102 protein-coding genes (2 of these 102 cut by a window edge) are annotated in these 115,343 nt (G+C 64.3%); 56 read left to right on the top strand and 46 right to left on the bottom strand.

Annotation, left to right across the window (positions count from 1 at the left end; translation table 11 throughout):
• The 7 genes from tauA to pta all read left to right on the top strand — a co-directional run.
• A protein-coding gene (gene tauA, locus ABSY17_RS04140) for a taurine ABC transporter substrate-binding protein (protein ID WP_378941909.1) crosses the window boundary here: on the top strand, positions 1-334 show its 3' end. Its footprint begins 686 nt before the window's first position; the window shows 334 of its 1,020 coding nt (coding positions 687-1,020); its start codon lies beyond the left edge, outside the window; it ends in the stop codon at positions 332-334.
• An 85-nt stretch (positions 335-419) separates the two neighbouring features.
• Positions 420-1,232, top strand: a complete 813-nt coding sequence (locus tag ABSY17_RS04145; RefSeq protein WP_378941912.1) for a taurine ABC transporter ATP-binding protein — start codon at positions 420-422, stop codon at positions 1,230-1,232.
• The gene (locus ABSY17_RS04150) at positions 1,225-2,052 is read left to right on the top strand and encodes an ABC transporter permease subunit (RefSeq protein WP_378941914.1); all 828 of its coding nucleotides are present in this window, start codon (positions 1,225-1,227) and stop codon (positions 2,050-2,052) included. Before ABSY17_RS04145 ends, ABSY17_RS04150 begins: the two co-directional genes overlap by 8 nt.
• A 153-nt stretch (positions 2,053-2,205) precedes the next feature.
• The gene (locus ABSY17_RS04155; RefSeq protein ID WP_378942563.1) at positions 2,206-2,592 is read left to right on the top strand and encodes a nuclear transport factor 2 family protein; all 387 of its coding nucleotides are present in this window, start codon (positions 2,206-2,208) and stop codon (positions 2,590-2,592) included.
• A gap of 23 nt (positions 2,593-2,615) precedes the next feature.
• Positions 2,616-4,016 carry an FAD-dependent oxidoreductase gene (locus ABSY17_RS04160; protein WP_378941917.1) on the top strand — a complete coding sequence of 467 codons (1,401 nt, stop codon included), beginning with the start codon at positions 2,616-2,618 and terminating at the stop codon, positions 4,014-4,016.
• A 110-nt stretch (positions 4,017-4,126) separates the two neighbouring features.
• Positions 4,127-5,902, top strand: a complete 1,776-nt coding sequence (xsc, locus tag ABSY17_RS04165; RefSeq protein ID WP_378941919.1) for a sulfoacetaldehyde acetyltransferase — start codon at positions 4,127-4,129, stop codon at positions 5,900-5,902.
• 77 nt (positions 5,903-5,979) lie between these two features.
• Positions 5,980-6,978, top strand: coding sequence for a phosphate acetyltransferase (pta, locus tag ABSY17_RS04170; protein ID WP_378941922.1), 999 nt, complete (start codon positions 5,980-5,982; stop codon positions 6,976-6,978).
• Positions 6,979-6,984: 6 nt separating this feature from the next.
• Here pta and ABSY17_RS04175 read toward each other — a convergent pair whose 3' ends face one another.
• On the bottom strand, positions 6,985-8,079 hold the full coding sequence (locus ABSY17_RS04175; protein ID WP_378941924.1) for a YjhT family mutarotase: 1,095 nt from the start codon (positions 8,077-8,079) through the stop codon (positions 6,985-6,987).
• A gap of 206 nt (positions 8,080-8,285) precedes the next feature.
• Between ABSY17_RS04175 and ABSY17_RS04180 the strand changes: the two genes are divergently transcribed.
• From ABSY17_RS04180 to ABSY17_RS04210, 7 genes are all read left to right on the top strand, one after another.
• Entirely contained in the window at positions 8,286-9,017 is a 732-nt protein-coding gene (locus tag ABSY17_RS04180; RefSeq protein ID WP_378941927.1) for a FadR/GntR family transcriptional regulator, read from the top strand.
• On the top strand, positions 9,014-10,597 hold the full coding sequence (locus tag ABSY17_RS04185) for an ABC transporter substrate-binding protein (protein WP_378941929.1): 1,584 nt from the start codon (positions 9,014-9,016) through the stop codon (positions 10,595-10,597). The genes ABSY17_RS04180 and ABSY17_RS04185 overlap by 4 nt, the downstream gene beginning before the upstream one ends.
• Positions 10,598-10,686: 89 nt before the next feature.
• Positions 10,687-11,646 carry an ABC transporter permease gene (locus ABSY17_RS04190; RefSeq protein ID WP_378941931.1) on the top strand — a complete coding sequence of 320 codons (960 nt, stop codon included), beginning with the start codon at positions 10,687-10,689 and terminating at the stop codon, positions 11,644-11,646.
• Positions 11,612-12,520, top strand: coding sequence for an ABC transporter permease (locus ABSY17_RS04195; protein ID WP_378941933.1), 909 nt, complete (start codon positions 11,612-11,614; stop codon positions 12,518-12,520). Before ABSY17_RS04190 ends, ABSY17_RS04195 begins: the two co-directional genes overlap by 35 nt.
• 19 nt (positions 12,521-12,539) lie before the next feature.
• Positions 12,540-13,457, top strand: coding sequence for a dihydrodipicolinate synthase family protein (locus tag ABSY17_RS04200; protein WP_378941936.1), 918 nt, complete (start codon positions 12,540-12,542; stop codon positions 13,455-13,457).
• Positions 13,458-13,467: 10 nt separating this feature from the next.
• Complete coding sequence (locus tag ABSY17_RS04205; protein WP_378941938.1) at positions 13,468-14,484, top strand: ABC transporter ATP-binding protein; 1,017 nt, start codon at positions 13,468-13,470, stop codon at positions 14,482-14,484.
• On the top strand, positions 14,481-15,488 hold the full coding sequence (locus ABSY17_RS04210; protein WP_378941941.1) for an ABC transporter ATP-binding protein: 1,008 nt from the start codon (positions 14,481-14,483) through the stop codon (positions 15,486-15,488). Before ABSY17_RS04205 ends, ABSY17_RS04210 begins: the two co-directional genes overlap by 4 nt.
• Positions 15,489-15,553: 65 nt before the next feature.
• Here the strand turns inward: ABSY17_RS04210 and ABSY17_RS04215 are convergent, their stop codons facing one another.
• From ABSY17_RS04215 to ABSY17_RS04260, 10 genes are all read right to left on the bottom strand, one after another.
• Positions 15,554-15,973: a DUF1801 domain-containing protein gene (locus ABSY17_RS04215; RefSeq protein WP_378941943.1), complete on the bottom strand. Its 420-nt coding sequence runs from the start codon at positions 15,971-15,973 to the stop codon at positions 15,554-15,556.
• 110 nt (positions 15,974-16,083) lie between these two features.
• Positions 16,084-17,073 (bottom strand): Gfo/Idh/MocA family protein, encoded by a 990-nt coding sequence (locus ABSY17_RS04220; protein WP_378941945.1) that lies wholly within the window; start codon positions 17,071-17,073, stop codon positions 16,084-16,086.
• Between the two features lie 2 nt (positions 17,074-17,075).
• Positions 17,076-18,041, bottom strand: a complete 966-nt coding sequence (locus ABSY17_RS04225; protein ID WP_378941947.1) for a Gfo/Idh/MocA family protein — start codon at positions 18,039-18,041, stop codon at positions 17,076-17,078.
• A gap of 115 nt (positions 18,042-18,156) precedes the next feature.
• On the bottom strand, positions 18,157-19,323 hold the full coding sequence (locus ABSY17_RS04230; RefSeq protein ID WP_378941950.1) for an RHE_PE00001 family protein: 1,167 nt from the start codon (positions 19,321-19,323) through the stop codon (positions 18,157-18,159).
• Positions 19,324-19,432: 109 nt separating this feature from the next.
• Positions 19,433-19,816, bottom strand: a complete 384-nt coding sequence (gene mnhG, locus ABSY17_RS04235) for a monovalent cation/H(+) antiporter subunit G (RefSeq protein ID WP_378941952.1) — start codon at positions 19,814-19,816, stop codon at positions 19,433-19,435.
• Positions 19,813-20,094, bottom strand: coding sequence for a K+/H+ antiporter subunit F (locus ABSY17_RS04240; RefSeq protein ID WP_378941954.1), 282 nt, complete (start codon positions 20,092-20,094; stop codon positions 19,813-19,815). Before ABSY17_RS04240 ends, mnhG begins: the two co-directional genes overlap by 4 nt.
• Positions 20,091-20,576 (bottom strand): Na+/H+ antiporter subunit E, encoded by a 486-nt coding sequence (locus ABSY17_RS04245; protein ID WP_378941956.1) that lies wholly within the window; start codon positions 20,574-20,576, stop codon positions 20,091-20,093. The genes ABSY17_RS04240 and ABSY17_RS04245 overlap by 4 nt, the downstream gene beginning before the upstream one ends.
• Positions 20,573-22,213 carry a monovalent cation/H+ antiporter subunit D gene (locus ABSY17_RS04250; protein WP_378941959.1) on the bottom strand — a complete coding sequence of 547 codons (1,641 nt, stop codon included), beginning with the start codon at positions 22,211-22,213 and terminating at the stop codon, positions 20,573-20,575. The genes ABSY17_RS04245 and ABSY17_RS04250 overlap by 4 nt, the downstream gene beginning before the upstream one ends.
• Positions 22,213-22,554 (bottom strand): Na+/H+ antiporter subunit C, encoded by a 342-nt coding sequence (locus ABSY17_RS04255; RefSeq protein ID WP_378942565.1) that lies wholly within the window; start codon positions 22,552-22,554, stop codon positions 22,213-22,215. The genes ABSY17_RS04250 and ABSY17_RS04255 overlap by 1 nt, the downstream gene beginning before the upstream one ends.
• Before the next feature lie 2 nt (positions 22,555-22,556).
• Positions 22,557-25,451, bottom strand: coding sequence for a monovalent cation/H+ antiporter subunit A (locus ABSY17_RS04260; RefSeq protein WP_378941961.1), 2,895 nt, complete (start codon positions 25,449-25,451; stop codon positions 22,557-22,559).
• A 272-nt stretch (positions 25,452-25,723) separates the two neighbouring features.
• Here ABSY17_RS04260 and ABSY17_RS04265 point away from each other — a divergent pair, with 272 nt between their 5' ends.
• From ABSY17_RS04265 to ppk2, 8 genes are all read left to right on the top strand, one after another.
• Positions 25,724-26,545, top strand: a complete 822-nt coding sequence (locus ABSY17_RS04265) for a universal stress protein (RefSeq protein WP_378941964.1) — start codon at positions 25,724-25,726, stop codon at positions 26,543-26,545.
• A gap of 185 nt (positions 26,546-26,730) precedes the next feature.
• Positions 26,731-27,531, top strand: a complete 801-nt coding sequence (locus ABSY17_RS04270; RefSeq protein ID WP_378941966.1) for a DUF2092 domain-containing protein — start codon at positions 26,731-26,733, stop codon at positions 27,529-27,531.
• A gap of 19 nt (positions 27,532-27,550) precedes the next feature.
• Entirely contained in the window at positions 27,551-27,751 is a 201-nt protein-coding gene (locus ABSY17_RS04275) for a hypothetical protein (protein ID WP_378942568.1), read from the top strand.
• A gap of 121 nt (positions 27,752-27,872) precedes the next feature.
• Entirely contained in the window at positions 27,873-28,268 is a 396-nt protein-coding gene (locus ABSY17_RS04280) for a hypothetical protein (protein WP_378941968.1), read from the top strand.
• Between the two features lie 263 nt (positions 28,269-28,531).
• A complete protein-coding gene (locus ABSY17_RS04285; protein ID WP_378941971.1) occupies positions 28,532-28,657 on the top strand; it encodes a hypothetical protein in 126 nt (41 codons plus the stop codon).
• Positions 28,654-30,396: a SulP family inorganic anion transporter gene (locus tag ABSY17_RS04290; protein WP_378941973.1), complete on the top strand. Its 1,743-nt coding sequence runs from the start codon at positions 28,654-28,656 to the stop codon at positions 30,394-30,396. Before ABSY17_RS04285 ends, ABSY17_RS04290 begins: the two co-directional genes overlap by 4 nt.
• On the top strand, positions 30,393-30,653 hold the full coding sequence (locus ABSY17_RS04295; protein ID WP_378941975.1) for a hypothetical protein: 261 nt from the start codon (positions 30,393-30,395) through the stop codon (positions 30,651-30,653). The genes ABSY17_RS04290 and ABSY17_RS04295 overlap by 4 nt, the downstream gene beginning before the upstream one ends.
• Positions 30,654-30,672: 19 nt before the next feature.
• Entirely contained in the window at positions 30,673-31,542 is an 870-nt protein-coding gene (gene ppk2 / locus ABSY17_RS04300) for a polyphosphate kinase 2 (RefSeq protein WP_378941978.1), read from the top strand.
• A 17-nt stretch (positions 31,543-31,559) separates the two neighbouring features.
• On the opposite strand, the gene ABSY17_RS04305 is transcribed toward ppk2, so the two are convergent.
• Together ABSY17_RS04305 and ABSY17_RS04310 are read right to left on the bottom strand one after the other, a co-directional pair.
• Positions 31,560-33,278, bottom strand: a complete 1,719-nt coding sequence (locus ABSY17_RS04305; RefSeq protein WP_378941980.1) for a SulP family inorganic anion transporter — start codon at positions 33,276-33,278, stop codon at positions 31,560-31,562.
• A gap of 132 nt (positions 33,279-33,410) precedes the next feature.
• Positions 33,411-35,942, bottom strand: coding sequence for an arylsulfatase (locus ABSY17_RS04310; protein ID WP_378941982.1), 2,532 nt, complete (start codon positions 35,940-35,942; stop codon positions 33,411-33,413).
• 246 nt (positions 35,943-36,188) lie between these two features.
• Between ABSY17_RS04310 and ABSY17_RS04315 the strand changes: the two genes are divergently transcribed.
• The 9 genes from ABSY17_RS04315 (at position 36,189) to ABSY17_RS04355 (ending at position 52,401) form a co-directional block, all read left to right on the top strand.
• On the top strand, positions 36,189-38,477 hold the full coding sequence (locus ABSY17_RS04315; protein WP_378941985.1) for a tetratricopeptide repeat protein: 2,289 nt from the start codon (positions 36,189-36,191) through the stop codon (positions 38,475-38,477).
• Positions 38,478-38,703: 226 nt separating this feature from the next.
• Positions 38,704-41,334: a magnesium-translocating P-type ATPase gene (gene mgtA / locus ABSY17_RS04320; RefSeq protein ID WP_378941987.1), complete on the top strand. Its 2,631-nt coding sequence runs from the start codon at positions 38,704-38,706 to the stop codon at positions 41,332-41,334.
• Between the two features lie 213 nt (positions 41,335-41,547).
• Positions 41,548-43,065, top strand: a complete 1,518-nt coding sequence (locus ABSY17_RS04325; RefSeq protein WP_378941989.1) for a PAS domain S-box protein — start codon at positions 41,548-41,550, stop codon at positions 43,063-43,065.
• Positions 43,058-43,687, top strand: coding sequence for a response regulator FixJ (fixJ, locus tag ABSY17_RS04330; RefSeq protein WP_378942571.1), 630 nt, complete (start codon positions 43,058-43,060; stop codon positions 43,685-43,687). Before ABSY17_RS04325 ends, fixJ begins: the two co-directional genes overlap by 8 nt.
• Before the next feature lie 116 nt (positions 43,688-43,803).
• Positions 43,804-44,172, top strand: a complete 369-nt coding sequence (locus ABSY17_RS04335) for a hypothetical protein (RefSeq protein WP_378941991.1) — start codon at positions 43,804-43,806, stop codon at positions 44,170-44,172.
• An 82-nt stretch (positions 44,173-44,254) separates the two neighbouring features.
• Positions 44,255-44,890 (top strand): helix-turn-helix domain-containing protein, encoded by a 636-nt coding sequence (locus ABSY17_RS04340; RefSeq protein ID WP_378941993.1) that lies wholly within the window; start codon positions 44,255-44,257, stop codon positions 44,888-44,890.
• A gap of 160 nt (positions 44,891-45,050) precedes the next feature.
• Positions 45,051-46,181: an efflux RND transporter periplasmic adaptor subunit gene (locus tag ABSY17_RS04345; protein WP_378941996.1), complete on the top strand. Its 1,131-nt coding sequence runs from the start codon at positions 45,051-45,053 to the stop codon at positions 46,179-46,181.
• A 51-nt stretch (positions 46,182-46,232) separates the two neighbouring features.
• The gene (locus tag ABSY17_RS04350) at positions 46,233-49,304 is read left to right on the top strand and encodes an efflux RND transporter permease subunit (RefSeq protein WP_378941998.1); all 3,072 of its coding nucleotides are present in this window, start codon (positions 46,233-46,235) and stop codon (positions 49,302-49,304) included.
• A gap of 256 nt (positions 49,305-49,560) precedes the next feature.
• Positions 49,561-52,401: a DNA translocase FtsK gene (locus tag ABSY17_RS04355; RefSeq protein WP_378942000.1), complete on the top strand. Its 2,841-nt coding sequence runs from the start codon at positions 49,561-49,563 to the stop codon at positions 52,399-52,401.
• A 116-nt stretch (positions 52,402-52,517) separates the two neighbouring features.
• Here ABSY17_RS04355 and ABSY17_RS04360 read toward each other — a convergent pair whose 3' ends face one another.
• The 7 genes from ABSY17_RS04360 to ABSY17_RS04390 are packed head-to-tail and all read right to left on the bottom strand — an operon-like array spanning position 52,518 to position 58,853.
• Positions 52,518-52,922, bottom strand: coding sequence for a RidA family protein (locus tag ABSY17_RS04360; protein ID WP_378942002.1), 405 nt, complete (start codon positions 52,920-52,922; stop codon positions 52,518-52,520).
• Between the two features lie 33 nt (positions 52,923-52,955).
• Complete coding sequence (locus ABSY17_RS04365) at positions 52,956-53,723, bottom strand: hydroxypyruvate isomerase family protein (protein ID WP_378942004.1); 768 nt, start codon at positions 53,721-53,723, stop codon at positions 52,956-52,958.
• Positions 53,724-53,728: 5 nt separating this feature from the next.
• The gene (locus ABSY17_RS04370; protein ID WP_378942006.1) at positions 53,729-54,379 is read right to left on the bottom strand and encodes an aldolase; all 651 of its coding nucleotides are present in this window, start codon (positions 54,377-54,379) and stop codon (positions 53,729-53,731) included.
• Entirely contained in the window at positions 54,376-55,635 is a 1,260-nt protein-coding gene (gene otnK, locus ABSY17_RS04375; RefSeq protein ID WP_378942008.1) for a 3-oxo-tetronate kinase, read from the bottom strand. Before otnK ends, ABSY17_RS04370 begins: the two co-directional genes overlap by 4 nt.
• Before the next feature lie 2 nt (positions 55,636-55,637).
• Complete coding sequence (ltnD, locus tag ABSY17_RS04380; RefSeq protein WP_378942010.1) at positions 55,638-56,564, bottom strand: L-threonate dehydrogenase; 927 nt, start codon at positions 56,562-56,564, stop codon at positions 55,638-55,640.
• Entirely contained in the window at positions 56,561-57,559 is a 999-nt protein-coding gene (denD, locus tag ABSY17_RS04385; RefSeq protein ID WP_378942012.1) for a D-erythronate dehydrogenase, read from the bottom strand. The genes ltnD and denD overlap by 4 nt, the downstream gene beginning before the upstream one ends.
• A 55-nt stretch (positions 57,560-57,614) precedes the next feature.
• Positions 57,615-58,853 carry an NAD(P)/FAD-dependent oxidoreductase gene (locus ABSY17_RS04390; protein WP_378942014.1) on the bottom strand — a complete coding sequence of 413 codons (1,239 nt, stop codon included), beginning with the start codon at positions 58,851-58,853 and terminating at the stop codon, positions 57,615-57,617.
• A gap of 448 nt (positions 58,854-59,301) precedes the next feature.
• Here ABSY17_RS04390 and ABSY17_RS04395 point away from each other — a divergent pair, with 448 nt between their 5' ends.
• The 9 genes from ABSY17_RS04395 to ABSY17_RS04435 all read left to right on the top strand — a co-directional run bounded on the left by ABSY17_RS04395 (position 59,302) and on the right by ABSY17_RS04435 (position 68,838).
• Positions 59,302-60,099: a creatininase family protein gene (locus ABSY17_RS04395; protein WP_378942016.1), complete on the top strand. Its 798-nt coding sequence runs from the start codon at positions 59,302-59,304 to the stop codon at positions 60,097-60,099.
• 15 nt (positions 60,100-60,114) lie between these two features.
• Positions 60,115-60,906: an ABC transporter ATP-binding protein gene (locus ABSY17_RS04400; protein WP_378942018.1), complete on the top strand. Its 792-nt coding sequence runs from the start codon at positions 60,115-60,117 to the stop codon at positions 60,904-60,906.
• An 11-nt stretch (positions 60,907-60,917) separates the two neighbouring features.
• Positions 60,918-61,751 (top strand): ABC transporter permease, encoded by an 834-nt coding sequence (locus ABSY17_RS04405; protein WP_378942020.1) that lies wholly within the window; start codon positions 60,918-60,920, stop codon positions 61,749-61,751.
• A 2-nt stretch (positions 61,752-61,753) separates the two neighbouring features.
• A complete protein-coding gene (locus ABSY17_RS04410; protein ID WP_378942022.1) occupies positions 61,754-62,998 on the top strand; it encodes an amidohydrolase family protein in 1,245 nt (414 codons plus the stop codon).
• Positions 62,995-64,377: an FAD-binding oxidoreductase gene (locus ABSY17_RS04415; protein ID WP_378942024.1), complete on the top strand. Its 1,383-nt coding sequence runs from the start codon at positions 62,995-62,997 to the stop codon at positions 64,375-64,377. Before ABSY17_RS04410 ends, ABSY17_RS04415 begins: the two co-directional genes overlap by 4 nt.
• Positions 64,378-64,407: 30 nt before the next feature.
• Entirely contained in the window at positions 64,408-65,418 is a 1,011-nt protein-coding gene (locus ABSY17_RS04420; RefSeq protein WP_378942025.1) for an ABC transporter substrate-binding protein, read from the top strand.
• Between the two features lie 53 nt (positions 65,419-65,471).
• A complete protein-coding gene (locus ABSY17_RS04425; protein WP_378942027.1) occupies positions 65,472-66,131 on the top strand; it encodes a TetR family transcriptional regulator C-terminal domain-containing protein in 660 nt (219 codons plus the stop codon).
• Between the two features lie 115 nt (positions 66,132-66,246).
• Positions 66,247-66,567 carry a 2Fe-2S iron-sulfur cluster-binding protein gene (locus ABSY17_RS04430; protein ID WP_378942029.1) on the top strand — a complete coding sequence of 107 codons (321 nt, stop codon included), beginning with the start codon at positions 66,247-66,249 and terminating at the stop codon, positions 66,565-66,567.
• Positions 66,568-66,855: 288 nt separating this feature from the next.
• The gene (locus ABSY17_RS04435; protein WP_378942031.1) at positions 66,856-68,838 is read left to right on the top strand and encodes an NAD(P)-binding protein; all 1,983 of its coding nucleotides are present in this window, start codon (positions 66,856-66,858) and stop codon (positions 68,836-68,838) included.
• A 44-nt stretch (positions 68,839-68,882) separates the two neighbouring features.
• On the opposite strand, the gene kduD is transcribed toward ABSY17_RS04435, so the two are convergent.
• The 8 genes from kduD to ABSY17_RS04475 all read right to left on the bottom strand — a co-directional run bounded on the left by kduD (position 68,883) and on the right by ABSY17_RS04475 (position 78,693).
• Positions 68,883-69,641, bottom strand: coding sequence for a 2-dehydro-3-deoxy-D-gluconate 5-dehydrogenase KduD (gene kduD, locus ABSY17_RS04440; protein ID WP_378942033.1), 759 nt, complete (start codon positions 69,639-69,641; stop codon positions 68,883-68,885).
• Entirely contained in the window at positions 69,625-70,710 is a 1,086-nt protein-coding gene (locus ABSY17_RS04445; protein ID WP_378942035.1) for an ABC transporter ATP-binding protein, read from the bottom strand. Before ABSY17_RS04445 ends, kduD begins: the two co-directional genes overlap by 17 nt.
• A gap of 10 nt (positions 70,711-70,720) precedes the next feature.
• Positions 70,721-71,773, bottom strand: coding sequence for a carbohydrate ABC transporter permease (locus ABSY17_RS04450; protein WP_378942037.1), 1,053 nt, complete (start codon positions 71,771-71,773; stop codon positions 70,721-70,723).
• Positions 71,770-72,762 (bottom strand): carbohydrate ABC transporter permease, encoded by a 993-nt coding sequence (locus ABSY17_RS04455; RefSeq protein ID WP_378942573.1) that lies wholly within the window; start codon positions 72,760-72,762, stop codon positions 71,770-71,772. Before ABSY17_RS04455 ends, ABSY17_RS04450 begins: the two co-directional genes overlap by 4 nt.
• A 163-nt stretch (positions 72,763-72,925) precedes the next feature.
• Positions 72,926-74,197 (bottom strand): ABC transporter substrate-binding protein, encoded by a 1,272-nt coding sequence (locus ABSY17_RS04460; RefSeq protein ID WP_378942039.1) that lies wholly within the window; start codon positions 74,195-74,197, stop codon positions 72,926-72,928.
• Positions 74,198-74,279: 82 nt separating this feature from the next.
• Positions 74,280-76,763 (bottom strand): hypothetical protein, encoded by a 2,484-nt coding sequence (locus ABSY17_RS04465; protein WP_378942041.1) that lies wholly within the window; start codon positions 76,761-76,763, stop codon positions 74,280-74,282.
• The gene (gene kduI, locus ABSY17_RS04470) at positions 76,760-77,596 is read right to left on the bottom strand and encodes a 5-dehydro-4-deoxy-D-glucuronate isomerase (protein WP_378942043.1); all 837 of its coding nucleotides are present in this window, start codon (positions 77,594-77,596) and stop codon (positions 76,760-76,762) included. The genes ABSY17_RS04465 and kduI overlap by 4 nt, the downstream gene beginning before the upstream one ends.
• Positions 77,593-78,693: a glycoside hydrolase family 105 protein gene (locus ABSY17_RS04475; protein ID WP_378942045.1), complete on the bottom strand. Its 1,101-nt coding sequence runs from the start codon at positions 78,691-78,693 to the stop codon at positions 77,593-77,595. The genes kduI and ABSY17_RS04475 overlap by 4 nt, the downstream gene beginning before the upstream one ends.
• 119 nt (positions 78,694-78,812) lie before the next feature.
• On the opposite strand from ABSY17_RS04475, the gene ABSY17_RS04480 reads away from it, so the two are divergent.
• The gene (locus tag ABSY17_RS04480; protein WP_378942047.1) at positions 78,813-79,868 is read left to right on the top strand and encodes a LacI family DNA-binding transcriptional regulator; all 1,056 of its coding nucleotides are present in this window, start codon (positions 78,813-78,815) and stop codon (positions 79,866-79,868) included.
• 7 nt (positions 79,869-79,875) lie between these two features.
• Here the strand turns inward: ABSY17_RS04480 and ABSY17_RS04485 are convergent, their stop codons facing one another.
• From ABSY17_RS04485 to ABSY17_RS04535, 11 genes are all read right to left on the bottom strand, one after another.
• Positions 79,876-80,646: a TSUP family transporter gene (locus tag ABSY17_RS04485; RefSeq protein WP_378942049.1), complete on the bottom strand. Its 771-nt coding sequence runs from the start codon at positions 80,644-80,646 to the stop codon at positions 79,876-79,878.
• A 2-nt stretch (positions 80,647-80,648) separates the two neighbouring features.
• Positions 80,649-82,637, bottom strand: coding sequence for an alpha-glucosidase (locus ABSY17_RS04490; protein WP_378942576.1), 1,989 nt, complete (start codon positions 82,635-82,637; stop codon positions 80,649-80,651).
• Positions 82,638-82,648: 11 nt separating this feature from the next.
• Positions 82,649-83,407, bottom strand: coding sequence for an SDR family NAD(P)-dependent oxidoreductase (locus ABSY17_RS04495; protein WP_378942051.1), 759 nt, complete (start codon positions 83,405-83,407; stop codon positions 82,649-82,651).
• An 11-nt stretch (positions 83,408-83,418) separates the two neighbouring features.
• Positions 83,419-84,303 (bottom strand): SMP-30/gluconolactonase/LRE family protein, encoded by an 885-nt coding sequence (locus tag ABSY17_RS04500; protein WP_378942053.1) that lies wholly within the window; start codon positions 84,301-84,303, stop codon positions 83,419-83,421.
• Positions 84,300-85,205 carry an aldose 1-epimerase gene (locus tag ABSY17_RS04505; RefSeq protein WP_378942056.1) on the bottom strand — a complete coding sequence of 302 codons (906 nt, stop codon included), beginning with the start codon at positions 85,203-85,205 and terminating at the stop codon, positions 84,300-84,302. The genes ABSY17_RS04500 and ABSY17_RS04505 overlap by 4 nt, the downstream gene beginning before the upstream one ends.
• Before the next feature lie 6 nt (positions 85,206-85,211).
• A complete protein-coding gene (locus ABSY17_RS04510) occupies positions 85,212-86,015 on the bottom strand; it encodes an HpcH/HpaI aldolase/citrate lyase family protein (protein ID WP_378942579.1) in 804 nt (267 codons plus the stop codon).
• Positions 86,016-86,026: 11 nt separating this feature from the next.
• Positions 86,027-87,769, bottom strand: a complete 1,743-nt coding sequence (araD, locus tag ABSY17_RS04515; RefSeq protein WP_378942058.1) for an L-arabinonate dehydratase — start codon at positions 87,767-87,769, stop codon at positions 86,027-86,029.
• Entirely contained in the window at positions 87,769-88,620 is an 852-nt protein-coding gene (locus tag ABSY17_RS04520; RefSeq protein WP_378942060.1) for a carbohydrate ABC transporter permease, read from the bottom strand. The genes araD and ABSY17_RS04520 overlap by 1 nt, the downstream gene beginning before the upstream one ends.
• A gap of 5 nt (positions 88,621-88,625) precedes the next feature.
• Positions 88,626-89,561: a carbohydrate ABC transporter permease gene (locus ABSY17_RS04525; protein ID WP_378942062.1), complete on the bottom strand. Its 936-nt coding sequence runs from the start codon at positions 89,559-89,561 to the stop codon at positions 88,626-88,628.
• A gap of 69 nt (positions 89,562-89,630) precedes the next feature.
• Positions 89,631-90,866 carry an ABC transporter substrate-binding protein gene (locus ABSY17_RS04530; protein ID WP_378942065.1) on the bottom strand — a complete coding sequence of 412 codons (1,236 nt, stop codon included), beginning with the start codon at positions 90,864-90,866 and terminating at the stop codon, positions 89,631-89,633.
• Between the two features lie 58 nt (positions 90,867-90,924).
• Positions 90,925-92,001 carry an ABC transporter ATP-binding protein gene (locus ABSY17_RS04535; RefSeq protein ID WP_378942067.1) on the bottom strand — a complete coding sequence of 359 codons (1,077 nt, stop codon included), beginning with the start codon at positions 91,999-92,001 and terminating at the stop codon, positions 90,925-90,927.
• 335 nt (positions 92,002-92,336) lie between these two features.
• Between ABSY17_RS04535 and ABSY17_RS04540 the strand changes: the two genes are divergently transcribed.
• The 4 genes from ABSY17_RS04540 (at position 92,337) to ABSY17_RS04555 (ending at position 95,060) form a co-directional block, all read left to right on the top strand.
• Complete coding sequence (locus ABSY17_RS04540) at positions 92,337-93,323, top strand: LacI family DNA-binding transcriptional regulator (RefSeq protein WP_378942070.1); 987 nt, start codon at positions 92,337-92,339, stop codon at positions 93,321-93,323.
• A gap of 152 nt (positions 93,324-93,475) precedes the next feature.
• A complete protein-coding gene (locus ABSY17_RS04545; RefSeq protein ID WP_378942072.1) occupies positions 93,476-93,682 on the top strand; it encodes a DUF2892 domain-containing protein in 207 nt (68 codons plus the stop codon).
• Between the two features lie 53 nt (positions 93,683-93,735).
• Positions 93,736-94,065 carry an ArsR/SmtB family transcription factor gene (locus ABSY17_RS04550; protein ID WP_378942074.1) on the top strand — a complete coding sequence of 110 codons (330 nt, stop codon included), beginning with the start codon at positions 93,736-93,738 and terminating at the stop codon, positions 94,063-94,065.
• 98 nt (positions 94,066-94,163) lie between these two features.
• Positions 94,164-95,060: an MBL fold metallo-hydrolase gene (locus ABSY17_RS04555; protein WP_378942077.1), complete on the top strand. Its 897-nt coding sequence runs from the start codon at positions 94,164-94,166 to the stop codon at positions 95,058-95,060.
• 96 nt (positions 95,061-95,156) lie between these two features.
• Here ABSY17_RS04555 and ABSY17_RS04560 read toward each other — a convergent pair whose 3' ends face one another.
• The 4 genes from ABSY17_RS04560 to kynU all read right to left on the bottom strand — a co-directional run bounded on the left by ABSY17_RS04560 (position 95,157) and on the right by kynU (position 99,797).
• Positions 95,157-96,203, bottom strand: a complete 1,047-nt coding sequence (locus tag ABSY17_RS04560) for an amino acid ABC transporter permease (RefSeq protein ID WP_378942079.1) — start codon at positions 96,201-96,203, stop codon at positions 95,157-95,159.
• Positions 96,200-97,351, bottom strand: a complete 1,152-nt coding sequence (locus ABSY17_RS04565) for an amino acid ABC transporter permease (RefSeq protein WP_378942082.1) — start codon at positions 97,349-97,351, stop codon at positions 96,200-96,202. The genes ABSY17_RS04560 and ABSY17_RS04565 overlap by 4 nt, the downstream gene beginning before the upstream one ends.
• A 25-nt stretch (positions 97,352-97,376) precedes the next feature.
• Positions 97,377-98,411 carry an amino acid ABC transporter substrate-binding protein gene (locus tag ABSY17_RS04570; protein WP_378942084.1) on the bottom strand — a complete coding sequence of 345 codons (1,035 nt, stop codon included), beginning with the start codon at positions 98,409-98,411 and terminating at the stop codon, positions 97,377-97,379.
• A gap of 138 nt (positions 98,412-98,549) precedes the next feature.
• Positions 98,550-99,797: a kynureninase gene (gene kynU / locus ABSY17_RS04575; RefSeq protein WP_378942087.1), complete on the bottom strand. Its 1,248-nt coding sequence runs from the start codon at positions 99,795-99,797 to the stop codon at positions 98,550-98,552.
• A 171-nt stretch (positions 99,798-99,968) separates the two neighbouring features.
• Between kynU and ABSY17_RS04580 the strand changes: the two genes are divergently transcribed.
• The 3 genes from ABSY17_RS04580 to ABSY17_RS04590 all read left to right on the top strand — a co-directional run bounded on the left by ABSY17_RS04580 (position 99,969) and on the right by ABSY17_RS04590 (position 103,366).
• Entirely contained in the window at positions 99,969-100,700 is a 732-nt protein-coding gene (locus ABSY17_RS04580; protein ID WP_378942089.1) for a GntR family transcriptional regulator, read from the top strand.
• Between the two features lie 74 nt (positions 100,701-100,774).
• Positions 100,775-102,451, top strand: a complete 1,677-nt coding sequence (locus tag ABSY17_RS04585) for an amidohydrolase (RefSeq protein WP_378942092.1) — start codon at positions 100,775-100,777, stop codon at positions 102,449-102,451.
• A 39-nt stretch (positions 102,452-102,490) separates the two neighbouring features.
• Positions 102,491-103,366 (top strand): alpha/beta hydrolase, encoded by an 876-nt coding sequence (locus ABSY17_RS04590; RefSeq protein WP_378942094.1) that lies wholly within the window; start codon positions 102,491-102,493, stop codon positions 103,364-103,366.
• Between the two features lie 174 nt (positions 103,367-103,540).
• On the opposite strand, the gene ABSY17_RS04595 is transcribed toward ABSY17_RS04590, so the two are convergent.
• Together ABSY17_RS04595 and ABSY17_RS04600 are read right to left on the bottom strand one after the other, a co-directional pair.
• Positions 103,541-104,722: an ABC transporter substrate-binding protein gene (locus tag ABSY17_RS04595; protein ID WP_378942096.1), complete on the bottom strand. Its 1,182-nt coding sequence runs from the start codon at positions 104,720-104,722 to the stop codon at positions 103,541-103,543.
• Positions 104,723-105,055: 333 nt separating this feature from the next.
• Positions 105,056-105,982 (bottom strand): LysR family transcriptional regulator, encoded by a 927-nt coding sequence (locus tag ABSY17_RS04600; RefSeq protein WP_378942098.1) that lies wholly within the window; start codon positions 105,980-105,982, stop codon positions 105,056-105,058.
• A gap of 232 nt (positions 105,983-106,214) precedes the next feature.
• Here ABSY17_RS04600 and ABSY17_RS04605 point away from each other — a divergent pair, with 232 nt between their 5' ends.
• From ABSY17_RS04605 to ABSY17_RS04615, 3 genes are all read left to right on the top strand, one after another.
• The gene (locus ABSY17_RS04605; RefSeq protein WP_378942101.1) at positions 106,215-107,372 is read left to right on the top strand and encodes an FAD-dependent oxidoreductase; all 1,158 of its coding nucleotides are present in this window, start codon (positions 106,215-106,217) and stop codon (positions 107,370-107,372) included.
• Between the two features lie 62 nt (positions 107,373-107,434).
• Positions 107,435-108,223 carry an alpha/beta fold hydrolase gene (locus ABSY17_RS04610; RefSeq protein ID WP_378942103.1) on the top strand — a complete coding sequence of 263 codons (789 nt, stop codon included), beginning with the start codon at positions 107,435-107,437 and terminating at the stop codon, positions 108,221-108,223.
• Between the two features lie 33 nt (positions 108,224-108,256).
• Positions 108,257-109,126 carry an alpha/beta hydrolase gene (locus ABSY17_RS04615; protein WP_378942105.1) on the top strand — a complete coding sequence of 290 codons (870 nt, stop codon included), beginning with the start codon at positions 108,257-108,259 and terminating at the stop codon, positions 109,124-109,126.
• On the opposite strand, the gene ABSY17_RS04620 is transcribed toward ABSY17_RS04615, so the two are convergent.
• Entirely contained in the window at positions 109,123-110,034 is a 912-nt protein-coding gene (locus ABSY17_RS04620) for a LysR family transcriptional regulator (protein WP_378942108.1), read from the bottom strand. The genes ABSY17_RS04615 and ABSY17_RS04620 overlap by 4 nt on opposite strands.
• Before the next feature lie 130 nt (positions 110,035-110,164).
• On the opposite strand from ABSY17_RS04620, the gene ABSY17_RS04625 reads away from it, so the two are divergent.
• The 5 genes from ABSY17_RS04625 to ABSY17_RS04645 all read left to right on the top strand — a co-directional run.
• On the top strand, positions 110,165-112,453 hold the full coding sequence (locus ABSY17_RS04625; RefSeq protein WP_378942110.1) for a xanthine dehydrogenase family protein molybdopterin-binding subunit: 2,289 nt from the start codon (positions 110,165-110,167) through the stop codon (positions 112,451-112,453).
• Positions 112,450-113,409, top strand: a complete 960-nt coding sequence (locus ABSY17_RS04630) for a dihydrodipicolinate synthase family protein (RefSeq protein ID WP_378942113.1) — start codon at positions 112,450-112,452, stop codon at positions 113,407-113,409. Before ABSY17_RS04625 ends, ABSY17_RS04630 begins: the two co-directional genes overlap by 4 nt.
• Positions 113,410-113,443: 34 nt before the next feature.
• Complete coding sequence (locus ABSY17_RS04635; RefSeq protein ID WP_378942115.1) at positions 113,444-113,989, top strand: 3-hydroxyanthranilate 3,4-dioxygenase; 546 nt, start codon at positions 113,444-113,446, stop codon at positions 113,987-113,989.
• A gap of 66 nt (positions 113,990-114,055) precedes the next feature.
• Positions 114,056-115,225, top strand: a complete 1,170-nt coding sequence (locus tag ABSY17_RS04640) for an ABC transporter substrate-binding protein (protein WP_378942117.1) — start codon at positions 114,056-114,058, stop codon at positions 115,223-115,225.
• A gap of 19 nt (positions 115,226-115,244) precedes the next feature.
• Positions 115,245-115,343 carry the 5' portion of an MBL fold metallo-hydrolase gene (locus ABSY17_RS04645; RefSeq protein WP_378942120.1) on the top strand. The gene runs 855 nt beyond the window's last position, so the window shows 99 of its 954 coding nt (coding positions 1-99); it begins with the start codon at positions 115,245-115,247; its stop codon lies beyond the right edge, outside the window.

Below are 115,343 nucleotides of genomic sequence, written 5' to 3' on the forward strand. Positions count from 1 at the left end.
GAACCCGAAGTTCATGGCCGCCTTCACCAAGGTGCTGGCCGATGCCTATGCCGACTACAACAAGAACAAGGCTGCCTGGACGGCTGACTCGCCGCAGGTCCAGGGCATCGTCAAGATGATCGGCGGCGACGGCGCGGGCGCGGTCGAGGCGCTCAACATGCTGTCGTTCCCGAATGCCGACGAACAGGCCTCCGACACCTGGCTGGGCGGTGGTGCGACCCGTGCGCTCAGTGAAAGCGCCAAGTTCCTCGTCGCCCAGAAGCAGATCGACAAGGCGCTCGACGACTACGCGCCCTTCGTCAACAGCAGCTACGCGAAGGAGGCATCCAAGTAGCATCGGACGAGCCGCCGGCCGGCCTCGTCGCGCCGGCGGCACCCTTTCACCATTCGACTGTAGTTCCTTCGAAAGGGCCGACACAATGGAAAGCCTCAACGTCAGCAATGTCAGCCTGACCTATCCGGGTCTTTATTCCGACCAGGCGGTGATCGCGCTCAAGGGCGTCAACCTCGAGATCAACAGCGGCGATTTCGTCGTCGCTCTCGGTGCCTCCGGCTGTGGCAAGACCACGCTGCTCAACCTGATGGCGGGTTTCATGGCGCCGACCGCCGGCGACATCACGCTGGGCGGCCGCCGTGTCACCGGCCCGGGCGCCGACCGGGGCGTGGTGTTCCAGAAGCATGCGCTGCTGCCCTGGCTCAACGTCATCGATAACACTGAATTCGGCCTCAAGCTGCGCGGCGTGAACAAGGCCACGAGGCGCGAAGTGGCGACGAAGAACCTTGCGCTGGTCGGGCTGCAGGATTTCCACCGCCACATGATCTACCATTTGTCGGGCGGCATGCAGCAGCGCGTCGGCATCGCCAGGGCACTGACCTGCGACCCGGCCATGCTTTTGATGGACGAGCCGATGGCGGCGCTTGACGCACTGACCCGCGAGACCATCCAGGAGTTGCTGTTGAAGGTCTGGCAGCTCACCAACAAGATGTTCTTCTTCATCACCCACAGTGTCGAGGAAGCGCTATTCCTCGGCTCGCGGCTGATCGTCATGTCGCCGAGGCCGGGCCGCATCACCCACACCTACGAGCTCGATTTCAACCGCCGTTTCCTGGAAGAGGGCAACGCCCGTGCAATCAAATCCAGCCGCGATTTCATCGACATGCGCGAACAGATCCTCGGCATCATCTATGGCGACGAGCGTCAGTCCGGCAACCCGGAACTCCTCCATGCTTGAGCGCATCTCCAAGGCAAAGTCCGTCCGCCCCGGCAAGATTTACGGTGCGCCCGGCGAGGGCATGAGCGGCCACATCAGCCTGATCACCGCGCTCGTGCTTTTCGGCCTCTGGCTGCTGATCACCGAGATGGGCTGGGTCCGGCCGCTGTTCCTGCCCTCGCCGCTTCTGGTCTGGAGCAAGTTCTTAGTCGCCATGACCGAGGGCGTCTCCAACTCGACGCTGACCCAGCATACGCTGGCGAGCCTTGGCCGCGTGCTCGGCGCCTTCTTCCTGGCGCTGGTCACCGCCGTGCCGATCGGCATATTGATGGGCGTCAACCGGGTCGTGCGCGGCCTGTTCGATCCGATCATCGAGTTCTACCGGCCGCTGCCGCCGCTCGCCTACCTGCCGCTGATCATCATCTGGCTCGGCATCGGCGAGTTCCCGAAGGTCTTCCTGATCTATCTGGCGATCTTCGCGCCGATGGCGATCGCCGCCCGCGCCGGCGTGCGCTCGGTGTCGACCGAACAGATCCACGCCGCCTATGCGATGGGCGCCACCCGCACGCAGGTCATCACCCAGGTGATCATGAAGGCAGCACTGCCCGAGATCTTCACCGGCATGCGCATCGGCATCGGCGTCGGCTGGACCACGCTGGTCGCGGCCGAAATGGTCGCCGCCCACCGGGGCCTCGGCTTCATGGTGCTCAACGCCGCCGAATACCTCGCCAGCGACACTGTCATCATGGGCATCATCGTCATCGGCGTCTTCGCCTTCGCCTTCGACCTGATGATCCGCTACCTCGAAAAGGCACTGATCCCCTGGAAGGGCAAGGTCTGATGGCAGCGCTCGTACACCTGGCGACTTCGCCGCCCGGCTGAGGCCCCGCCCTCCCCCGCATAGAAATGCAGACCAATCGGCCGGCTTGCCCGGCCACGGTGAAGCCATGCCCACGAGGCTGCGCCGCAGAGACACGAGGACCACGAAATGCCGCTGACCGCCGATGACCTTGCCAGCCTGTTCGATGCCTTCAATCGGCACGACATCGACGGGATCATGCGCTTCTTCGCCGAAGACTGCATCTTCAACGCGGTCGGCGGCCCGGAAGTGCACGGGACACGCTTCGAAGGGAGCGAGGCCATCGCCACCGCCTTCAGCAGCGTCTGGAAAGCGATGCCGGACGCGCATTGGGCCCATCACGGCCATTTCGTCCAGGGCGACCGCGCCGTCTCGGAATGGACCTTCTCCGGCACCAATGCCGACGGCAGCCGCGTCGAGGCCGAGGGCTGCGACCTGTTCACGCTGCGCGACGGCAAGATCGTGCGCAAGCAGGCATTCCGCAAGAACCGGCCGCTGATCGCGGCACCGACAAGGAGCTGAGCTCGGCTCAGGAGGACAAGGGGATGGAACACCAGCTCACACGGCCAACGGCCCAGCGTAAGCCCTTCGACCCGGCATACGATCCGGTGCACGCGCCAAATCCGGGCGACGGCAAGGACTATTCGCCGACCTACTGGATCGCCACGGCCGGCACCCCGCCCGGGGACGACGGCCCGGTGACGCAGGACATCGATGTCGATGTCGCGATTGTCGGCTCCGGCTACACCGGCCTGTCCTGCGCCATCCATCTGGCGAGGGAACACGGCATCAAGGCGACCGTGCTGGAGGCCAACGGCGTCGCCTGGGGCTGCTCCACGCGCAACGGCGGCCAGGCGCAGATTTCCGCCGGCCGGCTCAAGCGCTCGCAGTGGATCGAACGCTGGGGCGTCGATGTCGCCAAGAAGCTGCATGCCGAGATATCAGAGGGCTTCGACCTGTTCCGCGAACTCATCCGCGAGCCCGAGATCGACTGCGACCCGCAAGACGGCGGCCACCTCTACATCGCCCATCGAGACAAGATGATGCCGGCGCTGGAAAAGGAGTCGCGCCTGCTCAACGAGGTGTTCGGCTACGGCACGCGCATCCTCGGACGTGACAAGATCCATCGGGATTTCGTTCGCGACGAGGAAGCCCGGGGCGCCATGTACGAGCCCGACGGCATGAGCATACATGCCGCCAAGCTCGCCTTCGGCTATCTCAAGCTGGCGCGCAAGCTCGGCGCCAAGGTGCACACGTCGAGCCCGGTTCTGGAGTGCGACTTGAAGGGCGGCGTCCACCATCTGCGCACGCCGGGCGGTGTGGTGCGCGCCCGCGCCGTCTGCTTTGCCACCGCCGGCTACACTTCACCCGGCCTGCACGGACTGACCAGGCACCGACTGATGCCGATCCTGTCCAACTCGATCGTCACCCGGCCGCTGACTGCGGCCGAGCGCGAAGCGCTGAACTTCAGGACGCTGATCCCGCTGACCGACACACGCACGCTGCGCCACTACTACCGCATGATGCCTGATGGCCGCGTGCAGATCGGCAGCCGCAGCGCCATCACCGGCCGCGACGCGGTCAACCCGAAGCATCTCAACCTTTTGCTCGAAGGGCTGTACCGCAAGTTCCCGATCCTGCGCGGCATCGAAGTCGACTATTCCTGGTGGGGCTGGGTCGATGTCAGCCACGACATGATGCCGCGAATTGTCCGGCCCGACCCGAAGCAGCAACTGTTCTACGCCATGGGCTATGGCGGCAACGGCGTCATGTATTCGGCCCAGGCCGGCCGCCGCGCCGCCCAGATGATCGCCGGCAAGGGCGGCAGCCTCGACCTGCCGATCTTCACCTCGCCGCTGCCCAGCCACGGCATGCTGACCCCGTTCAGGCGCCTCGGCCAGTGGGGCATGTACCGCTGGTACTACCTCAAGGACGAAGTTCTCTAGCGCATCGGCCCGAAAATCGGGTTCGATTTTCGGCAAGCACGATGCGCAACTTCAAAGACTTAGGCCTTCCGAAGCCGGACCCCCGACCCAAGATTGAAAGGAACAAGACCATGAAGATGACGACCGAAGAGGCGTTCGTGAAAGTCCTCCAGATGCATGGCATCGAGCATGCATTCGGCATCATCGGCTCGGCCATGATGCCGGTCTCCGACCTGTTTCCGAAAGCCGGCATCAGCTTCTGGGACTGCGCGCATGAGACCAATGCCGGCATGATGGCCGACGGCTTCAGTCGGGCGACCGGCACGATGTCGATGGCCATCGGCCAGAACGGTCCAGGCGTCACCGGCTTCATCACCGCCATGAAGACCGCCTACTGGAACCACACGCCGCTTTTGATGGTCACCCCGCAGGCGGCCAACAAGACCATCGGCCAGGGCGGCTTCCAGGAAGTCGACCAGATGGCGATGTTCGAGGAGATGGTCTGCTACCAGGAAGAGGTGCGCGACCCCTCGCGCATCGCCGAGGTGCTCAACCGGGTGATCGAGAAGGCCTGGCGCGGCTGCGCGCCCGCGCAGATCAACATCCCGCGCGATTTCTGGACCCAGGTCATCGACATCGAGCTGCCGCGCATCGTCCGCTTCGAGCGCCCGGCCGGCGGGCCGCAGGCCATCACCGAAGCGGCGCGGCTGCTGTCGGAGGCAAAATTCCCCGTCATCCTCAACGGTGCGGGCGTCGTCATTGGCGGGGCGATTGGCGAGTCGATAGCGCTGGCAGAGCGGCTCGACGCGCCGGTGTGTTGCGGCTACCAGCACAATGACGCCTTCCCCGGCAGCCATCGCCTCGCCGCCGGCCCGCTCGGCTATAACGGTTCGAAGGCGGCGATGGAACTGATCGCCAAGGCCGACGTCGTGCTGGCGCTCGGCACCCGCCTCAACCCGTTCTCGACCCTGCCGGGCTACGGCATCGACTACTGGCCGAAGGATGCCGCCATCATCCAGGTCGACATCAATGCCGACCGTATCGGCCTGACCAAGAAGGTCTCGGTCGGCATCTGCGGCGACGCCAAGCAGGTGGCCAGCCAGATCCTCGCGCAACTGTCACCCTCGGCCGGCAATGCGGGCCGCGAGGAGCGCAAGGCGACCGTCCACCAGACACGCTCGGCCTGGCTGCAGCAGCTGTCGTCGATGGACCACGAGGACGACGATCCGGGCACCGAGTGGAATGCCTCGGCGCGCAAGCGCGAGGCTGACCGCATGTCGCCGCGCCAGGCCTGGCGAGCGATCCAGGCGGCACTGCCCAAGGAAGCCATCATCTCCACCGACATCGGCAACAACTGCGCCATCGGCAACGCATATCCGAGCTTCGAGCAGGGCCGCAAATATCTCGCGCCCGGCATGTTCGGACCCTGCGGCTACGGTTTCCCCTCGATCGTCGGCGCCAAGATCGGCCGCCCCGACGTGCCGGTGGTGGGCTTTGCCGGCGACGGCGCCTTCGGCATCTCGATGAACGAGATGGGCGCGATCGGCCGCAAGGGCTGGCCGGCGATCACCATGGTGATCTTCCGCAACTACCAGTGGGGTGCCGAAAAGCGCAACACCACGCTCTGGTACGACAACAACTTCGTCGGCACCGAACTCAACCCCAACCTCAGCTACGCCAAGGTGGCCGAGGGCTGCGGGCTGAAGGGGGTGGTGGTCGATACGCCGGCCAAGCTGACCGAAGCGCTGGCCAAGGCGCTCGACGACCAGGCCAAGGGCATCACCACCTTCGTCGAGGTCGTCCTCAACCAGGAACTCGGCGAGCCGTTCCGCCGCGACGCCATGAAGAAGCCGGTGCCGGTAGCCGGCATCGACCGCGCCGACATGCGCCCGCAGAAGCGCGCTTAGCGAGCATACGCGGCCGGCCCGGATGCGAGGCATCAGGCTGGCCGCGAACATCTCTTTTTTTTGGGGGGGCACGCCCGATGAAACCGCTCGAGCGCATCATCGCAACCGCCAGGCAGAGGCCGAAGCACATCGTGCTGGCCGAAGGCGAGGACCAACGCATCGTCGCGGCAGCGCTGCGCGCGACGCAGGAGGGCATCGCCACGATCACCCTGGTCGGCCGCAGCGACGTCGTAGCGCAGCGGCTGGTCGAGGCCGGCGCCACGCCGGCGGATCTACGCGTCGAGGATCCGGCCACGTCGCCGCTGACGGCCAGGCTGGCTGGCGCCTATCACGACATGCGCAAGGCCAAGGGCGTCGATGAAGCTGCGGCAGCCGAGGCGCTGCGCTCGCCGCTGGTCTTCGCCGCCATGATGGTGCGCGAGGGCCATGCCGACGGCACGGTCGGCGGCGCGGTCGCCACGACCGCCGACACGATGCGAGCCGCGCTCCAATGCATCGGCCGGGCGCCTGATGCAGGTTTGGTCTCGAGCTTCTTCCTGATGATGCTGTGCCAACCGCATCATGTGAAGAAGGGCGCCTTCGTCTTCGCCGATTGTGGGCTGGTGGTCGATCCGGATGCTGCGGGCCTCGCCGACATCGCCCGCATGTCGGCGCGCTCCTACGAGGCGCTGGCAGGTGCGCCCGCCAAGGTGGCGATGCTGTCGTTTTCGACCAACGGAAGTGCCGCGCACGAGCGCGTCTCCAAGGTGGTCGAGGCAACGCGGCTGGCGCGCGCCGCCGACCCAGAACTCGTCATTGATGGGGAACTGCAGTTCGACACTGCCTTCGTCGAGGCGGTCAGCGCCGCCAAGGCTCCGAACTCGGCGCTGCATGGCGAAGCAAACGTCTTTGTCTTCCCCAATCTCGACGCCGCCAATATCGGCTACAAGATCGCCCAGCGCATCGGCGGGGCGGACGCCATCGGCCCGATCCTGCAGGGCCTCGCCAAGCCGGCCAATGATCTTTCGCGCGGCTGCAGCGCCGACGACGCTTTTCACATGATCGCGGTGACAGTGGTTCAGGCCGCCGCCGGCTGAGACAGGCTAGGCGCGCGGCCTCAGGCAAAACACTTCGGCGCGCGAGGCGCCCTGGCCGTCCTCGCCGCCAACGAGCAAAACACCTTCCGCCAGCGAAAAGCTTGCGCCATAGCCCAGCCCTTCAGGCAATTGGCCGGCAATCGACCAGCCGCCCTCGCCGAGCGCATAGATCTCCGTGCGCCAGCCTTTCGTCAGCCCCTCATGCGCATACCATTTTCCGTTCGCAGCGTTGGCCCACGCGCCGACGAAATTTGTGCCGCCCGCTACGATGACCTTTTCTCCGAGCGTCCCAGCAAAGGCACCGGCGACGCCTTCCTGAACGGCCTCGCTTGGTGGTGTGGGCAATGGCGCGAGCTGTTGCCAGCTGGCAACCGCACCAGCCACGGCGACTGCCTTGACCTCTGGCGTGCGCAGGCCCGGCTTGATCTCGCCGCTGGCCAGGATGAGCTTGTCGGTTGCGGTTTCCACCAACGCGGCATCGCAATTGGGCAGACAGGGGCTGGCGCCCAGACTGCTCCAGACATTGGCTGCGGGATCGTAGCAGAGTACCTCAGCATTCCAGCGATAGTCTTCCGGCGCCCTGTCGAGGAACGATCGGGTGAAGCGTGCTGCCCCTTCGATGTCCCCGGCCCTCTCCAGGACGGAAAGGCCAGCGACAAAACCCTCGAACACCTGCTTGTTGTAGCCACCGAAGAAGACGATGCGCCCGTCGACGAGCGTCGCAGCCTTGGCGCCAAGCAGGCCGCAGGGCGTGCGTGCGTCAATCTCGGCCCAGACATCGGCGGTGGCGTCATAGGCATGGACCGCGTCGAAAACGATGGGTGTCGCAGCATCGGGCGTCGTCTTGCCCACGCCTCCGAAGACGAAGAGGCGCCCGCCCGAGGCGGCGCAAGCGGCCCCGCTCGGCGCGGGTCCCGGAAAAGACGCCTGGATCGCCCACTGCCGCGACGCATCGCTGAGATCGAGCGCGTAGAGGCTGGCACCGGCCGAACCGAGGCCGACAAAGAGCGTGTCGCCGACGCGAGCGGAGATGCCGCGATTGATGCCTTCAGGCAGGTCGGGCCAGCGTTCGATGACGATGCTCGTCTCTTCAGAACCCATTTGCATCTTTCCTCGGCGGCAAACGCTGTGGAGCAAGTGCAGATAGCGGATTGCTCCGCTTCGGCCGCCCCGAGATCTGCGCTATCCCTTTGCGGAGACTGAACAACAAGTGGGCATTTCAATATCCAATTGACAGATATCCTACAAGTGGGTAATCAGCCACCGATAGCTGTTTTTCGGATAGCCCCAGGCAACCGGAGACGTAGATGACACTGAAGTCGATCAAGCCATTGAAGAGAGCGCCGCTCTTGCACGTGTCGGTGCAGGAAAGCCTGCGGTCCTACATCGATGACAACGGCCTCACCGCCGGCGCACCGTTGCCGCCGGAAGGCGAGCTGGCCGTTCAGCTTGGCGTCAGCCGCAACTCGGTGCGCGAGGGCATCAAGGCGCTCGAGTCGGTCGGCGTGCTCGAGTCCAGGCGCGGCATCGGCGTTTTCGTCAAGGCGTTCTCCTTCGAGCCGCTGCTCGACAACCTCGCCTACGGCCTGGGCGGTGCGCTCAAGCAGATCGAGGAAGTCATCATCATCCGCCGCACCCTCGAGGTCGGGCTGATCGACAAGACCCTCGAACTGATCGGCCCCGATGACATCCGCGAATTGCGCGAGACCGTCGACAAGATGAGGTTCCATGCCGAGCGCGGCGAGAGCTTTCCCGACGAGGACCGCCACTTCCACCAGCTCCTGTTCCGCTGCCAGGACAACGATGTCCTGCTCGGCCTGCTCGAAGTGTTCTGGCTGGCTTTCTACAAGGCCTCCGACTTCGTCAATCTCGACAATGCCGACCCGATGCAGACCTGGCGCGACCACGCGGCCATCGTCGACGCCGTCGAGGCAGGCGATCTCGCCGGGGCAAAGGACCGGCTCGACAAGCATTATGAGGGGATCAACCGCGTGATCGCCCATAATAAGACCAACTCATCCAGTGGGAGGACTACATGAAGTTCAAGACCATGATCTCGGCGCTTGCCTTGTCGGCGGCGCTGATGGGCGGCGTTGCCGCCACGGCTCCGGCATTCGCCGAGGGCGCCACCATCACCGGCGGCTTCGACGTCGGCCCCGGCGGCTTCCAGGGCAATTTCAACCCGCTCGCCGCGACCGGCGGCTTCACCTGGCTGGTCACCTATTTCGAGCCGCTGGTGATCTATGACGACAAGCTGCAGACGGTGATCGGCGCGCTCGCGGAGTCCTTCGAGACGAGCCCCGATCAGCTGACCTACACCTTCAAGCTCGCCGACACCAAATGGCACGACGGCAAGCCCTTCACCTCCAAGGACGTCAAGTTCACCATCGACCTCGCCAAGAACGAGAAGGCCGGCTCCGTCTTCGCCGCGCGCCTGGGCGCGATCGAAAGCGTCGAGACGCCTGACGAGCGCACTGTGGTGGTCAAGCTCAAGGCGCCGACCGCCAGCATGCTCGACACGCTGACCAAGCTGATGATGCTGCCCGAGCACGCGCTTGCTGCGATCCCGGCCGAGCAGATCGCCAAGAACGCCTGGTGGTCGACCGCCCCTGTTGGCACCGGCCCGTTCAAGTTCACCAAATATGTCGCCGACCAGTATGTCGAGCTCGCCGCCAACCCCGACTTCAGGGGCGGCAAGCCGGCGGCCGAAAAACTGATCAACCGCTACTTCGCCAACCCCGCCGCCGCCATCGCAGCACTTCGCTCGGGCGAGATCCAGTTCACCTATGTCGAGTCAAACGACGTCTCGACCTTCAGCGGCGACAATGCCTTCAACGTCATCGAGGGCGACTCCTATGTCGTCAACTATGTCGGCTTCAACCAGGAAGTGCCGCTGTGGAAGGACCTCAAGGTCCGCCAGGCCTTCATGCACGCCATCAACCGCGACGCCATCATCCAGAGCCTCTATGGCGGTGCTGCCAAGGCTGCGAACTGCGTCTATGTCGCCGACCAGCTGGTGCCCCAGGGCATCGACACCTATGGCTACGATCCGGAGAAGGCCAAGCAGTTGCTCGCCGAAGCCGGCTGGGACAAGATCAACGGCGACAAGCCGATCACCATCCTGACCTACTACACCTCGCCGCTGGCAACCAACGTGCTGGCAGCGATGCAGGCGATGCTTGCGCAGGTCGGCATCAACATCGTGCCGCGCGCCGTCGATACCCCGACCTACAACTCGATCGTCTACCAGCAGTCGGGCAATGCCGGCGAGTTCCCGCTGATCTATGCCGGCCTGCAGAACGGCCCCGATGCCTCCAACATCAATATCGGGCTGAACGAGAAGCAGATCCCGCCGGCGGGCGCCAACCTGATGCGCATCCGCATGCCGGAAGTGACCAATGCGCTCGATGCAGCGCTCGGCGAAGCCGACGCCTCCAAGCGCGACGCCCGCTACCAGGACGTCTGCAAGGCGACCAACGCCAACCTGCCCTGGGGCACGATGTGGGTGGCAAGCCGCTACGGCGTAGCCTCCAACAAGCTCAAGGACTTCGTCTGGACGCCTGCTCCGGCGGGCGGCCCTTACCAGGCCCACCCCGAGAAGTGGTCGATCGCCGAATAGGCCAACTCCGTCACGGGGGCGACCATCCGTGGTCGTCCCCACATTCTCTGGGGGTCTGGTCGCCTCCCCTCGCAAGGGCCTGAACCCATATGCTTCGCTACAGTCTCCATCGCCTGCTCATCGGCATCGGCATGCTGCTGGCGCTGACGCTGCTCATCTTCATCCTGCTGCAGCTGACGCCCGGCGACCCGATCGACGCCTATGTCGATCCCAATGTCGCCATGTCCAAGGAAGCAATGGATGCGCTGCGTGCGCAGCTCGGCCTCGACCGCCCGCTGCCGGTGCAGTATCTCGCCTGGCTGTCGCAGGCAGTTCAGGGCAACCTCGGCCATTCGCTGCAGCGGTTCAACGAGACCGTCGCCGGTCTGATTGCCGCCCGTATCGGCCCCACTCTGCTGCTGATGGGTGCGGGGCTTGCCATCGCCATCGTCATCGGCATCGCCAGCGGCATCGTCAGCGCGGTGCGCCGTAACTCGCTGCCCGACTATTCGCTGTCCGTCTTTGCGCTGCTCGGCATTTCGAGCCCAGCCTTTCTTACGGCGCTGCTCGGCCTCTATGTCTTTTCGGTGCGGCTCAAATGGGCGCCTTCGGGCGGCATGCTGACGCCGGCGACCGAATTCTCAGTCGCCGACCTGCTGCACCATCTGATCCTGCCAGCCGTGATCCTGTCGATCGGCCATGCCGCGCTGATCATGCGCTACATGCGCGCCTCGATGCTCGAAGTGCTGAACCAGGACTATGTACGCACCGCCCGCGCCAAGGGCGTCAAGGAATTCTGGGTCGTCACCAAGCACGCCCTGCGCAACGCGCTGCTGCCGGTCGTCACCCTGATTGGCTCGACCATCGGCCTTGCCGTCGGCGGCGCCATCTTCATCGAGAGCGTCTTCAACTGGCCGGGCATGGGCCTTTTGCTGGTCAATGCCGTCGAGACCCGCGACTACCCCGTCATCATGGGCGCGACGCTGGTCATCGGCGCCTGCGTCATCGTCGTCAACATCCTGACCGACCTTGCCTATGCGGTCATCGACCCGCGCATCAAGGTGGCCTGACATGAGCCCTCCCGCCCTCTCGTCGCCTGGCCCGCTGGCCCGCGCCGCCAGCCGCTTCGCCCAGAACCGCGCCGCCCTCTTCGGCCTAGCCCTGCTCGCGCCGATGCTGCTTGCGGTGCTGACCTATTCGCTGTGGCTGCCCTACAAGCCAAACGACATCGATCTTCTGGCAATGAATGCTGCGCCGTCATGGAAGCACTGGTTCGGCACCGACGGCGTCGGCCGCGACGTGCTGGCCCGCACGCTGGAAGGCGGCCGCATCTCGCTGCTGGTCGCGGTCTCCTCGGTGGTGCTGTCGACTGCCATCGGCTTCCTCGTCGGCGCGCTCTCGGCCTTCGGCGGCCGCTGGGCCGACGCCATCTCCATGCGCACCGTCGACCTCGCCATGACTCTGCCGCCGGTCATCTTCCTGCTGGTGCTCGCCTCCATCGTCGGCTCCGGCATCTGGTCGACCGTCGTGGTGATTTCGCTGCTGTCATGGCCGGTGCTGTCGCGCATGATCCGCGCCCGCCTGCTCGAACTGCGCGAACGCGAATTCGTCATGGCCTCGCGCGGCATGGGCGCCGGCCTCGGCCACCTGCTGTTCCGCCACGGCCTGCCCAACTCGATCGACATCCTCGTCGTCTACGCCACGCTGCAGGTCGCCAACGCCATCCTGCTCGAGGCCGGCCTGTCCTTCCTCGGCCTCGGCGTGCCGCCGCCGGCGGCGAGCTGGGGCAACATGCTGAACGCGGCGCGCTCGACGGCGGTGCTCGAGCAGTTCCCCTGGCAATGGCTGTTCCCCGGCGCGGCGCTGGTTCTGGCCGTGCTGGCCATCAACTTCATCGGCGACGGTCTGAGGGATGCCTTCGATCCTCGCGCTGAACTCAACTGAACCCTGAAAGAGAAGCAAAATGTCAAAGTTCTTCGGCGTCGTCCCTCCCGTCGTCACTCCCCTCAACGAGGATTTCTCGGTCGACTACGCCTCCTACACCCGCGTGCTCGAATACCTGATCGACAATGGCTGCCACGGCCTCTTCCCGCTCGGTTCGACCAGCGAAGTGGTGTTCTATGACGACGCCGAGCGCCGCAAGATCCTCGAGCACACCGTGAAGGTCGCCAACGGCCGCGTGCCGGTTATCGCCGGCGTCATCGACCCGACCACCGACCGCGTCATCCGCCATGCCCGCACCGCCAAGGAAGTCGGCGCCGACGCCGTGGTCGTCACCGCGCCCTTCTACACGCTGACCAACCAGGCCGAGACCATCGACCATTTCCGCATGATCCGCGACGCGGTCGACATCCCGCTGATCGCCTATGACATCCCTGTCTGCGTGCACACCAAGCTGTCCCGCCAGACGGTGGTGACGCTGGCCAGGGAAGGCACCATCATCGGCCTCAAGGATTCCTCCGGCGACGACGGCAATTTCCGCTATGCGCTCAGCGACCTCGCCGGCAACAAGGACGTATTCCTGATGACCGGCTCCGAGATCGTCGTCGACAACGCGCTCCAGATGGGCGCACACGGCGTCGTTCCCGGCCTCGCCAATGTCGACCCGGCCGGCTATGTCCGTCTGTGGAACCACGCCCAGAAGGGCGACTGGGAAGCAGCGCGCAAGGAGCAGGAGCGGCTGTGCCGCCTGTTCGAGATCGTCTGGGTCGCATCGGGCCGCGTCAGCGGCGGCGCCACCGGCGTCGGCGGCTTCAAGACGGCCATGCGCAGCCTCGGCATCATCTCGACCAACGTCATGGCCCGCCCGCGCGCGCCGCTCAACGACGCCGAGGCAGCCAAGATCGACGAGATCCTGCGCTCGGTCGGCCTGCTCAACTAAGAGAGCCGCGATGACCCCCGAACCCATCCTCGACATCAGGGGCCTGCGCACCGTCTTCAAGGTGCGTGGCCGTGAGATCGCCGCCGTCAACGGCATCGATCTTGTCGTCCACCCGGGCGAAACGGTGGCGCTTGTCGGCGAGTCGGGTTCGGGCAAGTCGGTGACCAGCCTGTCGGTGATGCGGCTGCTGGCGCGCAAGGTCGGTTCCATCGCGGAAGGCAGCATCCTGTTCAGGGGCAAGGACGGTGCCGTGCGCGACCTCGTCCGCCTCGACGAGAACGACATGCGCCAGATCCGTGGCAACGACATCGGCATGGTCTTCCAGGAGCCGATGACCAGCCTCAACCCCGTCTACACGATCGGCGACCAGATCTCCGAGCCGATCCGCGTCCATCGCGGCACCAGCAAGCGCGAGGCGCTCGAAACGGCGGTCAGTCTGCTCGACAGGGTCGGCATCCCCGACGCCCGCCGGCGCGCAAGGCAATACCCGCACGAGATGTCGGGCGGCATGCGCCAGCGCGCCACCATCGCCATGGCGCTGGCCTGCGACCCCACCCTGCTGATCGCCGACGAGCCGACGACCGCACTCGACGTCACCATCCAGGCGCAGATCCTCGACCTGATGGCCAAGCTGCAGCGCGAACGCGGCATGGGCATGCTGTTCGTTACCCACAATCTCGGCGTCGTCGCCGAGATCGCGCATCGCGTGGCGGTGATGTATGCCGGCCGCATCGTCGAGGCAGGTCCCGTCGCCGAGGTGTTCCGCAACCCGCGCCACCCCTACACGCTGGGCCTGCTGAAATCGATGCCGCGGCTCGGCAGCGCCACTGCCATGAAGCGTGCCGGCGAAAAACTCGCCGCCATTCCCGGCATGGTGCCGAGCCTCGCCAACATGCCCCAAGGCTGCGCCTTCGCACCACGCTGCGGCTTCGTCGTTGATGCCTGTCGCGCGGCCATGCCCGACCTCGCCGCCGTCGATGAGTACCACCAGAGCCGATGCATCCGCTGGCAGGAGATTGCCCGATGACCGACGCTCCCCTTGTCTCCGTCCGCGGCCTCGCCAAGCACTACGCGACACGCGGTTCAGTGCTGAAGATCCTCGAAAACATCTCCTTCGACATCGCCAAGGGCGAAGTGGTCGGGCTGGTCGGCGAGTCCGGCAGCGGCAAGACGACCATCGGCCGCTCCGTACTCAGGCTGATCGAGCCGTCCTCGGGCGAGGTGGTGTTCGACGGAACCGACCTGACCAGGCTTTCGGCGCGCGAGATGCGGCGCCAGCGGCCGCGCATGCAGTATATCTTCCAGGACCCGTTCGCGAGCCTGTCGCCGCGCATGACCATCGGCGAGATCCTGACCGAGGGCCTGAAGATCCAGGGCATCGGCACCAGGGCCGAGCGGATGGAGCGGGCCAAGAAGGCGTTGGAGCAGGTTGACCTGCCGGTCGATGCCATCAACCGCTACGCCCACGAGTTCTCAGGCGGCCAACGTCAGCGCATCGGCATCGCCCGGGCGCTGACGCTTGCCCCCGAATTCATCGTCGCCGACGAGCCGGTCTCGGCGCTCGACGTGTCGATCCAGGCACAAGTGGTGAACCTTCTGCGCGAGTTGCAGCAGCGGCTTGGCCTAACCATGCTGTTCATCTCGCACGACCTCGCCGTGGTCGAGTATATCTGCGACCGCGTCATCGTGCTCTATCTCGGCCGCATCATGGAGATCGCCAGCGCCGAGGACCTCTATGCCCGGCCGCAGCATCCCTACACGCAAGCACTGATGTCGGCGATCCCCTCGCCCGACCCCGACGTGAAGGCCGAGCGCCAGATCCTCAAGGGCGACATCCCGAGCCCGGCCAATCCGCCGAGCGGCTGCGTCTTCCGCACCCGCTGCCCCAGGGCGCTGGATGCCTGCGCGATCAGCACGCCCGAGCTGCGCGAGGTGGCACCAGGCCATTTCAAGGCCTGCATCCGCGACGATCTGGAAGGAAGCTTGCTGCCGGCAAGCGCCGCCGGAGACGTGCGGCAAGTGGATAGCTGACTGTGAACTAGTCCGTGCGAAGCGGCGAACCGGGAGCGGCGAGACAAAATGAAAGGCGGCAGCCCTCATGTCTCCTTGGGCTTGCGCACCTTCGCTGAAGTGCCGGAAGACGCCTTCTTCTTCATTTTGATCCGATTGTAGTCGATCGCAGCACGGACGAGTTCCTTCAGGGCGCGCTCATCAATTGTGTCGCCCTCGAAAATGTCGATCGCTCGCCACACCTTGCCTCCGAAGCCCGCGTTGAAGAGCCTGTCAGGATCCGGGAGGCTGGCGCCGTGGGAAAAGGTGAGCTTGACCTTGTCCTTGTGGGCATTGCCGACCGCGATCATGCCGTCGCGAGACCACACCGGGCTTCCCATCCACTTCCATTCCTCGACGATCTCCCGGTCGGCCTCAAGAATACTCTTGCGGACGCTGGCCAAGGTCTCGCCGCGCCAGTCTGTAAGTTCGGCGATCAATTGGTCGATACGTTCGGATGGATTCATGGAATTTTCATGCCTCGAACGGGGGTTGCATGCGGTCACCAATTCAATGCTGCGACTACACTACCGAATGAGGCGCAGGCAGCAAGAGGCTGGCCCGGCACTGCACGCGGCTACGCTTCCACTGCCACTTCGCGGCGTTCGCGCGAGGCCTTGAAAGCCGCCTCGATGCAGGCGACGACATGCATGCCGTCTTCGCCGGTGACCGGCGGCTTTTCGCCGGTTGCGACTGCTTTGGCGAATCCCTGCCACTGGCGAATGAGGCCCTGGCCGGCAACGTCAGGCTCAATCGAGCCCTCGACTGGTTGCCACTTGAGGTCCTTGCCAAAGGTCACGCCCTTGAAGAAGTCCACGGCCAGAACGCCATTGTCGAACACCAGCTCGTCACCGGAAATGAAGGCGCCGTTGGCGTAGCCGATGCTGGCCACCTGGCCTGCCGCATCGTCGCCGAAACGGATCAGCAAAAGGGCGGCGTCGTCGGCCTTCTGCTGGTGGAAGGATGTGGCGGTGACGGCGCTGACATGGGTGGCGCGGCGGCCGGCAAAGGCCAGCAACCGGTCGAGCGCGTGGATGCCGGCGGTGAACAGCATGCCGCCGCCGGTCGCCGTGTCGAGGTGCCAGTCGCGGCGATTGCCCTCCATCCAGAGCTTGATCATGCGGCTCGAACCGTAGCGCATCGCGCCCATCTCGCCGCTGTCGATCAGGCGCCTGGCGGCGAGGAAAGGCAGCGTGAAGCGCATGGTGTGGCCGGGCATCAGCGTCACGCCCGCCTTGTCGGCGGCAGCAAGAATCCTGCGGCACTCGGCGACCGTGGGCGCCAGCGGCTTTTCGATCATGATGTGCTTGCCGGCCTCGGCGCAGGCGATGGCAACGTCGGTGTGCAGGTGATGCGGCAGCGCCACCACGACCGCGTCCACCTCGGGATCGGCGAGCAACTCGCGGTAGTCGAGATAGCCCTTGCCGCCATATTCCTCGGTAAAGGCCTTCAGTCCCTCCGCATCGTTGCGGCAGGCCGCCACGAGCGTTGCTCCGTCGACGGCGCGTAGCGCCTGCGCGTGTGCTGCGCCGAAATGGCCCGCGCCGATGATGCCAACTCTCAGCATGTTCAAGCTCCCTGCATTGCGTAGCATTGGTCGATGATGGCCATGGCGCGGCGGCTGTCGGCGAGCGACACGGCCGGCGGCCGGCCTTCGGCAAGCCGCTTCAGCGTGTCGGCCATGACGTCGTCGTAGCGGCGGGCCGGCGGGGTGACCGGCAGGTCGCGCTGGCCCTCGTCGTCGAGTGTCGAAAGGGCGATGCGGTCGCCGAAGTCGCTGAGCGTGGCGTTCTTCGCCGTGACGCGCCATTCGAAGATGCCGCGCTTCATCGAAGCGAAGGTGTAACCGGCCTCGATGAGCCCCAGCGTGCCATCGGCGGCGCGCAGCACCACCGCAGCATAGTCCTCGACGTCGGTGCCATGGATCGGCCGTCCGAAGGACGCGCTGACCACGGAGACCTCCTGCTCGCCGGCAAGCGTCAGGAAGGCGTTGACGCCGTGAATGCCCAGATTGCGCAGCGCGCCGCCGCCGCCGATCGCGCGCTCCAGCACCCAGCCGACACCGTCGTCGACGTAACGCTGCGGCGGACCGTTGATCAGACGAAAATGCGAGTGCGAGATCGGGCCGAGTCGGCCGGCCGCATCGAGGTCGCGAAGCGCGGCCATCATCCCGAGCACGTGCGGCAGCGCCATCGCGACGAACACGCCCTTGCGCGCGGCAGCCGCGATCAGCGCGTCCGCCGCCGCGGCCGAGATGCCGATCGGCTTTTCGATCAGCAGCGGCACGCCCGCCTCGATGACGGATAGGCCGCGCTCGGCAATCTCGAACGGGCGGCCCATGACGACGGCCAGGTCGGCCCCGGCAAGCGCCGCTTCGAGGCTCGTGGCCGCCGCGCAGCCGAACTTCTCGGTGAATGTGCGCGCGGCATCCGGCGCCGGGTCCCACGCCGCTGCAACCTCGGCGCCGGCAGTCCGCGCGGCCTCCGCATGCATGGCCGCGTGCCAGTGCCCGACACCAAGAAACGCCAATCTCATCTCGTCACCCGCACATATAGGATAAGTGGATGACTTATATCGGACAGGATTTTTGGCCGCAAGAGACCTGTGTCAGGCGAACGCGATCAAATTCGCTATCGCTGCCGCCGCAGCCTCAGACGATGCCCCAGGCCCGATAGCGTCCGCGCCCGGTGATCTCGCGCAGGTCGAGTTCGCCGATCAGGTTGAGCGCGCCGGCGGCAGTGACCGAGAGTTCCTTCTCGACAATGCTGGATGTGACCAGCGGCCTGGACAGCACGAGTTCGATGACATCGGGCAGCTTCGATGTCGACCGCCTGCCCTTGAGACGGCGCTCCATCTGCGTCTTGGCCAGTATCAGCCGGTCATGATCCTTGAGACCGGCCGTTGCGGTTTCTTGGACGCCGTCGATGAAGGCTATGAGCCGGGCCGTACGGTCGCGCGCTCGGCGGCGGTCACGCGGGATAAGGCGCGCGCCGACATTGAGCGCGGCGAGATGCGCACCCGTCGTGCCCGCGTGGCGCAAGCAGGCCGCAACGAGCAGCCGACCAAGCCAGTGCGCGTGCTGCAGCGGCGCGATGGTGTCCCAGGCATCGTGCAGCACCGCTGCCCGCAGCAGCGGCGGCAAGTCGGCCACCTCGGCCATAGCGGCCTTCCACTCCTCCAGCCGGTCCGCCTCGTTCCAGTCGGCGTCATAGACCAGCGGGTTCTTGTCCTCCGGGGCAAAACCGGCGCGCGCCCTGCGCGGAGCGGTTTCGGCTGCCGCCTCACCCCTGGTGCGCCCCTTTGCGCGATCGACCTTGACGCCATCGAGCAGCGTCTTGGCGCGGGCCATGGCAGCGTCAAGTGCGGCCAACTCCTCGTCAAGCCGCGTGTCGGTGTCCTCTTCCGCTGCGTCCTCCGCCTCGGCGGACGCAACCTCCTGCGATTGCGGTTCCGGCCGTATAGCGACCGTAGCCCCTCGCCCCCAGAGTGCCGCAAGTCCGTCATTGCTCAACGCCCAGCCCGGCTTGCTGGCGGCGATCTGGCGGCGAACGCGCAAGATCTCATGTGCCCGGGTCAACTCGTGGGTCGGCGTGCGCAGATCCATGCGGGCATCGTGCAGCACCAGGTCCTCGATATGGACGAGTTCGCCCTCGATCCACATTGCTGCGGCCGCATCCATGAAATGGGCGCGCGCGGCAAACCCGCCACCGACAGGCGAACGGGCGACGCGCTCGTCGAGGCGAACGAGCGCCTCGGTGGCGCGCATGGCCGGACCGACGAGGTGTTGTAGGGGCAAGGACGACGAGTCGGATCTCATGGAGCAACGCTAGCATATCGGCGCCCATGGCAAGAGCGCCGGCTTGCAGCGAAGCCGGCGTTTATCACGGGCATTTCAACATGACCGGTGATCGCCGCGGACAATTGCATCAAACGCCTGACGTGTCAGAGCCGCCCTCTTCCGGTGTCACGATGGCTTGGCCTGCCCTGACCCGGGCCTCCGACCTCTGACGATAGAGCGCAGCACGGGCAAGCAGCATCAGCGTCACCGGTGTAGTGATGGTGACGAAGACGGCAATGAGTATCTCATGCAGGACCGGTCGCGAGCCGAGCACCGAAAAATACAGCATGGACCCGAGCAGGATCGCCCCCATGCCCCAGCTCGTTCCCAGCGTCGGAGCATGCACCCGTTCGAAGAAACTGCGGAAACGCAGCGTGCCGATCGCCCCGATCAGGGTCAGGGCGGCCCCCGCCAAGACGAGGAACGCCGTCAGCAAGGCAGCCCAGGCAGGCAATGTCTCGGCGGTCATCATTCGATCACCTCGCCGCGCATCAGGAATTTGGCGAGCGCCACGGTGGAGATGAATCCCAGCAGGCCGATCACCAGCGCAGCCTCGAAATAGAGCGTGCTTCCAGTGCGGATGCCGAAGGTCAGCAGCAGCAGCATGGCGTTGACGTAGAACGCGTCCAGGCACAGGACCCGATCTTGCGCGCGCGGCCCGCGGATCAGGCGATAGCAATTGCAGGCCATGGCGGCCACGAGCATCAGCTGTGCAGCAGCGATGGACCAGGCGAGAATGGTGGCGCTCATTCGAAAATCTCCCGCAGCGCAGCCTCGTAGCGGCTCTTGATCAGGTCGACCCATTCCTGCTCCTCGACGAGGTCGAGAACATGGATCAGCAGCACGCCGGTAGCCGAATCGTACTCGACCCATGCGGTGCCCGGCGTACTGGTCACGATGCAGGCAAGCACCGCAAGCCCGGTGCGGTCGCGCAGCTCGATTGGGATCGACACGAAGCCCGCGACGCGCTCGCGCCGGCCTCCCTGCAGGATGATCGTGGCGACGGCGATGTTGGAGCGCATGATGTCGACCAGCACCACGCCGATGAGCCAGGGGATGAGCTGCCAGCGGCGCAGCCTGGGCTTCGAAGGCTCCAACGCCACCATGACGCGCGACGCGGCGATTGCGATCACCGTTCCGAGCAGCAGGTGGCCCAGCGAAAACGCGTTGAGTAGCAGCCACATGACGATGAGGGCCGCGGTCAGCAGCGGATAGGGCAGGATCCGGCTCATGGCGCGCCCTCCGCCGCGCTAGGCGCTACTGATCCGGGCAGAACGCTTCCGATATAGGATTGCTTGTCGTGCAGCGAACGCGCCATCGCATCGGTGTAGCGCATCACCGTGCCTGCCTCCGCGGTCAGCACGACGCAAAGCCCGATGAGCAGGATGATCGGCGCGATCTCGACGACCAGCACCCTGGGAATGATGACTTCGAGCGGCGCCCAGAAGGTGCGGATACCCGTGCGCATCATGGCGGTCAGTGCGGCGAGGCCCGATAGGATGAGAAGGGCGGCGTACACCCAGGCCATCGCCCCGAGAGCCTTTGCGCCAGCGCCGAGCCCCTCGGGGTTGAAGACGGCATTGACCAGCGCGAACTTGCCGATGAAGCCCGACAGCGGCGGCAGGCCGGCGAGCAGCAGGGCGATCAAGCCGAAGCAGACGCTGAGCAGGGCGAGCGCCCCGGGCATGACCACGCCGACCTCCTCTTCCTCCTCGTCTTCCGGCTCGATATCGTCGCCATAGGCTTCCATGGTGACCGTCAAGAGGTTCGCGCCCGGTTCCTGCGCCCGCTCGACAAGCTCGATCAGCAAGAACAGAGCACTGATCGTCAGCGTCGAGCTCAGCAGATAGAACATGGCCCCCGACACGATCGCCGTGTCGCCAAGCCCGACCGCTGCAAGCAGCGTCCCGGAGGATACCAGCAGGCTGTAGCCTGCTAGCCGGCCGAGCGATTGCGACGCCAGCACGCCAAAGGCGCCGAAGGCGATGGTCACCATGCCGCCGACGAGCAGCACCCCACCGCCAAAGCCGGTCAGCCGGCCCGCCTCGCTGCCGAACAGCAGCAGCGACAGGCGCAGCAGGACGTAGAAGCCGACCTTGCTCAGCACGGCAAACAGTGCTGCGGCGGGCGCCGACGCGGCCATGTAGGCAGTAGGCAGCCAGAAGCACAGCGGCCACATGCCGGCCTTGACCAGAAAGGCGACGCCGAGAATGGCCGCCCCCGCCTCCAGCAATGCCCGGTCCTCGGGCGCCACGCCCGGAATGCGGACCGCGAGGTCGGCCATGTTCAGCGTGCCGGTGACGCCATAGATCAGGCTCACGCCGATCAGGAACAGCAGCGATGCCGCGAGGTTGATGGCGATATAGTGCAGGCCGGCACGCACCCTGAACGAGCCCGAGCCATGCAACATCAGTCCGTAGGACGCGGCCAGCAGGACCTCGAAGAAGACGAACAGATTGAACAGGTCGCCGGTCAGGAATGCGCCATTCAGCCCCATCAGCAGGAACTGGAACAGGGTATGGAAATGCGGCCCCGCCTTGTGCCAGCGGGCCAGCGAGAAGACCAGCGCAGCACTAGCCAGCACCGAGCTTAGCGCCACCATCAGCGCCGAGAGCCGGTCGAGCACCAGCACGATGCCGAAGGGTGCTGCCCAGTCGCCGAGCAGATAGACTTTCATCGCCGCGCCCTCGGCGTCCGGCGTATCGGCAAGCCGGAGCAGCGCCACCGAGAGAATGAGCAAAAGCAGGGTCGACACGATGTTGATGCCGGCCTTCAGCACGTGGCGTCGCTCGTCGAACAGCAGCATCAGCGCGCCCGCGAAAAGCGGTAGCAGGATGGGCAGGATCAGGAGATGCTCGGCCAGTGCCATCAACGCGGCTCCCGCCCGTCGACATGGTCGCTGCCGGTCAGGCCGCGCGAGGCGAGCAGCACGACGAGGAACAGCGCGGTGGTGGCGAAGCCGATCACGATCGCAGTCAGCACGAGGGCCTGCGGGATCGGATCGGCATAGTCGGCCGGATTGATAGCGTCCGCCGTGTCGAGCACGGGTGCGGCGCCGATGCGCAGCCGGCCCATACTGAAGATGAACAGGTTGACGGCATAAGACAGCAGCGAAAGACCGATGACCACCTGAAAAGTACGGGGCCGCACCAGCAGCCAGACGCCGGAACCGGTCAGCGCGCCAATGGCGATTGCAAGCGTCAGTTCCATCATCAATTCTCCTCGACCCGCGACGCCCGGAGCCGGCGGATCGATTGGTGGGCGATTGCAATCAGCATCAGCACGGTGGCGCCGACCACGAGCGAGAACACGCCGAGGTCGAACAGTGCTGCGGTCGCCAGCGGGATTTTGCCGATGAGCGGAAGATCGACATATTGCGCATGGGAGGTCAGGAAGGGCTTGCCGAACAGCCAGGCGCCGGCGCCGGTGAACAGTGCAATCAGCAACCCGCCGCCGATCCACGTCACCGGCAGGATGCGCAGCCGGTTCTCCACCCAGACGGTTCCAGCCGCCATGTATTGCAGGATGAAGCCCGCGGCCATGGCGACACCCGCGGCGAAGCCGCCGCCCGGCGCATCATGGCCGCGCAGGAACAGATAGGCCGCAAACACGATGATGACAGGGAACATCCACTGCATGATCACCGCGGGCACATAGAGATAATCGACTGCGGTCGAACCCGGCGTGCGGTCGGGATGCGCCTCATCATAGGCCTGCTGGATGCGTTGCTGCTCGGGCGAGGCGATGCTGTCGGGGGCCGGGCGGAAGCGGCGCAGCAGCGCGAACACGGTCAGCGCCACGATGCCGAGCACGGTGATTTCGCCGAGGGTGTCGAAGCCGCGGAAATCGACCAGGATCACGTTGACCACGTTGCGGCCGCCGCCCTCGCTATAGGCCTTCTCTAGGAAGAAGTCGGCGATCGTATCGGGCGACGGGCGCGTCATCACCGCATAGGCGATAACCGTCATGCCGGCGCCGGCGGCGACCGCCATGGCGAGGTCGCGCAGCCGGCGCAGGCGCGCCATCGGCGTAAGCGTCTCGCGCAACTCCTCCGACCGCTCCGGCAGCCACCGGAGCCCGAGCAAGATCAGGACGGTCGTCACAATCTCCACCACGAGCTGCGTCGCGGCGAGGTCCGGCGCCGAGAGCCAGACGAAGGTCACGCAGGTTACCAGCCCCGTTCCACCGAGCAGGGCGAGTGCCGCAAGGCGATGGAACTTCGCCAGATAGGCGGCCGAGATCGCACAGGTGATGCCGATCGCCCACAGTCCGGCAAAGACCGGATCGGCGCCTGCGAATGTCCACGGGCCGACGGCGAGGCCACGCAAGAACAGGGGAACACAGGCGGCGGCGAAGGCGACGATAACCACGAGCCGCAATTGCGGCTGCAGCCGGCGCGTACCGAGATTGGTCTCGATGAAGCGCGCCCACCGCCAGGAGATCGCGACCATGACCCGCTCGAAGATCCGCTGACCATTGATGCCGCCCAACAGAAACGGCCGATCCTGTCGTTCGAGGTAATTGCCGATAACCAGATACAGCAGCGTCCCGGCGACAAGGGCGACCGCGCTCATGGCCAGCGGCACGTTGAAGCCGTGCCAGATGGCCAGGCTGTACTCAGGTGTTTCCGCACCCAGAACCGATACGACGGCGACGTGCAGGTAAGGGCCTATCGTGAGCCCGGGGATGATGCCGACCACCAGGCAGGCAAGCACCAAAAGCGCAACCGGCAGGCGCATGAAGAAGGGCGGCTCATGCGGCTGACGCGGAAAGCTTTCGGGCGGTGCGCCGAAGAAGATCGAATGGATCAGCCGGATCGAATAGGTGACGGCCATGGCGCCCGCGAGCACGGCGGCATAAGGCGCCACCCGGTCGAGCCAGGAATCGGCATGGGTGGCAGCCGCCTCGGCAAAGAACATCTCCTTCGACAGGAAGCCGTTGAGCAGCGGCACGCCGGCCATGGCGGCACTCGCCACCATCACCAGCGTACCGGTGATGGGCATGAAGCGGAACAACCCACTCAATCGTCTCAAGTCGCGGGTGCCGGTCTCGTGGTCGATGATGCCGGCAGCCATGAACAGCGACGCCTTGAAGGTCGCATGGTTCATCATGTGGAAGATGGCCGCGACCAGGCCAAGCGGACTGCCGAGGCTCAAGAGCAAGGTAGTCAGGCCGAGATGGCTGATCGTCGAATAGGCGAGCAGCCCCTTGAGGTCCTGCTGGAACATGGCGAGGTAGGCGCCGATCACAAGCGAGGCCATGCCCGCGAAGCCGACGATGGTGAACCACTCCGGCGTTCCCGACAAGACCGGCCAGAACCGGGCCATGACGAAGACACCTGCTTTCACCATGGTCGCGGAATGCAGGAAGGCCGAGACGGGCGTCGGCGCCGCCATGGCATTGGGCAGCCAGAACTGGAACGGGAACTGGGCGCTTTTCGTCAACGTCCCGAGCAGCACGAGCAGCAGGGCCGGAACATAGAGCGGGTGCGAACGGATGAGATCGCCCGACGCCAGCACCCGGTCGAGATCGTAGTTGCCCACGATATGGCCGATGACGATCATTCCGGTCAGCAAGCCCAGACCACCGATGGCGGTGATGGTCAGCGCCATGCGCGCGCCGTCGCGTGCCGCCTGGTTGTGGTGCCAATAGCCGATGAGCAGGAAGGAGAAGATGCTGGTCAGTTCCCAGAACACCACCAGCAGGATCAGGTTGCCCGACACCACGATGCCGAGCATTGCCCCCATGAACGCCAGGAAGAAGGAAAAAAAGCGCGGCACCGGATCTTCGGCGGACATGTAGTAGCGCGCATAGACGACGACGAGAAAAGCGATGCCGGTGATCAAGATGGAAAAGAGCCAGGCAAAGCCGTCCAGTCGCAGTGACACCGAAAGGCCAAGGCTGGGGACCCATTCGAACCCGGCATGCACCACACCGTTGTCGCGGACGGCGGGAAAGAGCAGCCAGGTGATGATATGGCAGGCGAGAGCCACGCTTCCGGCCATGCCGCCGGCCAGGTTCCGCGAGCTGGATGCCAGCATGACGGTTATCAGGCTTCCGACAAAAGGCAGCACGATAAGCGACGTCAGCAGGGCATGATCAGGCATTGAGGATTCGGACTTCCTTGAGCGGTTGGTATGACTTCCTCAGTAATCATCGTCCGTTCGGATGACAATCGCCAATCCCGTCGTTCGGTAATTGAGCGGACGAACAGCGAGAGCGATGGCGTCGTCTTCGCCACCACCATTCGTCGCGCCGGTTGCCGGGTGAAAGGCATCTTGCTGCATCGCGCGCCATTTTTTTGATCAGCGTCAAGGCATTCGCGACTGGAATTGGCATTGTAGCCCCAACAATCCGATTGCCGAGAAAAGGAAGCGCCATGACCTACAAGTCAATTCTGGTGAACCTTGACATCGACGGCCCTATCGCCCCGCTCACCAAGTTGGCGATAGAATTCGCGCACAGTTTCGACGCCCGCCTGATCGGCCTGTCGGCCGCCGATTTCCAGCCACCGATCGCGGACGCCAGCGGAATGGGTATCGACCTCGACATCGTCGACATCCAGATCCAGCAGATCGAGAGCCGATTGCAGGCGGTGCAGGCAGAGTTCGAAGCACTTGCCGGCAGCACGGTCGACATCCAATGGCGTAGCGCAGTGCGCCGGCCGACCGCTTTCCTGCTGGAAAAGGCCCGCATGGCCGATCTTGTCGTGACCAGCTCATCCGGGGGCAACTTGCCCGGAAACGGTTATCGCCACATCGACCTCGGCAGCCTGGCGCTCCATGCCGGACGGCCCGTTTTCGTTGCCGGTGACGGCGTCGAGACCCTCCCGGCAAGCCGGATACTGGTGGCCTGGAAGGACACGCGTGAAGCCCGGCGCGCCGTCGCCGACGCGCTGCCACTGCTCTCGCGTGCGCAGGAGGTCATCGTCGTCACCATCGACCCGGAAGAAGATTCACATGCCCAGAGCGGGCTGGCTGACGTGTCCGATTACCTTGCCCGCCATGGCATCAAGGCGCGCACCGAGGTGATCATGGTCAAGAGTGAAGGCGAGCGCCTGACGGAATTCGCCAGGTCGATCCATGCCGACATCGTCGTATCAGGTGCTTACGGCCACAGCAGGCTCCGCGAACTGGTCTTTGGCGGGGTCACCCGTTCGCTGCTGAAGGATAACCGTCTCAACCGCTTCATGTCGAGCTGACCGCGAGCGGCAAAGCACGCCGGCCGTGGCGAGTGCAGCGATTTGATTCCGACTCCGGCCGCGCATTGACCGGGATCAATTTATCCGCCGAGGAAATGGAGTAAATTTTACCCTCCACTTTGGCGAAGGCAAGTCGCATCTAATCTTCCAACGCTGGCGCAACGCCAGAAATACCGGAGAATAAAATGCGAGTTTCATCATCAAATGCACGAAGCCGCACAAGAGCAATTGCATCCGCTCTTGCCGTCGCCATGACGCTTGGCTTGACCAACATGCCAAGCGCACGCGCCGACGAAGCGCAGGCCAAGGAACTTCTCAAATCGATGTCGGATTACCTCGCCGCGCAAACCAACATTTCCTTCGACACCGACACCAGCCTGGAGCTGGTAACGAAGCAGGACCAGAAACTAGCGCTGGCGAGTTCCGGCTCCGTCACGCTCAATCGCCCCGACCGGCTACTCGCCACGCGCAAGGGTGGCTTTGCCGACGTCGAGTTGGTGTTCGACGGGAAGACCGTGACGCTGGCGAACAAGGACAGCAAGGAATACGCCCAGCTCGAGGTCCCGGGAACCATCGACCATCTGGTCGACGTGCTGCGCGACAAGCTGCACCGTCCCCTCCCCGCAGCGGACCTCTTGATGTCGGACGTCTACCAGGAACTGATGGCGCATGTCGTCGACGTCAAGGATCTTGGCAGCGGTTATATCGGCGGCGTCGAGTGCAACCACCTGGCCTTCCGCGCCAAGGATGTCGACTGGCAGATCTGGATCGCCGAGGGCGAGCATCCCTATCCCTGCCGCTATGTCATCACCAGCACCAAGGTCAAAGGCGCACCGCAATACAGCGTCGATATCAGCAACTGGAAAACCGGAGCCGGGGCTCCGAGCAGCGACTTCACCTTCAAGGCGCCCGACGGTTTCAAGCAGGTGAAGCCGGACGCCATCGCCGACACGGACGAGCTGCCGGCGCTCTTCAAGAGTAAATGACCAGGAAGAGGACTTGAACATGTTCAAGCGACTAGCTCTCGTTGCCACGGTTGCCCTGATGGGGCTCTCAAGCCTCGAACTCGGCGGCAACATTCTCGGCGATTTCAGCGTCGTCTCGCCGGCCGAAGCCCGGGTTGGCCGTCCCTTGACACCAGTCAGCGTCGCCGGCGTAGCGAGGCGAACGGCCCGGCGCTGTGCAGCCGGCGTATACTATTGCTGACGTTGATCGTCCCGCGGCACGACGAGACCAATTCAAGCTTCTGGCGCGCCGGCGGGCGCGCTTCCTCTATGCCCGAGCACCTTGGCAAGCCGATTGCGTCGTATGAGGGCGGAATGTTGCCGTGAGCGTCCAGGACTTCTTCAGTGCCGCTTGGACGGAACTCGGCCTGCGGGCCGAGGGGCCGTTACGTCTTCGCTTCGTCATCCAGCCGATCATGGCGTCCGTACTCGCGATCCGGGCCGGATTGCGTGACGCCCGCGAGGGCAACCCACCATTTTTATGGGCGTTCGCATTCAATGGCCTGCGCCGCGCCGAATTGCTGCGTCAGGCAGGGAAGGACATCGGCATGGTGCTCGCCTTGGCCGCCATCCTCGATATCCTCTACCAATGGCTGACGCGGCATCCGCTGCGCCTGGGGCAGGCCATCGCGATCGCCATCCTGCTTGCCCTTGTGCCCTACCTATTGCTGCGGGCCCCTGTCACCCGATTGGCGCGCCGGAAGAGCCGGCTGCCATGAGCTTCGCGGTGAATGGCGCACCGCGGCCTACGCTCGTGACACGAACAACACTTCGCTGGCAAAATGCACGCGCTGTCTCGCCGCGACATTGATTGCAATCAAATCGCCGCGGCAACTTTGATGATAAATTGCCTCCGGATGCGCAGTCGCGACAGCGACCGTGGCTGGGCTTATTACCGTCCGAAGATCCGTGAAGCCGTACCGCAGCCCAGGACGAAGTTGAGGCGTCAAACGCGCGTGCCATCGCAAGGCGAGGTTCCGACATGCGGGTGCTCATCCATCTTGCCATTTCGGTGCTGACCGCGCTGCTTGCCTCGTACACCGGAAGCGCCTCGACCTATGCGTCGGTGCGGCATCAGGATTCGCCTCCGGCCGAGGCCGCCCCATGAGCGGCGGCCCTGTAGGGCGCACGCTGCCGCAGCTCGACCGATGGGCCCCGGGCCTCCCTGCGCTGCTCCACTACGACCGCGCCAATCTCGGCAGCGACATCCGCGCCGGGTTGGCCGTTGCGGCGGTGGCGGTCCCTGTCGGCATCGCCTATGCCGGCCTTGCCGGCTTCAGGCCGGAAATAGGTCTCTATGCATCGCTGTTTCCGTTGCTGGCCTATGCGGTCTTCGGAAGCTCGCGGCAGTTGATCGTCGGCCCCGATGCGGCGACTTGCGCGGTGATCGCCGCCTCCGTCGCGCCCTTGGCCGGAGCCGATCCCGCCCGCTATGCCGCGCTGGCCGGCATGCTGACGTTGCTTGCGGGGCTGATCTGCATCGCAGCAAGCCTGTTCCGCCTCGGCGCGCTGGCCGACTTCCTGTCGCGGCCCATTCTCGTGGGCCTGCTCAACGGGATCGGGATCACCATCATGCTCGGCCAGGTCGGCAAGCTGCTCGGCTTTACGGTGACGAGCCATGGCTTCATACCGCTCCTGGCCGAGGTCAGCGACCGGATCGGGGAGACGCACCTGCCGACCCTGCTGGTGGGCCTCGCCGCTCTAGCCGTGGCCGGGCTTTCGCCGCGCCTCGCCCCGGCGCTTCCGGCCGCCATCGTGGTGATGGTCACGTCAGCCCTCGCCGTGGCCCTATTGCAACTCAATTCTGCCGGCGTTGACACGCTCGGCGTCGTGCCGGGTGGGCTGCCATTGCCCAGTTTCCCGGCAGTCGACTGGGCCGCCATGCCCGACCTGCTTGTCGACGCTGGAGGACTTGCACTCGTCAGCTTCACCAGCCTCATCTTCACGGCGCGCAGCTTCGCCTCCAAGAACAGCTATGAGGTCAATGCCGACCAGGAGTTCGCCGCCCTCGGCGCGTCCAACATCGTGGCAGCATTCACCCATGGCTTTGCCGTCAGTGGCGCCGACTCGCGCACCGCCGTCGCCGACGCCGCCGGTGGACGTACCCACATGGCCGGGCTCGTCGCCGCCGCCGCCGTGGCCGTGGTCCTGCTGTTCTTCACATGGCCCCTGCGCTTCGTGCCGGTGGCAGCCCTCGGCGCGGTGCTCGTCTTTGCTGGCCTGTCGCTTCTGAACCTCAGGACACTGCGCCTGATCTGGCAGGCCGACCGCCTCGAGGCTGCAATATCGGTGCTGGCGACGGCGGGCGTCATCGGCCTCGGCGTGACCCGCGGCGTACTGCTCGCGGTCGTGCTCGCCGTTCTGCGCTTCATCCAGTTGTCGGCGCGGCCAAGCATCGAGGAGCTCGGGCGGGTCGAGGGTTTCCCCGGCTTCCATTCGTTGACACGGCACGCGGGCGCGCACCCGACCCCTGGCGTAGTCATCCTCCGCTGCAACGGGCCGCTGGTGTTCTTCAACGCCGGTTACTTCCGCAAGGAATGCATGTCTGCGATCGCCCATCAGGAGATCCCGGTCGAGGCGGTCATCCTGGACCTGCTGCCGGTCACCAAGGTCGATGTCAGCGGCATGTTCGAGCTGAAGGAGATCGCCACGATTCTGGAGGGCCGCGGTATCCGCCTCGTCGGCGCCGGCCGGCAGACCGAATGGGCTCGCTGGCGTAGTCGACGCGGATTCACCGGTGAGGCCATGCCGATCTATCCGACGTTGCGGCAGGCCGCCAAAGAGCTTTCCGCCCTGCCGAAACCGGACGCAGCCAACGACAGTCCAACCACGGAGCCTCGAACATGATCGCAGCGCATGTCGAACAGCTTTCCCAGGCTATAGATGCCCTGGCCCGGAAGGCCGAGGGGCCGCAGGATCTGGCCTTGCGAATCCGCACGGACTTTCCCGACGAGCCGGTGCGCGTACTCAGGCGTGCGATCTTCTACGCGATCACCGATCCGGGCCGAAGCGACGGCGACACCATGCTGCGGCTGCAGGGCGCTGCCATGGCACTGAAAAATATCGGATCTTCACACCGGGTCCTGGATCGTCCAGGCCCCTGAATGCTGGGAGGTACATGCGATGCACGGCAAGAAGGACAAACACGACAAGAACGACAAAAGCGACAAAAGCGAGAAGAACGAGAAGAGCCAGAAGAGCGACACGCATGACGAAGGCGACAAGATCTCCCGCAAGGACTACGACCGCGAACTGGAGAAGCTCCAGGTCGAACTCGTGAAGCTGCAGGAATGGCTGAAGCAGTCGGGCGCCAAGATCTGCGTCGTGTTCGAGGGCCGGGATGCGGCCGGCAAGGGCGGCGTCATCAAGGCCATCATGGATCGGGTCAGCCCGCGCGTGTTCCGCGTCATCGCGCTGCCGCCGCCGTCGGATCGCGAAAAGACGCAGATGATGATTCAGCGCTATTTGCCGTACCTTCCAGCAGGGGGCGAGATCGTGATCTTCGACCGCAGCTGGTACAATCGGGCAGGCGTCGAGCGGGTGATGGGCTTCTGCACCGAAGACCAGGCGACCCGCTTCCTCTCGGCCGTCGGCGGCGTCGAAAGGGCCATCGTCAAGTCCGGCGTGATCCTGCTCAAATACTGGCTGGAGGTCAGCCCGGAGGAACAGACGCGCCGGATAGAAGAGCGCATCACCGATCCGAAGAAGATATGGAAGCTCTCCGACATGGACCTTCTGTCCTACAGCCGCTGGTATGATTATTCCCGCGCTCGCGACGCCATGTTCGAGGCCAGCGACACCGACTGGGCGCCCTGGTATGTGGCGAACGCCGACAACCAGAGGCGCGCCAGGCTCAACATCATCTCGCATATCCTCTCGCAGGTGCCCTACAAGGAGCTGCCGCGTCGCAAGATCAAGCTGCCCAAGCGCCAGGATTCGGGAGGCTACGAGGAGCCCAAATACGCGCGCCATTGGGTGCCGGATACCTTCTGACCGGCCTCGGCGAAGCTTCAGTGCTGATGGTCCACCCAATCCACCGGGTGGGTGGCGAGGTAGCGCTTCACAGCCACCCCAACCGTTGGAAAAAAGGAGGCCTCGCCGAGCCGGACGAACAGCTCGAAGCGCTTGAGCTTGTCCTGCACCGGATCCTTCAACTCCGCAAAGCAGAGTTCGATGCCGGCCGCCTGCAACGCCTGGTCCAGTTCGGCCAGGATATCGGCCGCGGTCACGTCCACGCTGGTGACCGGCTCGGCCGCCACGACCACCCAGACGACCGGCGTCGGCGATGTCGCCACGGCGGCAAGCACGCGCTCCTTGAACAGCTCGGCATTGGCGAAGAACAGCGGCGCATCCCAGCGAAACAGCACCAGCCCGGGTATCCGGCGGGCATCGGGATAGCGCGTGATGTCATGGTAGCCCTGGATGCCTGCGGCGCGGCCGAGCACCGCAGAATGCGGGCGCCAGCCGTCCCAGAGGAATTCGATGACGGCAATCGCGATGGCGAGGCCAATCCCGGGAATGACGCCGAATACGGCAACGCCGACGGAACAGGCGATCGACAGCCAGAACTCCCATCGCTGGATGCGGTAGATGCGTCGGAGATCGGCAATCTCGAACAGGCCAATAGCCGAGGCGATCACCACCGCGGCGAGCGCGCTGGTGGGCAGGTATTGCAGCAGGTTCGGCGCCGCCAGCAGCAACACCATGACGGCAAGCGCGCCGACGACGCCGGTCAACTGGGTGCGGGCGCCGGCGGCCTCTGCAACCGGGGTGCGTGACGAGCTACTGCTGATCGGAAAGCCCTGGAAGAACCCGGCGGCCAGGTTGGCCGCCCCAAGCCCGATCATCTCCTGGTTCGGATCGACATTGGCGCCCGTCTTTGCCGCATAACTGCGCGACAGCACGCTGGTGTCGGCGAAGGAAACGAGGGCGACCGCGCAGCCGCCGACCAGGATCGGGACGAGGTCGGCGCCGCTGATCCACGGGATGGTGAAGGCCGGCAGGCCCTGCGGCAGCGGCCCGAGGACGGAAACATTGGCGCGCGCTCCGAGGTCCAGCAAGCCGACCACTATGGTGGCGGCGGTCACCGCGATCAGGATACCCGGCAGGCGGCGGCTGCGCTTGAGAAGCAGGATCAGCGCCAGCGTGCCGGCGCCGACCAGAAAGGCGGCCATATTGGTCTTGCCCGCCAGGAGCGATTCGACGATGGCCCAGAAGCTCCGCAGCGGCCCGTCACCCTCGATCTTGAAGCCGAAGAATTTCGGCAGCTGGCTGAGCATCACCGTCAGCGCAATGCCGTTCATGTAGCCATAGCGGATCGGCTTGGACAGAAGCTCGGTGATGAAGCCCAGTCGCGCCACGCCGGCAAGGATGCAGACTGTGCCGGACACGATCGCCATCACGCTCGCCACGGCGATGGCACGCGCAGGATCGCCACCAGAGAGCTGAACAACGACGACGAGGATGATAGGGGCCAGCGACGAATCCGGCCCCAGGACAAGGATCCGACTGGGGCCGAACAGCGCGTAGGCCAGGAGCGGCACGATCGTCGCGTAGAGGCCGTATATACCGGGCACGCCGGACGCCACCGCATAGGCGATGCCGACAGGAACCAGCATGGTCGCCAGAACCAGCCCGGCTGATATGTCGTGGCGCAACCAGGCCGCCTCATACCCTCTCAGGGTGGTCAGTCCCGGCACCCAACGCGTCCAGCCCGACAGAGCCGACATTCAGATACCCCCTGGTTGAAGCGGCCGAGCATGCTCTCGCCTTGAACGGTCGTCAAACCATTGCGCCCGCGCCCTGCGAGAGACTGGGATGGCTTGCGGCCACCCCAGTCTCCAGTCGTGGCAGGTCCGCCTCTATTCACTGGAGGAATTGCTGCGCTGGGCACCTTCCGCCAGCCGCTTCATGTCGGCAGGCGACAGTTTCGGACGATTGATGTCGATGGTCAGTCTGTCGATCTTGCCGTCGAAGGCGAACGGGATCTTGTAGTCGATGTCGTCTACCGGCGTGCCGGTATCCGAGCCGATGTCCATGGTTTCGTCCCATTGCAGGATAAGCGGGATCGTCTGCTCCATCTCCTTGGTCGCCACCACCTCGCCGTCCACCTTGAGAGTACCGGTGGCGCCGCGACCGATGCCGCTCGTGTTGTTGAAGGCAAGCGTGGCGAAGCCGAGCCCGTCATAGTCCAGTTCGAAGGTCAGGGTGTGCTTGCCCGGCGTCAGGGCATCCTTGCCCTCCCAGCATTCCCGCTGCAGGTCGAGCAGGTTCCACACATAGACCGGCTTGCCCTTGAGCAGGTAGAAGCCGTAGCCGCCGAAGCGACCGCCCTGCGTCAGGATCATTCCATCGCCGCCGCCCTCGGGCACCTCGACATCGGCTGATATCGTGTAGGACGTCCCCAGAAGCTGCGGCGCATCACCCATGGGAATCCCGGTCAAGGTGCCCGAATAGGTGAACTCCGACCTGCCTGCGGTAACACTCGGCCGCGGCGTGACCATGCGCGTCGCCAGCGAATTATCGAGCGGGAAGACCTGGTATTTCGACGCCTCGACCTGGAACAAATCCTGCAATTCCCTAAGCTTGTCGGGGTTGGCGGCCGCGAGGTCGTCGTTCTGCGTCCAGTCCTTCGTCAGGTCGTAGAGTTCCCACTTGTAGGCATTCATGACGTCTGGATCGGGCGTCGCGCCAAGCAGCCAGGGCGGGCTGATCGGTACCGTGTTGGCGTACCAGCCATTGTTGTAGATGCCGCGATTGCCGAACATCTCGAAATATTGCGTCTCGTGACGAGTCGGCGCATTCGCATTGGCCTTATTCCAGGCGTAGGCCATGCTCACACCCTCGATCGGCTTCTGGGCGATCCCATTGACCATCACAGGCGCGGCAATTCCCGTTGCTTCCAGGATCGTCGGCACGATGTCGATGACATGATGGAACTGGTCACGGATGCCGCCGGCATCCTTGATCTTCTCCGGCCAGGATATCGCCATGCCCTGGCGGGTGCCGCCGAAATGCGAGGCCACCTGCTTGGTCCATTTGTAGGGCGTGTCGAAGGCCCAGGTCCAGCCGACCGCCATATGGGGGTAGGTCTTGTCGGTGCCCCAGACGTCGTAGAAATACTTCAGCTGGTCGGCGACCGGCACCTCGACGCTGTTGAACTGGGCGACTTCATTTGGGGTGCCGTTTGGCGAGCCTTCGGCGCTCGAGCCGTTGTCGCCGCTGATGTAGATGATCAGCGTGTTGTCGAGCTTGCCGGCATCCTCGACCGCCTGGATCACCCGGCCGATCTCGTGATCGGTATAGGCGAGATAGGCGGCGTAGACATTGGCTTGCCGGATGAACAGCTTCTTCTCATCGGGCGAAAGGCTGTCCCAGTTCTTGAGCAGGTCGCTCGGCCAAGGCGTGAGCTGTGCCTCCTGCGGGATCACGCCAAGCCTCTTCTGATTGGCGAAGATCGTATCGCGCAGTTCATTCCAGCCCTTGTCGAACAGATGCATGGAAGTGATCTTGTCGACCCATTCCGGCGTCGGGTGGTGCGGGGCGTGCGTGCCCCCCGGCACGTAATAAACGAAGAACGGCTTTGCCGGATCGACCTCGTTCAGCATCTTGATGTGGGCGACGGCCTCGTCCGCCATCGCCGTGGTCAGGTTCCAGCCGGGATGGCCGAGATAAGGGTAGATCGCCGTCGTGTTGCGGAAGAGATTAGGCTGCCACTGGCTCGTGTCGCCGCCGACGAAGCCGTAGAAATAATCGAACCCCATTCCCTGCGGCCACTGGTCGAAGGGGCCAGCCTGGCTGGCTTCGAAGGCCGGCGTGTTGTGGTCCTTGCCGAACCAGGAGGTGGCGTAGCCGTTCTCCCTCAGAATGGTGCCGATTGTCGCCGTTTCAGGGCCGATGATGCTGTCATAGCCGGGAAAGCCCGTCGCCGTTTCCGAGATCTGCCCGTAGCCGACCGAATGATGATTGCGCCCGGTGATCAGTGCTGCGCGCGTCGGCGAGCACAGGGCGGTCGAATGAAACTGGGTATAGCGCAGCCCGGATTGGGCGATCCGGTCGAGGGCCGGTGTCGGAATGACGCCGCCGAAGGTGCTCGGAGCGCCGAAGCCGACATCGTCCGTCATGATCAGGAGTACGTTGGGCGCGCCCTTTGGCGGCACGATGCGCGGCGGCCAGAAGGGTTTCGACTGATAGGCATTGAGATTGATCTTGCCGCCGAAGGGCGGCGGCGGATTGGGCAGGTAGCGTCCGTCGATGGTGGTCGTGGCGTCGGGCGCCCCTGGAGGTGGGGTTCTATCCTCGGCACTGGCCGGACTGGCCGCAACGATCAAGGCGGCCAGCAGGGAGGCTGGCGACAATTGCTTCAAAGATTGGGAGATTCTGGAGAGCAGCATGCTTACCTCCTGAGATAGAAACCTCGTGGCAAGCAGATAAAGCCAATCGGCGGAAAGCGCATTGATCCCAGTCAATGCGCGCTGCCCAGCAACGCCGGTACGGTGGGCCCGCTCCATCAGCTTGAACCACGACCCGCAGGGGCGTATTGAAGAAATCAACGGTCTATCCGCTGCTGTCGCGCTCAACTCATTGAGCAGCGGCCTTCCATAACTTTCGTACCTATCGATTGTCTCTGGAAAGGTGATATGCGGAACCTCCCCGCCAAGCTCATTCCAGCCGTGAAGACCGCATACGCGGCCATGCTGCTGCTCGTTGTGCTGACGGCGGCGGCGAGCGCCGAAGCGCCCGGCTTCGTCGGTTCGCAATCCTGCGTCAGCTGCCATCAGCAACAGGCAAGTGCCTGGTCACAATCCCACCACAGCTGGGCGCTCAAGCTGCCCTCACCGCAGACCATGCTCGGGGATTTCAACGATGCGCGCTTCGAGCACAAAGGGCTATCGTCGCGCTTCTTCCAGAAGAACGGGCGCTATTTCGTCGAAACCGACGGCCCCTACGGCAAGGCTGCCGTCTTCGAGATCAAATATGCCATCGGCGTAGCGCCGCTGCAGCAATATCTGGTGGAACTCGACGGCGGCCGGCTGCAAGCGCTCGACATCGCCTGGGACACCACCGCCCGGCGCTGGTTCCACCTTTACCCCAACGACGACGTTCGGGCCGGCAACGGCCTGCATTGGTCGGGACCGTACAAGAACTGGCAGGCGCGCTGCGCGGTCTGCCACCAGACCGACTTCCACAAGAATTTTGCGCCCAGGCCGCCCGGCTACAACAGCCAGTGGAGCGAGCTTTCGGTCGGCTGCGAGGCCTGCCACGGCCCGGCCGAGGCGCATCTTGCCTGGGCGGCGCTAGCCGCGGGAAAGGTGAGCACCGATCCCTCGAAATTCTCCGGCGTCGATGCGCATGGCTGGCAGCACCCGGCCGCCACCGGCAAACAGGCCATCGAGGCGAACATGTGCGGACCCTGTCATTCCAGGCGCCAGGCGCTCGGGCCCGACAGTTCGCCGCCGCAGGCGCCTTTCGGCAATCACTACGCACTCTCAACGCTGGAAGACCGGCTCTATTTCCCCGACGGCCAGCAACGCGACGAAGTCTATGTGCTTGGCTCGTTCATGCAGTCGAAGATGTTCCAGAAGGGCGTCACCTGCACGAACTGCCACGATCCCCATTCGGGACAACTGGTGGCAGCCGGCAACGCCGTTTGCACGCAATGCCACAACGAGACGGGCCGCGCGGAATTTCCGTCATTGAAGCGCAAGGTCTTCGATGCGCCATCGCATCACCACCACACACCGGGCACCAAGGGCGCCGAATGCGTCAGCTGCCACATGCCCGAGCGCAACTACATGGTCGTCGACGGCAGGCGCGATCATTTCTTCCGTGTGCCGGACCCGCTGCTGTCGCAAAAGGCCGGCTCGCCCGATGCCTGCCTTTCCTGCCATACCGGCCAGAAGGCGGCCTGGGCGGCTGACGCTATCAAGCAATGGGCGCCGCAGAGGGTGTCGTCTACGCTCGCCTATGGCGAGACCTTGGCCAGCGCGCGCCGGGATGGCCTGGATGGCAAGATGATCGAGAAGCTGGCGGCGATCGCCCGCGACGCAAGCCAGCCCGCAATCGCGCGGGCCACGGCCGTCAGGGAGATGGCCGACCAGGCCGATGGGGCGACCGCAGCCGCACTCGCCCCACTGCTCGCCGACAACAGCGAACTGGTCCGCGAAGCGGCAATCAGGCTGTGGCGCAGCACGAGCCCGGCCGAACGGGTCAACCGGCTGCAACCGCTGCTTGGCGACCCCAGCGCTTCCGTTCGCGTCGCCGCTGCGCTCGAACTCGCCAATGTCCCGCCCGGCGACCTCCCAGTTGCCCAGCGCACCGTGCTCGAAGCGGCGCTGACCGAGATGAAGGCCGCGATGACCGCCAATTCCGACTTCCCCGAGGGACAGCTTGCCATCGGCGGCCTGGCGCTGACGACGCGCAACTGGGACGCTGCCAGGGCCGCCTTCGCCGAAGCCGTGTTGATGGACCCGCAACTGGTCGACGCCTGGCTGATGCGCGCACGTATCGCCGACGCACTCGGCGATGCAGCAGAGGCGACATCGATTCTCACCTCCGCCTTTGCCAGGAACCCTGGCGACAGTCGCATCGCCATGGACCTTGCCGCACAACTGGGGAGGCAGCGGCGCGACGCCGCCGCCGTACCGATCCTGCGCGAAGCGGTCGCCGCACACCCTGGGGATCAGGAGGTGCGGATTGCGCTCGCAGCAAGCTTGCTCAGGGCAGGCGATCTCGCCGCGGCCCAGGCCGAAATCGACAGCTTGCGCACCGTCTCGCCCAACCGCGCCGAGGTGCTGGTCCTCGCCGCGATGCGACAGGTTCTCGCCGGCGACCTGACCGGCGCCCGAGCGACGGTCAAGACGATATCGGGACTCTACCCCAGCCTGCAGCTTCCGCCCCAACTCGAAGCGCTTTCACGATTGCCCTGAAGAAGCCGAGGCGTTTTGCGGCCCAAGAGGCGGAAGGCCTTCGCGCGTGACGCGGCATTGATCCCGGTCAATGCCACGCGGCCCAGAAAGGACATGCTGGATCAGCGTTGAACCTGATCTTTCAGGAGACCTCCATGCGCATCCTGACCAAACATTGCCTCGCCTTGAGTGCAGGGCAATTGGTGGTAGCGCCACACCAGCCGCTTGTTGGCGCGGGCGTTCGATCATGAAAGGCCCCGCTGCCGCTGCATCCACTGTTGTTGTCGCAACTGCCGGGCCAGGCGGTCACGACGACGTCTACTGGTCGCAGCCAGCCGCCGCCCTTCTTGGCGAACTACAGTCGAACGAAAACGGGCTGTCCGGCGCGGCCGCACGGGAACGCCTCGGCAGATACGGTCCCAATACGGTCGAGCAGGCATCGCGCACCACGGCACTTGCCGCCTTTGCCCGGCAGTTCCGCAGTCCGCTGGTGCTGATCCTGGTGTTTGCGGCGATCGTTTCGGCAGTGGTCGGCGAGGTCAACGAGGCGGCGATCATCGGCGTGATCGTGCTGGCGAGCTGCATTTTGAGTTTCACGCAAGAATACAGCGCCTCGAAGGCCATGGAGGCCCTGAAGGGGCGTATCGCGCAGCGGAGCACGGTGCTGCGCGACGGCGCAGAAACCAGCATCCCCGCCGACCAGATTGTCCCCGGCGACATCGTCAGGCTGTCGGCAGGCAATCTCGTCCCGGCGGACGGCATCATCATTCAGGCACAGGATTTCAACGTCAGCGAGGCAACGCTGACCGGCGAAACCTTTCCGGTGGTGAAGACACCCGGCCAGTCTGCTCCGGGCGCGACCCTGGCCCAGCGCAGCAATGCCGTATTCACCGGCACGTCGGTGCGTAGCGGTATGGCGACGGTACTCGTGGTCCACACTGGCGACAAAACCGAATTCGCCGGGATAGCAGCGGCAATCATGCGCAAGGTGCCGGAAACCGATTTTGCCAGGGGCATCCGCCAGTTCGGCTACCTGATGACCGAGATCATGCTGGCTATCGTCATCGTGGTTTTCTTCGTCAACCTGATGCTGCACCGGCCGTTGATCGAGTCGCTGCTGTTCTCGTTGGCGCTGGCGGTGGGGCTGACGCCGGAACTGCTGCCGGCCATCATCAGCGTGACGCTGGCCAAGGGCGCGCGCGCCATGGCCGACAACGGCGTAATCGTCAGACGCCTCGAAGCGATCGAGAACCTCGGCAGCATGGACATCTTGTGCACCGACAAGACCGGTACGCTGACCGAAGGCGTGATCCATCTCGACGGCTGGCTCGACGTGGACGGCAAGACGTCGGCGGACATCCTGCTATGGGCGCGGCTCAATGCGACGCTGCAGACCGGGCTCAAGAACCCGCTCGACGAGGCCATCGCTGCCACGCCCGACGCGGGCACCGGCCTGCAGCCATATTCCAAGGTTCGGGAGGTTCCCTACGACTTCATCCGCAAGCGGCTGTCCGTCGTGGTGAGGACGAAGGATGGCGGTGGCCTCTTGATCTGCAAGGGCGCGGTGCAAAACGTGCTGGAAGCCTGCACAAGCGTTCGCACCCCCTCAGGCGATGCCGCGCTCGACCAGGCGCAGCGGCGCGGGATCGAGCAGAAGTTCCAGGAGTGGAGCTCCCAGGGCTACCGCGTGCTGGCAGTGGCGATCCGCCACCTCGAGCAACAGGAGGCCCACGGCAGGGATGATGAAACCGGCCTGTCGTTCGCCGGGTTCCTTCTCTTCCTCGATCCGCCCAAGGCTGACGTGCCGGAAACGCTGGCCGCCCTTGCCAGGCGCGGCGTGAGCGTCAAGGTGATAACCGGCGACAATCGCTATGTCGCCGCCCACCTCGCCCAGGCTGTGGGGCTGCGCGCCGAGCGGATCATCACCGGCGAGCAATTGTCACGGACGACCAGGAACGCGCTGTTTGGACTTGCGCCGCACACCGACCTGTTCGTCGAGATCGATCCCAACCAGAAAGAACGCATCGTCGAGGCGCTGCGCATGCGCGGCCATTGCGTCGGCTATCTTGGCGACGGCATCAACGATGCCCCTGCCCTGCATGCAGCCGACATCGGCGTCTCGGTCGACAGCGCGGTCGATGTAGCCCGCGAAGCTGCCGACATGATCCTGCTCAAGCAGGATCTCGGCGTCCTGCTGCGCGGTGTGGACGACGGCCGACGCACCTTCGCCAACACGATGAAATACATCTCGATCACTACCAGCGCCAATTTCGGCAACATGTTCAGCATGGCCTTCGCCTCGATGTTCCTGCCGTTCCTGCCGCTGCTGGCCAAGCAGATCTTGCTCAACAACCTGTTGTCGTCGATGCCCTCGCTGGCGATTGCCGGCGACAATGTCGACGCCGAGCAGATCGCCAAACCGCGGCGATGGGATATCGGCTTCGTTCGCCGCTTCATGATCAGCTTCGGCCTGATCAGCTCGGTCTTCGACTTCCTCACCTTCGGCTTTCTGCTGCTGGTCCTGCACGCGACTGCCGATACCTTCAGAACTGCATGGTTCGTGGAGTCCCTACTGACCCAACTCGCCATCGTGCTCATCGTGCGCACGCACAAGGCATTCTGGTCGAGCCGGCCGAGTCCGTTGCTCGGCTGGCTCACGCTTGGCGTCGGGATGCTGGCGATTGCGATCCCCTACCTGCCCCAAGCTGGCCTGTTCGGCTTCATCCCACTGCCCATCTCGGTCATGGCTGGCGTGGTCGCAATCACATTCCTGTACATCGTGGTTTCGGAGACGACCAAACGCTGGTTCTTCGACCGCGAGACAGCCTTGCATGCCCGGCGTCGAAGGCTTCCACGCCGGGCGATCCATGCCGCATGACCGCTGCCCCGCCTCTCGCGCCGGATCCGCCACAGGCCCGGCAGCAGCGGCAACCACGACGTGAAACCGCGCAGGATGATCAACTTCACCGCCCAGATCCGCTTGGCCCGGCTTTCCTTGCCGTTTCCGCGCGCTATTTGTCGATCTATTGCCCGTCTCCCGGTCGCGTGAACAACCCGCAAGACAAAGCTCTCGAAAGATGGCAGCCGCACCATGCCGGCAAGAGATGTTTCGAGCCCCAAACGCAGTCTCCTGCAACCGTTCTCCTTGCGCAGTTTCGAGGGTGCGGCCGGCTACCTCGTCGCAATCCTGGCTGTCGCCGCCGCCTTCGTCGTTCGTTTCGGCCTGCAGGGGCTGCTCGACGGCCGGGCCATCTACATCCTCTTTCTGCCGGCCATCCTCGTGGCCTCGATTGCAGGCGGCATCGGCCCGGGGATCGTGGCTATCGGCCTGTCGCTGGCGGGCACGCTCTATCTCTCGGGCGTTCAGCCGCATCTGTCCTACAACGCCGTGGAGCTCATCGTCTTTGGCGGAACCGGCCTGACCATCGCCTGGCTGGGTGAGATGCTCCACCGAGCCTACCGCGCCATGGATCGCGCGGAAAGCGCACTTCAGGCACGCGAGGCCCATCTCCGTTCCATTCTCGACACGATCCTCGATGCAACCGTGATGATCGAGAGCGACGGCACGATCATGTCGATCAACGCCGCGGCCATGCGCCAGTTCGGCTACACGCAGGCCGAAGCCGTCGGCCAGAATGTTCGCCTGCTGATGCCCGAACCCTACCACAGCGAGCATGATGGCTATATCGAACGTTATCTTGCCACCGGCGAGAAGCGTATCATCGGCGTCGATCGGGTGGTGATCGGGAAGCGCAAGGACGGTTCGACCTTTCCAATGAAGCTGGCGGTCGCGGAAATGCAATCCGGCGGCAAGACCTTCTTCACCGGCTTCATCCGCGACCTGACGGAGCGCGAGGAATCGGCTGCGCGGCTGCAGGAAATCCAGGGCGAACTGGCCAGGCTGGCGCGGCTCAACGAACTGGGCGAAATGGCTTCGACCCTGGCCCATGAACTCAATCAGCCGCTGTCGGCCATCGCCAATTACATCCAGGGGTGCATCCTGCTCCTGCGCGACGTGGACGATGCTGTCGCGTCGAAAATGCGCGGTGCGCTCACGGATGCAGCAAGCCAGGCCTTGCGCGGCGGCCAGATCATCCGGCATCTGCGCGAATTCGTGACCCGGGGTGAAACGGACAGGAAGCCCGAGGATATCCGCCGGCTGGTCGAGGAGGCGGGCGCGCTGGCGCTTGTCGGCTCGCGCGAGCGCAATGTCAGGTCAATCTTCGAGTTCGCGCCGGGCCCGGCCAAGATCATGGCCGATCGCGTGCAGATCCAGCAGGTTCTGATCAACCTGATGCGCAACGCGATGGAGGCGATGCGCGACAGCGACGTCCGCGACCTTGTCGTACGCACCGTCAGCAATGGCGACAGGACGGTCGTGGTCGAAATATCGGACACCGGATGCGGCATTCCCGACGAGGTCGCTGAACAGCTGTTCAGGCCTTTCGTGACAAGCAAGCCGGGAGGCATGGGCATAGGCCTGTCGATTTCCAAGCGCATCGTGGAGGCGCACGGAGGTGCCATTTCCGCCGGCCGGAACAAAAACGGCGGCGCGACGTTCCGTCTGACCTTTCCCGCCGTCGGGGACGAGCAGCATGGATATCGGTGACTATGTCGTCCATATCATCGACGATGACGAGCAGGTCAGGAAGTCGCTGGCGTTCCTGCTCACCACGGCCGGCTTCACAGTGCGCGCGCACGAATCCGCTAGAAATTTCATGGAAGCGGCGCCGGGTCTGCGCAACGGCTGCCTGGTGACCGATCTGCGCATGCCCGACATGACCGGCGTCGAACTATTGCACACGTTGCGATCGGTACATGCGACGGTGCCGACCATCATCATCACCGGGCATGGCGACGTGTCCATGGCGGTGGAAGCCATGAAGGCCGGCGCCATCGACTTCATCGAAAAGCCCTTTGCCGACGACGTGCTGATCGAGGCGATCAAGCGGGCCGGCGACCACCTTGCCGACAAGGCGCCGGACGCCGACGATGCCGCCACGCTGCAGGCCCGGCTGGCCGAACTTTCGGAACGCGAGCGGCAGGTGCTGACGGGCATCGTCGCCGGGCTGCCGAACAAGTCCATTGCCTATGATCTCAAGATCAGTCCGCGTACCGTCGAGGTCCACCGGGCAAACGTGATGTCGAAAATGCAGGCACGGAACCTGCCCGATCTCGTCCGCATGGCGCTGGCGGCAAATCTTGCTGCGCCCGATGGGCCGAATCCGTAGATCGTCCGGGCTATTCCGGCCGCGCGATTTGACCTCGCGCAAGGCGAAGCCTCCACAAAAAGCGCATATTTATCCCCGTCAGCCGGCCTCCGCCGGCATCAGGGAGATGACCTCAATTGAGCGCCGCCAGCATGATCCTTGTCGTCGCTCCGGACCATGGGCTTCGGCGGTCGCTGGTGTTCGTGCTCGAGGCGGACGGGTTCGACGTCGAGTCGCATGTCACGCTTGACGACGCATTGGCCTCGCCGCTCGACCAATCCATCGTCTGCGCCATTGTCGACGAAGACGCGACACGCTCCCGGCCGACCGAACTGCAGGACCTTCGACGGCTTGGCAAGCCGGTTGTACTGCTGGCGGCAGCACCTTCGATCGCGTCCGACATCATGGGCCTGACGGTACTGCCAAAGCCGTTTCTCGGCGTCTCGCTCATCAGGGCGGTAGGGCACGCCATCGCCTCAGGGTGGCCAGCGAGCGGCCCTACGTAATTTCCCGTAGGGACATAACCGGATTTTGCCGGAACCCGATTTGCGCGAGTGGTGTTCCCGGAGAGGCGACCGGGAGTTGACCATGATCGCCTACACGGCCTCGAAGATCGCCACTCGCGAGTTCACCGCCAAGGCACCGCTCTTGCCGACGCGGCCGCAGCCGCTCCATTTCTTCGCCGCGGGCACCGAGATTTACGGGCAGAATGAACTCGCCGGCTGCATCTATCAGGTCGAATTCGGCGCCATCCGCATCTACCGCCTGCTCGCCGACGGACGCCGGCAGATCAGCTCTTTCCACCTGCCCGGCGAGACATTCGGCCTGGAAGTCGACGACAGGCATCATTTTTGTGCCGAGGCGATCAGCAATTGCGGCATCCGCAAGTTTTCGCTCGCTTCGCATCCCGAAATGTCGGGCGAACTGCTGTCGCTGGCGCTGCAGAGTCTCGGCAGGGCCCAGGACCATCTCCTGGTCCTTGCCCGGCAGGCCGCCTGTGAGCGGGTCGGGGCATTCCTGCTCGAACTGGCCGAACGGCAGGGCGGCACGAACATGATCGAACTGCCGATGTCGCGCATGGATATCGGCGACTATCTCGGCCTGACCATCGAAACGGTGTCGCGTATCTTCTCGAAGCTCAAGGAGCAAGGCATCATCAGGCTGCCGTCGCTGCGTTGCATCGAGATCATGAATTGGGACGCGCTGCACAGCATGAACGCCTGAGTTGCGGTGCGCCCCAGCCATTCGTTGAAGCTCCGGCCTCACCGGGAACTTGCCAAGCTTTCGTTCGTTATTCGCTGTTGGTGCGATGTCCGCCGACTGAAAAGTCCATTGCGGCAAGCGACCACGCAGGAACACTCACCCTATTTGGGAAGAGTTGGCGATGCTGAAGCGCATGCTCATCATGCTGGTCCTCACCGGGTTGGTCCTGGGAGGCGTCTTCGGCTTTCAGGCGTTCAAATCCGCAATGATCAGCAAGGTGATGGCCTCGCTTGCCAACCCGCCGCAGACCGTGTCGACAACGGTCGCCGCCTCGCAGGACTGGCAACCGCAACTGGAAGCGGTCGGCAGCCTGCGTGCAGTCAACGGGGCCAGCCTCAGCCCCCAGGTCGCCGGCCTTGTGTCGGCAGTGCATTTCGAATCCGGCGCCGACGTCAACAAGGGCGATCTGCTGCTCGAACTGGCGTCTGCCGACGACATTGCCAAGCTTGAGGCGCTGAAGGCGACGGCCGCCCTGGCCAAGATTGTCTACGATCGCGACAGCAAGCTGGTGAATAGCAAGACGATAAGCCAGCAGGTGGTCGACACCGACAGGGGTAATCTGCTGAACGCCGAGGCACTTGTCGCGCAACAGCAGGCCCTTGTCGACTACAAGTCGATCACCGCACCGTTTTCAGGCCGCCTCGGCATCCGCCAGGTCGATCTCGGCCAGTATCTCGCTGCCGGCACTCCGATCGTCACCTTGCAGCAGCTCGATCCGATCTATGTCGATTTCTACATGCCGCAGCAGGCGCTGGCGCAGATCAAGGTCGGTCAGCCCGTGACGGCAAAGGTCGACACCTTCCCCGGCCGGACCTTCCCCGGACAGATTTCGGCAATCAACTCGCAGATCGACGTGGCGACCCGCACCGTCCAGTTGCGCGCCACCTTGCAGAACGACGACGATGCGCTGCTGCCGGGGATGTTTGCGACCGTCGACGTCACCACCGCCGCTCCGGAAAAATACGTCACGCTGCCGCAAACGGCGATCGCCTTCAATTCCTACGGCAACATCGTCTATCTGGTCGACGACAATGGCAAGGACGCCAACGGCCAGCCGCAGCTCTCCGCCCGGCAGATATTCGTCACCACGGGTGCGACGCGCGGCGACCAGGTCGCGGTCGTCAGCGGCGTCAAGGACGGCGACGTCGTCGTCACCGCCGGCCAGCTCAAGCTGCGCAACGGCGCGCCCGTCCATATCGACAATACCGTCCAGCCGGCCAACAACCCCAATCCGACGCCGAGCGACAAATAGCGCAAGCAGCCAGACGAAGGACGACAGGCAGCAGAAACTCGGTCAGACCAGATGAATTTCACCGACCTTTTCATCCGCCGCCCGGTGCTTGCGATCGTCGTCAGCCTCACCATCCTCGTGCTAGGCGTGCGCGCGATCGGCTCCTTGCCGGTGCTGCAATATCCGCGCACCGAAAACACCGTCGTCACCGTCACGACGACCTATTACGGCGCCGATCCCGCCGTCATCGCCGGCTTCATCGCCACCCCGCTCGAAAACGCCATCGCCCAGGCCAACGGCATCGACTACATGAGCTCGACGAGTTCGACCGGCGTCAACGTCATCACCATCTATCTCCGGCTCAACTACGACGCCGACAAGGCGCTGACCGAGATCAGCACCAAGGTCAGCTCGGTCATCAACCAGTTGCCATCAGGGGCCCAGCAGCCGGTCCTGAGCGTCAAGGTCGGGCAGACGATCGATGCGATGTACATGGGCTTCGACAGCGACGTGCTGCCACGCAACAAGATTACCGACTATCTCACCCGCGTCGTGCAGCCCAAGCTGCAGGCGGTGCCCGGGGTGCAAACCGCCGAGATCCTGGGCGGCCAGAACTTCGCGCTCAGGGTCTGGCTCGACCCGGCCAAGCTCGCTTCCTACGGCCTGACCGCAACCGACATTTCGGCAGCATTGCAGCAGAACGACTATATAGCCGGCCTCGGCACCACCAAGGGCCAGATGGTGCAGGTCAACCTCACAGCATCGACCAGCCTGCACAGCGCTGAAGAATTCGCCAACCTCATCATCAAGCAGGCCAGCGGCGCCATCGTGCGCCTCAAGGACGTGGGCACTGTAGCGCTCGGCGCCGACGACTATGAATCGCAGGTCGCCTTCGACGGCAAGCAGGCGGTCTATATCGGCATCCAGGTCGCCCCGGGCGCAAACCTTTTGTCGGTCATATCAGGCGTGCGCACGGTCTTCCCCGACATTGTGGCGCAAATGCCGGAGGGCTTGCGCGGCGTTATCGTCTACGACTCGACCGATTTCGTGAACAGTTCGATCCGCGAGGTGATCTGGACGCTCGGAGAGGCGCTGTTGATCGTCACCCTGGTCATCTTCGCCTTTTTGGGTTCGCTGCGCTCGGTCCTGATCCCGACCGTTGCGATCCCGCTGTCGCTGATAGGCGCTTTCGCGCTGATGCTGCCGCTTGGTTTCTCGATCAACTTGCTGACGCTTCTGGCGCTGGTACTGGCGATCGGCCTCGTCGTCGACGACGCCATCATCGTCGTGGAAAACGTCAACCGACACATCGACGAAGGCGTCCAGCCGGTGCCTGCCGCGATCATGGCGGCACGCGAGCTTGGCGGCCCGATCATCGCCATGACCGTGGTGCTGGTGGCCGTCTACGTCCCCATCGGCTTCCAGGGCGGGCTAACGGGGGCACTGTTTACCGAATTCGCTTTCACGCTTGTCGGCGCAGTCACCGTGTCGGCGATCGTCGCGCTGACGCTGTCGCCGATGATGTGCTCGCGCATTCTCAAAGCCCGCAATGCCGAAAGGCATGGTTGGCAGGACCGGCTGGCCGATCTCATCGACCGCGCCTTCGCGCGGGTGCGCGAGGGCTATGAACGCTGGCTGCATGGCAGCCTCGACTATCTCCCGGTGACAATGGCCTTTGCGCTGATCGTGCTTGGAAGCATCTATTTCCTCTATGCCGGCGCACGCGGCGAACTGGCGCCGCAGGAAGATGCGGGCATCATCATCGCCTCTTCGACCTCGGCGCCCAACGCCACGCTGGAGCAGAAGCTGCTCTATTCGCGGCAGGTTTACGAAATCTACGCCGACTATCCGGAAACCGCCCATGTGTTCCAGATCGACGCGCCAGGCCAGTCGATCGGGGGCATGGTGTTCACGCCGTGGGACCTGCGCAGCCGCACAACGAACGAGCTGCAGCCGGTGATCCAGAAGCAGCTCGACGGCATCGCCGGCGTACGCGCCGCAGCTTTTCAGTTGCCGCCCCTGCCCGGCAGCCAAGGCCTGCCGATCCAGTTCGTGCTGAGCACGACGGAATCCTTCGACCGCCTCGACCAGGCGTCACAGGGCTTCCTGCAGGAAGCCCTGAAGAGCGGCATGTTCATCTTCCTCGACAGCGACCTCAAGATCGACAACCCGCAATCGACCCTCGAGATCGACCGCAACAAGACCGCGCAGCTCGGCCTGAAGATGAGCGATGTCGGCGCAGCCCTCGGCGGCATGCTGGGCGGCGGCTACGTCAACTATTTCAGCCTCGACGGCCGCTCCTATAAGGTCATCCCGCAGGTCCAGCAAGCCAGCCGGCTCAACGCCCAGCAGCTGATGAACTACTATGTCGGCACGGTGAACGGCGTTCCGATCCCGCTGTCGACCATAGCCACGATCACCACCGAAGCCATCCCGCAATCGATCAATCACTTCCAGCAGCTCAACAGCGCGACGATCCAGGGCGTGGCCTCTCCGGGCGTAGCGCAGGGCGACGCGCTGAACTTCCTGCAGAATCTCGCCAAGCGCACACTGCCGCAGGGCTATTCGGTCGACTATGGCGGGCTGTCGCGTCAGTACATCCAGGAATCGTCGGGCTTCCTGGTCACCTTCGCCTTCGCCCTGATCATCATCTATCTGGCGCTGGCGGCCCTGTTCGAAAGCTTCCGCGACCCCGTCATCATCCTGGTCTCGGTGCCGATGTCGATTGCCGGCGCGCTCATCTTCATCAGCCTCGGAATCGGCGACGCGAGCCTCAACATCTATACCGAAGTGGGGCTGGTGACCTTGATGGGCCTGATCAGCAAGCACGGCATCCTGATCGTCGAATTCGCCAACATGCTGCAGGAGCAGGGCAAGTCCAAGCGCGAGGCGATCGAGCAGGCCTGCGGCATCCGGCTGCGGCCGATCCTGATGACGACGGCAGCAATGGTGCTGGGCGTCGTGCCCCTCATCACCGCCACCGGCGCCGGTGCGGTATCGCGCTTCAACATGGGTCTGGTCATTGCCAGCGGACTGGCAATCGGAACGGCTTTCACCCTGTTCGTGGTGCCGGCGGTCTACATGCTGATCGCGGCGGATCACTCGCGCCGTGTCAGCCTGGAAGAGGCGGCCGAGACCTCGTGACGCCGGGCGAAGCCCGCCACTTCGGACCTCTATTTTCCAACCTCCGCGCGGGCCGTGGCCCAATGCTAAAACCGCTGCAAGATTCCTTGTGTCGGAATCGACCAAAGGACAAAATTCTGTAACAAATTCAGATCTCTAATGTGTCATTCGAGCGCCGTGGATGAGGCGCGTCGCGGCAACAGAATGCAATCCGGGAAGGAACTGTTAACCACTGCTTCCTATTGCTCTTGGGACGTTCCACCGGCGAGTCACGAGTATGCGATCCACGAGTTATCCTCGATCCAATTTTCCCAACGCAGCCTCGCAGGATGACGCCGAAACGAATGGTTTCGACGAGTTCGGCGCCTGGCCTGGCGACGCGCATCAGCCGGCCCCGTCGACCGGTTCGCGACCTGAGGCGCCAGCCGCCGGCGGACGTGTCGTCAATCTCCATGGCAGCGAGCAGACCTACATGAAGCCGAAGGGCCAAGCCGGCAACGCCTTCCCGAAGTTCGGCGGCATCGAAAGCCCCACCTGGCAGGATTATTTCTTCTTGGCGCCCAACGTGCGCTTTACCCGCACGCCCGAGCGCGAGTTCAGGAAGATTGACGAGCCGACCGATGCCGACCAGGCACCGGCCGGGGCGGCGACAGCCTCCCCGCAGCAGGCGGTTCAGGCTGCGGCCCCCGCCGCGCCAGCGCCCAGTACACCGGCACCGGCGGCCTCGGTGAACAGCCAGCGCCCGACCCCGCAAGTCGCCCAGCCTGCGGCTGCGCCGGTTGCGACCCGACCTGCGCCGGCCGTCGCGCGGCCGTCGCTGGAGCGCGTCGTCGAGAAAGCCCAGGTCCTGCCGTCGGCACAGCCGACGCGCGTCGCCCCGGCGCCCGTGGTCGCGCAGGCGCCCATTTTCGCACCGGCACCCGTCGTCGTGCAGGCGCCGGCTGTCATTGAAGCCGAAGCGGCGACCCCCAGCATCTTGGAAACGCGCTGGTCCTACCTGTCGGACCACGCCTTCTTCGAGGCCATGGCGCACGACACGATCGAAGCTTCAGCGCCCGTCGCACCGGAGGCAGTTGCATCCGTGCTGGTGGCACCAGCGCAGGCAGCGGCTGTTGTGCCTGCACCAGCTCTGGCTCGCGTTGCGCCAGTTCCGGCACCAGTGGCTGCGGCACCCGCGCCGGTAGCCCCTGCCCCGGTCGTGCCAGCCCCTGCCGTCTTCAAGCAGATCGAGATCCGCCCGGCACCGAAGCCGGTCGTGCCCCCGGTTGCGGACATCACCGCGCTGTTCCGTGTCATCGAATGCCACTACGGCCAGCACGCGCCGTCCGCCTTGACCGAGGTCGCACCGGCCAATTCCAATGTCGCCACCGCCGAGCCGGAAGCCCAGATGGTCGCCGAACCACAGCAGACCGAAGCGCCTGTCGCCGTGACCGCTGCCGTGGCCGAACCCATTGCCGAGACTGCGACGGCTCCCGCGCCGGCCGCCAAAAACGTGGAGATCACCATGCCGGCCCCGCGCCAGCCGGCGCTGCCGATGGCAGGCAAGGTGACCCGGCTCCTGTCTGGCGACGACTACGAATTGCCTTCCGAGGAGCTTCTGCAGCAGCCGCCGGAAGGCCAGGGCTTCTACATGTCGCAGGAGCGGCTGGAGCAGAATGCCGACCTTCTCGAAAGCGTGCTCGAGGATTTCGGCGTGCGCGGCGAGATCATCCATGTCCGCCCCGGTCCGGTCGTCACGCTTTACGAATTCGAGCCGGCGCCGGGGGTCAAGTCCTCGCGCGTCATCGGCCTCGCCGACGACATCGCCCGCTCGATGTCGGCGATCTCGGCACGCGTCGCGGTCGTGCCCGGCCGCAACGTCATCGGCATCGAGCTGCCCAACGAGACGCGCGAGACGGTCTATTTCCGCGAGTTGATCGAATCCAACGACTTCCGCAACACTTCGTGCAAGCTGGCTCTGTGCCTGGGCAAGACGATCGGCGGCGAGCCGGTCATCGCCGAACTTGCGAAGATGCCGCATCTGCTCGTCGCCGGCACCACCGGCTCGGGCAAGTCGGTCGCCATCAACACCATGATCCTGTCGCTGCTCTACCGGCTGAAGCCGGAAGAGTGCCGCTTGATCATGGTCGATCCGAAGATGCTGGAACTGTCGATCTATGACGGCATCCCACACCTTCTGACGCCTGTCGTCACCGATCCCAAGAAGGCGGTCACCGCGCTGAAATGGGCGGTGCGCGAGATGGAGGACCGCTATCGCAAGATGGCTCGGCTCGGCGTGCGCAACATCGACGGCTTCAACGAGCGCGCAGCTAGCGCCCGCGACAAGGGCGAGACGGTCGTGATGACGGTGCAGACCGGTTTCGAGAAGGGCACCGGCGAGCCGCTGTTCGAGGAGCAGGAAATCGACCTCGCGCCGATGCCCTACATCGTCGTCATCGTCGACGAGATGGCCGACCTGATGATGGTCGCCGGCAAAGAGATCGAAGGCGCCATCCAGCGTCTCGCGCAGATGGCGCGCGCCGCCGGCATCCACCTGATCATGGCGACCCAGCGCCCCTCGGTCGACGTCATCACCGGCACGATCAAGGCCAACTTCCCGACCCGCATCTCCTTCCAGGTGACGTCGAAGATCGACAGCCGCACCATTCTGGGCGAACAAGGTGCCGAGCAATTGCTCGGCCAGGGCGACATGCTGCACATGGCCGGCGGCGGCCGCATCGCCCGCGTGCATGGCCCATTCGTTTCCGACGCCGAGGTCGAGCATGTCGTGGCGCATCTGAAGGCGCAGGGGCGGCCCGAATATCTCGAGACCGTGACGGCCGACGAGGACGACGAGGCACCCGAGGCCGACGACAGCCCGGTCTTCGACAAGGGTTCGGTCGCGGCCGAGGACGGCGATTCCATCTTTGACGAGGCGGTCAAGGTGGTGCTGCGCGACAAGAAGTGCTCGACGTCCTACATCCAGCGCCGCCTCGGCATCGGCTACAACCGCGCCGCTTCGCTGGTCGAGCGGATGGAGAAGGAAGGCATCGTCGGCGCGCCCAACCATGTCGGCAAGCGCGAGATCCTGCACGGCCGCCGCGACCAGGCCGCACCCGGCAAGGACGAGGCGGAGTGATCGGCAGGCGTCGCCGCCATTGCGGCGGCGGCCGTGCAACAGCACATCGCCCGAAAAGCGAATCCGCTTTCCGGGCGATGCGCCAAGACTGGCTGCAATAGCTCGTCGTTGCGGCTTTATGCTCGCGCTGCGACGACCTCGACCTCGACCTTGAATTCCTCGCGCGTGAAGCCGGAGACGATCATCAGCGTCGACGCAGGCGCGGGTTGCGGGAACAGGCGGTCGCGGACCGCCATGTAGGGCCGCATATGTGCCCTGTCGGTAACGAAGGCGTTGATACGGACCACATTCGCAAAGTCCATGCCGCATGCCGCCAGGATCAAGCGGACATTCTCGAAGCAGAGCTCGGCCTGGGCCTCCGCATCCTCTGGGACATGGGCATCCGCGCCGATGCCGAGCTGGCCGGAACAGAAAACCATATCCGATCCGGCACGCACCACGACGCCATGGCTGTAGGCCGCGAACGGGGCCGGCATGGTATCAGGTACCAGATGGTCGAGGTCCAAGGGGCGATCGGTCATGTCATTCACCTTCGGCGATACTGGGTTCAGGGATCAACGCCAGGCGGCAAGCCAGCCAAGGCCTTCGTCGGTCGACCGGCGCGGCTTGTATTCCGCTCCGAAATAACCGGCATAGCCGGCCTCGGCCATCTTCGGCAGCACACTCGCGTAGTCCACCTCGCCTGTGTCCGGCTCGCCCCGGTCCGGCACGGCCGCAAACTGGATATGGCCAATGAATTGGCGATAGGTGTCGAACTCTTCCAGAATGGACTTTCCGGAACGCCCGACGTGATAGCAATCGAACATGATGCGGATGTTGTCGCGGCCCGTCGCCTCGATGATCGCCGCAGCAGTGGCGTTGTCGACCAGGAAATAGCCCGGCACGTCGTGGTGGTTGAGCGGCTCCAGCAGGATCGTGATCCCGGCGGTCCGCGCCTGGTCCGCCGCATAGCGCAGATTGGCGGTGAAGGTGTCGCGTGCGGCAAGGCCATCGGTCTTGCCGGCCATTACGTGCACCGCGGTCGCGCCGATCGCCGTCGCGTAGGCTATCGCCTGATCGATCGCAGCGCGCGCTTCCTTCTCACGCCCCGGCAAGGCTGAAAGCCCGAAGTCGCCGGCATCGACGTTGCCCCGCGACGTGTTCAGTCCCAGAACCGGCAGGCCGCTTTCGGCAAGTGCGTGGCCGAGCAGCGACGGCTCGACGGCATAAGGCCAATGCAACTCGACCGCCTCGAAGCCGGCCTTGGCCGCTGCGCGCACTGCATCGGGCAGCACAAGTTCGGTCCACAGGAAGCCGAGATTGGCTGAAAACGGAAGCTTCATTACGTTCAATCCCACTCGATATTGAAATGATCCACGACATCGCGGACCTGTTCGGGCGTCAGCATCTTCGGTTTCATGCCGCGCGTGAGCAGCGCAAGGCGCGCCGTCTCCTCCAGCTCTTCCATGGCATAGACCGCCGCTTCGAGGTCCTTGGCCGCGACCACGGGACCGTGGTTGGCGAGAAGGACGGCGCTACGCTTGCCGGCAAGCCCCTGGATCGCCTTGCCGATAGCCGCATCGCCCGGTCGGAAGTAGGGCAACAGCTTCACCTTGCCGAGCCGCATGATCGAATAGGGCGTCAGTGGCGGCAGCACATTGTCGGGGTCCGTCTCCGGCAACATGGAGAGCGCCACAGAATGGGTCGAGTGCAGATGCACGATCGCTCCCGCCTTTGCGCCGCGCGTTTCGTAGAACGCGGCGTGCAGCGGCATCTCCTTGGTCGGTGCATCACCGCCGACGAGCCTGCCGGCGCCGTCGAGCAGCGACAGGCGGCCCGGGTCGAGATCGCCGAACGAGGTGCCGGTCGGTGTCACCAGGAGCCGCCCGTCGGAGAGCCGGGCGGAGATGTTGCCGGACGCGCCGCCGGTCAGGCCACGCTCGAAAATCGAGCGCGCCATCCGGCAGATCGTCTCACGCAGTTCTGCTTCTTCGCTCATCGTTCCGCTCGTTCGAGCATCCGCAGCGCCTTGGTGAAGAAGTCCTCAGCACCAAAGTTCCCGGACTTCAAGGCAAGGCCAAACTCCTGCCCGCCAACGCGCAGCATCGGCACGCCCGGATCGATCTCGGGACCGACCTGGAGTGCCTCGCAGGCAAGCCCTTGCACGACGGCGCCGGACGTTTCGCCACCAGCCGACACCAGGCGCCTGATGCCGAGCTTGCGCGCCTCGGCGGCGAGTTCGGCGAAGAACGTCTCGATCTTGTGGGCAAGCTCAGCGAGGCCGTATCTTTCCTGCGCCTTGGCAACCGTATCCGGCTCCGCCGAGGAAAACACCAGCGGCTCGGCCGCGAGGTTTTCCACAATCCATGCGGATGCTTTTGCCACGGTCATCTCACCCGCCATCAGCGCGTCGGCATTGATTTCCAGTGCCGGGTGATCGCGGCGGTAGTGCGCCACCTGGCCGCGTGTCGCCCGCGAGCAGGAACCCGAGAACACAACGCCTGGACCCTCGATGCCCTCCCACGTCACTATGCGGGTGCCGATCAGACCCTGCCGGCGGAAATTTTCCGGCAAGCCAAGCGCCACGCCTGAGCCGCCGGTGATCAGCGGCAGGTCGGCGGCGGCGCGGCCGATAGCGAACAGGTCTTCGTCCTGCAGCGCATCGACGACCACCAGCGCATGGCCGGCCGCATCCTGCCGCCGCAAGGCCTCGGCAATGGCCTCAGTGCCGCGGCGCACTTCGGCAAACGCAACCAGACCGACGGAAAGTCCGGTCTGGTGCTGCAGCCAGCGACGGATATCGGGATCCGTCATCGGGGTGAGCGGATGGGCCTCCATGCCGGACTCGTTGAGCAGGCGGTCGCCGACGAAGAGATGTCCCTGATAGATGGTGCGCCCGGCGCCCGGGAATGCGGGACAGACGACGACACGCTTCGCGTCGAGCGCCTTGATCAGCGCCTCGGCGACCGGACCGATATTGCCGGCCTTGGTCGAATCGAAGGTCGAGCAATATTTGAAGAAGAACTGGCGGCAGCCCTGCTTCTGCAGCCACGCCAGCGCCTGCAGCGACTGCGCCACCGCGTCCTCGACCGGCACGCTGCGCGTCTTCAGCGCAACCACGCCCGCCTCGACATCGGCGTCAGCATCCTGGCTCGGGATGCCGCAATATTGCGTCGTCGCCATCCCGCCCTTGACGAGCGTGTTGGCGAGGTCGGACGAGCCGGTGAAATCATCGCCGATGCAGCCGAGCAGCATGGTCAGTTCTCCTCATAACGCTTGGGGGGAAGGCCGATGCCGCTCGCTTGCGCGTAGAGCTTGACCACCGCCACATCGCCTTCCCGGCCGAGGCCGTTCGACGAAGCTTCCTTGAACCGGGCGAGCGCGGCGGCCGCTACGGGCAGGTCGAGCGAAGCGCCCTTGGCGGTGTCGGTGACGATTCCCAGATCCTTGACGAAGATGTCGACCGCCGAATGCGGCCGGTAGTCACCGGCGGCGATGTAGGGGCCACGGTTCTCGAACATCCATGACGAGCCCGCGCAACGGGGTATCACCTGCATGATCTGGTCGGCATCGACGCCCTGGGCCAGTCCGAATGCGAAGGCTTCCGCGGTTGCGGCGATGTGAATGCCGGCGAGCAACTGGTTGACGCTCTTCATCGCCGAACCCGGCCCGGCACGGTCGCCCAGCCGGAACACGGTCTCGGCCATGGCGTCGAGCGCCAGTTCCGCCTGCCTGAAAGCATCCGGCCTGCCGGACGCCATGACGCTGAGCTGGCCCTTCGCGGCCCGGGCCGAGCCGCCCGAGATCGGGGCATCCAGGTAGAAGATGCCCTTTGGCGCGAGGCGCGCCTCGAATTCCACCGCCTTCTGCGCATCGATCGTGGCGCAGCTGATGACCACCGCGCCTGGCTTCAGCCTGTCGGCCAGGCCATGCGCGCCAAACAGCGCATCTTCCGTCTGGGCCGCGTTGACGACGACCAGGATCGCGCCGTCGGCCTCGCCACACGCTTCCTCGAGGCTGCGATCGAGACCCGCCTCGGCCCTGAAACGCTTCTGGGCATCGGGATTGAGATCGAAGCCGTCGACTGCAAGACCGGCCCGGAGCAGCGAAAGCCCGATACCGTAGCCCATCGCGCCGAGGCCGATGAGCACGAAGCGCCGGCCGCTGTGCGCTTCGGCGCTCATGCCTTCTTCTCCGCCTGCGGCGCGTAGTCCTCGAGATAGGCTTCGATGATTGCCTGGAAGGACGCATCGGCCGAGAAGCCGAGTTGTTCGGCGCGGCGCGACTCGAATGCTTGCGGCCATGTCGAGATGATCGCGACGATTGCCGGATCGATCTCGTGGCGGATCAGCTTCACGGCGTCGTCGCCGGCAATGGCGCGGAGCGCCTCGATTTCATCTGCGACGGTCGCCGAAACGCCCGGCATGGTCATGTTGCGGCGCTCTCCCAAAAGGGCGCCGTCCACGGACGCCGCATGCGCGATGAAGCCGATCGCAGCGCGCGGGCTGGCGAACCAGTGGCGCACCGACGGATCGACCGGCAGCGTCGCCGGCAGGCCGGCAAGCGGCTCGCGCAGGATGTTGGAGAAGAAGCCGGAGGCCGCCGCGTTGGGCTTGCCTGGGCGGATGCAGATGGTGGGCAAGCGGATGCCGATGCCGTCGAAGTAGCCGCGACGGCTGTAGTCGGCCAGCAGCAGTTCACCGATCGCCTTTTGCGTGCCATAGCTCGATCGCGGCGTGATGATGTAGTCGTCGCCGATGACGTCGGGCAGCGGCGAGCCGAAGACGGCAAGCGACGAGGTGAAGACGATGCGCGGATAGTAGCCGTCGCGCTCGTGCGCCTTGCGGACCGCCTCGAACAGGTGCCGCGTGCCGTCGAGATTGATCCGGTAGCCCTTTTCGAAGTCACGCTCGGCTTCGCCGGAGACGATGGCCGCGAGATGGAAGATCACGTCGGGCCGCGCTTCCACCAGGCGCTCGGCCGTTTCCGACGACGAGATGTCGCCGGTTTCGACCCCGACGACGATTTTGCCACCCTCAGGGAGTGAGTTCGGCGCCACGATGTCGAAAAGGGTCAGCCGGGTGACGGCCTTGCCGCCGACCTTGCCGTCCTGAATAAGACGCTTGGCGAGCCCCGCGCCGAGCATGCCGGCGCCACCAACGATAAGACAGTGAACCATTTTTCGACCTGTTTCCGAACCTGTGTTTTAGATGATGGCCAATGAAGAGCGTGGCTCAGGCTGGAGCCATGCCCTTCTCGCTGGCCAGTTGTTTGAGGTGCTGCGGCCCGGCCGCGATATCGGCCTCGGTCGGGCTCATGCCCGCCGCGAGCAGCCGGCGCGCGATCATGTGGTCGGCCGGACGATTGATGGAATCGACCGCCAGCAGGCGCGTTCCCTGGAAGTGATAGACCGAGAAGGCATTGTCTTCCGGGTTGCCGGAGATGAAATGGCGATCGGCATCGAAGGACAGGCCGGCGGTCTGCAGCTTCATGTCGCCCTGATCGGACCAGAACCATGCCACTTCGCGATAGGGGTTTGGTCGTCCAGCGATCGAGCGCGCGACGTGACGGGCCTGGTCGGTCGCGTTCTGGACGGACTCGAGCCTGACGCGGCGGCCGGCGTGATGGTGGTCGTAGCTCGCGCAATCGCCAATGGCATAGATATGGGGCGCGGAACTGCGCATGTGAGCGTCGACGACGATGCCGTTGTCGACGGCAAGTCCGGCCTCGATGGCCAGTTCGACATTCGGCACGGCACCGATGCCCAAGACCACCATGTCGGCCTCGAAGCGCTGGCCATCGGCCGTCCGGACTGCCGCGACTCGCCCGCCTTCTTCCTCGAAGCCTGCAACCTGGATGCCGGTGAAGATGTCGATGCCGGCAACCCTGCATCTTGCCTTGGCGTGGACGGAGACCACTTCGGCCACCGACCGCCCGAGCACGCGAGGCGCCGCCTCGATCAGCGTGACCTTCTTGCCCAGCATGGAGCAGCTATGCGCCATCTCCATGCCGATGAAACCGCCGCCGACAATAACGACGTCGTGGATGCCGGGCATCATGTTCCTGATGTGGCGTGCGTCCGCCATGCTGCGCAAAGTGACGACGCCGTCGAGCCCAACGCCCGGCAGGTCAGGGATTCGCGCCCGCGCGCCGGTCGCCAGGACTAGATCGGTCCACTCGATCTCCCGCCCGTCCCCGAGAGCAAGTTTCCGGTCGTCGACGCGAATCGCGTCGACGCGGGCGCCCAGCAACAGATCGATGGAATCGTCGCGATAGACCGACTCCGGGCGCAATACCAAACCGTCGGCGTCAGGGGATTTCAGATAGGCCTTGGACAGCGGCGGCTTGTGGTAGGGGATATCCGTCTCGTCACTGATCAAGACGATCTCGCCTGCATAGCCTTCCTGACGGAGACTGACCGCGGCCTGCGAGCCGCCATGGCCCGCGCCAACGATGATGCACCTCTCCCCCATGACCCCTCCAGAAAGTACGCCGTTACGCCTGCCGGATTCCGACTGCCCGTGCAGAATTTCCCGCCCGAAGTTCCTTGGCCACATGGGCGGAACCCCTCCGACTCGAACGAGAATGCTTTTTGATTGCATATCCCCAAAAGAATTTAAACAATTAGTTTGACCGATCGGTCAGATCGTTTAGTAGTACGCCGCGCCGCCGGGCAAAACCCGGGTGATCGGGAGGGGATCAATGACGAGACGGGCAAAAAGCGATGCCGCATCACGCGTGCTGACCGCGCCTTGCGCCGGGCATTTCCGGCCCTCCCCCAATTTCCCCATCCACGGCTGAACGCGGGATGACGACGGCACATCCAACGGATTTCTGCGCCTTGCAGGCGCATTCGACCGCGAGCATTCGCGGGCCTTTGCGCTAGCAGCGCACGACCAATCGAGAGGAGGGGTTGGGAACTTGAAGAGATACTGGTCCGACTATACGAGCGAAGCGTTTTCACGACTCGACCGCGAGCAGATCGTTGCGGTCCTGCCGGTCGGCGCAACCGAACAGCACGGGCCTCACCTGCCCCTGTCGGTCGACGCGGCGATCGCCAATGGCATTGTCGAGGCGACGATCGAAAAGCTGCCCGCATCGAGCAAGGCGCTGTTTCTGCCCACCCAGGCCATCGGCAAGAGCAACGAGCACGCCCGCTACCCTGGCACGCTGACCTTTTCGGCCCAGACGCTGATTTCCATGTGGTGCGAGATCGGTGACTGCGTGGCGGCGAGCGGCGTGAAGAAGCTCGTGCTTCTCAACAGCCACGGCGGCCAGATCAGCACCATGGACATCGTCGCACGCGAGCTGCGCATCCGCCACGACATGATGGTCTTCTCCGTCAACTGGTTCGGCCAGGGCATGCCGGAAGGCGTCTACAGCGACCATGAAATGCACCACGGCATCCATGCCGGCGACATGGAGACCTCGGTGATGCTCGAGCTGCATCCCGACCTCGTCGACATGAGCAAGGCGCAGAACTTCCGGACGTTGACCGAGACCTTCGCCAGCGATTTCAAGCACATCTCGCTCTCGGGTGCGAAGCCCGGCTGGCAGATCCAGGACATCAACCCGCATGGCGCGGCAGGCAACGCCTCTGCTGCCACTGCCGAGAAGGGGCGCAAGACCATCGACTTCGCCGCCGACCGCCTCGTCGAACTCCTGGCTGAGATCGAGCGTGCGCCGCTCTCCTGGCTCGACAACAAAACTGCCTGGTGAGGTGAAGTAATGAACATGGCCACCACCCCATCCGCGTCGTCTCCCGCATTGATCGAGATCGACAGCGTCTACAAGCAATACGGCACGGGCGTCGTCGCGGTCCGCGACATGTCGCTCAAGATCGAACAGGGACAGTTCGTCAGCTTCCTCGGCCCATCCGGCTGCGGCAAGAGCACCGCGCTCCGCATGATCGCCGGGCTAACCTCGGTTTCGGCCGGCAAGATCCAGCTCAACGGCCAGGGCCGTGGGCCGCAGGACGTCGGTTTCGTCTTCCAGGAGCCGACGCTGATGCCCTGGGCGACGGTGTTCGAGAATGTGTACCTGCCGCTGCGCCTGAGCGGCGTGTCGCGCAAGGACGCGCAGCCGCGCGTCGAGGAAGTTCTGGCCCAGGTCGGCTTGAGCAAGTTCGTCAAGGCCTATCCGCGCGAGCTGTCCGGCGGCATGAAGATGCGGGTCTCGATTGCCCGCGCACTCGTCACCCGCCCGCGCCTGCTTCTGATGGACGAGCCGTTCGCCGCGCTCGACGAGATGACGCGCTTCAAGCTCAACAACGACGTGCTGCGGCTGTGGCAGGAGCACGGGCTGACGGTGATCTTCGTCACCCACAGCGTCTATGAGTCCGTCTACCTGTCGAACCGCGTGGTGGTGATGGCCGCCCGGCCGGGCCGGGTTGTCGCCGATATCGCGATCCCCGGCACCTATCCGCGCGCTGAAAACTTCCGCACCACCGCGGAATACGCCGAAAGCTGCCAGACCGTATCCGATGCGCTGACCGAGACGCTCGGCGCCGACGACATCGACCATTGAAGGCCTGCCCCATGACCGCAGAGACCCCTGTCCTCAATTCCGAACAGAAACGCCAGGCTCGCGTCGAACAGCGCCTGCGCATCATCATGCCGACGCTGGCGATCACCATCGCGCTCCTCATCTGGGAAGGTCTGGTTCGGTACTATGAAGTTCCCCACTACCTGATCCCAGCACCTTCGGTGATCGCCGAAACGCTAGTCAAGGATGGCCCTTCCCTGATGAGTTCCATGCTGTTCACCGTCAAGCTGACGCTGCTGTCGCTGTTTTGCGCCATCGCCGGCGGCATCCTGCTCGGCATGATCTTCGCCCTGTCGCGCACGGTGGAAATGAGCTTCTTCCCGTTCGCGGTGATCCTGCAGGTGACGCCGGTTGTGGCGATCGCCCCGCTCATCCTGATCTATGTACATGACACCTTCACCGCGCTTCTGATCTGCGCGTGGATCGTCGCCTTCTTCCCGATCCTTTCGAACACGGTGATCGGCCTGCGCAGCGCCGACCACAACCTGCGCGATCTGTTCAAGCTCTATCAGGCTACGCCTTTGCAGCGGCTGCGCTATCTCCTGGCACCCAGCGCCCTGCCCTATTTCATGGCGGCGCTGAAGATTGCCGGCGGCCTAGCGCTGATCGGTGCGGTCGTGGCGGAATTCGTTGCCGGTACCGCCGGCCAGAACACCGGCCTGGCGTCGCGTATCCTGGAATCGAGCTTCCGCAATGAAATCCCGCGCATGTTTGCGGCCCTGTTCCTGGTGTCGGTGCTCGGCATTGTCATCTTCCTCGTGACGAGCTGGTTGTCGCGCGCCGTTCTCGGCCGCTGGCACGAAAGCGAAATCCGCCGGGAGGCCTGAGCGTGTCGGACGGGATCACAACGGCATTGGGAAACGCGCCGGACCAGGGACAGGCCATGCGGCTGTCCGGCGTGGCCCTGCCCGGCAATCCGGGCCGCTACGACCTTGTCGTCGCAAACGGCAAGATCGCGGATCTGGTCCCATCCAACGCAACCAATGGCGGCGTGGTCACGCCGCTGTTCGCCGACGTGCATGTGCACCTCGACAAGACCCACACGATCTCGCGCATCGGCACGAGGGCAAACGCCAGGGTCGAATGCCTGTTCGACGCGATCGCGCTGATGGAAGACGACCGGCCGAACTGGACGGCAACCGACATCCGCGCCCGCGCCAGCCGCGCCCTGGAGGCAGCTTATCGGCAAGGCGTCGGCGCGATGCGCACGCATATCGACTGGATCGCACCTGAAGTGCCCGAGGCCTGGCCGGTGCTGGTGTCGCTGCGCGAAGAATGGAAGTCGCGCATCGACCTCCAGCTTTCAGCGCTCGTGCATGGCGATCTCGTGCAGGTGGCGGCGGCTGAAATTGCCCTGCGCGTCAAGCAGGACGGCGGCGTCTTCGGCGCTTTCTTCTACCGCAACGCCGATCTCGAGGCCAAGGTCGAGGTAATGTTTGCGCTGGCGCGCGAGCACGATCTCGATCTCGATTTCCACGTCGACGAAGGGCTCGACGCCGAAGCAAACGCATTGTCGCTGATCATCGACGCCACTATCAGGCATCGCCTCGCCGGCCGTGTGCTGTGCGGTCACGCCTGTTCACTGACGCTGCGTCCCGCCGCCGAACTCGAACGTATTCTGCTGGCGGCCGCGGAAGCCGGCGTGGCGCTGGTCGCGCTGCCGACGTCCAACCTCTACCTGCAGGACCGTAGCAACGGGGTTTCGCCGCGCCTGCGCGGCATCGCTCCGCTGAAGGAAGCACGCAAGGCGGGCATGACGGTGATGCTCGGCTCGGACAATGTCGGCGACGCCTTTTATCCCTATGGCGACTACGACCCGCTTTCCATCCTGCGCCTGGCCGCGCCCGCCTGTCATCTCGAGCCGGACGAATGGCTCGACAGCATCACCCGCCTGCCCGCCCGTTGGTGCGCGAGCAGCATAGCCGTACCGCTGGAAAAAGGCGGCCCCGCCGACTTCGTCTGGCATGGCGCGCGCGATCTCGGCGACCTGATCAGCCGCCCGCAGGCACAGCGCATCGTCTACCGGAGCGGCAAGCCGCTGCCGGCAAGCAATCAAGACTGGAGAAACGCATGAACGTGGCGACACAGCCCCCGCGCGCCTATGACTGGGCCGCTTTTCGCGCCGAAATCGATGGCATCCGCGTCTATGACGATCCCAAGCAGGTGGAACTGCGCTCGCGCGACTATTTCTGGTACAGCCCGATCCTGAGCGAGGACATCGGCCACTTCGTCGGCGACCTGGTGGTGATCCCCAAGGACCAGGACGAGGTCCGTCGCGTCGCCTCCGCCGCCGCCCGCCTGCGCATCCCCGTCACCGTGCGCGGCGGCGGAACCGGCAACTACGGCCAGTGCGTGCCGCTCGAAGGCGGCATCATTCTCGACATGACCAAGATCGATCGGGTACTCGCCATCGAGCCCGGCCGCGTGCGCGTCGAAGCCGGTGCGCGCATTGCCCGCCTCGATGACGCGGTGCGCGAGACGGGCCAGGAACTCCTGATGTACCCCTCGACGCGCCGCATCGCCACCATCGGCGGGTTCTTCACCGGCGGCTCCGGCGGCATCGGCTCGCTGCGCCACGGCATGCTGCGCGACGACGGCAACATCTATTCGGTCAAGGTGATGACCGTCGAGGCCGAGCCGCAGATCATCGAACTGCACGGCACCGAGATCCAGAAGGTCCAGCACGCCTACGGCACCAACGGCATCGTCATGGAGCTGGAGATCGGGCTCACCAAGGCAACCGATTGGGTGCACACCGCAGCCCTGTTTGACAGCTACGATGCGACCCTGCGCTTCTGTCTCAAGGCGCTGGAAGACAACCTCGACTGCTATCTGCTGACGACCGTCGACCGCCGCTTCGCGCGCTTCTACACCAAGTTCGGCGACCTTTTCCCCTCGGATCGCGATGCCGTCTTCGCCATGATCGCGCCGGAAGAAATGGGCCGCTTCGAAGCGCTTGTGGCCGAATTCGGCGGCCGCGTTTCCTTCGCCATGACCAAGGAAGAGCTGCACGCCAAGGGTCTCCAGCCGGCCTATGAGTGCGGCTGGAACCACACCACGCTGCAGGCCCTGAAGGCCGAGCCCGGCTGGACCTATTTGCAGGTGGCCTATCCCCGCCCCTTCGATCCGGAAATCGTCCGCCGCCAGATGGAGCGCTACGGCGACGAGCAGTACATGCACCATGAAATGGCGCGGCTCGAAGGCGAGGTACAGATCTTCGGCCTGCCGCTGGTGCGCTACCACGACCGCGACGACACCTACCGTGTCATCCGGGAACTCGAGCAGATCGACGGCTGCGACATCTACGATCCGCATGCCTACACCATCGAGGATGGCGGCATGAAGCAGATCGACACGATGCAGATCGACTTCAAGAAACAAGCGGATCCTTACGGCCTCCTCAATCCGGGGAAGACGCGAGGCTGGACGACCGAAATGGTCGCCAAAGACTGAAACCTGAATCCAAATGGGAGAGTAGACTACATGAAGAACGCACTCAGGGCGGCGATCGCCGGCCTTTCACTGGCCATGTCCGCGCAGTTCGCGCATGCGCTGGACAAGGTCGTCGTGGGAACCAACTGGCTCGCACAAGCAGGCCACGGCGGCTTCTACCAGGCGCTGGCCGACGGCACCTATGAGAAGCACGGCCTCGACGTGAAGATCGAAATGGGCGGACCGCAGGTCAACAACCGGCCGATGCTGGCCGCCGGACGGCTCGACTTCCTGCTGACGGGCAACCTGCTGCTGTCCTTCCACAACGTCGCCAACGGCATCCCGACCACGGTCGTGGCCTCCTTCTACCAGAAGGACCCGCAGGCCCTGATCGCCCATGAAGGAGCCTACAAGGACTTCAACGATCTGATCAACGCCCCGTCGATCCTGATCGCCAAGGACAGCCAGTTCGGGTTCTGGCCCTGGCTGGTCAGCGAATTCGGCTTCAAGGATGAGCAGATCCGCCCGTATGGCTACAGCCTCGCCCAGTTCATGAGCGACAAGAAGCTCGTGCAGCAGGCCTACGCGACCGCCGAACCGCTCTACGCCGCCAAGCAGGGCGCCAAGGTCACGACCTATCTGTTCGCGGACCATGGCTACAGCACCTACGCCAATACCATCGAAGCCCGCCAGGAAATGGTCGACAAGAATCCTGAGCTGGTCCAAAGGTTTGTTGACGCGACGATCGAGGGTTGGAATAACTTCCTGTACGGAGATCACACCAAGGCTTATGAGCTGATCCTCAAGGATAACCCCGACATGACTGCCGAAACGCTCGACAGCGAGTTGGCTATGCTCAAGCAACTGGGAATGGTCGACAGTGGGGATACTCTGGAAAAGGGCATTGGTGCCATTTCGATGGATCGGGTCAAGGATTTCTACCAGCTCGCGCTCAAGGCGGGCATCGTGAAGGACGAGAAGCTCGACATGTCGAAGGTCGCCACCGATGCCTTCGTCAACAAGGGCGTAGGCCTCGATATCAAGAAGAAGTTCAACCCGTAAACGACAACAAAGCGAGGGGCGCTCACCCGCCCCTCGCCGGAAACGATCTGGCGATGGTACTCGACAAAGCTGAAATCCCCGAAGATGGCGAACTGAGCGCGCGCGAGAAGGTTCTCGATCGGCGCCGGCGTATTCTGGCAGCCATCAGGGATGCGGCGATCGACGAATTTGCGAGCAAGGGTCTGGCCGGTGCTTCGACGCAGGCCATCGCGCAGCGCGCCGGCCTGACCAAGCCGCAGCTCCACTACTACATCTCCAGCAAGGAAGAGCTGTACGAGGACATTCTCGTCTACATTCTCGACGAATGGAAAGAGATCTTCATCAGCGCCTCCACCGGCGACGACCCGGCACAGATCATTCGCGCCTACATCCACAAGAAGCTCGAATACGGTCAGAAAAACCCCAAGGCTTCCAGGCTTTTCACGACGGAGATCGCCAACGGCGCGCCTTTCCTGGGGCGGCACTGGGCGCAGTACCAGGCTTCGACGCAGGAAGCCGTCAAGCTGATCCAGTCATGGGTCGACCAGGGCCTGATCCGTCCTGTCGATCCCCTGCTGTTCCAGATGCATATCTGGGCGGTCACGCAGCACTATGCGGATTTCGAGGTTCAGATCCGCAACTTCATGCGGCTGAGCGACAATGAGGAACTCGACCTGGCCCGGGTCGAGGAGGAGGTAGCCACCCTTTTCCTCCGCGCCTGCGGCCTTCAGTGAACCGCATCTACTAAGACAATCGATCAAAGCCTCGGGACCACCAGCCCCCGGGCTGCCCACGCTTGCGGCCTCATCGTGCCGCGCAATCAGACTATGGAATTCGAAAGGTCCGCCAATGCCCCGCATCATCTACATCACCAGCGACGAGCAACGCTTCGAGATCGAGGCGGAAAATGGCGCGACCGTCATGGAAACCGCGATCCGCGCCGGCGTGCCCGGCATTGAAGCGGAATGCGGCGGCGCCTGCTCCTGCGCCACCTGCCATGTCTATGTCGACCCCTCCTTCGCGGAAACGCTGGGCGGTGCCGAAGCGATGGAAGCCGACATGCTCGATTTTGCCTGGGAACCCGCGCCCAATTCGCGTTTGTCCTGCCAGATCAAGGTCAGCGACGAAATGGATGGCCTGGTCCTGCGCATCCCCGTTAGGCAGAGCTGACCTCTGTTTACCGCGCCCGGCTGGGCACCCCAAACGATCTGAACGAAACGGTTCGAGTTCGGCACATGCAACGGCGTGCCGCGCTGATGCGCGGCCGCATGATGCGAACATTGCGCGGCACACACGCCGTGCCTACTGAGCAGAACGTAATGTTATGACCGTTCAGCTCCCCGCTGCACTTCCCGCACCAAGACATTCCCATCAATATTTTGGATGAACACTTATCTGTCCATTGACGCGAACTCATTTGCATATGAGCTTTGAAGTCGTGAACAGGGAGGCCAAAAATTGAACTGGAACGACAAAGACAAGAAACTGGGGATGGACCGTCCGATCAGCCGGCGCGACTTCCTTGACGGGCTCGCCTTTACCGTGGGCGGCGCCATGGCGATGCGCGCGTTCAAACCTGGCGCTGCCCAGGCGCAGGCGGGTTCCGGCGCTGCAGCCTATCCGCCGAAGGCCGACGGCCTGCGCGGCCAGACCGATGCGGCGCAGAATGTCATGCATGCGGTGCGCGACGGCAGCTATTGGGCAAAGGCCGGCGCGGTCACGCCGACAGGCGAACATTACGACCTCGTCGTGGTCGGCGCAGGACTCTCGGGCCTGACCGCCGCCTATACCTACCGCCAGCAGGCAGGGCAGGACAAACGCGTGCTCCTGATCGACCCGCTGGAGGATTTCGGCGGCCATGCCAAGCGCAACGAATATGTTGCCTCGAACGGCCAGAAGATCATCGGCTATGGTGGCTCGCAATCGATCGACACGCCGAGCTTCTTCAGCCCGGCCGTGCACAAGCTGCTCAGTGACGTCGGCATCGACCTCACCCGCTTCGAGACGTGGTTCAACCAGAAATGGCGCGACGAGCGCGGCCTGTCCAACCGGGCACTGTTCTTCTTTTCCGAGGAATGGGGCCAGGACAAGATGGTCGTCCGCACCAAGGACACCCCAGCCTGGGTCGCCCAGACCCCGCTGAACGACAAGGCCAAGGCCGACCTCATCGCGCTCATCGACGCCCCTGCCGACTACCTGCCGGGCCTGAAGCGCGAGGAAAAGCTCCAGAAGCTCAGCGACATCACCTACAAGCAATTCCTGCTTGATTACGCCAAGGCCGACCCGCAGATCGGGGCGCTCTACCAGATCACGACCATGGGCTATTTCGGCGTCGGCATCGATGCCACCAGTGCTCTTGACGCATGGACCAATGGCAGCCCAGGCTTCGACGGCATGGACCTTGGCGAAGCCGTTCACAAGAACATGGCTCCCAGCGGGCGGGTGAACTTCGCCGGGCCCGACGACTACATCCACCACTTCCCCGAGGGCAATGCCGGCATCGCCCGCGCACTCGTGCGCGGTCTGATCCCGGCGGCACTACCCGGCTCGACGATGGAAGAGATCTCGACCGGCACGCTCGACTACTCCAAGCTGGATGTTGCCGATCATCCGGTGCGCATCCGGCTGAACTCGACCGCGGTCAAGGTTGCCCATGACGGCAGCCCCGGCAGCGCCGAACGGGTGGTGGTGACCTATGCCGGCGAAGGCGGAAAGCCCTTCTCGGTTACCGGCAACCACGTCGTGCTGGCCTGCTGGAACCGCGTCATCCCCTTCCTGACCGACGAGTTGCCGCAAGAGCAGGTGACGGCGCTCAACGATCAGCAGAAGGTGCCGCTGATCTACACCAACGTGCTGATCCGCAATTGGGAGGCCTTCGACAAGCTGAAGATCGACCGGTTTGCCGCGCGCGGCAACTTCTGGAGCGGCGCATCGATCGACTTCCCGGTGTCGGTGGGCGACTACAAATTCGCCGACAAGCCCTCGGATCCGGTGGTGCTTCACCTCACCAAGGTCTTTGCGGCTCCCGCCGACACGGCGCGCGATCAGTTCGCAGCCGGACGCTGGGAACTCTACAGCTTGACCTTCGAGGACATGGAGCGCTCGATCCGCGACATGCTCAACCGCGCCCTGGGTGCTGGCGGATTTGACGCTGCCCGCGACATCGAGGCGATCACCTTGAACCGCTGGGCCCATGGCTATGCCTATGAGTACATGCGGCCGTGGGATGCCTATTGGCCTGACGGGCCGCTGCCGATCATGACGGCGCGCAAGCCCTGGGGACGCGTTGCCATCGCCAACGCCGACAGCGGCGCCTATGCCTATGCCCACTCGGCCATGGACCAAGGCATCCGCGCGGTTCGCGACCTGCTGGGCACACCGGAAGGCGCGCCTGAATACAGCCGCTACCCCGGACCTCCGCTGGACAAGCTCGGGCTCTGAGCCGGTCCGTTGCCTGATGGTGCGGCGCGGTTTATCCCGCGCCGCTACCGCACCAGCCAGCCGCCATCGACCGGCAGGACCGTGCCCGTGACATAGCTGGAAGCAGGCGCTGCGAAGAACAGGACCGCAGTGCCGAGGTCGCCGGGCGTGCCCCATCTTCCCATCGGAATGCGGGCCGAAATCTGGGCATTGCGCTCGGGCTCATTGCGCAACGCCTCCGTATTGTCAGTGGCCATGTAACCCGGGGCTATCGCATTGACGGTAATTCCATGGGGCGCCAACTCGTTTGCCATCGCCTTGGTCAAGCCGGCGACTCCATGCTTGGAGGCTGAATAGGCCGGCACGCGCACCCCGCCCTGGAAGGTCAGCATGGAGGCGATGTTGACGATGCGCCCGGCACGCTTGGTCCGAACCATGTGGCGCGCGGCACTCTGCGACAGCAGGAACGCAGCCTTCAGGTTGACGTCGATCACGCTGTCCCAATCCGCTTCGGAATAGTCGAGCAGGTCGGCACGCCGGATGATGCCGGCATTGTTGACCAATATGTCGACGCCCCCCAGCCTTTCGGCTACTTCTTCGATGACTGCTTCCGGATCGAACTTCGCTGAGAGATCCACCTTAAGGGCATGAAAGCGCCGGCCGCGCTTGCGGACCAGCGTTTCGGTCTCAGGCATTGCCGTCGAACCGAGCGCTGCAATGTCGGCACCGGCTCCCGCGAGCGCCAATGCCATGGCCTGGCCCAGGCCAGTCCTGGCCCCGGTTACCAGCGCAACCTTGCCGGTCAGATCAAACAGCGTGTCCAAGCCGCTGCCCTCCCTCGTTGAACAGGTGAAGCGGTGCGGAGGACAGCGACAGGTGGATATCGGTCCCGGGCGTCAGCCCATGCTGACCGGGCGCGACCACCAGGACCTTCTGGCCGGCGACATCGGTGTGCACGACGGTCTCCGAGCCGAGCGCCTCGACCAGCCCGATCCGTGCCGGGATGCCACCCTCGCCATTGCCGATGGCGACGTGGTGGGGGCGCACGCCCACGGTCACGCGCGCGCCCGGCTCGGTGGCCGCACCGTCGAGCGGAACCACCAGCCGGTGGCCGCCATTCAGCACGGCGATCGCCTTGCCCGCCTGCCGGGCCTCGACGGTGGCGTCGAGGAAATTCATGTGCGGAGCGCCGATGAAGCCTGCGACGAAACGGTTAGCCGGCGAATTGTAGAGTTCGAGCGGCGTGCCGACCTGTTCGATGCGGCCGGCGCGCAGCACAACGATGCGGTCGGCGAGTGTCATCGCCTCGACCTGGTCGTGCGTCACATAGATCATCGTGGCAGACAGGCGGGCATGCAGGGCCGCAATCTCCGCCCGGGTGGAAACGCGCAGTTCGGCGTCGAGATTGGACAGCGGTTCGTCGAGCAGGAAGGCGACCGGGCGGCGCACGATGGCGCGGCCGATGGCCACCCGCTGTCGCTGGCCGCCAGAAAGCTGGCCCGGGCGACGCTCGAGATACGGCTCGATTTCAAGCATGCGCGCCGCTTCGGCGATGCGCTGGGCAATCTCCGGCTTCTGCATCTTCGTATTCTCGAGGCCGAAAGCGAGGTTCTGGCGCACGCTCATATGCGGATAGAGCGCATAGGACTGGAACACCATCGCCAAGCCTCGGTCGGCGGCTGGAACCGTGTTGACGGCGGCGCCGTCGATGGCGAGCTCCCCGCTTGTCGGGCGCTCGAGCCCGGCGATCACCCGCAACAGCGTGGACTTGCCGCAGCCGGAGGGGCCGACGAAGACGACGAATTCGCCATCGGCGATTTCGAGGTTGATGTCGTGCAGCACATCGACGTTGCCGAAGGACTTGCCGACTTTGGTGAGCTTGATATGGCCCATGATAGCCCCCCTATTTCAATCCGGTGCCGGCGATGCCGGTGGTGATGAAGCGCTGCAGGAAGATGAAGACCAGCACGACCGGGATCATCGTCACGACCGTCATGGCAAGGATGAAGTGCCACTGCACATTGAGTTCGCCGGAGTAGATGCTGAGGCCGACCTGCAAGGTGTAGAGCTCCTTGCGCGACAGCACGATCAGCGGCCACAGAAAGTCGTTCCAGCGCCAGACCACGGAGAAAATAGCGAGCACGGCAAGTGCCGGGGCGGTCAAGGGCAGGATGATGCGCCAGTAGATCTGCCATTCCGACGCCTTGTCCATGCGCGCCGCATCGATCAGCTCGTCGGGGATGGTCAGCATGTACTGGCGAAGAATGAACACCCCGGTCGGCGTCGCCACCGTCGGCAGGATCACGCCCCATAGATTGTTGAACAGCCCGAGCGACGAGATGATCGAATACAGCGGCACCATGATCACCGACAGCGGCACCATCATGGTGGCCAGGATGACCAGCATCGCCACCGAGCGCCCCTTGAACTCGTATTTCGACAGCGCAAACGCCGCCATCGAATTGACCACCAGCGTGATCAGCGTCGCCGTCACCGTGACGAAGACCGAGTTCCAGAGATAACGCACGAAGTCGAAATGCGTGAACGGTTCGGTGTAGTTCCCGGTGGCAAAGGACATGGTGCGCACTGGATCGCGCTGGGCGATGTTGACCTTGACGATGTCGCCCGGCTGCTTGGGATCGACCATCTGGGCAACGACACCGGTGCGCCGCACCTCGGCCATTGTCTTCGTGGTGCCGTCGTCGAGTGTCACCTCATAAAGCGCGAGCGGCTTGTCATATCCCTCGACCGACACCTGCTGGGTGACATAGGGCAGGATCGACGGCGGGAATTCGGCGAGCGCTGCCGGTGTCTTGAACGACGACCCGACCAGCCAGACGGCAGGCCCGAACATGATGAACAGTCCGCCGACGAGCCAGACCCAGGTGACGACATCCGTCCAATGCCAGGCTTTGCCGCCCTTGCGGCGGAAGAGAAACGCTGCTGCCGCGCTCATTTGCGGCTTCCCTTCTTTTCGTTGCGGCGGCCGAGGCCGAGCTGCATCAGCGTCAGGACGACGAGCACCACGCCCATCAGGATCGATGCGGCGGCCGCCAGGCCCGGATTTCGCAGAGCCGAGGCAAAGCCCGTCTCATAGATGTACTGGGTCAGGAAAAGCGTGCTGGTGCCCGGTCCACCGCCGGTCAGGACATAGACCTCGTCGAAAATCTGTACCGCCTTGATCAAGGCGAGAACGACGACGACGAGAAGATTGGGCATCAACAGCGGCAACGTAATGCGCCGGAAGACGCGCGCCGACCTCGTGCCGTCCATCTCGGCGGCTTCGTAGAGATCCCTCGGGATCGCCTGGAGCCCGGCCAGCAGGATGAGCGTGTAAAAGCCCATATGGGCCCAGATCGATACGCCGACCGCTGCGGCAAAGGCCCAGCTACGGTCGGTCAGCCAGACATAGGGTTCGACGCCCAGTTGATGCAGCCCATAGTTCAGCAGACCCTGGCGTTGCAAAATCCATTTCCAGATCAGGCCGACGACAACCGGCGACAAAAGAACTGGAAAGAAGAACACCGCGCGCCAGAAGCTGCGCGCCCGGATCTCGCGGTTGAGGATCAGGGCGGTGACGAGCGAAGCGCCGATCATCAGCGTGACTTGCAGCACCACGAACCAGGTGGTGTTGCCGACTGCGGTCCAGAATGCGTCTTCGGTACAGGATTTGGGATCGAGATAGTTCGAGCACTCAAACAGGCGCGTATATTGATCAGCGCCGACAAAGCTGCGGTCCGGCAAGAACAGCGCGGAACCGCCGGTCATCGAGTAGGCGAAATTGATGAACAGCGGCAACAGCACGAAGACGCCGAAGATCAGCATGTTCGGTGCCACGAAGAAGGCAGCCATGCCACCCAGCCCCGTCGTCTTCTGCAGCCAGCGCAATGGCGTATCGATCACGCCCAGCACGAAACGAACCGGAAGGAAAGCGAGGCCGACCAGGGAGTTGCCTAGCCTGGCAAGGACATGAGAGGTCACCGCTCGCCTCCTGGATCCGGACAATTGAATGATCGAGCTTATGTGCGAGATGTCCGGAAGCGGCTATCCCACTCCCGGACATCGAGGTCTATGGCTGACGCGCCACCAAGCATCAGCGCTCACGCGATCAGAGACCGGAATCCTTGACCTTGGCGGCGATGTCGGCGTCGATGCGGGCAAAGGCTTCATCGAGCGGCAGTTCGCCGGCAACCACCTGGCTGACGCGGGTGACGAGCGCGCCGTAGATGGTGTCCGACCAGCGCCAGCCGGGCAGCTTCTGCGCAACGTCTGAGGTCGTGGCGGTGGCGGCCACGAAGGTGTTCAGCGCGGCCTTGACCTGCTGATCTTCCGTCTTGAAGTCGAGATTGCCCTTGGCGACGACGCCCTTGTGCGCCGGCAGGAACATCGTGCGTTCGGAGAACTCCTTCACCACGTCTTCTCGCGCCAGATACTCCATGACCTTGGCGACTTCCTGCGGGTTCTTGGTGTATTTCACCGCGACCAGTGCAGCTCCGCCCGGCATGCCGGTGCAGGCGGTGGGGCCGCATGGGCTGCCGGTTGCAACCCAGTCGAAGTTCGAGCCGATCTTGGTGGCGAAGTTCGGCACCTGCCACGAACCCGAATAGTAGAAGGCGAGCTGGCCGTTGATGAAGTCCTCGGCGGCGGCGCGATAGGTCGAGCCTGCGGCCGAAACCCAGACCTCCTTGCTCATCGTGCCGTCAGCGGTCCAACCGACGAACTTGGTGACGAAGTCCTTGGTCCCCTGGTCGATCGGCGCGGGCTTGCCGTCAGCACCGATGTAGTTCGCGCCATGCGAAAGGTTCGGCCCGGTAATGCGGTGGCCCGAGCGGTCTATCGCCATGGCAAACGGAATCTGCTGGCTCTTGGCAACCTCGGATGCAGCCTTCGCCCAGTCGTCCCAGGTCGCGTCCTTGCCGGGAATGGCAACGCCTGCCTGCTCGAACAGGGTCTTGTTGGCAAAGCCGCCCGTCAGGGTAAGCTGAGTCATGAAGCCGGAAATCTGGTTTGAGCCATCGGGCCGCATCCAGTCGGCGTGGGCGCCGAAATTCTCGTCCCAGTAGGCCGCGTCGGAAACCAGCGGGCGCAGGTCGAGCCAGTGCTTGCTCAGATCCTTGATCGCGGTGGCGCGGACGATATCGGGGCCGTTGCCGGCCTCGAGCTGGATCGGCAGCTGTTCCTTGATGACGCCATAGGCAACGTTGTCGACGATGACATTGATGCCGGGATTTTCTTTCATGAAGCGTGCGACGATGTCCTGAAAGACCTCGCCTTCGACACCGTCCGAATACCACATGATGCGCACATCGCCGGCGCTGGCCGCCGTCGACGACAGGAGTCCCAGCGCAAGCGCTGCAAGCAGTGATCTGTTCCTGGTCATTGTCTTCCTCCCTTTGTGGACGAGCCTCCCCCCGTCCGTTGATGTCCTGCGCAGCCGGCAGATAGACGGCTGCGCCCTCGTTTCACGCCGTCGCGAGCATTCTCGCCTCTCCGCTGACGGTGAAATCCTTCGGCGCGATGGTCCGCCCCTCCGCCTCGACCACGCCATCGGCGCGGAATCTTACCGCGCCATAGACGGGGTCTTCGATGACGAGCGTACCATCGGCCTGTTCCTCGACCGCAAGACGGCCGAATTTTTCTTCGACCGCGCCCAGCGAAGAAGCCTTGCAGACGCGCACGACCCAGCGGGTCTTGCGGCCATATTGCCTGAGCTCGGCATTGGCGGAGGGACCGTTCCTGACCATTGCAAGGTCGCCCCCGCCACGCACGAGCACGGCGCCCTCACCACTCCTGGCCAGCGCAAGGCTGCCCGCGACCCGGCTTTCCTCGAACTCTGCCACCGGGAACCACGCATGGGTGAAATCCGGCTGCTCGTCGAAAGTGGAAAAGTCGAGCACGGCGAGCCCGCGATACTGGTGGGCGCGCGGCAGCGTCCCGCAGCCGCCCCAATAGGAGGGCCGGCCGTAGCCGAACTGGATCGTCTCGCCAGGATGGTTGATCCAGATGGCGGCTTCCGGCCGCTGGCCGAGTCGCAGGTGCAGCACGGTCTCCTGGTAGCCCCACTCGTTCCATCGGTAGTGCGCCGCCGAGCCCATGGCGAAGTCGCGGCCCTTGTAGTGATAGAGCGCGGCAAAGCTGTTTTCGCCCTGCGCGAAGCACCATTCCTGGTTCTGGTCGCCCTGGTGGCTGGCAATGGCGTGCAACGCGTCAGGCACAAACAGGCCATGATCGCGCAGACAGACGGCAAGCTGCGGCAAGGCGTGGACGCGGCGGCCGTACCAGCCCTTGCCCCACAACAGGCGAGCAACCCCCGACAGTTCGAGCGAGCGGCCGGCACAAAGCGTGTGCTCGTAGGAGCGGCCTTGCGCTGCGGTGACCATGCCGTGGTGCGACGAGCGCGCAATGATCTCGCACAGGCGCACGATGCCCTTTTTGGCGCGATCGGCAATATCGGCGTCGGGCGCCAGTGCCGCCAGCGCCGTCAGCCCCTTCAGGTCGATCGGGAAATACGGCGCCGAGTTGAACTCGGCCATTTCCCAGGCTTCGAAATGGTCGAGCCAGGCGCGCACGCGGTTCGCACCGACAGCGCTTTGCTCGGCCCCCTTGCGGCCCGAACGCACAAAAATAGCGTCCCTCAGCAGGTGTCCGGCGAGATAGGCCGAGGTGTGGAACAACAGTGCGTGGTTTTCGGAGAAGTACCACTGAACGTCATTGCCCGGCTCATCCATCCAGTAGCGGTAATTGAGGATCGCCCGGTCGATGCGGTCACGGGTCACCTCACCGATATCCGCACCCCAGACGGTGCGCGACCAGATCAGCGGCACCAGCGAGAAATCGGCACAGTCGTGGCAGTCCTCGATCGAGGGCAGGATTTCCTCGATCATGGCGTCGGTGTCAGCACCGCCGCGACCGCTCGCCAGCCGCGCGAATGCGCGAACCGTATCGCGTTCGGAGAATTCCGAAACCTCGTCGAGCGTCTCGCTGATCCGCGCGGCCAGATCGGCGGGCGCTGCCCCCTGCCGCCGCGCATGGCAGATCTCGACGCCGAGGGAACGCGACGCAACGAAACCGCCGGCATCGAGCGTGATGCGGAAATGGCGGAAATCGGCCGGCGCTTGCTCCGACGGACCGATGGTCAGGTGGCGTTCTCCCGCCCTCAGCAGCAAGTCGTGGTCGAAGCGTTCGGTCGACATGAAGTCGCCCTCGACCGCGACATTGACCCTGACATCCACCGGCAAAGGCTTTGCCAGAAGCAAGGTGATGTCGCCGTCGAAATAGGCCGTACGGTCGAAATGCATGCCGTCGAGGGCGGCTTCGATGCTGTCGGCGACATCGCCCCCCACCGGCACCGGCACCGCGACACTCGCCCCGGGACCGGACAGATAGTCGAGCTGGAAGAAATAGCGCGCGTCGCGCTCGGCGAGATCGTCAAAGAAGATGACGACTTCGTTCAGGCCGGCAACGAGCGGCAGGTCGAACTCCTGCTTCGCCTCGAGGTTGCGGCTGTATGGCGCCATCCAGCCGGCTTCGGTGCCGTTGAGCCAGATCACCGCCCCGCCGCAGGTGCCGAGCCGCACCTTTGCCATGCCCGGCCCGTCCGCCTCGATATAGGTACGCGCCCATGTCGCCAGCCGCGTCGGGCGGAACCAGAAGCCGGAGAGATCGAGCCGCGGCGAGCCGAATGGCAGCCACCAGCGCTTCGCCTCGAACTGGCCGCGCACATCCGGGCGCTTGCCGCGATAAGTCTCGGCAAAGATCGTGCGGCAGGGATATTCGTGCGGAATGAAATTCTTGTGCTTGGTCAGGAAGAAGAAGGGATCCATTTCGCCCTGCATCGGTGCATCGGGCACGTCGAAGCGCTCTTCGGCAATGCTGCCAAGCTGCCATTGGCGGATTGCCTCGCCGGGCGTCAGGACCTTCTTCATGTGGGACTGGGTGTCGGTCATTTCAGTTCCGCGAGCGCCACCGGGTCGACATCGTTGTATTCCTGGTTTTCGCCGGTCATGCCCCAGACGAAGGCGTAGGGACCGGTGCCCGCGCCCATGTGGATCGACCATGCCGGCGACAGGATCGCATCGCCATTGGCGACGATCAGGTGCCGTGTCTCCTCGGGGCGGCCCATCAGGTGAACGATACGGTCCTCCGGTGCCATGTCGAAATAGCAGTAGGCCTCCATGCGCCGTTCATGCAGATGCGGCGGCATGGTGTTCCAGACGCTGCCTTCGGCAAGATCGGTGATGCCCATCAACAGCAGGCAGGAAGGTGCGACCTCAGGATGGATGTACATGGCAAGGCGGCGCTTGTTGGCGCGGCGCGCATCGCCGAGGTCGAGCGCCTTGGATTCTGAACGTGTGATCAGGCGGTGCGCAATGTCGGCGCCGGCCGGAACCGAGTTCATGTAGAAGCGCGCCGGCGCCTCGGCGGAGGCGCTAGCCAAGGTGATTTCCTTCGCGCCGCGGCCGATGTAGAGCACGTCGCGATTGTCGAGCGTGAACTGCTTGCCATCGACGATGACAGTTCCCTTGCCACCGAGATTGGCAACGCCCATCTCGCGCGCCGAAAGCAGGTAGGGCGTGCCGATGTCCTTGCCCGATCCGAAGGAAAGCGCCCTGGTGACCGGCATGGCGCCGCCAAGGATGAGGCGGTCGACATGGGTGTAGGTAAGATTGACCGTATCGGCGGCAAACATTCCCTCGATCAGGAATTGGCTGCGCAAGCGCTCGGTGTCGTAACCCTTGATGTCTTCAGGACCTGCCCCGTAGAGAACCTTCATTGTCATGCTGCCTGCTCTTTCGCCTCGACATGTTGCAGGGCTTCCGACAGGCAAAGAATTGCCAGCGCCTGCCCGTAGCCCGTCGGCTGGATCGGGATATCCCTGTAGAATTGCAGATCATGGCCCATGCGCGTGCCATAGGACACGTTGAGCACGGTGCCGGTGCCGTCGATATTGTCCATCACCGCACCCAGCGCCTTCAGGCCGGCGGCCTGCCATGCGGGCGTGCCCAGACCGAGCCGGTAGCCCTTGAGCAGGCCGTAGCCGATACCCGCCGTGGCTGAGATCTCCTCGTAGGAATCCGGGTCGTCAAGCAGCGTGCGCCATGCACCCGAGGGGGCCTGCAGCGGCAACAATGCGTCGACCTGCGCCACCAGCACGCCCTGCAGATAATCCTTCACCGGTTTCGCCAGCTCGGCGAGGTCGAACAGGTCGAGGATTCCGGCGGTGGCCCATGCATTGCCGCGCGCCCAGCGCGCCTGGGCAAAATTGTGCCGGCCATCGAAGGTCCAGCCATGGAACCACAGGCCGGTACGGGTGTCGGAAAGATAGCGCGCATGGACAAGGAACTGACGCGAGGCTTCGTCCACCAGTTCGCGGCGGCCGCTCGCCTGGCCGTAGGAGGCAAGAAACAGAGCGACCATGTAGAGCGTGTCGTCCCACAGTTCGTTGTCATTGACCTTGTCGGAGACATGGTGCTCGAAACCGCCCTCCGGCGTGCGGCCCATTTCCGCCATTACGCGGTTCGCCCAGTCGTCGAGCGGCTTCTGCCAGCGCGGATTGCGGGTTTTGGCCCACAACACCGAGAGGCCGAGCATGGGTGCTGTGGTGTTGACGTTGAGCTGCGGCAGCCCAGCACTGAGCCGCGCCGAATACCAGTTCTCGACAAGCTGGCGCAGGTCATCGCGACCGGTGAACAGCCACAGCCGGATCAGGCCGTAGAGGCCCACCCCTTGCGGCCATTCCCAGCTGTCGAAGGAAATGTAGTCGCCGGCCGTGCCGTCGAGGTTCGGCTCGTCAAAACGGCCATCATGCTTGAGACCTGTCATCCCGGCGACAAGACGATCAAGACCGACGCGAATGTCGCGCCCATTCAAGGCCATTCAGTTCCCCTCCCAGCAAGGCCGCCCTCCAAGCGGCTCTGTCAGGCAATAGAGACATGACGCAAAATATTGCGCAATCTGAAAATTCTTTTCATACTCTGGCAACGAAGGAGCGCGCGATGACTGCAACACCGATGCCGGGCAAGCGTGGAAAGAAGAGCCGAAGGGTCCGGCTCGAGGACATCGCCGAGGCTTGCGGCGTTTCGCTGAGCACCGTCTCGAGGGCGCTCGCGGGAGAAAAAGGCGTTCGCGCCGAAATCCGCCAGCAGGTGCTCGAAGCCGCAAAGACCGCAAACTACGTCGTTCCCACTGCCGTTGCGGGCCAGAAAGTCATCCTGGCCGCCTCGAGCGCTGCGATGATCGACTATGTGCGCAACCAGTTCACGCTTTACGTGCTGGAGGGGCTGAACGAGCGGGCCAGGGCCCTTGGGCTGGAGATCGTCACGCGCCCGATCGCCGACCAGGCCGAGGAACGCGGCGTGCTGGAGGAGGCGCGCAACGACCCGCAGGTCGCCGGCGTGCTGTTCCTGACGGTGGACGACGAGGGCATGCTTGCGGCCACCCGCAACTTCGACAAGCCAGTCGTACTGCTCAACTCCGACGACCCCTACATGCGCCTGTCGAGCGTCACCCCCTGCAACCGCTCAAGCGCCCGGCTTGCCGCCGACCACCTCATCGCACTCGGCCATAAGCGCATCCTGTTTTTGATGCGGCCGGGACGCCGCACCATCGAGCGGCGCCGGGAAGGCTGGCAGGACGCTCTCCTGAGCCGGGGTCTGGCGGCGGACGCCGACCTTGTGGTGCCGGTCGACGACTGGCTGCCGGATCTGGCCGCACAGGCGATCTCGGAGCGCATCAGGTCGCGTGGCCTGGATTTCACCGCAGTCCTGGCAGCCGGCGACAGCCTCGCGGTCGGCGCCATGCTGGGCGTGCAGCAGATGGGGTATTCAGTGCCGGGCGACGTTTCGGTCATGGGCATGGACGACCTGCCGCAGGCGGCGTTCCTCAACCCGCCCTTGACGACGATGCATATCCCCATGCGCGAGATCGGTTCGGTGGCGCTCGATCTCTTGCGCGACAATCTCTCCGGCCTGCCGATGCCGCCACGCCGGGTCGAGCTTGCCTGCCACATGGTCGAGCGATCCTCGACCGGACCAGTTCGGCAAGGCACCTGAACGACGGTCAGGAAAAACCCGCGATTATTCCGACGGCCGCCGGCAGGCTCAGCGACAGGCCCGACAGCAGCAACAAGGCGAACGCGATGCGGCGCATAGCCAGGCTCGAGAGTGGCGGCGGCCAGCGCCTTGCGGCAAAGGTAGCGGCAGCGACGGCGGGGACTGCCAGCAGCACCCACCAGAATCCGGCGTCCGGCAGGTCGCCCGTGGCGCCGACGATACCGAGGCGGACCAGGGCATTGACAGCGAAGACGGCGACCAACGTCTCACGAATGGTCACAAGCGCCAGCGGCTGGCGATAAAGGTGGTAGACCAGCGGCGGACCGGAGGTCGAAAACAGCCCGCCCATCAGTCCGGCGATCGCGCCGAAAAAGGCAAAGGAACTCCGGGACGATTTGACGGAAAGCAGTTCGCGGCGCATCGCAAGCTGGAAGCTCGACACGACGATGACGGTGCCGAGCGTCAGCTTCAGCCAGTCGAGCGATGCCTGCGCCAAAAGGTCGAGCAACCAATAGCCGAAGAATAGCGCGATGAGGCTGGCTACGATGATGATCCGGAATTCCGGCCAGGCAACGTCGCGCCAGCCCTTTCTCAGGACCTGGGAAGCGTTGACGAGCGTGAGCACGCTGACCAGAACCGCAGCTTCGGGCAGCGGCATCAGGCCGGAAAGCCCTATGCCGCCCATCATGACAAGGCCGAGCGCAAAGCCGGTCAGCGTCTGCATGTAGGCGGCGAGCCCGGCAAGCAGGAGCAACCCCGACAGGCTTGCGACGGTCACCGTCAGAGTGCCCGCAGCCCGGCAAACAACCCGGCGAAGGGCGATGCGGAACGATAGAAGACCGGAGGCTGGCCAAGCGGCGCCGCAACGGTCACCTCGCCCCCCTCGAAGGTGGTGCCGCTCCAGACATGGACCCATGTCTCGCCCTTGGGCAGATAGAGCGTGCGTTCGCCCTGCCCGGCCTGCCACACCGGCGCCACCAGCATGTCCTGGCCGTACAGATAGGCGTCCTGGACCGCATAGGTCGCGCGGTCGTCTTCGTGGTGCAGGAACAACGGGCGCTGCACCGGCAGGCCGCGTTCCGCCGCTTGTGCCGAGAGCGATTTCAGATAGGGCGCGAGATGGACATAGATCGACGTCATGCGGGCAAGATGCGCGAGCACCGTTTCGTCCTGGTCGATCTGCAGGTTGTCCTTCGGCCGGTTGCCCTCATGCGTGCGCATCACTGGCGTGAACGCCCCCATTTCGGCCCAGCGCATCATCAATTCGGCCGTGCGCACATTGCCGAACAGGCTGGTGTAGCCGCCAATGTCCGAGTGGTGATAGGCGTTGCCGAGCAGGCCCGACGACAGCGCGCCGCTGATGACGGTGACGAGGCCGTCGTGGCGGCTGAAATCGACCGACTGGTCCCCGCCCCAGAGCAGCGGGCAATGCTTCTGCACGCCCGTAAAGCCGGCGCGCATGAAGAACAGCGCCTCGCCGGTCTTGCCGCGGCTTTCGACCGCCTTGGCGTTGACCTCGGCCCACAGCGTCGGCCAGGCATTGTGCATCAGCTTGGCGTCGATGCCATTGGCAAGGTTGACGTCGATCGGCAGATATTCGCCGAAATCGGCCATCCAGCCCGACAGACCGTAGTCGAGCATGTTGCGACCAATGACCACCTCGGCGAACCACTCGGCGGCGGCGGGATTGGTGAAATCGACGACGCCGCAATCGAACTCGCCGAAATCGACCAGGGCGGTCTTGCCTTGGGCATCGGTAGCGAAATAGCCGGCGGCGTCCGCCTCCGGGAACAGCGGGCCATCGACGCAGAGATAGGGGTTCACATAGCCTAGAAAGCGGATGCCGGCATCGTTCAGCTCGGCAATGCGCTGGCGCAGGTTGGGATAGCGCTCCTCATTGGCCTGCCAGTCCCAGAACAGACGCGCGCCGAAAGACGTGTGGCGCAGCCCGACCCAATCCTCGCACCACAGCCCCGAAACCTTGACGCCGGCCGCGCGGATGCGGTCGAGGCGGGCGAAGGAATTCTCGCCATCCTTCAGGCCGATGATCGCACCGCCATAGACCCATTCGGGCAGCATCGGCTGGCGGCCAAACCGCGCCGACAGCACCTCGACCAGCTCGATGAAGGTCGGGCGGGCGAACAATTCGATCCGCTCGGGAACGGCCCAGATCTCGATCTCGTGGAAGTCGGGCTTGCGGAAATCGAACACCGAATAGGCGGTCGTTTCAACATGCAGCGCATAGTGCTCTGACGAGACATAGGTCGGCTGCGGGTAGTTGGTGTTGTAGTAGTCGCCGCCGGACTTGCCGGTGACGTCGGACTTGAAGGTGATTTCGGTGCTCTTGTCACGCCCGACACCGGGCTCCGAGGTCCACAGCGGGAAACGCCGGCCGCGCATGTCGAAATAGGACATCTGCTCGCCGCCGCCCCAGACATGCTCGTCCTTGCCCGCCTCGATGCGCAGCCAGACGCGGTTGATCGTCTTGTCGGGGGCCGAGAACGCGATGGCGCCATCGGCGATGGTCAGTTCAAGGCGCACCGGCTGGCCCTCGGCGGTGGCAAACGCGATCCTGTTGCCGGTCACTTCGGCATGGCCAAGCGGCGTGCGCTCGACGACATAGTCCTCGATGTCGAAATTGCCGCGATACATGTCCATGCGTTCTTCGCCGCGGCCGACGAACAGGCACGGCGCTTCGGCACTGTGCTTCAGCAGCGTGCGGCCGGCCAGGGTGAGTGCAAAACCGCCCGGGACAATCTCGATCTTCATGCTCATCACTTTCAGTTCTGGGTCAGGCCGGCATCGACGACGAAATTCGCTGCCGTGCAGCCAGCACTTTCGTCGGAGCCAAGGAACAGCGCCATCCGCGCGACGTGGGACGCATCGAGGCGGAACTTCAGCGCCTGCAGGTCGATGAACTGCTGGTTCTGCTCGGGCGTCGTCCAGAGCTTCAGCTGTCGCTCGGTGACGATCGCACCGGGCACGATGCAGTTGACGCGGATGCCGTCGGGACCGAGTTCGCGCGCCAGCGTCTTGGTCATGCCGTTGATGGCGGCCTTCGCCGTGGTGTAGCCGACCATGCCGGGGCGTCCGCGCATCCACGAGATCGAGCCGAGCATGATGACCGAGCCCCGTCCGGCCTCGGCCATGCGCTTGGCGACCGCCTGAGTGGCGAAGAACTGGTGGTCGAGGTTCAACGACAGCGCGCGCCGCCAGTAATCCGGCTCGACGTCGGCCATGGCATGGCGGTCGTCCTTGCCGGCATTGTTGACGAGCACGTCGACGGTGCCCGACCTGTCCTCGATCTTGCCGATGACCTCGCGCAGCATGGCGATGTCGGTAACGTCGCAGGCATGGAAGTCCGCCCCGGTCGCAGCGGCGGTCTTTTCCCCAGCCGTCTCATCGATGTCGATGAAGGACACGCGCGAGCCTTGGGCGCGGAACGCCTTGACCACTTCTTCGCCGATGCCCGACGCTCCGCCGGTGATGAGGACGTGACGGCCTTCGAGCGAGGCGTAGCGGACGGTTTCATATGACACGGCAGGACGCCTCAGCTTTCTGGATTGAACAACGGCTTGGCCACGCCGGCGACGTCGGTGCGCATGGCAAACAGGCTGCCGGAGTGCGGAAACTCAGCCAGTTCCTCAGGCGGGCGACCGACCCTTGCCGAGGTGAGATAGAGCGTCTTCATGTCCGCCCCGCCGAAGGTCACCATGGTCGGGCATTTTACCGGTGTCTGGAATTCGGCAAGCAGGACGCCCTCCGGGCTGTAGCGCTGCACGCGCCCGCCTTCGAAAAGTGCGGTCCAGTAGCAGCCCTCGACATCGACGGCCGCACCGTCGGGACGGCCCTTGTCGCTTTCGGTCGGCGTGAACCGCGCAAAGACGCGCTTGCCTGAGACCGCCCCCGTCGCGACGTCATAGTCATAGGCAAAGACGGTGTAGCGCAGCGTATCGGAATGGTAGAGCGTGCCGCCATCGGGCGAAAACGCCACGCCATTCGAGGTCAGGAGCCCGCCCGCCAGCTTTTCCAGGCCGCGCCGATCATAGCGGTACAGGCTGGCAATGCCCTTTTCGCGCGTTTCGTCCACCGTTCCGGCGATGAAGCGCCCGGCCGGATCGACCATGCCGTCATTGAAACGGCTGATCTGCTGATCCTCCGGGTTGTCGGCCAGCTTTTCGACCGGCGCGCCCTGCCCGTCCAGAAGCCAGATGCCCGAGCGCAGGCCGGCGACGAAACCGCCACGCCGCGAAAGGCCGATACAGCCCACCTCTTCCGGCAATGTCATCGAGCCAAGCGCGCCGGTCTTCGGCTCGAAACTATGGATATGCCCAGCCTTGATGTCGACGAAATGGAGAAGCTGCTCGGCTGGCGACCACAGGGGACACTCGCCAAGCTGGCTCCTGGTGTCGACGACAAGCTCGAAAGCGCTCATGGCAGCGGCTCCACGGAAATGCGCATGGTTCCGGAAAGGCGCTCGCCAGGCGCAAGCACCTGCAAGCCGTTGCCGGGGATGTCGGCGCGGTTGACGGCGTCGGTCATGTGACTGACCGGCTCAAAGGCGAAGAAGCCGCGCCCCGAGGGCACATAGACCACGGCATGGGAGAACAGCGGATCGGCACTCAGCGCCAGGCCGACATTCTCTTCGACGAAGCTGATCTCGGCGTTGCCGTCCCATTGGGTAAAGACATTGTCGAGCGCGGGCTCGCCAAGCGGACGCGCCGTGGAATAGTCCCACTTCTCGGGCACCGGTTCGAGCGAGACCGGCAACGATGTCGCGTCATTGATCCACACCCCGCCGGCACCGAACCGCAGCTTGGTGCCGGGACGGGCGGGAAAGAACGGGTGCCAGCCAAGGCCGGCGGGCATCGGACGCGCGTCGGTGTTCTCGATGGCCAGCGTGACCGTCAGCATGTCGGGCGAAAGCGTGAAGCTCTGCGTCGCGCGAAAACTGTATGGCCAGCCATCCCAGCCCGCCGGGCCAAATCCGAAAGGCCGGTGATCGAGCTCAAGCACCGCCTGGCTTTCGCCTGCGTCGCGCACGTTCCACGCCCGCTGCCAGCCATTGCCATGGATGGAATGCGGATGGTCGCCAAAGTTCAGGGTCAACTGGTACGTTTCGCCGCCAACGGCGAAGCGCCCGTGGGCGATGCGATTGGAATAGGGGACCAGCGGGTAGCAGGATGTCTGCCGCACCAGCCCCATTGCCAGCGCCGCATCCGGCGTCGGCCGCATCAGATCCAGGCCGGCGCGCCGGAACGACAGGATCGAGCCGCCGATATGGGGAGCCAGATCGAGCTCGAGCTCGCCGCAGGAAAGATGCAGGGGTCGGGTCATGCGATGTCAGTAGGCCGCTTGCGAAGCCGCCACAACCGGCTGCGTGCCCTTGAGATCGGCGAGCCAGTCGTTCGCCCGTCCGGTCATCATGGCAATGTCGGATGCAACCGCTGCATAATTGTAGCCATAGCCGATGAAGCGGCGAACCATGTCGGGGTTCGGGCCGACGATGCCGATCGGCTTGCCGGCAGCGCGGGCATCCCTGGCCGCCTTTTCGATCAGTGCCTGGACCTCGGGATGGGCGATATTGCCGATATGGCCCATGGCAGCCGACAGGTCGCCTGGGCCCACGAACAGAGCATCGATGCCCTCGACCGCCGCGATCTCCGGCAGCCGCTCGATGGCTTCCGGCGTCTCGAGCTGGACGATGGTGCAGACCTCGGCATTCGCCTTCTTGAGATAGTCCGCGACACGACCGAACTTCGAGCCGCGATGCACGGCGGCGACGCCACGAATGCCCTGCGGCGGATAGCGGGTGTAGGCGGCGGCGGCCTTGGCCTCCTCGGCCGTCTGCACGAAGGGCAGCATCACCGTCTGCGCGCCGGCATCGAGCACGCGCTTGACCAGAACCTGGTCGTTCCAGGCCAGCCGGACCACCGCATCGGCGGGCGTGCAGCCGACAGCGCGGAGAATGTTGGCGAGGTCGGAAACCTCGATCGGCACGTGCTCCATGTCGACGACGAGGAAGTCGAAGCCGCAATAGCCCATGGCCTCGGCGGTGGAGGGTGCCGCCGACATCAGCCAGGTGCCGAGCGGGGTCGGCCGGTCGGCGTCAGCGATCCAGCTTTTGAAGCGGTTGGCGATGTCCATCTTGGTCTCCATCAATAGATCGCCGGATCGGGCACGCTTGCCGGTCCGCTCAGGAAGTCGAAATCGCAGCCTTCGTCAGCCTGGCTGACATGCTGCTGGTAAAGTGCCGCAAAGGAACGCTGGTAGACAGGCGCCGTCGGTTTCCAATCGGCGCGGCGGGCCTCGAGCTCGGCCTCGTCGACACGCATGTCGAGCGTGCCGCCCATCACGTCGAGTTCGATCAGGTCGCCGGTGCGCAGCAGCGCCAGCGGTCCGCCGACGGCCGCTTCCGGCGTTACATGCAGGATGCATGTGCCATAGTGCGTGCCGCTCATGCGTCCGTCGCAGATGCGCACCATGTCGCGCACGCCCTGCTTCAGCAGCTTCTTCGGGATCGGCAGGTTGCCCCATTCGGGCATGCCGGGCGCGCCGACCGGACCAGCATTGCGCAGCACGATCACCGTATCCTCGGTGATGTCGAGATCGGGATCATCAAGCGTCTTGTTCATCTCGGCCGGATTGTCGAAGACGATGGCCGGGCCGACATGCTTGAGAAATTTCGGATTGGCGGCAGACGACTTCATCACCGCTCCGCGCGGCGCGAGGTTGCCGCGCAGCACGGCGAGCGTCTTGCCCTTCGACAGGGGCACGACCGGATTGTCTTCGCCGCGGATCACGTCATCGTTCCAGCACTCAACGCCCTCGAGATTTTCGCCAAGCGTGCGGCCGTTCACGCACGGGCGCGACAGGTCGAGCTGATGGGCGAACTTCTTCAGTAGCGCGAGGAGACCGCCGGCAAAATAAAAGTCCTCCATCAGGTATTCGCCCAATGGGAACAAATTGGCGCAGACCGGAACCTTGCCGGCCATGTCGGCCATGTCGTCGAGCGTCAGCTCGACGCCTACCCTGCCCGCCATGGCGATCAGATGCACGGCGGCGTTGGTCGAACCGCCCATCGCCATATAGGCGACCAGCCCGTTGAGGAAGGAAGCACGGTCGAGAATGCGCGAAGGCTTGAGGTCCTCCCAGACCATCTCGACGATGCGCGAACCGCATTCGGACGCCATGCGCGGATGACCGGAATCGACGGCGGGGATCGAGGATGCGCCCGGCAGCGTCAGGCCCATTGCATCGACGATCGAGGTCATCGTCGAGGCCGTGCCCATCGTGTTGCAGGTGCCGGCGGAACGGGTCATGCGGCTTTCGAGATCGACCCAGTCGGCCTTGGTGATGTTGCCGGCGCGCAGCTCGTCCCAGTATTTCTTGGTATGCGTGCCCGCACCCGTCTTCTGCCCGCGCCACTGGCCGTTGGACATCGGTCCGGCCGGGCAAAAGATGACCGGCAGGTCCATCGAAAACGCACCCATCAGCAGACCGGGAGTGGACTTGTCGCAGCCGCCGAGCAGGACTGCGCCGTCGATTGGATGCGACCGCAGCAGTTCCTCGCATTCCATCGCCAGGAAGTTGCGGTAGAGCATGGTGGTCGGCTTGACCATCACTTCGCCGACCGACAGCGCCGGCAGCTCGACCGGATAGCCGCCCGCCTGCCAGACGCCGCGCTTTACCGCCTCGGCGCGATCGCGCAGATGCGCGTGGCACGGGCTGATCTCGCTCCAGGTATTGATGATGCCGATGACCGGCCGGCCCATGAACTCATTGCGGCGCATGCCCATCTGCTGCGTGCGCTGGCGATGGGCAAATCCCCGCATGTCATCGGAGGCGAACCAGCGCTGGCTGCGCAATTCGGAAATGTCACGACGCTGCGCCATATCCATCAACCCTTGATGCCGCCGGAGGTCAGGCCCGAAACGACGCGCTCCTGGAAGATCACGATCAGGATGGCGACCGGGACGATGCCGACGACCAGCGCCGCCGATATGACCGGCCAGGGGAAGGCGAACTCGCCCTGGTAGAGCTGGATGCCGACGGGCAAGGTGCGCATGGCCGGATTGGAATTGAAGGACAGCGCCAGCAGGAACTCGTCCCAGGCGTTGACGAAGGCCAGGATGCCAGCGGTGAAGACGCCAGGTGCTGCAAGCGGCACGACGACCTTGAACAGCGCGCCGAGACGCGTGCAGCCGTCGATCATCGCGGCATTCTCCAGATCGCGCGGGATGCCCTCGAAGAACGACACCAGCATCAGCGTGCAGACCGGCAGGCTGAGCACCGTGTAGGGCAGCACCAGCGCCGTCCAGGTGTTCAAAAGGTTGAGGGCGCGCATGGTTTCGAACAGCGGCACCAGCAGCGTGACCAGCGGGAAGGTAGAAACCGCAACGATCAGCGACAGGATCAGGGCACGGAACTTGAGATCGAGACGCGCCAGCGCATAGGCAGCCAGCACCGACACCAGAAGCGTCAGCAGGGTCGACAGCAGCGCCACCATGAAGCTGTTGAACAGGAACAGGTGCAGCGGCTGGTCGGTGAAGGCCTGGATGTAGTTCTGCAGCGTCGGGGCGTGCGGGATCCAGGTGATCGGCTTGCGGGTCAGTTCATCCTCGAGCTTGAGCGAGGTGAACAGGATCCACAGCGCCGGAAACAGGCCGTTGATCAAAAGGATGCCGGCGACGATCAGGCGTAGCGGCTTGCCCGTCATGAAGGAAGCGTTGGTCTCGGCGACGGAGCTCATCGGCTTTACCTCTTCGTCCGGATCATGCGGAGATAGACCGCGGTCACCGCCATCGACAGGGCGAACATGACGACGGCGAGCGCCGAGCCATAGCCGAGGTCGAGGAAGGACACGGTGTTCTGGTGGATGTACATGGCAAGCGTCGCGGTCGAGGTGCCGGGCCCGCCGCCGGTCATCATGTAGGGAATGTCGAAGGTCTGCAGTGCCGTGATGGTGCGGAATATCAGCGCAACGACGATCGAGGGCTTGAGCAACGGCAGCGTGATTTCGAAGAACTGGCGCAGGCGCCCTGCCCCGTCGACATCAGCTGCCTCGTAGAGCGAGCGCGGAATGGTCTGCAGACCGGCCAGGATGATCAGCGCCATGAAGGACGACGTCTTCCACACGATGGTCAGGCAGATCGCGGCAAAGGCCCAGTTCGGTGAATTGAACCAGATGATGCCCTCAAAACCCAAGCGGTTGAGCACGTCGTTGACGACGCCGTATTCGGAATGGAAGAACCAGGCGAAGATCAAGCCGGCAAAAGACAGCGGCAGCGCCCATGGGATCAGCAGCGACAGGCGCACCGGCCACTGCCGCTTGAACGGCAGGTTGGCCATCAAGGCCAGCGCCAGGCCGACGAGCAAGGCGCCTGGCACCGTCAGCAGCGTGATCAGGATGGTGTTCCAGGTCGTTTCCCAGAACACCGGATCGTCCATCATCATCCGATAGTTGTCGAGACCAGCGAATTCGGCGGGCAAGCCCGAGGTCAGCGAGAGATTGAAGAAGCTGGTGTAGACCAGCCGGCCGACCGGATAGACGATGACCACCGACAGAAGAATGGCGGTCGGCAGCAGGAGCAGGACGGCAAGCGAGCGGTCGCCCAGATCGAACCAGCGCGTCCACGGCGCCGGGCGCCATTCACTGCTTTCGCGAGCAACTTCAGAAGGTGCAATGGACATGGCTTGGTGATCCTGCCGCCGGAGGCATCGAAAAGATGCCGGACGGAGCAAGCTCCGTCCGGCTGATGGTCAGCGGATGATCCGCCCAAGGCGCGCCTTGATCTGCGCTGCACCCTCTTCCGGCGTTGCCACGCCAGCAAGGACGGAATTGACCGTCGTGCGGATGACCTCGGAAACCTCGTTGTAGCGAGGGGTCACCGGGCGCGGCTTGGCGGTCTCGACCACCTGCAGCGCATCGGCGAACCATGGCACCGCACCGGTGACTTCGGCGTCCTTGTAGAGCTCGGGATAGGTCGGCAGCAGCGAGGCGTTCATCGCCATGAACTTGGAGACGTCCTTGCTCGACAGGTACTCGACCAGCTTCTTGGATTCGTCCTGATGGTTGGAATAGGCCGAAACGCCCCATTCCCAGCCGCCGAGGCAGGTCGCCTGATCACCGCCGGCAAGTGCCGGGAGCCGCGCAACGCCGACCTTGCCCTGGACCGCGGATTCGGCCGACTGCGACATGCCCCAGGCATAGGACCAGTTCACCGCAAACACGGCGTTGCCGGCCTGGAACTCCTTGCGCGTGTCGTCGGTCGCAACCTCGGCGATATTTTTCTTGGCGACGCCTTCGTCGACGAAGCTCTTCCACAGCTTCAGCGAGTTGACCGCTGCCTCGTCATCGAAGTTCAGCTTGCCGTTCTCGACCAGGGTCTTGCCCTGGCTCCAGTAGGGCAGGAGGAAGGTGCAGACCGCGCCTTCGATCGCCTTGCCCTGGAAGGACAGACCCTGAAGGTCGGCATTGCCTTCGCCTTCGGTGATCTTCTTGGCAGCCGCCTTCAGCTCGTCCCAGGTCTTGGGAGCCTCGATGCCGTACTTTTCCAACAGGTCCTTGCGGTAGTACAGGAACATCGAGTCGGCGAAAGCCGGAAGTGCAACGACCTTGCCGCCGACCGTGTTGGCTTCGGCATAGGCAGGCAGATAGGCCGACATGTCCTTGCCCTCGAACGGCGAGGTCCAGCCGGCAGCGGCAAACTGCGCCGGGCGGATGACGTCGAGGATCAGCACGTCGAGCGTCGAATCCTTGGCCGACATGACGGTGTTCAGATACTGCGACTGCGCCTCAGACGTGTTGCCGCCGGTCTCGATGGAAACCTTCACGTCAGGATTGGACGCTTCATATTGATCGAGCGCCTTGCGCCATACATCAGGCTGGTGCTGGCTGGAAATGTAGACCTTGAGCTGCGTCTCGGCGAAAGCAGGCACGGCCAGAGTGAGCATGCTGCCGCAGAGCAGCGAAGCGATGGCTTTGGTGAACGTCATGGGTTCCTCCCGGTTGAAATTTGCTGCCGCACCTCGAATGCGGAATGGAATGCGGCCCTCAGGCCAGGGTTCGTTCCGACTTGGCGTCGAAAAGATGGATCTTTGACGGCTCGACGCCGAGGCGTAGGGCCTCGCCCGCCACCGGCCGGACTTCCGGCGGCAGCCGCGCGGTCAGCGCCGCATCTGCGATTGAAAAATGAACCAGCGTGTCGGAGCCGAGCGGTTCGACCACCTGCACCTGACCATTGAGCACCACGGCCGAACCATCGGCCGCAATGAAATGCTCGGGCCTGATGCCGACGATCACCTCGCGGTCGCCGATGTCGGCAAATGCGCCCGAACCGACGGCCGACAAGGGGATGCGATCGCCATTGGCAAAGACGATGTCGCCGCCGCTGGTATTGGCCCTGGCGAAATTCATCGCCGGTGAGCCGACGAAACCGCCGACAAAGACGCTCGCCGGGCGGTTGTAGACCTCGTCAGGTGTTCCGACCTGCTCGATGTCACCGCCACGCAGGATGACGATGCGGTCGGCGAGCGTCATCGCCTCGACCTGATCATGGGTCACGTAGACGATGGTCGTGCCGATCGCCTGGTGCAGCTTCTTGATTTCGGTACGCACCTGCCCGCGCAGCTTGGCGTCCAGATTGGACAGCGGCTCGTCGAAGAGGAACACCTTGGGACGACGCACGATCGCCCGACCCATGGCGACGCGCTGGCGCTGGCCGCCGGAAAGCTGACTCGGACGGCGGTCGAGCAGATGCGAGATGCCGAGCATTTCGGCCGCAGCATTGATCCGCGCCTCGGCGTCGGCACCCTTGATGCCCCGCACCTTGAGGCTGAAGCCCATGTTGTCGCGCACCGTCTTGTGCGGATAAAGCGCATAGTCTTGGAACACCATGGCGATGTCGCGCTCGCGCGGCGCAAGCTTGTTGACGACCGTGTCGCCGATCATGACCTCGCCCGAACTGATCGATTCCAGGCCCGCCAACATGCGTAGCGTGGTCGACTTTCCGCAACCGGACGGACCGACGAAGACCACGAACTCGCCATCGGCGATTTCAAGATCGATGCCGTTGACCACGTGCACGTTGCCGTAGCTTTTCGCGAGCTTGCGGAAGCTTACCGATGCCATTTCATCCTCCCGGGGATCAGCCCCGCCGCCGCACCTCAGGCCGCCCGATGGCGAACCGAAGGCCGATCCTATTTGCGGGCTTCATAGCGCTACGAAATCGCAAACTCAACCCCCCGTAATTTTCACCTATGGCGTCGACGAAACAAGATCGAAGGCGATACGAATATTTCAATACATTCAATAAATTATGCTTGAATGTTTGCTACGACATAGCAAATAAGCTAGAGTTCGCCACAATCGCAGCGCTGCTATTTTGAGTGTAAATTCGAATGAAACCCGACGGTTTGCCGCCCTTCAAGCCAGCCCGGACTCGTCGCAAGATGCAGCGGGTAACAATGAACGACGTGGCTGAAAAGGCGGATGTCTCGCCGTCGACCGTCTCGCTCTATCTGCGCCGTCCGGCCGAAGTATCGCCCGCCATCGGCAAGCGAATCGCCCATGCCATCGACGACCTCAACTATGTGCCGAGTTTCGTCGCCGGCGGTCTGGCAGCAGCATCGTCCCGCGCCGTCAGCATCATCGTGCCGTCGGTGCGCAACGCGTTCTTTGCCGAGACGGTCTCGGCGCTGCAGCTCGAGCTGGGCAAAGAGGGCCTGCACGTACTGCTTGGCCACACTGAATATTCCGAGCGCGAGGAAGAGAACCTCGTCCGCGCAGCACTTTCCTGGGCCCCTGCCGCAATCGTGCTGACCGGGCTGTCGCACAGCGCGGTCACGCAAAAGCTGCTGCGCGCCAGCAAGGTGCCGGTCGTCGAGATCTGGGAACTGGGCGGCCAGCCGCTCGACATTGCCGTCGGCTTCCACCACGAACAGGCCGGCGCCGCCGTCGCCTCGCACCTGATCGCCAGGGGCCGAAAGAAGCTCCTGTTCTTCGGCGCGCGCCTTCAGGAAGACCAACGCGCCACACAGCGTAGCGAGGGCTTCCTGCACTGCGCGCGCAACAGCGCGGGCATAAGCGTCGACATGATCCAGCACCCTGCCCCGGCAAGTGCCGAGGTCGGCTCGATGCTCCTGGCGCAGATGCTCGAGCAATACCCCGATACTGATGCCGTCGCCTGCTCCAACGATCTTGTCGCGCTCGGCGCGCTGTTCGAGTGCCAGCGACGCGGCATCAAGATACCGGAACAACTGGCCCTCGTCGGCTTCGGCGACATGAGCTTCAGCGCCACCTGCAACCCGCCGCTGACCACGGTGCGGCCCTCGGGCGACCTGATCGGGAGCGAGGCAGCGCGCCTGATCCTCGAGCGCATCAGGCGCCCCGAGGCGGCCGCGCCGCAGATCATCGACACACGCTTCATGCTGCTGCAGCGCCAGAGCAGCTGAGCCAAAAGGCTCAGCCTTCGGCCGCGCTAGCACCAGAATCTGACCAATCGCACCGCCAGTTGATACGCCCCAAAATCAATTGCAATATTTCACTTGCGTTTTTTTGCATTCAAAGATACGTAGTGGATAACATGACACAAAGGGGGTAACTCATGACCAAGAACGTCAAAGGCATCGAACGGATTCTGAGGATCGCTGCGGGCTTGCTGCTGTTGTCGCTGACCGTCTTTGTCGAGGGCAATGCGCGGTGGTGGGGACTTGTCGGCCTCGTACCGCTATTGAGCGGCCTGACATCCATCTGCCCGGCCAAGTCGATCTTCGGGCGCACCGGCTGCCGCCAACAGTGCGACGCAACATGAAACCTGCCACCAACAACCGCCCATCGATGGCGGCCCAGAATTAGGGTGCACCGATGTCACGGCTGTCCTGCGAAGCTGCCGATCTGAAGTCCAACGTCGACGAGGCGTCGGCCTTCCTCAAGAAACTGTCGAACCCCGACCGCCTTCTGGTCGCCTGCGCGCTCGTCGATGGCGAACGTTCGGTCAGGGAACTGGAAGACTTGCTGGGTATTCGCCAACCGGGACTTTCCCAGCAGCTCGCGGAACTCAGGGAAGCCGAACTGATCGTCGGGCGCAAGGACGGCAAGCAGGTCTTTTATAGACTCGCCGACCCCCGCGTCGAGGTCTTCATCGCCACCATGCACCAACTCTTCTGCGCCTCGGTGGGCGCTTCCGCAACCTAGCGGGGCTGAACCATGATCTGCATTGTTCGCAATGCAACCGATCGGCGCGCTACATCCAAAGAATCGGCCTGAGCCCCAACACAACAGGAACAATCGCAATGTCCGAGCTGTTCGCTTTCACGCCCGACCTGTCGGTCAAGCCGGAGGTCATCGCCTTCTTCGATGCGCCGACCAACACGATCAGCTACATCGTCAGGGATCCTGCTTCGAATGCCTGCGCCGTGGTCGATTCCGTCATGGACATCGACTATGCGGCCGGCCGCATCACCCATGACGGTGCCGACAGGATCGTCGCCTTCATCCAGGAAAAGGGCTGGAAGCTCGAATGGCTGATCGAGACCCACGTCCATGCCGACCACCTGTCGGGGGCGCCCTACATCCAGGAAAAGCTCGGCGGCAAGCTCGGGATCGGCGAGAATATCACCATCGTCCAGGACACTTTCGGCAAGATCTTCAACGAAGGCACCGAATTCCAGCGCGACGGCAGCCAGTTCGATCGGCTGTTCAAGGACGGCGACAGCTACACGATCGGCACGATGACCGTGCATGTGCTCCACACGCCGGGCCATACGCCCGCCTGCATGACCCATGTCGTCGGAGATGCCGCCTTCGTCGGCGATACGCTGTTCATGCCCGATGGCGGATCGGCGCGCGCCGATTTCCCCGGCGGCGATGCCCGCACGCTCTACCGCTCCATCCAGCGCGTACTGGCGCTGCCCGGAGAGACGCGGCTGTTCATGTGCCACGACTACGGTCCGAACGGCCGCGACATCCAGTGGGAAACGACTGTCGCCGCCGAGAAGGAACACAACATCCATGTCGGCAAGGGCACCAGCGAAGACGAGTTCGTGAAGATGCGCGAGGCGCGCGACAAGACGCTCGCCATGCCGAAACTGATCATCCCCTCGCTTCAGGTCAACATGCGCGCCGGCAAGCTTCCGCCCGCCGACAAGGACGGCAAGACCTTCCTCAAGGTTCCGGTCAACAAGCTCTGAAACCGGCCGTCGGTCGAGCATGGCCAGCACCGACGTCCTCCAGCATCGGACCGGCAAGATGGGTCCCAGCCGGTCCGGGGTCGTATCGGCTCTCGGCTAGCCGTGGTCGCGTCGCAATCTCCGTTCGAGGGAGCGGCTGTAGCGCGAGATGAAGAAGCAGAACGCGACATAGATGAGCGCCACGAAGATGTAGCCCTCCATGGCGAAGCTGCGCCATTGCGGATCGCCGAGCGCCTGCTTGGTCGCCAAAAGCAGATCGGTGAGACCGACGATGCCGACCAGCGAGGTGTCCTTGAACAGGCCGATGAACAGGTTGGCCATGGCCGGGATGGCATGGCGTAACGCCTGCGGCACGATGACGAGGAGCGAAGTCTGCCAATAGGTCAGGCCAAGCGCTTCGGCTGCCTGGTCCTGCCCCTCGGGCACGGCCTGCAGGCCACCGCGTATGGCTTCGGCGAGATAGGCGGCGCTGAACAGGGTGATGGCGGCCAGCGCGCGCAGCAACGCGTCGGCCTGCACCTTTCCGGGCAGGAACAGCGGGATCATGAACGAGGCCATGAACAGCACGGTGACCAGCGGCACGCCACGCACCATTTCGATGAAGGCGACGCAGATCGCCTTGACCAGGCGCAGACGCGAGCGCCGGCCAAGCGCCAGGACCACCGCCAGCGGGAAGGCGCCGACGATACCGCCCAGGGCCAGGAAGACGGTCAGCGGCAATCCACCCCACAGATCGGTCGGCACATAGTCGAGACCTAGCACGCCGCCGCGCATCAGCACGATGATCGTCACGACACCGGCTGCCCAGCCTGCCACCACCGTGCGCCAGCCGAAGCGCAGCGAGCAACTGGCCAGCACCAGCGTGATGGCCAGTGCGAGGGCGGTGAGCGGCCGCCACTGCTGTTCGTATGGGTAGCGGCCGAACAGGATCAGCCGGTACTTTTCGTGGACGAAGGCCCAGCAGGCCCCGCCATTGGCGCGACAGGTCTCCGGGGTGGCGGCAGCCCATGTCGCATCGGTGACGGCCCAGCGCAGCAGCGGCGGAACGAAGGCCACGAAGGCGGCCAGCATGGCCAGCGTCAGCAACGAATTGCCGACTGTTCCGAACAGGCGGTGGCGCAGCTTGAGGGCAGTCGCGCTCATTTCACACCGACCAGCGCGACACGCGCATTGTACCAGTTCATGAAGGCCGAGATCGAAAGGCTCATGGACAGGTAAACGGCCATCAGGATGGCGATGACCTCGACTGCCTGGCCGGTCTGGTTGATGATCGTATTGCCGATCGACATCAGGTCAGGGAACCCGATCGCAATGGCGAGCGAGGTGTTCTTGGCGAGGTTGAGGTACTGGCTGGCGAGCGGCGGCACGGCGACCTTCATTGCCTGCGGCAGGGTCACCAAGCGCATCGTCTGGCTGCGGCTGAGCCCGAGCGAGGCCGCGGCCTCCGACTGGCCCTTGTGAACGGACAGAATTCCGGCGCGCAGGATTTCGGCGATGAAGGCAGCGTTGTACAGCGACAGGCCAACCAGCAGCGCGGTCAGTTCGGGGGTCACGAGGCCGCCGCCCGAAAAGCCGAAACGCGTTGGGCTCGGCACGTCGAAGGGCGTGCTCGCTGCAATGTAGGCCAGTGCCGCTAGTGGTGGGCTCAGCAGCAGGAGCAGCCTTGGCCACAGCAATGCGGGCGCCCCGGTGAGATCGGCGCGGCGGCGCGACCAGAAGGCGTAGGCAAAAGAGGCGATGGCGCCAATGACCAGGGCGGCGACGACAAGTCCGGAGCCGGAGCGCAGGACCGGGAAATGCACGCCGCTCTTGGCGAGATAGAGACCCGGCAAGAGCTGCGGCGCATCGGTGGCCGCAGGCAGCATCTGGGTCAGCACCGCATACCAGACATAAAGCTGGAGCAGCAGCGGCACGTTGCGGATGAGTTCGACATAGGTGGTGGCGAGAGGGCTGACGAGCGGGTTGCGCGACAGGCTGGCTATGCCGACCACCAGGCCGATAACCGTCGAGAACACGATGCCGAGCACGGCCACGACCAAAGTGTTGAGCAGGCCGACCAGCAGTGCCGCACCATAGGTGGCGCGACCATCATAGGCGATGAAGCTCTCGCCGATCTCGAAATTTGCAGCCTGCCAGAGGAAACCGAAGCCGGTCCGGATCGAGCGCTCTTCGAGATTGCCGATCAGATTGATTGCCAGGAAGGCGACGATGCCGGCGACGAGCGCGAGCACCAGCACCTGCGTGACGATGCCGCGAAAGGCCGGATCGCTCCAGCCTCCCGCGATGCGCATTGATTGGGTAGCGCCCGTCATCGTTTCAGCGCACGGGCATCGGATACATCTGTCCGCCCTGCGTCCACAGCGCGTTGTTGCCACGCTCCATGGCAAGCGGCGTCTTGGTGCCGACATTACGCTCGAAGATCTCGCCGTAGTTGCCGACCCGCTTGATGGCGCGATAGGCCCAGGCGGCGTCGAGGCCGAGCTTTTCGCCCATGTCGCCCGAGGTGCCGAGCAGGCGCTGGATGCCGGGATCCTGGCTTTCCTTCATGGTGTCGACATTGGCCGAGGTGATGCCCTTTTCCTCTGCCTCGACGAGGGCAAACAGGGTCCACTTGGCGATGGTGTACCAGTCCAGATCGTTGCGCCCGACCACCGGGCCGAGCGGCTCCTTGGAAATAGACTCGGGCAGGATCTGCCATTCGTCAGGATTGGGCGCATCCGAGGCGCGCACCGAAGACAGGTAGGACATGTCGGCCGAGAAGGCCTGGCAGCGGCCGCTGAAGAAGGCGGCGCGGGCTTCGTTCTGCGATTCGAACACCACGGGGGTGAACTTCTTGCCGTTGGCACGGAAATAGTCTGCGATGTTGAGCTCGCTGGTGGTGCCAGTGGCGGTGCAGATGCTGGCGCCGTCGAGTTCGAGCGCGCTCTTGAGCCCGAGCGACTTGGGCACCAGGAAGCCCTGGCCGTCGTAGAAATAGACACCGGCGTAAAGCAGGCCGAGCGAGGCATCGCGCGTCAGCGTCCAGGTGGCGACGGTGGTCAGCATGTCGACCTCGCCGGACTGAAGCGCGGTGAAGCGCTGCTGCGGGCTGAGCGGAACGAATTTCTCCTTGGCGGCGTCGCCGAGAACCGCCGCCGAGACGGCCCGGCAGAAATCCGTCGTCAGGCCGGTCCACTGGCCCGAGCTGTCGGCAATCGAGAAGCCGCCGATGCCGGTTGAGACGCCACAGGCGACTTCGCCACGCTGGCGTATGCCGTCGAGGGTAGCACCGGCCTGTGCCGGCACGCTGATGCCGGCAGTCGCTGCAAGCAGCATCGCCCCGGCGATGCCGTTCCTGAGTAGGTCGTTCATTTCTGTTCCTCCCATCGTGATCTGCGCTTGCGCCCGGGCAGATCGCCCCGTGCCACCGCAGAGAGTTGCCGCCGCCACTCCCGGACGGCGCGATCCGGTGCTACCGGAATGATTGGCGCCCCGTCGGGCGCGCAGGCTTCAGGTCACCGCGCGCTTTCTGGAATAGCGCGGATCGCGCCAGCTTCCGCTCGTCAGCACGTCGATGAATGCGGTCGCCGCCTGATAGGTGTCGGCAAAGCTCAGATAGGCCGGCGCGAAGCCGAAGCGCATCATGTCCGGCGCGCGGAAGTCGCCGATGATGCCGCGGGCGATGAGCGCCTGCACCACGGCGTAGCCATCCGCGAAAGTGATCGACACATGGCTGCCACGCGCCGCCTCCTTGCGCGGTGTCACGATCGTCGCGCCATGCGCGCGGCAAGCGTCCTCCACCAGATCCATGAACAGCCCGGTCAAGGCCAGGCTCTTGGCGCGGATGTCGGCCATGTCGACGTCTTCGATGGCACTCAGGCCGGCGCCGAGCGCGCGCAGCGAAAGGATCGGCTGCGTGCCGCAAAGCAGCCGGCGCGCACCGGAGTCGGGGCGATAGCCGGTCTCGAAGGCAAACGGCGCGGCATGGCCCCACCAGCCTGAAAGCGGCTGGCGCATGGTCGTATGGTGACGTGCAGCGGCATAGATGAAGGCCGGCGAACCCGGGCCGCAATTGAGATATTTGTAGGTGCAACCGACAGCGAAGTCGGCCTCAGCCTCGTCGAGCAGAACCTCGATCACCCCGGCGCTGTGGCACAGGTCCCAGACCGCGATCGCGCCGGCCTCGTGAATGCGCCGCGTCAATGCCGCCATGTCGCGCAGCTCGCCGGTCTTGTAGTCGACATGGTTGACCAGAACGACGGCCGTGCGCTCGTCGATCAGGTCTTCGATCCTTGGTCCGTCCACGCCCTCGAGCAGCAGCTCGACATCAGGATGGCCGGCGACAACGCCTTCCGCGACATAGAGATCGGTCGGGAAGCTGGCGCTTTCGGCAACGACGGTCGTGCGCCCGGGGCGAAGTGAAAGCCCTGCCTGCAACGCCTTGTAGACATTGATCGAGGTCGAATCGCAAGCGACCGTCTGGCCTTTGGCCGCACCGATGAGTGCGCCGATGCGATCGCCCAACTCGTCGGTCAGGGTGAACCAGTTGGCCTCGTTCCAGCTGCCGACCAGCCCCTCGGCCCATTCCTTGCGCAAGGCGGTGTCGACTTCTTCGAACGCCGCGATCGGCGCTGGGCCGAGCGAATTTCCGGCGAGATAGACCCTGCCTTGCGGGAGATGGAAGCGGGCGCGGAGATGACGCAGCGGGTCGGCCGCGTCGCGCTGCTCGATCTCGCGCGGCACGCTGGCCAGCTTCATTGATACCGCCTGATTCATCATGCCCTCGGCTGTCGTCGCTGCGGACGCAGTCGATGGCGCCCCTTCGGAAACGATCATGGCTGCGAGATATCGAAGATGTCAACAGATATATATAATTGGCGACATCATGGAATGTTATATATACAAGGCAGGATTATATGAGGGACATTGATGGACGACAGTGAGGTCGCTACCAAGACCGAGACCGCATATCGAACCTTGCGGCAGGAAATCCTGGAAACCCGCCTGCAGCCCGGCGCCCCTTTGAAGCTCGGCGCACTGCGCGATGCCTATGGCATCGGCTGGACGCCCCTGCGCGAGGCGCTGTCGCGGCTGGAGGCGGAGCATCTGGTCATATCGAGCGCCAACAAGGGCTACACCGTTGCACCGGTCTCGATGGCCGAGCTGAGCGATCTGACCAATGCCCGTCGCCTCGTCGAGCTGCCGATGCTGGCCGAATCGATCGCCAATGGCGACGAAGAGTGGGAAACCCAGCTGGTTGCCGCGCATTTCCGCCTGTCGCGCTGCAAGCCGCCGGTCGAGAACCCGGAAGAACTGGTGATCAGCGACTGGGAGGAGCGGCATGAGGCCTTTCATCATGCGCTGCTGGCCGCCAGTAAGTCGCAGTGGCTGATGCGCTTCTATGTCCAGATCAAGGACCAGTTGCGCCGCCATCATCGCATCCTGGCGATCACGCCGGGCCTGGCCGCATCGAAGGGCCCGGAATGGCGCGACAGCGCTGCATTCCATTCGCTCCGCGATGCGCTAGCGATCGAGCCGCACACGGAACTGATGAACGCCGCCCTAGACCATGATGTCGACAAGGCCGTTGCACTGCTTGGTGCCCACATAGAGCTGACCAAGCAGGTCTTTTCGGTGGCGGACTTCAGCAAGCCACATTGAAGCCACCCCTGCCCTGCGAAACGTCCGGGCCCTTTTTCAGCGACATCCGTCGCAAACATGTTTTGAGGAATTGCATGACCATCGCGTTTCCCACCTGCAGTCCGACGATCGTGCTGCTGAACGGCCGGATCCTCGGGGAAGATGGAATTCACGAGGCCATGGCCATTGCCGGGTCGCGCATTGCCGCACTGGGCAAGTCGGAGACGATCGCCGCACTTGCGGAAACCGAAACGCAGGTCATCGACCTTGCCGGCCGCACCGTGGTGCCCGGACTGATCGACGGGCACGCGCATATGGACCGCGAGGGGCTCAAGAGCACGCTGCCGTCGCTCGCCGGCGCACGCTCGATCGAAGACATCGTCGAAAAGATCGCAGCCATTGCCCGTGACAAGAAGCCGGGCGAGTGGATCGTGACCATGCCGATCGGCGAGCCGCCGAGCTATGAGGACGTGCTGTCGGGCATCGCCGAAAATCGCTTCCCCAACCGCTGGGACCTCGACCGCGCAGCGCCCGACAACCCAGTCTATATCCGCTCGATCTGGGGCTATTGGCGCTCGACGCTGCCGCTGGTCTCGATCGCCAATAGTGCAGCGCTGCGGCTCGCCGGCATCGATGCGGCGACCGTAGCGCCGACGTCTTCCATCGAGATCTGCCGCGACGAGGCAACCGGCGAACCGAACGGCATCTTCATCGAAACCAACAAGATGCCGGTTGTCGAACTCTCGTTGATGCGGCAGGCACCGCACTTCACGCCTGCAGAGCGCGTGTCGGCGCTGGCGGCCTCGATGCAGGCCTACAACCGCGCCGGCACGACCAGCGTGTTCGAGGGCCACGGCGTTGCCTCCGAGGTACTCGACGCCTACCGCCAGGTGCGAGCAATGGGCCGGCAGACGGTGCGCGCCTCGATGATCTTCAGCCCAGCCTGGGGTTCGACCTCGCCCGACGACTGCCGCGCCCTGCTGCAATCCTGGGGCCATTGGCTCGCCGGCCGCGGTCTGGGCGACGAATGGCTGGGCATGGCGGGGCTCTATGGCGAGATCGACAATTCGGTCGAACGCGACCTGCGCAGCGCAGCCTTTCCCCAGACGGGATGGGCCGGCTTCCACTACAACTCGTCGCTGCCGCGCGATGCGCTCAAGACCGTACTCGTCGAAGCCGCGCGCAACGGCATCCGCGCCGTCGGCATCCTGCCGAACATGCTCGACCTGTTCGCCGAGGTCGACCAAATCGCCCCGCTCTCGGACCAGCGCTGGGTGCTGGGACACATCGTCAGCCTCACGCCCGACCAGATAAGGCAGGTCGCCGATCTCGGCCTCGCCGTCACCACCCATCTCACAGCCTATCTCTACAAGCGCGGCAGCGAACTGGTCGAAAAACTGGGCCAGGAGCGTGCCAGCGAGATCGTGCCACTGCGTTCGCTGCGCGATGCCGGCGTGCCGATCTCGTTTGGCAGCGACAACGTTCCCCTCAGCCTGTTTCATTCGATCGCACACGCCGTCAACCGGCGCGACCGCCTGGGTGCGCTGATCGCTCCCGACCAGGCGTTGACCCGCGAGGAAGCGCTCGAATGCGCGTCACTCGGTGGTGCCGCACTCACGTTCGAGGAGGCCGACAAGGGCTCCATCTCCGCGGGCAAGCTCGCGGACCTCGCAGTCTTGTCGGCCGATCCGCTGACCTGCCCGGCCGACCAACTGGCCCGGATCGGGTCCGAACTGACCATCGTCGACGGGCGTATCGTGCACCGTCAATAGCCGCCCATCCGGCGTCCGAACGCGAAAAGCAGGCTGGACATGAACCAATCGAAACCTGCCGCCGTCTTCCTCGACTACGATCAGGCGCGGCTCGACCTCAACTACAACCAGGGTGCCTGGGCGCCCAACGCCGACGAAATCATTGCCTGGTATCGTACAGCGAGCCTCGCGGCTCATGACAGGCTGCGGTGCCACAATCTTGCCTATGGCGAGGCACCACTCGAGCGGATCGACCTGTTTCCGGCGCGCGAAGCTGGGGCGCCGCTCGTCGTCTACGTGCATGGCGGTGCCTGGCGTTCGCTCGACCGCATGGACAGCGCCTACGCTGCCGAAGCGTTCGTCGGTGCCGGCATCAATTTCGCCGTGCTCGACTTCGCCAGCATCCCCAACGCCCGGCTGCCGGCAATGGTGGCGCAGGTGCGCCGCAGCATCGGCTGGCTGTCGCGGCATGCTGCAGAATATGGATGCAATGCTGATCGGCTTTTCGTCGTCGGCCATTCTTCCGGCGCACATCTCGTGGCCGCTGCACTGACCTCACTTTGCGACGATGGCGAAATAGCCCCCAACACCGTCAAGGGCGCGATCTGCGCCAGCGGCGCCTACGACCTGGAGGGCCCGATGCTGAGCGCACGCGGGACCTATCTGCAATTGAGCGGCGAGGAGGTGCAGGCGTTCGGCCCGATGCGCCACCTGTCGCGCATCGACTGCCCGATGATCGTCGCCTACGGTGACGGCGAGACCGACGAATATCGCCGGCATGCCAAAGCATTCCACGCTGGCCTGCTCGACGCCGGCAAAGTCAGCGAACTCATCGTCGCCGAAGGCCAGAACCATTTCGAGATCAGCACCACCCTGGCGCAGCCGGACGGCATCCTGTTTCGCGCCGCAATGGGGCTCGTTTCGCGCACTCGCTGAGGCTCTTACGCCGCCATAGCGGGAAGAGCCGGCGACCGGCTTGAACCGGCCAGAGCGGCAGCGGCGATCACAGGACCGAGCCTGAAAACCGGCGCCGCCGAACAGTCCTTCAATGGCTCCGCCACCTGCCAAGGCGTGGTGCGTCTTGGCTGGTGGCGGAGTATCAAACCGGCGTCAGTCGGCAGCAGGCATCTTGCAGTCGGCGGCGTAGCTGTCGCTGTGTGCGGTCAGCACCTTGCCGTCGGTCTTGAGCACCATCTTGCCGTCGGCACCCTTTTCAGCCTTGAGCGAATACCAGTCCTGCACCGGATGCTGGTTGGGGCCAAACTTGAATGGGCCGCGCACCGAGGGGATTTCCGAGGTCAGCAGCGCCTTGCGGAACGCCGGGACGTCTTCGACGCCGGCAGGGCTCTTCTCAAGACCCGCGCCGATCAGTAGTGCCGCGTCATAGCCTTGCGCTGCATAGTAGGTGATCGGGCGATCGCCGAACTTGGCGCGCCAGGCTTCGACGAAGGCCTTGTTGACCGGATTGTCGAAGTCGTCGTTCCAGTGGCTGGTGACCTTGACGCCGGCCGCCGCGTCGCCGACCGCCTGGACGATGACCTGGTCGAGCGACGCCGGATGCACGACCATCGGGATGTCCTTGAGCAGGCCCGACTGCTGGTACTGGCGCATGAAGGCGATGCCGAGGCCACCGGGCTCGAACTCATAGACGACGTCGGGCTTGGCGGCGCGGATCTGCGCCATCTCGGCGGCGAAGTCGGTCTGGTCAAGACCGGTATAGGTTTCGCCGACAACCTCGCCCTTGTAGAAGCGCTTGAAGGCGCCCATCGTTTCCTTGCCGGCCTGGTAGTTCGGCGCGATCAGGAAGGCCTTCTTGTAGCCGAGCGACTGGGCGAGTGCGCCAGCACTTTCGCCCTGGCTGTCATCCTGCCAGGAGCTGACGAAGTAGTTCGGGTGGCACTCCTTGCCGGCAAAGGTCGCCGAGGCGGTGTTGGCGCTGACATAGACCGCGTCATTGTCGAGGATGTCGGGCAGTGCTGCGAAGGCGACATTGGCGAAGACCATGCCGGTGAACAGCTTGATGCCCTGTTCGGACAGCATCTTGTCGGCGATCTGCTTGGCGTTGCCGGGCTTCAGGGAGTCGTCCTCGACGACCAGTTCAACCGCCTTGCCGCCAAGCTGGCCCTTGTTGGCGTCGATGGCGAGCTGGAAGCCGTCACGGATGTCCTGGCCGAGATAGCCGGCCGGACCGGACAGCGTGGTGATCATGCCGATCTTGAGCGGATCTTCGGCATAGGCCGCGCTCACGCTCAGGGCCAGAATTGCGGCCGACAGAATTCCCTTGAAATGCATTTGCTACTTTCCTCTCCGTGAATGTTCTCCGCCGGCTGGATACGACTGGCGTGACTCCCGATCACGGCCTCCAGCAGCACCTTCCGGCGGACAAACGAAATATGAAGAAGAGGTCGCAGCGAGGCATGCGATCATCCATCGGTTCCGCGGCAAGGACGCCGGCGCTCGTGCGTCGGTCTTCGCCTTGGGTCAGTGATCGCAGACACAACACGCTGCTCCTCCACGGTGTTGTCCAGCCGCAGAAGGTGGCGCAATCGAAGGCGCGGTAAATGGAAAACTCGTCATCCAGACATGACGGGAAGGAATATCGGCCGCTCGTCGATTACTGATACGTCATGACGCGAGATCGGCAGCCGTGCGCCGCAAGGTCTCGACCAGAACCTCGGCGGCGGGCGACAGCCGCGCGTTGGTGCGGGTGGTGATGCCGATCGGCATGGCGGTTGCGCGCAACGTCACGGGCAGGATGGTGATGGCGCCGGCTGCCGCCTCGCGGCGCGCAACTTGCGCGGGGAACACGCCGAGATAGTCGGCATCGACGAGCAAAGCGCGGTTGGTGAGCAGGGAAACCGAGTCCACGGCGTGCGACGGCGGCTCGAGCCCCTCCTCGCGGAAAGCGATGTCGATCTGCCGGCGCATGCTGGTTTCCTGCGGAGGCAGGATCCATTCCCAGCCGATCAGGTCGGCGAGGCTGACATAGGATCGCTCGGCCAAAGGATGGCCGCGACGGGCGACGACGCAGGCGATGTCGTCCATCAGCACTTCCTGCACCACATTGAGCCGGTCGCGCTGCTCCGACAGTCGTCCCACCACCATGTCGAGCTCGCCGGCCCGCAGAGCCGGGATCAACACGTCGTTGGTGCCTTCGACGATCTTGACCACCAGCTTCGGGCGTTCCCTGCGCAGGCGCGCAATCGCGGTCGGCAACAGCTCGGCGGACGCGGAAAGCAAGGTGCCGATCGCCACGCGTCCGCCGGTGCCGTCGCGCAGATCGGCCAAATGTTCCTCGGCATGCGCCAACTGGGTGATGACAAGGCGCGCGTGCTCGGCCAGCGTATCGCCGAACATCGTCGCCACCACGCCGCGATTGGTCCGGTCGAACAGCCTGGCCTTGGTCAGCGCCTCGACCTCCTGCAATGCCTTGGTCACCGCCGACTGGGTCATGTTCAGCCGCTTGGCCGCGCGCACGAGGTTGCCTTCCTCGACGATGGCCACGACCATGCGCAGATGACGAATTGTGAGACGGCTGGTGACGAGCTTCATCGCGGCCTTGTTTCTCAAGTGGAGATACGGAATTTGATATTCCAAATCCTCATAGAAATTTCCACAGAATTCACTTGTCTGAATGTCGGTTCGCTGAAACCTTTGCCCCGAGAGACGCCAGCCGCGCTCGGAGCGCTGCCGGTTCTGGGAGGTATTTTGGCCTGAGGTCGCCCGGTCGCGGCCTCGCCGCAATCGTCGGCAGCAGATGCCGCACGGGGAGGAAATTCACAACATGATGCAAAAATCCGAAGCCGGACGCCGCGCAGAGATCGCGGGCGCCGGGATTGGCGGCCTGACCACAGCCGCGGCACTGGCCCAGCGCGGCTGGTCGGTAACCGTGCACGAGCGTGCGCCGACGCTGAGGACCTTCGGTGCCGGCATCTATATCTGGAGCAACGGGCTACGCGTGCTCCAGGCCATCGGCGCCTACGACCAGGCGACCGTCGGCGCCCATATCGGCCCGCAGTTCCACACCCGCGACCACAACAACACGACGATGGAGGAAATCCCCATCAATGGTCATGGCGACGCCAAGCTGATCACCATCTTGCGCGAGCAACTGATCAACTCGCTGGTCGACACCTGCCGCAAAAGCGGCGTCGAGATCCTCACCAACTCTGAAGCCGTGGGGGCAACGCCGGAAGGCGAACTGCTGCTGGCCGATGGTTCGAAGCGCAAGGCCGACCTGATCGTCGGTGCCGACGGCATCAACTCCAAGATCCGCGATTCGCTCGACCTGATGATGTATCGCAAACATCTCGGCTACGGCGCGATCCGCATGCTGATCTCGCGCAACGACGCCGACGTGCCGGCAGAGGACCGCGAGCGCTACATCGAATATTTCACCGGCACGCGCCGCATCCTCTATACGCCGGCGAGCGCTGCCGACCTCTATGTCGCGCTGTGCTGTGCCGCCGACGATGCGGCCGCACTCAAGGTGCCGGCAGACCGCAAGCTGTGGACCGAATCCTTCCCGCATCTCGCCAATCTCGTCGCCCGGTTCGGCGATGCCGGCCGCTGGGATGCCTTCGAGGTGGTCAAGCTCAAGCAGTGGAGCAAGGGCCGCGTCGCGATCCTGGGCGATGCCGCACACGCCATGCCTCCCTATCTCGGACAGGGTGGCGGTTGCGCCTTGATGAATGGCCTCGGCCTTGCCGCCGCCGTCAGCGAAAGTGCCGATGTCGTGCAGGCGCTGGCCGACTGGGAAGCGCGCGAGCGCCCGATGACCGAGCACACGCAGGATACCGCCGAGCGCCTCGGCGACATGAACTTCTGGCCCGACGACGTGCGTTCGCAGGTGCTGAAGATCACCGGCAAGAGCCGAGAGATCGGCGCGGAGCGCATGAAGACCGCACGTCACGCACCGACCGCGACCGAAGCACTAGCCTAATCCCCCCCTTAGTGATCATTCAGGGACGCTGCGAGCGGCCCGCCATGTTTCGGAGTCTACAGATGAAATCCATCCAGATCGGCGCAAACACCCTCTCCTATGACGAGACCGGTGAGGGCGAGGTGCTGCTGCTGTTGTCGGGCTGGTGCCAGGACCACCGCCTGTTCAAGACGCTCGTGCCCGAACTCGCCAGGACCAACCGCGTCATCCGTGTCGACTGGCGCGGCCATGGCGAACATCGCACCCATGATGGCGATTTCACGGTCGACGATCAGGCGTCCGACGTCGTCGCCTTCCTCGACAAGATGAACATCGACAAGGTCGTGCCGGTATCGACCTCGCATGGCGGCTGGGCCAATATGGTGATCACCGATCGGCTTGGCACCGCGCGCATTCCGCGCTCGGTTGTCATCGACTGGATCCAGACCACGCCGAACGAAGACTTCTTCCGCATGATCGACCACATCCAGGATCGCACCAACTGGGAAAACGGCCTCGGCGACTTCTTCAACTACTGGATCGGCGACACCGAAAACCAGGACATCGTCAATCACGTCAACAACGAGATGGCCAACTACAGCTTCGAGATGTGGGCGCGTTCGGGGCGCGAGATCGCCAAGGCCTATCGCAAGTGGGGCAATCCGATGCAGCGCATGCTGGCCCTCAAGGAGCACCGCCCGATCACCCACATCTATTCGCAGCCGTTCGAAGCGGAATACGCGCAGGCGCAGATCGACTTCGCGGCTAAGAATGACTGGTACAAGCCCAACAAGCTGCCCGGCAAGACGCACTTCCCGACGCTGGAACAGCCGAAAGCCGTGGCCGACACCATCCGCGCCTTCATCAGCTAAGCCGAACGTCCACGACATCTGCCGGAGCCCTGCATGAGCGTGCTTGCCGAAGAAGCCAACTGGCCGCGAGAGACCATCGACCGCGACTACAGCGCGCGCGCCTCGGTGACGCCGGAAGTGTTCGAGGCCGAGATGCGCAACTATCGCAGCCGCTCGGACGAGATGCGCAGCCATGCTGCGCATCTCGATGTCGTCTACGACGCCGCGAGCGGCCAGACGGTCGATATCTATGGCACCGGGCCGGAACCGCGCCCGGTCTTCGTCTTCATCCATGGCGGCTACTGGCGCATGCTGTCGAAGCACGATTCCGCATTCATGGCTGCGATGCTCGCCCGTCATGGCATCGCCACCGTCGTGGTCGACTACAGGCTGGCGCCTGATGTCACGCTGGCGGAAATCGTGCGCGAGGTTCGCGCGGCAGTGAGCTTCCTGTGGCAGAACGGACGTAGCTACGGCATCGATCAGGAGCGCATCTTTGTCGGCGGCAGTTCCGCCGGCGGCCATCTGACCGGCACTGTTCTGGCCGGCGGCTGGCACGAAGAATTCGGCGTGCCCGAAGACGTGATCAAGGGGGCAATGCCGATCAGCGGCCTGTTCCATCTGGCGCCGATCGCCAATTCCTTCGTGCAGGACTGGCTGTTGCTCGGCGCGTCGCAGATCGAGTCGCTCAGCCCTGCAGTCAACATACCTGCTGTCGGCTGCCCGATCGTGGTCGCCTATGCCGACGGCGAACCGGCAGGCTTCAAGCGCCAGTCCAACGAATATGACCGGCTGTGGCGGCAGGCCGGCTTCCAGTCGCAATTGATCGAGATTGCCGGCCGCAATCACTTCGACGTGCTGCTCGATCTTGCCTCTGATGAAACCGTGCTGTCGCGCGCACTGGTCAATCTCATCAACAGCTAGCTCGTCTCGCGTGGCGTCAACTGCTGCGCATAGCGCCGCACCACACCGGCGAAAGCCGAGACGGCCGGCGAGATCGACCGGCCGGTGGCGTGGATCATCACCACTTCGCGCGAGATGTTCGGATCGGTGAGCAGTTTGCCCGCCACCTTGCGATAGCGTGCTGCCGCAAGCGCATAGGTGGGCAGCACGGCAACGCCGAGGCCGGCCTCGACAAGCGCTATGGCGGTCGTGACCTGGCTGACCTCATAGGCAGGCTTGAGCGCAATTTCGCTCGCTTCGAAGCCGATCTCGACCAACAAACGGATGCCGCTGTCGCGTGTCAGCGTGATCAGTGGCTGGTCCTCAAGTTCGCGCCAGCGCACCGTAGTTGCACCGTTCAACGGGCTGCGATGATCGCAAAACAGCATCAGGCTGTCCCGCACCAGCGGTACGCGCTCGATGCCCTCCTCCGCCGGCGAAAACGTGCCGAGCCCGCAATCGGCCTTGCCGCTGCGCACACTGTCAACGATCTGCTCGGTGCCGACGTCGTCGAGCTGGATCGAAATGCCTGGAAACCGCTTCTGGAACTCGGCGATCGCTTGCGGCAGGACAACGGCGGCGAGCAGCGGCGGGGCGGCAATGCGCAGGCGTCCGCGCCGGCGCTCGGCCAGTTCGTGCACGCTTTCCACCGCATGCTCCAGTTCCTCCAGCGCCTTGGCGGCCGAGTTGCGGAATTCACGGCCGGCATCGGTCAGCTCGACGCGGCGCGTGGTGCGGTCGAACAGGCGCACGGCAAGCTCGGCCTCGAGATCCTTGACTGCCTGCGAAAGCGCCGGCTGGGCCGTATTGAGCCGTTTTGCGGCACGAGAGAAATTGCCCAGATCGGCGACGGCGAGGAAGCTCTCGATCTGCTTGATGGTGATTTTCACGGCGCGCCCGCATTTATCGTCATTTCATATCAATTAATAGCACGAATGACGATTGTTATATAGATGCCGGCGGTGTTTTCTGCGCCGTGAGGTGAGGCGCGCTCGATACGGGCGCGACGTGGAGGATTTGTTGAACGTAGCCGGCAGCATTGGTGAAGCGGCGAGTAGCTGGATGGGCCGCAGCGTCCGCCGGCGCGAGGACCGACGCCTGGTGACCGGGCGCGGCGCCTATGTCGACGACCATCTGCCGGACGGCTGCCTGCATCTCGAATTCGTCCGCAGCCAGGTCGGCCACGGCAAGATCCTTGGCATCTATATCGAGGCCGCGCGCGAGGCCGACGGAGTCGTCGCCATATTCGATGCCTCGGACCTTCATGGCCTCGGTGCTTCGGCCATCAATTTTCTGCTGACCGATATCGAGCCGATGCCGATGCAACTCCTGGCCAGCGACACTGTCAGCGCCGCCGGCCAACCGGTCGTGGCGGTGGTGGCGACTTCGCTTGCCGCAGCGAGGGATGCCGCCCAGCTCGTCGAAATCGACATCGAACCATTGCCGCTGCTTGCCGGCGACGAACGCAAGCAGGTGCTGTCGCATCAGTGGCAGGCCGGCGATGTCGACGAAGCTTTCGCCAGGGCCGCCCATGTCGTCAGCGTCACGGTCAAGCATTCGCTGGTGGCGCCAATGGCGCTCGAACCGCGGGCGGCACTTGCAACGTTCGAAGGCGAGTTTTTGACCGCCTGGCTGTCGACACAGACGCCACACCGCGCACGCGACGATCTTTCCCGCATTCTTGGGCTGCCGCTGGCGCAGGTCAGGGTGGTGGCGCCCGACGTCGGCGGCGCGTTTGGCGGCAAGGCCTCGATCTATCCCGAGGACGCGATGGTCGCCTGGGCGTCGAAAGCCCTTGGGCGGCCGGTCAAATGGTGCTCGACGCGCGGCGACGAATTGCTAGCGGCATCGCATGGGCGCGGCGGCACGACCCATGGCGAGCTTGCGCTGGACGCGGACGGCATGATGCTGGCGATGCGCGCGCAACTATCGTTCCAGCAGGGAAACTGGATGCCGTTCAGCGCGGTGGTGCCGGCACGCAACGCCGGGCGCATCCTGCCCGGGCCTTATGCTCTCGACACGGTCGACATCGACATCAAGGGCTTCCTGTCGCATGGCGCGGCGGTCGGCATCTATCGCGGCGCGGGCCGCCCCGAGGCAACGATGCTAATGGAGCGCCTGATGGACGAGGCAGCGCGCGAGCTCGGCATCGATCCTATCGAAATCCGCCGCCGCAACGTTATCGACAAGGGTGCATTTCCCTACGATACGCCGACCGGCGAGGTGCTCGATTCCGGCAACTACGCACTGCTGCTCGACAAGGCCGTCGTATGCTCTGATTACGTGGGGCTGCGCGCCGAACAGGCGCGGCGTCGAGCAGCCGGCGAAGTCGTCGGCATAGGCGTAGGGCTCTATATCGAGCCTTGCGGCCAGGGCTGGGAAAGCGCCAACATCTCGCTCTGCCGCGATGGAACCATCGTGGCGGGAACTGGTTCGAGCGCGCAAGGCCAGGGCCGCGAGACGGCCTTCGCGCAGATCGTGGCCGACGCATTGCAGGTTTCACCTGACCGCGTGACCATCGTGCACGGCGATACCGCGGCGGTGCCGACCGGCATCGGCGCGCTCGCCAGCCGCAGCACGGCCATCGGCGGGGGCGCGATGGTGCGCGCCTGCGACGAACTGCGCGAGCAGATCGTCCAGGCGGCAGCCGAAGCGTTGCAATGCGATGTCGACGAACTGGTTCTCGGCGACCACGGCGTCATTGCCGGGTATGGCGCCGGCCAGTCAGTCGGCTGGGGTGAATTAGCCGAACAGTTGCTGGGGCCGAACGGCGAACCCAAGGATCACGCTCTGTCGAGTTCGGTAGTGTTTCACGCCGATGGCGAGGCCTGGGCCAGCGGTTGCTGCCTGGCCGTGGTGTCCGCCTCCCGCGACACCGGCGAACTCGCCATCGAACAGCTGTTGTGGGTCGACGATGCCGGACGCATCCTCAACCCGCTGCTGGTGCGCGGACAGCTTGTCGGCGGCATGGCACAAGGGCTCGGCGAGGCGCTGATGGAGCGCATCGTTTATGACGAAGAGGGCCAGCTTTTGACCGGCTCGCTGATGGATTATGCCGTGCCGCGCGCCATAGACATCCCTGCGGTGCGCATCGAAAAGATCGAGACGCCGTCGCCGACCAACCCGCTCGGCGTCAAGGGCGTCGGCGAGGCCGGCTGCATCGGCATCCCGGCAGCGATCTTCAATGCGGTCGCTGACGCGCTCGCGCCGCTCGGCGCGCGTGATCTACAAATGCCTCTCACCAGCGAAAAAATCTGGCTCGCAATGCAAGGCGATGCGGGCGGCCCAACTCAGGTGGACAATCTATGAAATATGCCAAGAAAGACGCCAAGGCCCATTCCAGGGCGACCATGAAGGGCATCTGGGCCGCCGGCCTGATGCCGTTCAAGCAAGACCTCGCCGTCGATGAAGACGGCTTCCGCAGCAACATCGACCACTGGATCGAAGACCTCAAGATCGACGGCTTCTTCATCGCCGGCAAGCAGGGTGAGTTCTTCTCGATGTCGCTCGACGAGCGCAAGCGCAGCTTCGATCTTGCCGTCGAGGCCTGCGCCGGCCGCGCCCAGACGATCATGTCGTGCTCCGACCAGAACGTGGACGTGGTCATCGACCTCGCCAGGCACGCCCAGAAATGCGGCGCCGACTACATTGTCGTGCATGCGCCGATCCTGCATTTCTTCAAGCAGCAGGACGAGACGCTGCTCAACTACTATCGCACCATCGCCGACAAGGTCGACATCGGCATTGCGCTGTGGAGCCATCCCGACAGCGGCTACCTGATGAGCCCCGAGCTGTGCAACAAGCTCGCCGACATCGAAAACGTCGTCGCCATCAAGTACTCGGTGCCGCGCCCGATGTACAAGGAATTGACCCGTCTGGCCGGCGACCGCATCCTGGTCAGCACGGCTTCCGAAGAGGAATGGCTGGACAACATCCTCGAGCTCAACTGGCAGCTCTATCTCTGCTCGTCGCCGCCCTACCTGATCCAGACCAAGCATGACACGCGCATGCGCGAATACACTGATCTCGCCTTTGCCGGTAAGACCGAGGAAGCGCGGCGCATCCGTGACAGTCTCGACCCGGTGCGTGCCGCGCTCAAGGACACCCGTCCCGCCGAGAAGCCGCACTCGCACCAGAAATACTGGCAGCAGTTGCTTGGTCAAACCGGTGGTGCGGTTCGCCCGCCGCTGCTGGAACTGACCGAGGAAGAAAAGCGCGTGACCCGCAAAGCCTTCGAAAGCTGCGGCCTCAAGACCACGGCCTGAGCCGCACCACCGACGCCAACAGGAGGAGAACGACATGACCCGACGCCTAGCTGCCTTCAGCTTTTCGAAGTGGATCGACGAGCATCAGCACCTGCTCAAGCCGCCGGTCGGCAACCAGCAGATCTGGGAAGACGCCGACATGATGGTGACGGTGGTCGGTGGCCCGAACAAGCGCACCGACTATCATGACGATCCTGTCGAGGAGTTCTTCTACCAGCTCAAGGGCGACATGATGCTCAAGGTGGTGGACAACGGCAATTTCTACGACGTGCCGATCCGCGAAGGCGAAATCTTCCTGCTGCCGCCACATGTCCGCCACTCGCCGCAGCGCCCGCAGGAGGGCTCCATCGGCCTCGTGGTCGAGCCGAAGCGCAACGACGGTCTGCTCGACGCCTTCGAGTGGTACTGCTTCGACTGCAACGCGCTGGTCAAGCGCGTCGAGGTTACGCTGAAGAGCATCGTGCGCGACCTCCCGCCGATCTACCAGGCGTTCTACGCCGACGAGAAGGCGCGCACCTGCCCGAATTGCGGCTCCATCCATCCCGGCAAGGAACCGCCGGAAGGCTGGGTCAAGCTCTAAGCCAACCCACCTCAGAAAGGGTCCGCCGCCATGCGGCGGACCAGCTTACCCTAGGATTTCCAAGGCATGAAATTGACGTCCTCCATTTTGGCCCTTGCGGCCGCTTCGCTGTTCGCCTCGAGCGCGCTGGCGCAGGATCCGGTCAAGATCGGCATGATCACGACCCTTTCGGGACCTGCCGGCTATCTCGGCCAGGACGTGCGCGACGGCTTCCAACTCGCTATCGACATGGAGGGCGGCAAGCTCGGCGGCGTTCCGGTCAACGTATTGGTGGAAGATGACGGCCTGAAGCCCGGCAGCGGTCGCCAGATCGCCGACAAGTTCCTCAACGACGAAGGCGTCAAGCTGTTCACCGGCATCGTCTTCTCCAATGTCGCCGGCGCCGCGGTGCCGGAAATCGTCGACGCCGACGCGATCTTCGTCAGCCCGAATGCCGGCCCTTCCGAATTTGCCGGCAAGGGCTGCCATCCCAACTACTTCGTCCTGTCTTGGCTAACCGACACGATGCAGGGCAGCGCTGGCCAGAACGCCAGCGACCTCGGTTACAAGAAGGCTTTCGTGCTCGCCCCGAACTACCAAGCCGGCAAGGACGCGATCACTGGCTTCAAGCGCTACTTCAAGGGCGAGATCGCAGGCGAGATCTACACGCGCCTCGACCAGACCGATTTCGCGGCAGAGATGGCGCAGATCAAGGCGGCAAACCCCGACGTCGTGTTCCAGTTCCAACCAGGTGGCCTCGGCATCGCGTTCCTGCGCCAGTACCAGCAATCGGGCCTGCTCGGCTCGGTGCCGATGGTCATCGCCGAGCCGTCGATGGACCACGCCATTCTCAAGGCTGTCGGCGATGCGGCGGAAGGCCTGAATGTTTCCGGCGCCTGGAACACCGACCTCGACAACGACACCAACCACGCGTTCGTTGCGAAGTTCGAAGAAACCTACAAGCGCACGCCGACCATGTATGCGGCGCAGGGCTACGACACCGCGCTCGCCATCGCTTCGGCGCTGAAGCAGACCGAAGGCAACGTCGAAGACACCGAAGCCTTCCGGGCGGCGATGCTCAAAACCGAGTTCAAGACGACGCGTGGCTCCTTCAGCTTCGGTGCGAACCAGCATCCGGTGCAGGACTGGTACGCCATGCAGGTGGTGCGCGACGACGCCGGCAAACTGGTGCTGAAAACGCGCAAGCAGCTCCTGAGCGCGCATGGCGATCCGTTCGCAGGCGAGTGCGAGCTGTAAGAGGCCGATGATGAAGGTCGTGAGGCGACATCTTCCGGGACTCGGCATCGAGCTGGAGCGGCTCGAGGCCGGTCCGGTCGTGGTGACGTGCATTCCAGACATGGCCAATGTCGCTTGG

The sequence above is a fragment of the Mesorhizobium sp. ANAO-SY3R2 genome (assembly GCF_042466635.1).
In the GTDB taxonomy this organism is placed as follows: Bacteria; Pseudomonadota; Alphaproteobacteria; order Rhizobiales; family Rhizobiaceae; genus Aminobacter.

Coding starts and splice junctions, on each gene's coding strand:
- ABSY17_RS04240 (WP_378941954.1), bottom strand. CDS start 20,094: ATGAGCGCCACCATTCTCGCCTGGTCCATCGCTGCTGCACAGCTGATG.
- ABSY17_RS04490 (WP_378942576.1), bottom strand. CDS start 82,637: ATGAAGATCGAGATTGTCCCGGGCGGTTTTGCACTCACCCTGGCCGGC.
- ABSY17_RS04150 (WP_378941914.1), top strand. CDS start 1,225: ATGCTTGAGCGCATCTCCAAGGCAAAGTCCGTCCGCCCCGGCAAGATT.
- ABSY17_RS04550 (WP_378942074.1), top strand. CDS start 93,736: ATGTCACGGCTGTCCTGCGAAGCTGCCGATCTGAAGTCCAACGTCGAC.
- ABSY17_RS04220 (WP_378941945.1), bottom strand. CDS start 17,073: ATGCTGAGAGTTGGCATCATCGGCGCGGGCCATTTCGGCGCAGCACAC.
- ABSY17_RS04245 (WP_378941956.1), bottom strand. CDS start 20,576: ATGAGCCGGATCCTGCCCTATCCGCTGCTGACCGCGGCCCTCATCGTC.
- ABSY17_RS04520 (WP_378942060.1), bottom strand. CDS start 88,620: ATGAGCTCCGTCGCCGAGACCAACGCTTCCTTCATGACGGGCAAGCCG.
- ABSY17_RS04180 (WP_378941927.1), top strand. CDS start 8,286: ATGACACTGAAGTCGATCAAGCCATTGAAGAGAGCGCCGCTCTTGCAC.
- araD (WP_378942058.1), bottom strand. CDS start 87,769: ATGGATATGGCGCAGCGTCGTGACATTTCCGAATTGCGCAGCCAGCGC.
- ABSY17_RS04585 (WP_378942092.1), top strand. CDS start 100,775: ATGACCATCGCGTTTCCCACCTGCAGTCCGACGATCGTGCTGCTGAAC.
- otnK (WP_378942008.1), bottom strand. CDS start 55,635: ATGCTGCTCGGCTGCATCGGCGATGATTTCACCGGCTCGTCCGACCTC.
- ABSY17_RS04290 (WP_378941973.1), top strand. CDS start 28,654: ATGAGCGGCGGCCCTGTAGGGCGCACGCTGCCGCAGCTCGACCGATGG.
- ABSY17_RS04190 (WP_378941931.1), top strand. CDS start 10,687: ATGCTTCGCTACAGTCTCCATCGCCTGCTCATCGGCATCGGCATGCTG.
- ABSY17_RS04325 (WP_378941989.1), top strand. CDS start 41,548: ATGCCGGCAAGAGATGTTTCGAGCCCCAAACGCAGTCTCCTGCAACCG.
- ABSY17_RS04530 (WP_378942065.1), bottom strand. CDS start 90,866: ATGACGTTCACCAAAGCCATCGCTTCGCTGCTCTGCGGCAGCATGCTC.
- ABSY17_RS04480 (WP_378942047.1), top strand. CDS start 78,813: ATGACTGCAACACCGATGCCGGGCAAGCGTGGAAAGAAGAGCCGAAGG.
- ABSY17_RS04195 (WP_378941933.1), top strand. CDS start 11,612: ATGCGGTCATCGACCCGCGCATCAAGGTGGCCTGACATGAGCCCTCCC.
- ABSY17_RS04225 (WP_378941947.1), bottom strand. CDS start 18,041: ATGAGATTGGCGTTTCTTGGTGTCGGGCACTGGCACGCGGCCATGCAT.
- ABSY17_RS04250 (WP_378941959.1), bottom strand. CDS start 22,213: ATGGCACTGGCCGAGCATCTCCTGATCCTGCCCATCCTGCTACCGCTT.
- ABSY17_RS04475 (WP_378942045.1), bottom strand. CDS start 78,693: ATGGCCTTGAATGGGCGCGACATTCGCGTCGGTCTTGATCGTCTTGTC.
- ABSY17_RS04420 (WP_378942025.1), top strand. CDS start 64,408: ATGAAGAACGCACTCAGGGCGGCGATCGCCGGCCTTTCACTGGCCATG.
- ABSY17_RS04295 (WP_378941975.1), top strand. CDS start 30,393: ATGATCGCAGCGCATGTCGAACAGCTTTCCCAGGCTATAGATGCCCTG.
- ABSY17_RS04310 (WP_378941982.1), bottom strand. CDS start 35,942: ATGCTGCTCTCCAGAATCTCCCAATCTTTGAAGCAATTGTCGCCAGCC.
- ABSY17_RS04555 (WP_378942077.1), top strand. CDS start 94,164: ATGTCCGAGCTGTTCGCTTTCACGCCCGACCTGTCGGTCAAGCCGGAG.
- ABSY17_RS04360 (WP_378942002.1), bottom strand. CDS start 52,922: ATGACCGATCGCCCCTTGGACCTCGACCATCTGGTACCTGATACCATG.
- ABSY17_RS04160 (WP_378941917.1), top strand. CDS start 2,616: ATGGAACACCAGCTCACACGGCCAACGGCCCAGCGTAAGCCCTTCGAC.
- ABSY17_RS04590 (WP_378942094.1), top strand. CDS start 102,491: ATGAACCAATCGAAACCTGCCGCCGTCTTCCTCGACTACGATCAGGCG.
- ABSY17_RS04610 (WP_378942103.1), top strand. CDS start 107,435: ATGAAATCCATCCAGATCGGCGCAAACACCCTCTCCTATGACGAGACC.
- ABSY17_RS04340 (WP_378941993.1), top strand. CDS start 44,255: ATGATCGCCTACACGGCCTCGAAGATCGCCACTCGCGAGTTCACCGCC.
- ABSY17_RS04510 (WP_378942579.1), bottom strand. CDS start 86,015: ATGGACATCGCCAACCGCTTCAAAAGCTGGATCGCTGACGCCGACCGG.
- ABSY17_RS04615 (WP_378942105.1), top strand. CDS start 108,257: ATGAGCGTGCTTGCCGAAGAAGCCAACTGGCCGCGAGAGACCATCGAC.
- ABSY17_RS04635 (WP_378942115.1), top strand. CDS start 113,444: ATGACCCGACGCCTAGCTGCCTTCAGCTTTTCGAAGTGGATCGACGAG.
- ABSY17_RS04605 (WP_378942101.1), top strand. CDS start 106,215: ATGATGCAAAAATCCGAAGCCGGACGCCGCGCAGAGATCGCGGGCGCC.
- xsc (WP_378941919.1), top strand. CDS start 4,127: ATGAAGATGACGACCGAAGAGGCGTTCGTGAAAGTCCTCCAGATGCAT.
- ABSY17_RS04465 (WP_378942041.1), bottom strand. CDS start 76,763: ATGACCGACACCCAGTCCCACATGAAGAAGGTCCTGACGCCCGGCGAG.
- ABSY17_RS04535 (WP_378942067.1), bottom strand. CDS start 92,001: ATGGCATCGGTAAGCTTCCGCAAGCTCGCGAAAAGCTACGGCAACGTG.
- ABSY17_RS04505 (WP_378942056.1), bottom strand. CDS start 85,205: ATGACCCGACCCCTGCATCTTTCCTGCGGCGAGCTCGAGCTCGATCTG.
- ABSY17_RS04405 (WP_378942020.1), top strand. CDS start 60,918: ATGACCGCAGAGACCCCTGTCCTCAATTCCGAACAGAAACGCCAGGCT.
- ABSY17_RS04345 (WP_378941996.1), top strand. CDS start 45,051: ATGCTGAAGCGCATGCTCATCATGCTGGTCCTCACCGGGTTGGTCCTG.
- ABSY17_RS04350 (WP_378941998.1), top strand. CDS start 46,233: ATGAATTTCACCGACCTTTTCATCCGCCGCCCGGTGCTTGCGATCGTC.
- ABSY17_RS04640 (WP_378942117.1), top strand. CDS start 114,056: ATGAAATTGACGTCCTCCATTTTGGCCCTTGCGGCCGCTTCGCTGTTC.
- pta (WP_378941922.1), top strand. CDS start 5,980: ATGAAACCGCTCGAGCGCATCATCGCAACCGCCAGGCAGAGGCCGAAG.
- ABSY17_RS04210 (WP_378941941.1), top strand. CDS start 14,481: ATGACCGACGCTCCCCTTGTCTCCGTCCGCGGCCTCGCCAAGCACTAC.
- ABSY17_RS04570 (WP_378942084.1), bottom strand. CDS start 98,411: ATGAACGACCTACTCAGGAACGGCATCGCCGGGGCGATGCTGCTTGCA.
- ABSY17_RS04390 (WP_378942014.1), bottom strand. CDS start 58,853: ATGGGGGAGAGGTGCATCATCGTTGGCGCGGGCCATGGCGGCTCGCAG.
- ABSY17_RS04200 (WP_378941936.1), top strand. CDS start 12,540: ATGTCAAAGTTCTTCGGCGTCGTCCCTCCCGTCGTCACTCCCCTCAAC.
- ABSY17_RS04545 (WP_378942072.1), top strand. CDS start 93,476: ATGACCAAGAACGTCAAAGGCATCGAACGGATTCTGAGGATCGCTGCG.
- ABSY17_RS04355 (WP_378942000.1), top strand. CDS start 49,561: ATGCGATCCACGAGTTATCCTCGATCCAATTTTCCCAACGCAGCCTCG.
- ABSY17_RS04525 (WP_378942062.1), bottom strand. CDS start 89,561: ATGTCCATTGCACCTTCTGAAGTTGCTCGCGAAAGCAGTGAATGGCGC.
- denD (WP_378942012.1), bottom strand. CDS start 57,559: ATGGTTCACTGTCTTATCGTTGGTGGCGCCGGCATGCTCGGCGCGGGG.
- ABSY17_RS04305 (WP_378941980.1), bottom strand. CDS start 33,278: ATGTCGGCTCTGTCGGGCTGGACGCGTTGGGTGCCGGGACTGACCACC.
- ABSY17_RS04595 (WP_378942096.1), bottom strand. CDS start 104,722: ATGCATTTCAAGGGAATTCTGTCGGCCGCAATTCTGGCCCTGAGCGTG.
- ABSY17_RS04580 (WP_378942089.1), top strand. CDS start 99,969: ATGGACGACAGTGAGGTCGCTACCAAGACCGAGACCGCATATCGAACC.
- ABSY17_RS04445 (WP_378942035.1), bottom strand. CDS start 70,710: ATGGGCCATATCAAGCTCACCAAAGTCGGCAAGTCCTTCGGCAACGTC.
- ABSY17_RS04400 (WP_378942018.1), top strand. CDS start 60,115: ATGGCCACCACCCCATCCGCGTCGTCTCCCGCATTGATCGAGATCGAC.
- ABSY17_RS04230 (WP_378941950.1), bottom strand. CDS start 19,323: ATGAGATCCGACTCGTCGTCCTTGCCCCTACAACACCTCGTCGGTCCG.
- kynU (WP_378942087.1), bottom strand. CDS start 99,797: ATGAAGCTGGCCAGCGTGCCGCGCGAGATCGAGCAGCGCGACGCGGCC.
- ABSY17_RS04265 (WP_378941964.1), top strand. CDS start 25,724: ATGACCTACAAGTCAATTCTGGTGAACCTTGACATCGACGGCCCTATC.
- ABSY17_RS04540 (WP_378942070.1), top strand. CDS start 92,337: ATGAACGACGTGGCTGAAAAGGCGGATGTCTCGCCGTCGACCGTCTCG.
- ABSY17_RS04275 (WP_378942568.1), top strand. CDS start 27,551: ATGTTCAAGCGACTAGCTCTCGTTGCCACGGTTGCCCTGATGGGGCTC.
- ppk2 (WP_378941978.1), top strand. CDS start 30,673: ATGCACGGCAAGAAGGACAAACACGACAAGAACGACAAAAGCGACAAA.
- ABSY17_RS04415 (WP_378942024.1), top strand. CDS start 62,995: ATGAACGTGGCGACACAGCCCCCGCGCGCCTATGACTGGGCCGCTTTT.
- ABSY17_RS04185 (WP_378941929.1), top strand. CDS start 9,014: ATGAAGTTCAAGACCATGATCTCGGCGCTTGCCTTGTCGGCGGCGCTG.
- ltnD (WP_378942010.1), bottom strand. CDS start 56,564: ATGAGCGCCGAAGCGCACAGCGGCCGGCGCTTCGTGCTCATCGGCCTC.
- ABSY17_RS04500 (WP_378942053.1), bottom strand. CDS start 84,303: ATGAGCGCTTTCGAGCTTGTCGTCGACACCAGGAGCCAGCTTGGCGAG.
- ABSY17_RS04565 (WP_378942082.1), bottom strand. CDS start 97,351: ATGCGCATCGCGGGAGGCTGGAGCGATCCGGCCTTTCGCGGCATCGTC.
- ABSY17_RS04370 (WP_378942006.1), bottom strand. CDS start 54,379: ATGAGCGAAGAAGCAGAACTGCGTGAGACGATCTGCCGGATGGCGCGC.
- ABSY17_RS04260 (WP_378941961.1), bottom strand. CDS start 25,451: ATGCCTGATCATGCCCTGCTGACGTCGCTTATCGTGCTGCCTTTTGTC.
- ABSY17_RS04365 (WP_378942004.1), bottom strand. CDS start 53,723: ATGAAGCTTCCGTTTTCAGCCAATCTCGGCTTCCTGTGGACCGAACTT.
- ABSY17_RS04215 (WP_378941943.1), bottom strand. CDS start 15,973: ATGAATCCATCCGAACGTATCGACCAATTGATCGCCGAACTTACAGAC.
- ABSY17_RS04460 (WP_378942039.1), bottom strand. CDS start 74,197: ATGACCAGGAACAGATCACTGCTTGCAGCGCTTGCGCTGGGACTCCTG.
- ABSY17_RS04630 (WP_378942113.1), top strand. CDS start 112,450: ATGAAATATGCCAAGAAAGACGCCAAGGCCCATTCCAGGGCGACCATG.
- mnhG (WP_378941952.1), bottom strand. CDS start 19,816: ATGATGACCGCCGAGACATTGCCTGCCTGGGCTGCCTTGCTGACGGCG.
- kduI (WP_378942043.1), bottom strand. CDS start 77,596: ATGACAATGAAGGTTCTCTACGGGGCAGGTCCTGAAGACATCAAGGGT.
- ABSY17_RS04430 (WP_378942029.1), top strand. CDS start 66,247: ATGCCCCGCATCATCTACATCACCAGCGACGAGCAACGCTTCGAGATC.
- ABSY17_RS04175 (WP_378941924.1), bottom strand. CDS start 8,079: ATGGGTTCTGAAGAGACGAGCATCGTCATCGAACGCTGGCCCGACCTG.
- ABSY17_RS04285 (WP_378941971.1), top strand. CDS start 28,532: ATGCGGGTGCTCATCCATCTTGCCATTTCGGTGCTGACCGCGCTGCTT.
- ABSY17_RS04315 (WP_378941985.1), top strand. CDS start 36,189: ATGCGGAACCTCCCCGCCAAGCTCATTCCAGCCGTGAAGACCGCATAC.
- ABSY17_RS04145 (WP_378941912.1), top strand. CDS start 420: ATGGAAAGCCTCAACGTCAGCAATGTCAGCCTGACCTATCCGGGTCTT.
- ABSY17_RS04425 (WP_378942027.1), top strand. CDS start 65,472: ATGGTACTCGACAAAGCTGAAATCCCCGAAGATGGCGAACTGAGCGCG.
- ABSY17_RS04255 (WP_378942565.1), bottom strand. CDS start 22,554: ATGGAACTGACGCTTGCAATCGCCATTGGCGCGCTGACCGGTTCCGGC.
- mgtA (WP_378941987.1), top strand. CDS start 38,704: ATGAAAGGCCCCGCTGCCGCTGCATCCACTGTTGTTGTCGCAACTGCC.
- ABSY17_RS04600 (WP_378942098.1), bottom strand. CDS start 105,982: ATGAAGCTCGTCACCAGCCGTCTCACAATTCGTCATCTGCGCATGGTC.
- ABSY17_RS04450 (WP_378942037.1), bottom strand. CDS start 71,773: ATGAGCGCGGCAGCAGCGTTTCTCTTCCGCCGCAAGGGCGGCAAAGCC.
- ABSY17_RS04270 (WP_378941966.1), top strand. CDS start 26,731: ATGCGAGTTTCATCATCAAATGCACGAAGCCGCACAAGAGCAATTGCA.
- ABSY17_RS04560 (WP_378942079.1), bottom strand. CDS start 96,203: ATGAGCGCGACTGCCCTCAAGCTGCGCCACCGCCTGTTCGGAACAGTC.
- ABSY17_RS04205 (WP_378941938.1), top strand. CDS start 13,468: ATGACCCCCGAACCCATCCTCGACATCAGGGGCCTGCGCACCGTCTTC.